The following is a 115,343-nucleotide window of genomic DNA, read 5'->3' as shown; positions in this document are numbered from 1 at the left end:
ATACACGACTCAACCCCCAGAAACATTGCAGAAAATCCAACAACAATATGGTGCAGCCATTGCCAGTGAAGCAATAGAAAACACATTCTCCGACGTTGCAAAAAACCTGCATCAACAAGGGTTCAATACATTTATTGTCGCAGGCGGCGAAACTGCCGGTAAAATAGTACAAAGTCTGAACATCCGACAATTCAGTATCGGCGCACCTATTGCCCCCGGCGTACCTTGGGTACACGATCTACAACACAATTACTGGTTGGCATTAAAATCAGGTAATTTCGGCGATACTGATTTCTTCCTGCGCGCACAGGAGATGTTTCATGTGTGAACAAGCACTACGGACAGAACTCGTAGAGTGGGCTCGTTCAATGTTTTACCGGGGTTATAGTAGTGGCGGTGCAGGAATATCAGCGCTAAATTGACAGATGGCACGATCATCATTACGCCGACCAACTCCAGTTTTGGCGACTTGCAAATTGATCGCCTGAGCAAGCTGGATGCAGAAGGTCACTGGCTATCCGGTGACAAACCCACAAAAGAAGTTTCCATGCATCTGGCAATGTACCGCAATCGCCCCAAATGTCAGGCGGTGGTACACCTACACTCCCCTTGGTTATCTACCACCAGGAGATAAACAAATCGGTGAAGAAATTGCGAAACTGGCCGCAAAACATAACGCAATTCTGCTATCGAACCATGGACCAGTTGTCGGCGGAGAAACTTTACGGCAAGCTTTTTTCAACGCGGAAGAATTGGAAGATACCGCACGGCTCTATTTGACATTATTACCACACGGTTTCACTACGTTAAATGAAGAACAAGTACAGGCACTTAAAACACGTTACCCAAAAGACTGAGTAAACCAACAAGGAATTCATCATGGCTAAATTTGCGGCAAACTTGAGCATGATGTTCAACGACGTGCCTTTTACAGAACGTTTTGCCCGCGCCGCCAAAGCCGGATTTAAAGGCGTTGAATATCTATTTCCTTACGAAACAGCGGCAGAAAACCTTACGACCCGGTTAAAACAGCATCAACTAACACAGGTTTTGTTCAACATGCCCGCCGGAAACTGGGCAGCAGGTGAAAGAGGGACAGCCTCTATTCCCGGACGCGAAAAAGAATTTGCTGAAAGTGTGCAAACTGCCTTGAAATACGCGTTAGCGCTGGACTGTAAGCAAATTCATGCTATGGCAGGAAAACTGAATGAACAATTCACACTGAAACAACAGCATAAATGTTACATCAGAAATATTCAATATTCCGCTGATGTGATGGCAGAACATAACATTAACATATTGATTGAACCCATTAATATTCGTGATATGCCGGGCTATTTTCTGACAACTCAGCATCAGGCTGAAATATTGTTAAAAGAAATTGATCGCCAAAATGTCTTTATTCAGTTGGATCTTTATCATTGCCAGATCATGGAAGGAGATTTACTGCGCACCATTGAGCGCCTATGGGGAAAATTCAGCCACATCCAAATTGCCTCTGTACCGGAGCGTCATGAACCCGATAGTGGCGAGGTAAACTACCCGTGGCTGTTTAATAAACTGGATGAAATGGGTTATCAAGGGTGGCTGGGTTGCGAATATCACCCTGCCGGCCACACTGAAGACGGTTTGGGTTGGTTGATCAAAGCACAGAAATAACCAGGAGAAAATATGCTCCCATCAGAGTGCAGAGACTTTATTTATCGCTATGTACATGAATATCGGGCAATCTCTATCAATGCACTGGTTGAGCTGATGAGTGTCTCGCATATGACGGTACGGCGGGATATTCGCACTCTGGAAGAAGAAGAAAAAGTTATCAGTATCGGCGGCGGTGTACAACTCAGTGATGTTTTGCGTCAGGAGCTGCCCTGGAATGAAAAAGCCGGGCTTCATCACCGGCATAAACGGGAAATTGGTCAATATGCGGTATCTATGGTTGAAGACGGACAAGTGGTTTACCTTGATGCCGGTACCACTACGTTTGAGATTGCCAGAGTATTGGCTGAACATTTTAACCTTACCATCATCACTAATGATTTTTCCATCACCCAATACTTGATGAACAAACCTCAGTTGAACCTGTTCCATACCGGAGGACAAGTCGATAAGAGAAATCATTCCTGTGTTGGCCGCACCGCAGCCTGAATGTGGATATCGCCTTTATTAGCACCAGTTCACGGGATCTGGAACATGGCGTCTCCACGCCACATGAAGAAAAAGTGTTAATTAAACAGGCAGTGCTGGAAACCACCCACCGCCGGGTTTTGGTTTCCGCCAAAAGTGCAGCAACAATTACGGGAGCACAACCTGATATTGCATACCGTCAACGTATAAAATAAAAATTCCTACCCTACAAGCAAATAGCCCAAGGCTATTGAACAGGAGAGGCACAATGAAAGTGATAATCACTGGTGGAGCAGGTTTTCTGGGTCAGCAACTAGCTAATATTTTGCTAAAAAACAGCCAAGAGTTAAATTTCGAACAACTCATATTGACCGATATTCAACGCCCTGTTTTACCGGTTGATGATCCCCGAGTCCAGTGTCTGGCACTGGATTTAACTCAGGCAAATGCTGCGGAAAAACTGATTGATGAAAACAGTACGGTATTATTTCATTTAGCCGCCATTGTCAGTAGCCATGCTGAAAATGATTTCGATCTGGGATTACAAGTTAACTTTGATGTTACCCGGAACTTATTGAATGTGGCACGGGCCAGAAATCCAAAATTGAAGTTGATTTTCACCAGTTCCATTGCAGTATTTGGTGGAGAACTACCGGCGACTATCACCGATCAGTGTGCAGTTAATCCTCAATCATCCTATGGCACACAGAAAGCCATGTGTGAATTGCTGATTAACGATTATTCCCGCAAAGGGTATGTGGATGGCCGGGTACTCCGCCTGCCGACAATCAGTGTTCGCCCCGGAAAACCAAACAAAGCCGCATCCTCTTTTGCCAGTGGTATCATCCGTGAACCTCTGCACGGAGAAAACAGCGTCTGCCCGGTTTCCCGCGATCTTACTTTGTGGCTTTCTAGCCCTGAAACGGTGATCCGCAACTTTATTCATGCCGCTCAAATTCCGGCGGAGAAATTTGGCCTTTCCCGCACAGTTAATTTACCTGGTATCAGTGTCACTGTTCAGGGCATGATTGACGCACTGGCAGACGTTGCCGGGCAAAAAGCCGTGGATCTGATCCGCGTCGAACCAGACGAAAACATTAACCACATTGTCGCCAGTTGGCCGGGTAACGTTGATATCAGCCGTGGGCTGTCGTTGGGTTTCCATGCTGATGGCACTTTCCATGATGCAATCCGGGCTTTTATCGCCAATAACCTGCCCCAGAATGGAGGCTAATTATGGAACTCTACATTCCGGTCATTGGTTTGGGTATAGCCGTATTTACCCTGATCTTTCTGGTACTGCGTACCCGAGTTCATGCTCTACTGGCAATGTTGATTGCAGCGGTGATCGCCGGGATCTCTGGGGGTTTAACCGCAGCGGATACCGTCGATATCATGACTAAAGGCTTCGGCTCTACACTGGGCAGTATTGGTATTGTTATCGGTTTAGGGGTCATGATGGGACGGGTGTTGGAAGTTTCCGGCGCAGCTGAACAGATAGCCTATAGCTTTATCAAATGGTTAGGTAAAAAACGCGAAGAGTGGGCATTAGCGATTACCGGTTATATCGTTAGCATTCCGATTTTTGTCGATTCTGCTTTCGTTATCCTCTATCCACTGGCTAAGGCCCTGGCGAAAAAAGGCAAACGCAATCTGCTGACGCTTGGCGTCGCATTGGCCGGTGGATTGGTTGTTACCCACAGTGCCGTCCCGCCAACACCGGGACCACTGGGTGTTGCAGCTATCTTTGGCGTAGATATCGGCGCTATGATGCTGGCCGGTATGGTTCTGGCAGTTCCTTGTGTTATTGGCATCGTGTTTTATGCCAAATGGTTAGCAGCAAAATATCCTGAATTTCAGCCAGTTGATGAAACTGAAAACCTGAAAGAAATCCATCAGTGCTATATGGAAGAAAAAGCGAATAAACCCCTGCCTGGTTTATTTCTCTCTCTAATGCCGATTATCGTTCCTATCGCATTGATCTTCATTAAAGCCATAAACGGGCTGTTATTGCGCACCAAAACTTTTTTGGGGCAAGAAAACAACTTATATTTTCAGGTATTTGATTTCCTTGGTGCGCCAGTTATTGCCCTGACGATCAGTGTATTACTGGCAGTTTATACCCTGATGCCAAAAGCTAATAAACATGAAGTGATGGATCGTCTGGAAGAAAGTTTGCAGACTGCCGGTATTATTTTGCTGGTGACGGGAGCTGGCGGTGCATTAGGGGCGGTATTGCGCGAAAGTGGAACCGGCACTATTTTGGCACAGCACATAGCGAACTTACCTCTGATACCTGTGTTAATCCCATTTATTATTGCAACACTGGTTCGCTTAATTCAAGGCTCGGGCACCGTAGCAATGATTACTGCCGCTTCTATTTCTGCCCCAATTATTAGTCAGATTCCAGGGATCAATATGCTGGTTGCCGCACAAGCAGCAGCTATGGGCTCACTGCTTTTCGGTTACTTTAATGACAGCCTATTCTGGGTAGTTAATCGAATGATGGGAATTAAAGATGTCAAACAACAGATGATTGTCTGGTCAGTGCCAACCACTATCGCATGGGTAATTGGCTTGTGTGGCGTGATCATTCTGGATTTGGTGTTATAAGCACTAAACTCAATAAAGTGCTGTACGCCAAGTGATAGGAGGGCTGGTTGTTGCCGCGGTTGCGTTTATCAATGTGGCAGCGGCGGTAATTCATACTTTTTCTGAAGTTCTCAGTGACAGGGCATCTTGGACTAAATTTGGCGCGCTATCGTGGTGGTTGGGGTGGTGCTGTTAGTTGCCGTTATCTGGCTGTTGGGCAAGTCCGCCTCCATTATTTTTTAAACGAGAGAGGTAACAGCATGGTTCAGACTCTTCGTTTTTTACCTATGTGACTACGTTGACGAACAACCATCAGGTTTACCACGGTGCCAAAGGGGATAACACGTCAGCAACATCTCCCTCTCCTGCCGGCGAACGTCAGGCCGCCCGGCGTCAAAAACTGTCCTACACGGCTCCACTGCCGGTGGTCCTGACCCGTTACGCTGCGCAGAGTCTGTATGCGCCGTTGCGTACAGTAGAAGCTATTCCCTGCATTCACCCTGTATCATTGGCACTGTCGCCCCGATTGACCACATTGTATCCCCCTGAGCCTGTAATAGTCTCCCCGTTAGGGGGCTGGGGTGTGGATGACCTCGTTGTGGTGGCGTTGAAAGTACGTAACACCTACCGTAAGAACGTGGTGCTTGATCCACGCAGGTTACAGGGGCAATTCATAGCAGCGACCTTTCAGCATCGTTGGCTGGGACCGTCAGGCACGCCAGAAGACACGACTACCGTCTATTTGGTGGTGAAAGGTCGGCCTGAGCGTGCTTTTCTGCCAGAACCGGTGAGGTCAAAAATGCTAATGAAGTAAAAAGGAAATCCTCATGCAAAAAAAGCAACAGCAGGTATTGAAAACGGAGCAGCAAACGCTGTTCAGCCGGCTTGATCAGCTGACCCGTCAGTTAAGTAATAAAGGTATGAGTACGGAACACACTTTGTCTGAGCGTGATATTCCGCTGGGATTAGGATTGAACGATACCGGCCAAGATACGACCTCAGACGCGGACAGGCTGGTTTGGATTACCCCACAGGATGTGTTCGGCTGACTCACCAGCTGCAATGAGCGGTCAGCCAGCGACTCCCCGTTTTCCAGTGTTATTTTTGGAGGACAATGCATTGAGCCGTCAGAAAGTGGAATATGACGGTATGGCTAAAAATCAGCGAGCCATTACTAATGGTCATACAAACGAAACTATCCGTCCCATTTATACCCTGCTCGAGAATACGACGCTGGTCGGCAGCCAGGCGATGACTGCATTATTAGGCCGGGTGCCAGTAAATGACAAAGTCACTGACCCATATCCTTTTAAGGTACTGATGGGTAAAGATAACCTGACTGCCAACGGCATTGAATTGCCTGACGTGGAAGGTGCGATTGTTTCTGGTACGGCTACCGGTGACTGGACCTTGTCTTGCGTACGCGGCAATGTCACCTCTTTAACTTTTGTCTTTGCAGACGGTACTGTCAGAACCGTGCCGAAATCGGATAATCGCACCAACGGCGGCCAGCACATTCAGGACAATAACGCCGGCAATATCGGCTGGTTGTCTGACGATAACGGTATTCCGTGTTTGCCATCACCCGGCTAATATGCCAGGGTGTGAAGAATGGCTTCAGGTGTTTGTTGCCCAGATTCATCTCCATGAAAATACCACCGAGAAAATCGTGAGGTTCGTGTTCCAATACCCTCATGACATGCACAAGCAGTTGAGACAGCCGGGTCACCTCTTCCGGTTCATAATGTTTTATGATTTGCAAATACTGTTGCTCCAGCTCACTGTCCGGGCAAAAAGCATTATGCAGACTAATTGCCGCACACTGCACAAAATCACCAAATACCCGGTAGCGATGACGATAACGAGCCGTTTCATTAAATAAAGCCATAAACGCTTTTTTATGATTAATCAATACAGACACGTGTTCCTGAGAAAAATATCCGCCGGCAGTAGAATTATCAGACGCTCAGGCAAACCTGAACCTGTTTTCATTCCGGTACTTGTCGTAACCACAAAAGTCACAATCATCCTCAAAATAGTGGGTGATATGGCAGTGATATTGTCCGGACAAAGGTGCCATGATTTTTGCATACCACGGCTCCCAGGGTGCTATGTCAAAATTCCCGGTCAGACGCCATCGTCATTGTGCTTCCAGGACATGTCATAACCTCGCGGCCGTGCCATACCGTATCCAGATGTCGAACATGTAGTGCCCTTCGTACTCTTGTACGCCAATCAGGTAGCCGAGCGGTTCTGGGTTACACAGTCGTGTGGAGGCGACAAACCCCTTGCCTCGCCCGAAATATTTGCGAGAGTAGCGTGCTTTCACTGTTGACCGTTCGACACCGAACTTCTGACCATCGACGACACCATACAGAGCATCAAGGTCGAAGGAATAATGAGGGAAGATCGGCAGCGTAGCAATGGCATTGTTAATCCAACGGCTATTTCGGTGTAGTATTTGAATAGCTGGTTTTATAGGAATAAATAATGACGATATTTTATTAGCAATGAGTAGTTTTATTTTTGAATTCGGTGACCATTTGGACGGTCACCGATGGTAATAACATAAATATATTTTAATCTAATTTCACCAAGGATTAATTCATAGTGTTATAATGAAAGGAAGAATCAGTAAGTTATTATTTGTAACCGACAGATCATAAATAACAATGTGGCTGTTACTGGAAATAGCATATGATGATGTTATGTCACCTTTTTTCATTGCCATTACATAACCGCGTGAATCAAAGCGATTCCAAGTACCAGTAGTTTCCCCTGGATTTACAACATAATATTTGTCATCTGCTTTACCCCTTTCAGTACTCCAGTAATTAATTGAAATCTCAATCTTTTTAAGCGTATTATTCGTGACTTTAAGAGTCATATTACAATTCCTCACTATTTTAATCTGATTTTATTAAAAAACAATTTATCAAAACCCCAATCTAGAATGGCGGCATTAAATATAGATATAAAACTCAAATTCACCTAATTTTTTTACAGGTTTTATGTGCTGTTTTTTATTACATCTCTTATCTGAAATAAGTTTCCAAGGCAGTTTTAAAATTAAAAACATCGAATAATCCATTACGGTTTAAAACGAACATTATTGTTCAAAGCCGTAATGTTTATTTAAATTCAAAAATAGTTACAGCATTACTTTTTTAGTGCTTAATAATATAAATATCTTTCGATGATATAAAACAGAGTGGGCTGATATAATATGAAAAAATATAAGATTTTACCAGTCTGGCACTAACATAGTAATAAATAGGCTATGTTTTCCCCCTCCCACCAATATGGTTCAAAGCTGGAGCTAAGATTCTAGTACTACAGCCGTACTTACTTTTTTCAACAGAAAAGACACGCATAGAAAAGCTTAATTCATGCGGTTTCTCAGCGTTGTGAGCATCAAGGAAAATGCAACTTTCTAGTATCTACGGCTGTAGTACTAGATAACCCCCCCCCCTGACCTTCCCTAATATAATCCCTCAATTGAGCTCATGTTAAAAACAAACCTTATCCGTATTGTAAAATACCAAGTTACTTAATAATAAGTGTTTATTTTTCTTAATTTCAAATAAGAAAAATCCATTAATTATAAATGAGGTATAAATATACATATCATTGTTATTCTGCCAGACCATATTTATATAGTATACAATGGAGTTTTATCTCTGTCATCGTATTATACAAGGATTATATTATGAAAGAAAAATTGCTTTTTACTCTGATTTTTATCGGCACGCTCTCATATTCATTAATGGCAAACAGCGCCAGAGAATTAGATACAATAAATGGTCAACCTGCGGAACCGGGTGAATTTCCATTTTATTCAGCACTTAACACAAAAGATGGAAACATTGAAGGTCACCGTTGTGGCTCGATATTAATCAATAAACGTTGGGTTTTAACAGCAGCTCACTGCGTTGAAGATGATAATATAAAATCCACAATCTATGTAGGATTAGAAAGGTATAAACCTACACCAATTTATAAGGATAAAGTTGATATTGAAAAAATTATTATTCATCCAAAATGGTTGGCACGAAAACGTGGGCAATATGACATAGCGCTCATTAAGATCAACCGAGATGCAAACAGTGATACTTTTGCAAAACTCAATGGAATAGATGAAACTATTGATCTGCCAGTTGATACAGAATTAACGGTTATTGGTTTTGGAAAAACAGAAAGTGTATCAACACCGAATATATTAATGAAAACCGATGAATATATCCTTGATGATAAGATATGTATCGAAGTTCCTCCGGGATACCCTGATACAAATTACGATCCGGCAATAAATATTTGTTCTGGTAATCAAAATGGAGGTGTCGGCGGTGGAGATTCAGGCGGGCCATTGATGATTAAACTCAACAACCACCGACTTTAGTCGGTGGTTGTTGAGTTTAGAATATACTCCTTGCATGCTAGTTTATTAAATTATTTTTTAGGTGGAAATGACAGATCTTCAGAATAAACTTTTATTTTAATCACACCAGCATCTTTTGTGATGAGAACATAAGCCAGTCTCAATCTTGGGTTACGAGAGCTGTCTTTTATCTGATTATAATCAAACAAATTAACCTTTTCATTAGCGGAGGTTATCCTGGTATTTCCACTGACAGAAGTCTCTTTTCCAAAATAGGTAACCATGCTGCTATCATAGCTAGAAAATATATCAACCAATTGATTACTTCCTAAAACTTTTCCATTGTCTGTATTAGCCAGCATATTTTCTATCTCCACTAACTTTTTATTTGTTAAAGCTACATGAGATTTATAGATGCTCTCAACTCCCTCACGGTTAGTTAACCAATTATCATCACCCATTTTTTGCCTGGCATGATAAGCATAAAAATAACTCTCATCAACAGCATAGATCATTGTGCATCCACTTAATTCGCCTGCTGATATAATTATGGGTTTTCCCTCTTTTATTTCATTAAACGGAATTTTGATGCCGATTTTACCCGATTCACCATTGGCAACATCCATAACACTAATATTATCATTAAGTTTATATTTCCCTCCCCAATGGACCATAACTGGGCCGGAGGCTGACTGAAAACTAATATCCTTGTCTTTCCATGTGATTAAAACTCCGTGTAACTTACCTTCAATACTCGTAATATCATTCATTGAAAAATGACTAAATAAGATTCCAAAATAGCGCTACATCTTATACCACTCATAATTCTATATATAACAATAGGTTGAAGATGGATGTGTGTAGCAGAATTATGAAATAATGAAATGGACACCCTCCCCAAAACGGCTTCAGTGAGCCATGCTGAATACATCAGCAAAAATATGAAGAGGTGTCCAATGGAACAAGTTATCGGAATTGATCTGGCAAAACGGGTGTTTCAATTACATATTGCATCCCCGCTTGGAAAAATGATTAAAAATACTGTGGTCTCACGTGATAAACTGATGGCTTTCATTGCGCAACAACCCCCTTCAAAAATCGTGATGGAGGCGTGTGGCAGCGCAAATTACTGGAGTCGCCAATTTAAACGATTTGGTCATGAGGTGAAACAAATCAGCCCCCAATATGTCACCCCATTTAGAATGGGCAGCAAGAATGATAAAAATGATGCCGTGGCTATTGTGGCAGCAGACAGTCGTCCGGGGATGCGTTATGTTCCGGAAAAAACGCAGGAACAACAGGATATTCAGTGTTTGCATCGGGTTCGCCAGCGGCTAATGAAAAACAGAACGGCGCTGATTAATCAAATACGGGGATTGGGCTTAGAATATGGCATTGCCATGCCTGAAAGCGCCCACAAGGTTGAACAATGTTTGCCTGAGCATCTGGAAAACGCGGAAAATGACCTGACGCCAATAAGCCGTGAACTGTTTCAGGAACTCTTGTTTGAACTCAAAGAACAGCAGCAGCGTCTGAAGGTGCTGGATAAACGCCTCGACCACCTGAACGCGCAACAAGAAGATATCGGCCGGTTACTGACACTGCCGGGTATCGGCCCACTGGGGGCATCAGCTCTGATGATAGCCTTGGGCGACAATGACCATAACTCAGATATGCCACCTCTCCCCAACCACGTTGGTGGCGATCAGGGAATTTCCTCCCTTCAGCGATGTAATTATTTATTGCGCCCGAATCGTAAATATCGGTGTTCTGAGGATCTAACGCTCCTTTCCTATAAGAAGCGCTCTTTGTTATCCAACTTGCAACACCAAGCTGAGAATTTACCAACCAGACTGGAACACCATCTTTCGATTTTAAATTGCTCCCCATTACCCCCGGCAAGAAAATTACCGGGATCACTTTGCTCGCATATTTCAAACAAACTGCTATCAGGTTTTCTTCCGTTCTGGCATTAGGTACGTTGTAGTACGGACGACCACATTCATCATATTCGGGATGAAGATAAATTTCATTTTCTTTTTCAATTGGTTTATCCATTATCTACTCCTTACCTTCTATTGCGTTAACCGAATGAATTATTCCTGGATAAGGTTTTTCTCTTAACGGGTGTATACAAAAATCAATATAAAGAATACGAAAAACATAACATATCAAAAAAAACCAGACAATATAAAATTTATTTTCAGGAGATATTGCATTGATTCTTTTTTATTTCAGTATCAATTTTTCCGTTTTATATTTTAATAAATGACAAATGCAATGATGAAGACTTGTTATTCCACCGACTATAATTAAATAATTTTTTATTATATTTCAATTTATTGCATTACATCGCGCCATTTCAAAGAGTAAATTTATTTATTCTATCATTACCATCTTTTCGTTCATTTAGCGAGTAATTGGAATATCACCCTCCTTAATACAAAAGATAATCAATCTCAATTACGCTATATTTAACTAAACGATACTTAAACAACATCGTCCATAAACTTCATAATCAATGGCATTTTCAGGAATATTCTTAGTAATTTCTTAATGAGGGTTTAATTATAAAAAGATAAATCAATGAGTACTAAAACGCAGAAAAGAATTACCCATATTCAAAGAAAATCCAGAATTGGTAAAGGGATAAGTTGTCAGTCTGATATTACCAATTAATGAATAAAATAACTTTACGATGTTAAACAAATCAATAAGTAAACGGAACTATTCACCTTGTTAAACAGCCATAACCTCATCTATAAGACCCCCGCATTAAGAATAGGAAAAAAATGCTAAGACAACTTATCTCCACTAGCCTGATTTTTAGCTTACTGTCAACTGCTGCATTAGCAGCAAAACCACAAAATTATCTTTACACTTCATCTGATAACCTCAACCAGCTACATGAATTGCTGAAACGTCAGGACATCAATGGCGTACAAATAGTTTATAACTGGAAACAATTGGAGAGTGCACCGGGAAAATATGATTTTTCCGCGATCGAAAAAGATCTGATGTTGCTTAGCAAGATCCAAAAGAAGTTGTTTATCCAGATTCAGGATCGCTTTTTTGAGAAAGATGCCCGCTATATCCCATTTTATCTTCAACAAAGCTCGAAATATCAAGGTGGTTTAGTTGCACAGGTTGATAATCCCGGTGAAGGTAAAGCGCAAGGTTATGGCTGGGTTGCTATTCAGTGGAATACCAATCTGCGCAAACGCTATCAGAATCTCCTTTCTGTATTAGCAAAAGAGTTTGATGGCCGTATTACCGGCATTAATCTGCCAGAAACCGCCATTGATATTGACATGAAGCACGACACAACCGGTTTTAGTTGCGACCACTATTTTGCCGCTGAACTTGATAACATTAAATTTGCCCACCAGGTATTCAAAAAATCCTACGTGGTGCAATACGTTAACTTCTGGCCATGCGAATGGAATAATGATCACCAATACATGTCCCGCCTATTTAATTTCGCGTCAAAAAATAAGATCGGCCTGGGTGGCCCCGATATCGTGCCATATCAATCTGCACAGATGAAAAACGCCTATCCCTTTTTCAACCGTTACAAAGGCAAGCTGGATTTGGTCGCGATGGCGGTCCAGGAACCCACTCTGACCTACATTAACCCAAAAACCAGGAAACCCTTCACTCAGGAGGAGTTTGCTGATTTCGCTGAAAACTACCTGGGAGCGAACATTATTTTTTGGAGCTCTGCAACACCGTGGCTGAAACAATAAGACAAGGTTGTGATAAACGCGCCAGAGGATGAGTATCACCGTAGCCCTCCCTGAATAGCCTGAAGCCGGGAGAACCCCGGCTTAGAAATCATGTATCACCCATCTCAATGAATACATGGCACTCACATGCAGGATACTTTGCACTTCGAGCAAGGTTCGAATTAAGCAAAGCGAGATAACAATGTAGTGCTTGCAGTGTGTTAGTCCAAAAGGCGAGGAAACCGTCTATCTTTCCTTACCACCATAAAAAATTATTCTAGGTATAACAAAAAATAATAAATATAAATTTATCATCTGGGTACAGTGAAAACTTTCTATCATTATCTCCGCAAGACAACAACGCGGAGCTTACAATAAGCTACTCCGCGTAAAATAAATTTAACTCATATCATTTACTGAATCGATAAAACGATTAAGTACACTTGAATGTGATTTAGACTTATAAATATAACATTGATTTGCTGTACCCGGTTTTTCAATAGGAACAAAACTTAAAGCATCACCTCCTTCCAATTCATCAGGATGAGAATCTGTAATGAAAATATAGTCTCTTGAATAAATGAAATTCATGCAGCACCCCATATTATCCATCTGGCGCATATTCACTTTGCCACCACTTTGAATAACTTCTTCTTCCAGATTTTTAATGAAACTGCTTTTATAAAGTACAGGATCACACAACCAAGTATTATTTTTTAGCAATTGCATTACATCACCACCAGCAATATCCAATAATTCTTTTCGGCAGCAAATTCCCAATTCTGGTCCTTTTATTTTGCGAATAAGACTAAAACGGTCACTTAGTATCTTTTCTGAGCTCATAATGAGCGTGTTGCCGTCATAATCCACTATTTCTTCAATGTTATCATAACTAAACCGGAATATATTTACTTGGGAGCTATTTCTGTCAGCTGCCTTATATAAATAAATTAGGTGCTTGTTTTTCCCCCAATCGTAATAAATATTAACTATGTTACATATGCTACCACTGATATGTTTTTTAGTTATTTCTTTTTCTTGTAAATAAAGATCTTTAAGATCATTATATAATTCTAAACCATCTTTAGTCAGACTCATCCCAAATTTCTCCCTTTTAAAAAGGCGCTTCCCTAATGTCGCTTCGAAGTCTTTGATTGATTTAGCTACTGGAGGAGTTGTTCGGTTCATCACTCTTGCCGCTTTACTTAAAGAACCATTTTCCACCACTGCCATGAATGCTTCTAATTTACGAGAAAAAAACATAATTCACCGTTCCTATATAACTTGTGGCTAAAATAATTTCTTTGAAATAGCCTTCACCAAATGACAGCTAAATCAGTTCGATACTGTGAAGGCGTAAATTTTGTACAAAAAAACAAATACTTCTCAAACATATACCACATAAAAAAAGCTTATGTTCAATACATAGGTGGCTCAATAAACTCTATTATTCATGTTTATCATGGTTCAAAAATTAATCTCAACCAATCAACCATTAGAAAATATAAACATTACTAACGAGCTCAATTTTCTATCAAAGATTAGGATAGGGTTCTACATTTTTCAGTAATCAATTTTTGTAACACTAGAGATAAAAACGGTCTAACCACAGTATTTTCTCACCATAAATTATTATATTTTTCACAATTAATTATAATATAGGGGTTCCGTTACTATTTCGTCCTGACCATTGTCAATAGTTACTTTTTAAAATCCATCTGTTACTATTGTTCCTGTGTCTTTTTACTGGATGGCTGTAAAAGATGAAATTTATCTCTTTTAATATTAATGGATTACGTGCCCGCCCCCATCAGTTAGCTGCGATCGTCGAGCAACATCAACCCGATGTTATCGGCCTACAGGAAACAAAAGTCCATGATGAGGCGTTTCCTTTAGAAGAAGTTAGGAAGCTTGGCTATCATGTGTTTTATTACGGTCAGAAAGCTCATTACGGCGTTGCACTGTTAACACGTCAGGCTCCTCTTACTGTGCGCCATGGTTTTCCTGGGGACAATGAAGATGCCCAACGCCGTATTATCATGGCAGATATGGAAACCCCACACGGGCTATTAACAATCATTAATGGTTATTTTCCACAGGGAGAAAACCGTGACCATCCAGTGAAATTTCCTGCAAAAGAGAAATTTTATCGGGACCTGCAAAGCTATCTGGAGCAAAATTTATCGCCTCAATCGCAAGTAATTATCATGGGGGATATGAATATCAGTCCGACGGATCTGGATATCGGCATTGGTGAGAACAACCAAAAACGCTGGTTAAAAACAGGTAAATGTTCTTTCCTGCCAGAAGAGAGGGATTGGATGGAGCGCCTGAAAAGTTGGGGTCTGGTTGATACATTCAGAAATCTGAATCCTGAATGTAACGACCAATTTTCTTGGTTTGATTATCGTTCAAAAGGGTTTGATGATAATCGCGGTCTACGTATAGATTTACTTCTTGCCAGTAAGCCCTTGGCGGAACGCTGTATTGCGACAGGTATTGATTATAAAATCCGTGAAATGGAAAAACCGTCAGATCATGCGCCTGTCTGGGTAGAATTTGAAATGTGATATTCTGTTAACACCGAATATCAACCAGTTCTGTTAAAATAACGTAGCAATTGCGCCCTACGGCGCAATTGCTTTAGCTTTTTTTACTGATTTTGCTTTTTTCCCTTTTTTATCTTTAATCGGAACTGGCGGCAAATCACGAAAAGCTTTTAAATTACGGTTCTGTTTAGCCTGCCAAATTAATTGCTGCAATGTCTCCTCAAGTGGCCCCATGAAATCTTGATAACGGAACTGTTTCTCGCTGATTTGCGTTAACCGGGATTCCCAGTGGGCGGTCATATCCGGTAAAGCAGCCATATCAGGTACTACATGAATGAGTGCCCTACCCGCAGGCGTTGCATGAATATGACGCCCTTTTTTATAAAGAAACTCCCGTTTAAACAACAGTTCAATAATGCCGGCACGTGTTGCCTCAGTACCCAGCCCATCCGTTGCACGAAGGACTTTTTTTAGTTCCTTATCCTGCACAAAACGGGCAATCCCCGTCATAGCAGAAAGGATAGTTGCATCAGTAAATGGCTTTGGTGGTTGAGTTTGGCGTTCTACCACTTCTCCTCTTTCACACAATAATTCATCACCTTTAGCAACAACCGGTAATGGTGTTCCATCGTTTTCTTCATCACGCTCTTTATTGCCAAGCAATGTTCTCCAACCTGCTTCAGCAAGAAAACGCGCTTTAGCAATAAATTTTCCACCGGCAATTTCCAATTCAATAATACATTTACGGAATATGGCATCTGGGAAAAATTGCATTAAATATTGTCTGGCAATCACACCATAAATATTAGCCTCGTTGTCTGTCAGATTTATATGGTTACTTCGTGCCGTAGGAATAATTGCATGGTGGGCATCAACCTTTTTATCATCCCAACAACGATTCTTCCTGTCTGTTTCCAATAAGGCTTGTGGCAACAGATTTGTTGTATGAACAGATATTGCATTAAGCACCGCATGGCGCCCGGCAAAGTGCTCTTCAGGCAAATAACGGCAATCAGAACGGGGATAAGTAATCAGTTTATGCGTTTCATACAATCGCTGACAAATATCCAACACTTGCTGTGCATTCAGGCCAAAACGTTTAGCAGCTTCAATCTGTAACGAAGATAATGAAAACGGCAAAGGAGCAACCTCAGATTCCCGTTTATCCTGATAAGAGGTCACATAGGCCGGTTGGCCGGTGATTCTGGCAACAACATGTTCAGCCAGAGGCCGGTGTATCAATCGCCCTTCTTCATCCAGAAAATCAATACAAGATTCACTTGGCTGCCAAAGAGCGGTAAAACGCTCATCTTTTGGCGTAACAATATGGGCTTTCACCTCAAAGAAATCTTTTGGTACGAAATGCTCAATCTCTTCATCCCGGCGAACAACTAACCCCAAAACAGGCGTCTGAACCCGCCCGACAGATAATACACCCTGGTACCCCGCATTGCGTCCAAGCAAGGTATAAGCCCGGGTCATGTTAATACCATACAACCAATCAGCCCGGGCTCTGGCGAGAGCAGAAACGCATAGCGGGATAAAATCCCGGTTATCTCTTAACCTGTCAATAGCTCTGGTAACCGCTTGTGGGTTTAGATCACTTATCAGGCAACGGCGAACATTTTTTCGCTTTTTACCATCCAATTTCAAAAAATCCAGAACCTCATCCACCAGCAATTGCCCTTCACGATCCGGGTCACCCGCATGTACCACTTCATCTGCTTTTCCCAGCAATTCCCGGATGATGTTGAGCTGTTTCGCCACAGAAGGCCGAGGTTTTAACTGCCATTTCTCCGGAATGATAGGAAGATCAGCCAATGACCAACGGGCAAAGCGACTGTCATAAGCATCAGGTTCCGCCTGCTCCAGTAAGTGTCCGATACACCAGGTCACAAACTGGTTATTTCCACAAGCAATAAAGCCATCACCACGGCGATGCGGTTTCGGTAAAACATCAGCAATCGCCCTGGCCAGGCTTGGTTTTTCTGCAATAAAAAGCCGCATGGATATTATTCATCAACCTCAATCAGAACTCTGCCTGACTGTTGCTCAGACAACTCACCAATTGCTGTCAGTTCAATGCCATGACATCGTGCAATCGCTTTCACTTCATCTACCGCTTCCGGCAGAACAGCCAGCAGCAGGCCGCCTGATGTCTGCGGATCACATAACAGGTTACGCTGAAGCGCTGTCATTTCACCAATAAGATGACCATAACTGTCAAAATTACGCCCAGTGCCCCCCGGAACACACTCTTTTTCAATATAAGATCCCACTTCTGGCAGTTTAGGAATTTTTGAAAAATGGATAGTTGCCCGGACACCCGATCCTTGACAAATTTCACTCAAATGCCCTAACAGACCAAACCCGGTCACATCGGTCATTGCTGTAACACCCGCAACTTCGGCAAGATCAACCCCCGGTTTATTTAAGCGGCACATGGTTGCTGTCGCGACGCCCTGATGCTCAGGCAACAACAGGCTTTTTTTCTCCGCCGTGGTCAATACCCCGATGCCAAGCGGCTTTGTCAGAAATAGCTGGCTACCTGCTTTCGCTGCACTGTTCCGTTTCACCCGATCAATGTTAATGATACCGGTTACAGCCAGACCAAAAATAGGCTCAGGTGCATCAATAGAATGTCCTCCCGCCAGTGAAATTCCCGCATCTTTACAAACCGTCCGGCCACCTTCAATCACCTTGCGGGCAATTTCCGGTGCCAGTTTATCCATCGGCCATCCCAGAATCGCTATCGCCATAATAGGCTTACCGCCCATTGCATAAATATCACTGATAGCATTTGTCGCGGCAATACGCCCAAAATCAAACGGATCATCAACGATCGGCATAAAGAAATCGGTCGTACTGATGATGCCCGTACCATTGCCAATATCATAAACCGCCGCATCATCGCGCGTTTCATTACCTACCAGTAAGTGAGGATCAAGAAATTTTTCCTGCTCACTACGCAGAATGGTTTCCAAAACTTTCGGTGAGATTTTACAACCACACCCAGCACCGTGACTGTACCGGGTAAGGCGAACTTCTGTTGACATAACAGACTCCGGTCAGAAGTAGCTGACAAAATTAGTCATATCCGGCGTGGCAACTTTGCTTGGCGCTTTCAAAACAGGCGTTCCAAGGTAAAGAAAACCTACTACCTTGTCATGCTCATTACAACCCAGACCAGTACGCACCGTATCATCATCAGTCCATGAACCGGTACGCCAGATACCACCAAACCCTTGAGCCACCGCCGTCATTTGCATCGCGTGTACCGCGCAGCCGGCAGAAACCACTTGTTCCCATTCCGGTATCTTGGAATTCTCCATCACCTTTGCAATAACCGCGATAATTAATGGTGCACGATAAGGCGCACTTTTGGCTTTTTCTTCCGCTTCAACACCCAGATTACTGTCAACGGCAGCCTGGTGGAGTAATTGGCTAAACCGAACAATCCCCTCATCCTGCATGACAATAAAGTGCCACGGCCGCAATGTGCCATGATCAGGCACTCTCATACCAGCGGCCAGAATATTCTGTAATGCGTCACCCTGAGGCGCCGGTGTCGTTAAACGTGATGCTGAACGTCGGTTCAACAAGAGTTCTAATGCATTCATATTTTTCTCCTGAATAAGCTATTTTATTATAAGCTAACATTTTCTGTTTATTTGTTAACGAAGAAAAGCCCAAAAGCGGCCTTTTCGGACAATTTGACACTATTTGAAGCTGACATTTATATGTCTGGTCATTAGGATAGCCCTACTTGATCCTATCTTTGGAGATGATATGCGTATTTTATGGAAGTTGGTCGCAAGATTATTTAAATGGAGTTGGCGACTGCTGAATTTCGTTCGGGAAGTCATTTCAAACCTGATTTTTATCCTGCTTATCCTGGTTATTGTTGGGGGCTTTATGCTTTATCAACAGCCCAATAAAGCGGTAGATAGTTATCAGGGAGCATTGTATGTCAATCTCACCGGTGTTGTTGTGGATCAGGTTTCCAGCCGTAACCCATTGAATCAATTGGGACGTGAACTGTTTGGTTCATCCGGCAATAAATTACAGGAAAATTCTCTGTTTGATATTGTTGATACGATCCGTCAGGCAAAAACCGATGACAAAATCACAGGTCTGGTGCTAAAACTTGACGATTTCATCGGCGCTGACCAGCCATCTATGCAGTATATCGGTAAAGCGATTAATGAGTTTAAAATTTCTGGCAAACCCGTTTACGCTATCAGTGATAACTACAACCAGCCGCAATATTATCTGGCCACTTTTGCCGATAAAATTTATCTGTCGCCACAAGGTGCAGTGGGTCTTTATGGCTATTCAACCAATAACCTCTATTACAAATCCCTGCTGGATTCACTGAAAGTCACCACACATATTTTCCGGGTCGGGACGTATAAATCAGCCGTAGAGCCGGTTATGCGCGATGATATGTCTCCGGCTGCACGGGAAGCTGACAGCCGTTGGGTCAACGGTCTTTGGCACAACTACCTCAATACTATCGCCGCTAACCGCAAACTTTCTGTTCATCAGGTATTCCCAGGCGCAGATGAGATGATTGCCGGCTTGCGTGCTGTTGGCGGAGACAATGCCCAATATGCACTCAGACGCAAACTGGTCGATTATGTCGCTCCACGCAATATCATTGAAAGTGAAATGACAAAAGCCTTTGGCTGGGATGAAAAAAACCGACATTTCAATGCCATCAGTATTTATGATTACGCGCCACAATCGCTGGCAAACAAATCATCATCCAAGGGTAATATTGCCGTTATCATAGCGCAGGGCGCGATCGTTGATGGCCAACAGGTTCCAGGAATGGTTGGCGGTGATACAACCGCCGCTCAGATCCGTCAAGCACGTTTGGATGATAATATCAAAGCCGTTATTCTGCGGGTAAACAGCCCTGGCGGCAGCGTTAGCGCTTCCGATGTTATCCGCACCGAGCTGGCGGCTCTGCGTGCAGCGAATAAACCTGTCGTTGTTTCTATGGGTGGAATGGCTGCATCCGGGGGTTACTGGATCTCTACCCCTGCAAATTACATCATCGCAAACCAAAGTACGTTGACCGGTTCTATTGGTATCTTCGGCGTCATTACCACTTATGAAAACAGCCTGGATCATATTGGTATCCACACTGACGGCGTTTCCACGACACCACTGGCGGGTATTTCAGTCACGAAAGGGCTCAGTAAAGAGTTCTCAGAGCTGATGCAGCTTAATATTGAGAACGGCTATAAGAACTTTATTGGCCTTGTTGCTGACTCACGCAATAAGACATCAGAAGAGGTCGATAAAATTGCTCAAGGGCATGTATGGACTGGTAACGATGCTAAAACCAATGGATTGGTCGACCAATTAGGTGATTTCGACGACGCGGTTGCCAAAGCAGCTAAATTGGCAAAACTGGATAATTCAGAACTTGACTGGATGCAGCCGGAAATGTCATTCAGTGAGTTGCTGATGAGCCAGTTGACAGCAACCACTCAAGCTATCGTACCGGAAGCTCTTCAGGCATGGCTTCCTGCGCCAATGACGCAGGTCGCTCAGGCAGTAAAACAGCAAGCTGAGTTCTATCGTCATTTAAATGATCCACAAAATCGTTATGCGTTCTGTTTAAATTGCGGAGATATTCGCTAAAAAACCATCATAATGCATGACATTAGCAGAAACATGCCACTGGAATTCCCCGGTATGATCCTAGTGGCAACTTAATTAATGGCGTTTTTAGCCTGACAGATACTCTGTCAGGCTTTTTTTATTTTGTAATACTCCTATAATCCAGCTGATCTTTTTACGAGGCACTGTCATGCAGAAGAAATCTATTTATGTCGTCTATACTGGCGGAACCATTGGGATGCAACGCTCATCTCAGGGATACGTTCCCGTTTCCGGGCATTTACAGCGCCAGCTCACCAAAATGCCTGAATTTCACCGGTCTGAAATGCCGACATTCACCATCCGTGAACATCAACCACTGATTGATTCTTCTGATATGACCCCAGAAGACTGGCAGTTTATCGCTGATGATATCCGGCAAAATTATGATGATTATGATGGTTTTGTGATCCTACATGGCACGGACACGATGGCATTTAGCGCATCCGCTCTCTCTTTTATGTTTGAGAATCTGGGTAAACCGGTGATTGTGACAGGATCGCAAATCCCGCTGGAAGCACTGCGCTCTGACGGGCAGACAAACTTGCTAAATGCGCTTTATCTTGCCGCTAACTACCCAGTTAACGAGGTCAGCCTGTTTTTCAATAATAAACTGTTCCGTGGGAATCGGACGGTCAAAGCACATGCAGACGGTTTCGATGCTTTTACCTCACCAAACTGTTCCCCATTGATGGAAGCAGGTATTAACATCAAGAGCTTCAATGCATGTCCGGCCCCTGCCAGCCATGGTGAATTTATCACTCATCAGATTACCCCTCAGCCTATTGGTGTGATAACCATTTATCCCGGCCTTTCCAGTCAAGTTGTGAATAATATTTTAATGCAACCGGTTAAAGCCTTAATCCTGCGCTCATACGGCGTCGGCAACGCGCCACAGCATCCTGAATTATTGAAAGAGCTAAAACAGGCAACAGAGAGGGGGATAGTGGTTGTCAATCTGACTCAGTGCATTTCTGGCAGGGTAAACATGGAAGGCTACGCAACAGGTCATGCTTTGGCTGAAGCTGGGGTTATCAGTGGTTACGATATGACCTTTGAAGCAACTTTAACTAAATTGCACTATTTACTCAGTCAACCCTACAGCAATGAAAAAGTTCGTTATTTAATGCAACAAAATTTACGTGGTGAATTAAATTATGCCGACAAATAATCTGGGAAAGAGATGAAAACAGCCTTATTACTTATTGATCTACAGAACGATTTCTGTACCGGCGGTGCGTTAGCCGTAAAAGAGAGCGAGCACGTCATTGATGTTGCAAATCAGGCAATTGATATCTGTCTGAAACACAATATCAGCATTATTGCCACTCAAGACTGGCACCCCGCTGAACATATGAGCTTCGCAGCAAACTCCGGTCAGAAGATCGGGGATATCGGTATACTAAACGGTATTCCGCAAGTATGGTGGCCGGAACACTGTATTCAGGGGCAACATGGCGCTGATTTCCATCCACAACTGAACAAGCAGGCTATTACTGAGATTTTCTACAAAGGCGAAAATCCACAAATCGACAGCTATAGTGCTTTCTTTGACAACGGCCATCAGAGTAAAACCCGGCTTGACGACTGGTTGCAAACAGAGCAAATTGAACGCCTGTTTATTATTGGTATTGCCACTGATTATTGTGTGAAGTTTACCGCACTGGATGCACTGGCATTAGGTTATGAAACTTGGGTAATTACTGATGGTTGCCGGGGGGTTAATCTCAGTCCAGGTGACAGCCAATCTGCATTCAAAGAGATAAAAGAACGAGGCGCGATACTGATAGAACTTGCTCAACTAGACAGCACCCTTTTCTGATAACAATCAAGGCCAGGCTGAGTTCAACAAACCCAGCCTTTTCATATCCATCTTGTGAAGATTATGGCTTAAATGTTGCCACCATTTCAGACTGAAAGGCCGCCTTCAATTCTTGTTTACTCTTCATCACCAACTGACCATCAGTACCGATAGTCATATGCTCAGGTTCATGGTTGTGCCTTGCTTGCCATAGCATAATCATTTGCAGGCTATTTTCTTTCTGCTCTACAGTTAGAGGCACACCATCCTGCCATTTACCCAGTTCGACTGCCTGAACTAGGCGTTGATATATTTCTGGTGTCATTACGGATAACAGATCATCCAGTTCCATTGATATTTCCTCATTAATTTTCCAGAATTAGCTGAAACGATTTTTCTTACATAAATTAACGGCTATGCCGGCAATGATAAAAATGTCTAACCTGCTGTTTTTTCACCTGTATTTTCATCAGTGAAACTTAACGCAGCCGAGTTGATACAAAAACGCTCTCCTGTTGGTTTCGGGCCATCAGGGAACACATGCCCCAAATGAGCGTCACAATGGCAACAACGAACTTCAATACGCTGCATATTATGACTATTATCATCAAGATACAGTACTGCATCATTGCTGACAGGCTGGTAAAAACTCGGCCAACCGCAGCCAGAATCAAATTTAGTATCAGACATAAATAACGGCTGTCCACAGCACAGACAATGATACACACCACTTTTTTTATTATGGAGCAATTTCCCTGAAAATGGCGGTTCTGTCCCGGCATTCTGGGTAACATGACGCTGAATATCAGTAAGCTCTGTATAAAGGGCAACATCAGGATGCTTAGCCATAACGACCACCTTAATAAGATTCATGTTTTCAATAAAATCAAATGATAATAACAAAAAATTAACATTACATCAGTGGAATTTATTTTAAGCGGTTAACTGAAGATGTTTATCCTACTATTTGTGATGTGACTCGCATATCTAACCGATTAACTTTCAATATCTGTTTATGCCCCGATAATGATGGGCGGATCGATTGCTGGTACCGTATAGCAAGTGTCTGAATGGTGCACTCAAAGTTGATGTTTTTCAACTATTGACACGATTCCGCTTGACGGCTGGCAAGGTTTTGGTAACTTTAGTAATAATTTTTAATTCACTAAAAAATAGCTGGTGGAACACTATGACTATCAAAGTAGGTATCAACGGTTTTGGTCGTATTGGCCGTATTGTTTTCCGTGCTGCACAAGAACGTTCAGACATCGAAATCGTCGCAATCAACGATTTGCTGGACGCAGAATACATGGCTTACATGCTGAAATACGATTCAACTCACGGTCGCTTCAACGGAACGGTTGAAGTAAAAGACGGCCACCTGGTTGTTAACGGTAAAACTATCCGTGTGACAGCAGAACGAGATCCAGCTAACCTGAAATGGAATGAAGTGGGCGTTGATGTTGTTGCAGAAGCAACAGGTATCTTCCTGACTGATGAAACTGCACGTAAGCACATTACCGCGGGTGCGAAAAAAGTGGTTCTGACCGGCCCATCCAAAGATGACACACCTATGTTTGTTATGGGAGTTAACCACAAAGCTTACGCAGGCCAGGACATCGTTTCCAATGCCTCCTGCACCACTAACTGTCTGGCGCCGCTGGCTAAAGTTATCAATGACAAATTCGGCATCGTTGAAGGGCTGATGACCACTGTTCACGCAACCACTGCGACTCAGAAAACCGTGGATGGCCCTTCTGCAAAAGATTGGCGCGGTGGCCGTGGTGCCGCTCAGAATATCATCCCATCTTCTACCGGTGCGGCTAAAGCAGTAGGTAAAGTTATCCCTGAGCTGAACGGTAAATTGACCGGTATGGCTTTCCGTGTTCCTACGCCTAACGTCTCTGTTGTTGACCTGACTGTACGTCTGGAAAAACCAGCCACCTATCAGCAAATTTGTGATGCCATTAAAGACGCGGCTGAAGGTGAACTGAAAGGCGTTCTGGGTTACACCGAAGATGACGTCGTATCTAACGATTTCAATGGCGAAAAACTAACTTCTGTATTTGATGCAAAAGCCGGTATTGCCCTGAATGACAACTTTGTGAAGCTGGTTTCCTGGTATGACAACGAAACAGGTTATTCTAATAAAGTTCTGGATCTCATCACTCACATCTCGCAATAACTGAGTCATCACCTTGCCTGAAAAGAGCTGCCTTTTCTGGCGGCTCTTTTGTTTTAATCTGCTTACAACATGCGTTATTCTTCGGTCATGCAATATGCCTGCTTTGGGTTTATAAGGTCATAACACATGAACGATAAAATTTTTGCATTACCGGTTGCAGAACAGATCTCCCCTTCCATCAGTCAACGAAACATAGATGGCTTCCCATTGATAGTCGTGTCTCATCCTAAAGTTCGTGGCGCAATCAGCCCGCAAGGGGCACACCTCATCGCCTGGCAACCCAGTGATGAAGAGCCGGGATTGTGGTTAAGCAAGAAAACAGCATTTAAAGCAGGCACCGCTATCCGTGGAGGCATTCCTATTTGTTGGCCTTGGTTTGGTCCCGCAGGCGTACCAAATCACGGTTTTGCCAGAACGCTTCCCTGGGAATTCAGTGCACATAATGAACATGAAAATGGCGTAATATTAACTTTCACGCTGAGAGACAACGAGTATACCCGTAAATTATGGCCTTATAATTTTACCTTGATTGCCCGTTTCAAACTGTGTGAAACCTGTGAAGTGGAGCTGGAAGCCTATGGTGATTATCAGGCAACCTGCGCCCTGCACACTTATCTGAATGTAGGTAATATTAATCAGATTTCAGTCAGTGGGCTGGGTAAACATTTTATTGATACTGTTGCTGACAAAGAGCAATACATAACAGGGGAAAATCTTACTTTCACCGGCCACACTGACCGCATTTATACAGAACCCGAAGATTTTAATCTGATAAGAGACAACTCACTGAAACGGACAATTGAAATTCACCATTACCATCACAGTGATGTTGTATGCTGGAATCCCGGTGCTGAATTATCGAATAATATGAAAGACATGTGTGATGAAGGTTACAAGAATATGATTTGTGTAGAAACAGCTCGTATAAATAAACCGTTAATTGCCAAAAATGATAGCCCAGCCCACATTTCAGTTGTCATTCGTTGCCGGAAAGACCATCAGTAAATATCTCAAAAAAAGCCACAAAAAAGACTGAATACAATCCAGTGAATTCAGTCTCTACCCGATATTATCGTTTAGGGTAATTAAAAACTATATGTAATACCTGTCCAAACGATACTTGAATATGATTTATTAACCATTGGACTATCTTTAATTTCACTCGGTAGCCATTCAACACGCCCCATCATAAATACAGACCATGTCTGGTTAAATTCATAATTGGCAGATAACTCCAGATAGGGAGTCCAACTATCACTTGGAGTATATTTTTCCAACCCGCTACGATGTGATTCACGCTCTTTAATACCATATTCGTAACGATTTTGTTTTTTACTATTCCAGACCACACCTAATCCTGGTTGTAATGACAAACTCCCTATTTCAAAGTCATATAAATAAGCCAGGTCAACCGTGATCCCTTTACTTTTACTTAAAGTATCGGCCGCAAAAGAACTACGTAATGTTCCCCAATCTTCAATATGACGATAACTAAAACCGGCCATCATGGTATCGTGACGTTTATCCAGCTTTTTCAACTGCTTATCTTCATTGTCTTTTGGACTGAAACTTTGAGGATAATAATACACGTCTAAAGATAATTGATCTTTCGGTTCGTTCCACAAATAATATCCAGCAGTTAAAGTATGAAAATAGAAACTCTCACTTTCATAATTAACCATTGGAACAGGTAACACTTTATCTTCACTCTTTACTCCCTTATAAGGTGGTGACTGAGCCAGAACAGATACGCCAACTGACCACTGCCCTGCATAAGCTACCGATGAAGAACAACAAAAAGTGATGACTGTCGCTAGAACTTTTACTTTGTTGATCATTATTAACTATTTCCTATAAAACAATTATGCGATTGGCTATTATCAAATGTAAGTGTAAAAGATCATCTCCCTTATTTCCAAGAATAACATAGTATTTTTGTCCAAAAAGCACTATATGTCTAAATTAAACTTAATTTTCCTAACGAAAACATACAGATTATATATGAAAAACAGATATATTAATTTAAAAAAATCGATAACTTATTTTCTGAATAATACCAGAAATAAATTATTATTTATCATTCCCTCAATCAGATAAAAACCGTCCTGCCGGGTATTTAACGACAGATAGATACCGGAACCCGATCCGCCAGTGCACACAACAATTCATAACCAATAGTTCCAGGGATCCCAGCCACATCATCCACCGGCAGGTTTTGCCCCCACAATTCGACAGAACTGCCAATTTGGGCCTGCGGGCAAGGTGTCAAATCCACTGACAACATGTCCATTGATACTGCACCTAACACCTGAGTTCTGACGCCATCGACAATAACTGGTGTTCCCGTCATTGCTCTACGGGGATAGCCATCAGCATAACCACAGGCAACGGTACCAACTCTAATAGGGCCTGATGCTACATATTTACCGCCATAGCCAACTTTTTCCCCAGCCTTAAGATGCTGTATAGCAATAATCTCACTTTGCAGACTCATCACCGCTTTCAACCCAATATCTGCAATATCTTTCCACTTTCCACTGGGAGAAGCGCCATAAAGCGCAATACCAGGACGAACCCAATCTCGATGAGTTTGCGGATACCACAGAGAAGCGGCTGAATTAGCTAAACATTGAGCAATATTCAAGCCCTGACTGACTGAATTGATAACGCTAAGTTGTTCCGTAACGCCAATTTCCTTTTGATCTGCATTCGCAAAATGTGACATCAACGTGATTTGCCCAATTTGCCGGATATGCCTTGCCAACGATAAAACTTCTCTATATTGACCCGCAGGGAAACCCAATCGATTCATGCCGCTGTTTAATTTTAGATAAACATTGATTGGCCTGCTCAAATTGGCCATCTCGATTGCTTTAAGTTGCCAATAGCTGTGTACCACTGTTGTCAACTGATATTGATCAATTATCGGCAAATCTTCCGGTTTGAAAAAACCCTCCAACAGCAAGATCGGCCGCTGCCAACCCTGCTCCCGCAATAAAATGGCCTCATTAAAATCAAGTAAAGCAAATCCATCCGCTTGATCGAGATCCCGCCATAGACAACGCAATCCATGCCCATAAGCATTTGCTTTAACTACAGCCCAGATTTTGCTATTACCGACCCTATTACGAATAATAGCCAGGTTATTTTTCAACGCGCCAAGATGAATCGTTGCCGAAATCGGACGTGGCATATCAGCCCCTCAGTTCAGTGTGTAATTGATGGCTCAATGACCCCAATTTCGTATTAAAACCATTAATATAACGGAATACTGACAAATCATCAGAGGCAATGGAGGGTTTCTTACCTGAAATAAGATCAGCAAGTAACTGACCGGAACCACATGCCATTGTCCACCCTAACGTGCCGTGCCCTGTATTTAGGTAGAGATTGTTATATTCAGTCGGGCCAACAATTGGAGTACCATCTGGTGTCATTGGCCGCAAGCCCGTCCAGAAATTAGCCTGAGCAATATCGCCCCCCCCCGGATAGAGATCCTGCACCACCATTTTCAATGTTTCACAACGTGCTTTAAGCACATTCAAATTGAAACCCACAACTTCTGCCATGCCGCCAACACGAATACGATTGTCAAACCGGGTAATCGCAATTTTGTATGTTTCATCCAACGCAGTCGAGACCGGAGCCCGTTTTGCATCTACGATAGGCATGGTTAACGAATAACCTTTCAGTGGATATACCGGGATTTTGACAAGACCATTTAACAGTTCAGTGGAATAGGCTCCCATTGCAACGACATATCTGTCTGCCATCATGACGCCATCTTCGCACTGGACACCAGTAATACGGTGCCCTTCTACCAACAACTGTTTGACCTGCTTATTAAACAGAAACGTGACTCCAGCCGCTTCTGCCATTTTTGCCAGCTCTTTGGTAAAAAGCTGACAATCTCCCGTTTCATCGTTTGGTAATTGTAAGCCTCCCGTCAATTTGTAGGCAACATGAGCCAATGCCGGTTCAACTGTCACCAGTTTATCTGGCGTTAACAGATTGTAAGGCACGTCTTCTTGTTCAAGAACCGCGATGTCATTCATCGCATTATCAAACTGCTTATTGGTACGGAATAATTGAAGGGTGCCCCCCTGACGACCTTCGTATTGAATGCCGGTATCTGCCCTCAACTGTTTGATACAGTCACGGCTGTACTCTGCCAGCCGTACCATCCGGCTTTTATTGATTGCATAGTGGCTGGCATCACAATTGAGCAGCATCTGCCACATCCAGTGTAGTTGAAACAACGAACCATCAGGGCGGATAGACAGCGGAGCATGACGTTGAAACATCCATTTAATGGCTTTCAGTAGAATACCTGGCGCTCCCCACGGCGTCGCGTATCCCGGCGAGATCTGACCGGCATTCGCCGCGCTGGTTTCCTGCGCAACACTTCCCTGACGATCAATAACGGTTACTTCATGACCTTGCTGTACCAAATACCAGGCACTGGTTACACCAATAACGCCACTACCTAAGACAAGGATTTTCATCATGCTCCCCTGATGATTAAAAATTTAGCCAAGCATAATATGCTGCCTAAAAAAAACCAATATAGGACAATCATCGGTAACGTCAATAATCTATATTTATGATTTAGGTCACAATAATATTACATTTAAGCAACAAAAACATTTGTTGCTTATACACAAGCAATTTACAGAAACCAATACTAAGATAATGAAATTAAAATAAAAATTAAGATTTATATCGCACGCTAATTATTAAATATCCAGTAATTATTCTTATTTTTTCAGCGAAAATGATGAATCAATTAAACAACCACAAGATACCAATAACTGTCAATAAATTGAAATAAAAATTCAACTAAACCCCATAATTTTAGAACAATACTCTGAAATTTATACATTGATGATTGACTTGAGATAAGGAGAAAAAAGAAACAAAATTCCCGGGTCAGAGCATTCTGTCCCGGGTCAGCTCAAAATAGTTTTGATTTGAAACTAATGAATTGGATTAAGACTTGGCATTAAGTAAAAATACTAACGAGATATCAACGACAAACTTCAGCTAAATCACTTGGCATCGTACTTTGCATACTGTGCCAAATGATACCGCTCTCTTTACCATAATTACGAACACATTCCATGACCTTATCATAGGATTTATCACGGCATAATATCGCCAGTTGCTGATAAAAGCTCAATGCCAATTGGCGTGCCTCAGGATTAGAGAAGTAATAACGCCCTACACGGGTATATAGCCCTTTCAATCCATTGATAATAAGGCCGTAAATTGGATTGTCTGAAGCAAAAGCCAAACCACGGAAAATATCATAATCCAGAGCACTGAAAGACTCTGAGTTATCTTCCACATTCTCTTTTTTTGCCAACACTTCCAATGACTGACTTGGATTATGCCTAAAAGCTGTGCGAATAAATATTGCGGCAATATTCGTTCTCACTGCCAGTAGATTATCAATTAACTCAGGAACGCGATCGTGATCAAGACGAGCCAGTGTTTCTAAGATATTAAGACCTGATGTTTCCCAAAAGTTATTCACTTTTGTTGGCTTGCCATGCTGAATAGTTAACCAACCATCACGTGCCAAACGCTGCAATACCTCACGCAGGGTAGTCCTTGTTACACCAATTAACTCAGATAATTCACGTTCTGCCGGAAGAATAGAGCCAGGAGCAAAACGGCCGTTCCATATACTCTCAATAATATATTCTTCCGCAAAACCGGCGGGACTTTGAGCCTTAATGACCATATTTTTGTTATTCCAACGTGATTTTTTCAACTAATAATAGATGAAATTATATCAGAATGCGCCCCTCCAATATAGCTGTCTAGTCTAGAAACCGCAAAAACGGTCACGAAAAAAGCACACGAATTATTTAATTGTGCCCCATCTCCCTTAAAATATTTTGTATTAAAGCGTACTATTGTTTAAAGAACACGACCTTACGAATTTAGAGGAATTTTAACTACCATGGAAACCAATATTCGGAAAGCGGCGATAAAAAACTTTCTCGGCAACTCGCCGAATTGGTATAAGTTGGCTATCATCGCTTTTCTCATCATCAACCCACTTGTATTCTTCTTCATCAACCCATTTGTTGCCGGCTGGCTGCTGGTTATCGAATTTATCTTTACTTTGGCAATGGCGCTTAAATGTTACCCGCTACAACCCGGAGGTCTGTTGGCCATTGAAGCAGTCATCATCGGTATGACCTCACCACAACAAATTAGTCATGAAGTTGCTAATAATCTGGAAGTTATTCTGCTGCTGATATTTATGGTTGCAGGGATTTACTTCATGAAGCAGTTATTATTATTTGCGTTTACTAAGCTCCTTCTATCCATAAAATCCAAACAGATGCTTGCCTTGGCATTTTGTTTAGCCAGTGCATTCCTCTCGGCATTTCTTGATGCCCTGACGGTTATCGCGGTGGTTATTAGTGTTTCCCTTGGCTTCTATTCTATCTATAACAATTTTATCTCTGATCAGCATGATGTACTGAAGCCGAATAAAGATCATCACATTGATGCAGAGAAAAGGAAACAAACGCTCGCACAGTTTCGTGCTTTTTTACGCAGTCTGATGATGCATGCCGGTTTAGGGACTGCGCTCGGTGGGGTGATGACCATGGTGGGAGAACCCCAAAATCTGATCATCGCCAAAAGTGTTGGCTGGGATTTCGTCACCTTCTTTATTCGCATGGCTCCGGTTACCTTGCCTGTTTTTATCTGTGGACTGCTGGTTTGTTTTCTGGTCGAACACTTTAAGTTATTCGGTTATGGTGCAGAATTGCCGGAACGCGTCCGGCAAGTGCTGGAAAATTATGATAAAAAAACCAGCGCAAAACGAACCCGCCAGGAAAAAGCGCAACTTATTGTTCAGGCACTGATAGGTATGTGGTTAATTGTCGCTCTGGCATTTCATTTGGCAGAGGTTGGTCTGATCGGTCTGTCAGTCATTATTCTTGCCACATCGTTCTGCGGTATTACGGAAGAACATGTGCTAGGCAAAGCGTTTGAAGAGGCCTTGCCATTCACGGCATTACTAACAGTATTCTTTTCCATTGTTGCCGTGATCGTTGACCAACAACTATTTACGCCATTTATTCAGTTCGTCTTGCAGGCTTCAGAAACCTCTCAGCTTTCCCTATTCTATCTGTTTAATGGCCTGCTCTCGGCCGTGTCAGATAACGTGTTTGTTGGTACGGTTTATATCAATGAAGCCAAGGCCGCTATGCAAGAAGGGTTGATTTCACATAGACAATATGAATATCTGGCTGTTGCCATTAATACCGGTACTAACCTGCCTTCTGTTGCGACACCTAACGGACAGGCCGCATTCCTGTTCCTGCTGACCTCAGCATTATCACCCTTAATCCGTCTGTCTTATGGCCGCATGGTCATGATGGCACTACCCTATACTATTGTGATGACGCTGGTCGGTTTGCTATGTGTGGAATTTCTGTTAATTCCGGTGACTGAAATGATGGTTCATTGGGGTTTAATCTCTTTGCCATAACCGGCAACAAATTTATTTCACAACGTTATTACCCATGCCGGATTAAGCACTGATTATGCTTAATCCGGCTTTATTTTTTACCCGAAAAAATAGATTTACTTTAATTGACTTTTTTTGTTGCATTTTAGGCGGCAAAATAGGCGTTCAATTATTTATCTTATCTGCATGGAAAAAAGGAAATGATGCGATTTTTAAACCACTGTTCTCAAGGACGAAGTGCATGGCTGTTAATGACTTTTACTGCCTTGATATTGGAAGGTTCAGCCTTATATTTTCAACACGTGATGAAATTACAGCCCTGTGTGATGTGTATTTATGAGCGGGTTGCTCTGTTTGGTGTGTTAGGCGCAGGATTACTGGGCGCGATCGCACCAAAAACGCCGTTACGTTGGTTGGCTATTATTTTATGGATCTACAGTGCCTGGCGTGGCCTGCAATTGGCATGGGAACACACGATGATCCAGTTATATCCTTCCCCATTTAATACTTGTGATTTTTTTGTAAATTTTCCTTCATGGTTAGCATTAGATAAATGGCTCCCTTCGGTATTTGAAGCCTCTGGTGACTGTTCAGTAAGGCAATGGCAATTCCTGTCATTAGAGATGCCACAATGGTTAGTCGGTATTTTTGCCGCCTATTTGGTTGTTGCTGTATTGGTGTTGAACAGTCAATTTTTTAATCGTAAATAATTGCCAATTCAGGCGCAGCTGGTGAATCAAATATACTCGCAGAATCATGCCTAAAGGTGTCCTACCACAGTGATCCCAACGGCATGTTCCTGCTCATAACAGGCAGTTGCCTGATTTCGCCCTTAAATTGGTGCGCAAGAACCTTGCAATAACGCCCTTTCATCACAACGTTTGCCATTCACCAACTGACAAACCGGTGTTTGTGCACCATTTAATTGTACGGCTAATGCAGGTGTACCACCTGCATAAATACAAGTTGCTCTGGCATCAATTCCAAGGCCAATTTCTGGCGGAGAATATTGTATCGCCTGATATTGGACAAATGTTTTCCCTGTTTGGCTACTACAACCAGCCAATAAAGCAAAATTAAAGAATATTCCTTTTAATAAAGCTTTATTGAATCCTTTCTTATCGTCGATATTTAACATATCTCTTCTCCGAAAAACAATTCAGGGAAAACCATGCAGCATCATTAATTAATGTGCACTGCTGTCAGAAAGTAAATTTATTACCATAACGCCGGCAATAATAAGCGCCATACCTAGCATAGCCGCCCAATCTAACTTCTGCTGATATAAAAATATCGCCGCAACAGAAACCAGCACAATACCAAGGCCAGACCATATCGCGTAGGCAACTCCCAATGGCACAACTTTAACTACCTGAGATAATGCCCAGAAAGCAATGCCATATCCAACAATGACCAGTATAGAAGGGAATAATTTACTAAACCCATCGGAAGCTTTTAATGAAGCGGTTGCCACAACCTCAGCAACAATTGCCATTGCTAAATATACAAATCCATTCATAACCTTACTCTCTATAACAGAAAAACATAAATTGAACAACACTAATAGATAAAAACGGGCTGAATCTATCACAAATCCTGGCAAGAGTAACGTAACAAAAATGATATATTCCGTTCCCTAAATCCAATTTTTGCATTATTTACGGCGTGCCCACAGAAGTATCCTGATGACAAGAAAATCGTTGGAAAGATTCTACAAGAAATATGGAAAAGTGCTAATGATAGCTTCCAGTTTTGCGATTCAGACCAAAATCATTCAGCACGAGAACCTTTACCATCACTTAGGAAAATATGGCGTCGAGGGATTAAGCACCGATATATTTATAAATTAAAAATAATCCTATTATCTGATTAAGCAATAATTGGAAACTTATACTGTCTGAATTCGAGTAATCTTATTTCAACATGCTTTGAGGGGCAAAGTAGTATGGAGAGGAACATTCAACCCGGCTTCTGTGTAATACAACAACCTGGAGGATTAAGTTTTCAGGCAAGCTTGCTGTTCAGCCATTCAAATAGCAAAGCGGCCCGGTATCTTATGGAGTTGAATGCCGATAACCGGTACCTGAAACCAGGACAGATTCTACTTGTTGCCGATCCCGATTCTTATAATCCGCCGCATATAATGCAGCTCTTAAAGCAATCCCAATATGCAATAAATCAATCCGTTGCTCCCTTGCCTAATGAATATGCCGCATTTTTGCATCGTCATTTTGGTCTGTTTCATTATTTACTGGATCAGGGTGGGACACTGATCGGTACTGCTTCATCACTGGGTAAAAGCTACTTTTCTGAAATTAATAAAAACCTGTCAAAGTTACAGTCTCTTTATCAGAAAGAATATATACCCTATAGATTTCAAGATGCATCGAGACGGCAAGGGAGCGAATCCCCGGGAGCATAGCGAACTATGTGACCGGGGTGAGCGAGTGCAGCCAACAAAGAGGCAACTTGAAAGATAACGGGTATAGGTTAAATGGGCTAAATCGAAAATATGCCAGCCCCGATTTTTATCTAGAAAGACAGAAGATCATGGGTAACCTAAAGAGACTATTGCATAAGGTTGGGCGACTTTCTTTAAAAATCGAAGAACATCCTAACTTAAAACATGCGCTAAAGTTGTCAACTAAAGCCATTGCCCATCAATGGGATAAAGCAGGGCTTGGTGCAATAAAGGGATATAGTCAAACAATTATCCAAAGTGCAAAAATGGTTAAATGGATGAAGTACGGTGGCCGTATTGCGATCGGATTGGACTTTGTTGATACCTCCGGGCAGGTTATTGATACCTGTAATTACGGACAATCAGGACAATGTGAAAAAGTGGCAGTTAAGGAATATAGTAAATTTGCTGGCAGAACGAGCTTGGACTTTTTGGGAGGATATTACGGTGGAATTGCCGCAGGCACGGCATGTTTTGCTCTTGGGGCTGCAACTGATGGCTTGACAGTTGGACTTTGTATGGCTAGTGGTGGCCTTGTAGGTGGTTATGCCGGTAGTAAAGGTGGCGAATTGCTAAGCGAACTTATTGTTGAATTATCAATGGGGTACTAATATGAATAGAGCCGCCTTTATCATCTTACTTATTTCTTATATTTCCTCCATTCTTTTTCTCGTTATATCTATAGTCATTGACTTACTCAAAAAGTATGCTTCACTACTAACTAAAATCTAAACATATGAATTGTATTTTAGAGTTAGGATTATAATAAACACAACTTCTTTATATTAATATTTTTATTCAAAAAACACGCTTAGTTATTAGCTAAAAACTAAGCGTATAAATTATAGTTATCAATAAACCATCTCATCCCAAATACAATATCCTGATGTTCCTGCCATATAATGCCGACAAGTAATATTAACATACTGAACTGAAACAACTTCCTCCGGTTGTCCTTTATTATCATTGACAACATGCGGATAATTAACATTTAAACTACAAATTTTTGCCCCAGTGAGCAAGATGGAATAGAAAAGTTCTTGTGAACCTATTTGCGAGGTCCGATAAACATCAAATGTCAATTCCAGTTTTTCATGGTTAGCCGCCGCTATCATTAATAACGGTGAAGATTTATCTAATGGTTTAATGAAGTTTACCGGCTGATAATTGACATTCTACGCGACAGTCAGGCCATGATTAAATTGCAGTACCATAATTTGATTTTCATGTCCATTCTGATACCGGTTACCAATAGAATCCAGAGTTGAGCATCCTTGAGAAATAAGCCCTTGCGTTTCACCTTTTATCGTTACATAAATCATATTTGCCATACTATTCATCCTATATTTCTGCTTAATCTTTCATTCTGAACTGCTTTTTTTACATTTCAATGATAAAATTGTAAAAAATAGTTAAATATCTTATATAAATGTAAATACAGAACACCTACAGTCAATCTGAAAGTACGATCCTTATCTTCTATAACAGAAAAAACTGTCAATTCTTCAGCATTAACGGGTAAAAACGAGCGGAATCTATCACAAACTCTTTAAGGTGCCGGATGATAAAAATGGTATACTCTCCCCCCTAAATTCCATTTAAACATTATTTACAGAGCGTCCGTGGTGGATCAGAAAGCACAATATAACCAGAACAAATTACAGAAACGTTTACGCCGTGATGTCGGTCAGGCCATCGCTGATTTCAATATGATTGAGGAAGGCGACCGTATTATGGTCTGCCTTTCCGGTGGTAAAGACAGCTATACCCTGTTGTCTATCCTGCAAAATCTGCAAAAAAGCGCTCCGATTAATTTCTCACTTGTTGCAGTTAATCTGGATCAGAAGCAACCAGGTTTTCCTGAGCATATTCTTCCCGCTTATCTGGACGAACTGGGTGTCGAATATAAAATTGTCGAAGAAAACACTTACGGCATTGTGAAAGAAAAAATACCCGAAGGTAAAACAACGTGTTCTCTTTGTTCCCGTCTGCGGCGGGGCATTTTATATCGCACAGCGACCGAGTTGGGCGCAACTAAAATTGCATTAGGCCATCACCGCGATGATATTTTGCAAACCCTGTTTCTCAATATGTTTTACGGCGGCAAACTAAAAGGGATGCCACCGAAGTTGATGAGTGATGATGGTAAGCATATTGTGATCCGTCCCCTCGCTTATTGCCGTGAGAAAGATATTGAGCGCTATGCAACCGCCAAAACGTTTCCTATCATTCCTTGTAATCTCTGTGGCTCGCAACCCAATTTGCAGCGCCAGGTTATCAAAGATATGTTACGGGAATGGGATAAACGCTATCCGGGAAGAATTGAAACGATGTTCCGTGCGGTTCAAAATGTCGTTCCATCCCATCTCAGTGATTTTAATCTGTTTGATTTTAAAAATATCACTCATGGAAGTGAAATTATTAATGGTGGTGATCTCGCTTTTGACCGCGAAGAATTACCGGTACAACCCGCCAGTGATATAGAAGATCAACCCGATTATCAATCAGAACGGCTGGATATTGTCGAAGTAAAATAGTTATTCTTAGTAATACCGCTCCAGATATATTTCAGGGCGGTAATTTCTTTTTATTTTTCACTGCCATTTTTATTTGCTATTTCCCTATTCTGCTTATGACAACAATGAAAAAAAGCCGATATTAAAAAGTAATATCGGCACAAGAATGGGCAATTATTCTGTATAAAGACTCATGTGAGAAAAACTACAATTATGGAGAACAACGTTCATCGCTTAACGTTGTTTTCACCTGCGGGAGTCATAATGCCTCAATAACACCAGATACGTATTGATATATCTCAAATTTAAGGGCCAATTTTAGCGATATTTCCCGATAGTTGTGTTTTATTTCCCTGAACAATCATTTAATTTTTATAACCATTTACTGCGCCTTAACCACCACGCAACAAATATAATCAATCCCAATAATAACAAGCAAAAAATACTAAAACCCCAATAATATTCATTGCCAGGAATACCACCAAGGTTGACGCCAAATAATCCAGTCAGGAATGTTGTTGGCAAAAAAACCATCGCAAATAATGACATCACATACGTACGACGATTCATCGCATCCGCCATCATTGATGTAATTTCATCTGAAATAACGGCGGTACGAGCAATACAACCATCCAAATCATCTAATTCCCTTCCCAGACGCTCGGAAATCTCCTGCATCCGACGACGATCTTCATCACTCATCCAAGGTAATCTTTCACTGGCAAGACGGGCAAATACATCTCTTTGAGGTGCCATATAACGACGCAAAACAATCAATTGCTTACGCAGCAAGGCCAATCCCCCCCGCCCCGGTATCTGCTGCTCCAGAATCATATTCTCAAGCTCGATAAGATTGTCATGAAGATCTTCAATAAAATTACCGACTTCATCAGTGATTGCATCAACCATATCGACCAACCAGTGCCCGGTAGTTTGCGCGCCGATGCCATTTTGCAAATCACTCAATACCTGTTCAAGTGAATGAACTTTACGGTGGCGGCTGGAAATAACCATTTTAGAGTTAATATAAATGCGGAATACCACCAGTTGATCGGGGCGTTCACTTTCATTGCTATTAATTGTTCGCAACGTAATCATCGAACCATCGGCGGTACGGATTATTTTCGGTCTCAAACTTTCCCCAGCCAACCCCGCTTTAACCGGTTCTGGTAATAAATCCGTGTCTATTATCCAGCGATAACTCTTGGGATTACGGTAATCCAGATGTTGCCAGAAAGGTTGAGCTGGCGTGGCTAATGCATTCATATCTATCGCTGTCATACCGCCTTGACCATCAAACTGACAGGTATAGACTGCATCGGCATCTTTAAATGATGAACCATAAATTGTTTCCACATCCAGCTCCTTACTATTTAGTGCTTGATAATGTACATAGTATGGCTATAGGCCACATCTTCAGGATTGGTGATCGGGTATCCTTTTAGCCAAGGTTTTATCAACCTGCCGTTTGTATACTGATAAATTGGTGCAATGGGTGCCTGTTCAGCAATCATCTGTTCCGCTTTGTTATAGTCATCGTTTCTCCGGACATCATCCGTTTGCAAACTGGCAGATTGCAGCAGTTTGTCATAATTAACCTGATGGAATTTGGCAATATTACCACTATGCGTTGAAGTCAACAGGCTCAGAAACGTGGATGGTTCGTTGTAATCCCCCACCCAAGATGCACGAATAACATCAAAATTGCCGGTGTTACGGTTATCAATATACGTTTTCCATTCCTGATTCACCAGATTCACCTGCACACCCAGTTTTTTCTTCCACATAGAGGCGACAGCAATAGCAATTTTCTGATGGTTTTCAGAACTATTATAGAGCAGAGAAAGTTTCAGTGGGTTGTTCGGACCATAACCCGCCGCCTGTAACAATGTCTTAGCCTGTTGGTCCAGCTCTGCTTGTGTGTGTTGTTCCATGTCACTGATCACAGGATGGAAACCGGCCGTCACATCCGGCGTGAAATGCCAGGCAGGTTTCTCTCCTGTCCCCAATACTCTTTCCGCAATAATTTTACGGTCAATCGCCATAGAAAGCGCTTTACGCACTCTGGCATCATTGGTTGGGACACGTTGGGTATTGAAGGCGTAATAATAGGTGCCCAATTGATCTGGCGTATAAACCTGCCCAGGTAATTCATGGCACAACTTTTTGTACATATTTTTCGGGAAAGATTCGGTAATATCCAGATCATCAGCCAGATAGCGTTTAGTCGCATGTGATTCCTGATTAATAGGTACGAATGTGACTTTGGTCAGAACTGTTTTTTTATGATCCCAGTAATAAGGATTTGGCGTCAGAACGATTTTCTCATTCACAACCCGATCATGTAATTTGAAAGCACCGTTCCCCACCAAATTACCAACCTTTATCCACTCTTTCCCATATTTTTCTACCGTTTTCTTATTGACCGGATAGAGACTGAAATTCGCGGTCAAATTAGGGAAATAAGGCACAGGCCGATTTAGCGTCACCTGTAATATGTGCGTGTCAATGGCCTTAACACCCAGTTTTACAGGAAGCAATTTCCCGTCAATAATTTCCTGCGCATTCTCAATACCCGCCAGTGCGGCAAACCAGGCAAAAGGAGAGGTATTAACTGGGGTGACTAATCGCTGCCAACTATACACAAAATCCGCCGCAGTAACCGGTTCCCCATTTGACCAACGGGCATCAGAACGCAACGTAAAAAACCAGGTTTTGTTGTCTGCCGTTTTCCACGCTGTCGCAACTCCGGGGATTGCATTGCCATACGCATCCTGATTTACCAGCCCTTCAAACAGATCACGCTGAACCTGAGCTTCAGTCAGGCCCACCGCATTAATTGGATCTAAGGATGCCGGTTCGTCTTTTAAGTGACGTATCAATTCTTGTCTGTCATTAAGCTGAGTACCGGAAGGCACTTCCGCAGCGAAGGCCGAACCAATGAGAAAGGAGCCACTGATAAGTAGTGCACATGAAGTTAAGCTGAAATAGCGCATTTAAGGTAATCTGCCCTGTATGTAAGATAATTATTTCAGAACCAAATTATAAGCCATTGCTGAAATGGCACAATCAGACAATTTTACTTCATAGGCGCTATTTTGATGGGCAAGAGCCGATTATTCTTCTACACTGGGAGGCTGTGGTTCATTTATCAGAGGAAGAAAACTATGACACAAACAGTAAAATTTCAAGGCAATGATATTTCCGTAAGCGGCCATTTCCCAAAATCAGGGGAAAAAGCGAAAGATTTTACTCTGACAGCCAAAGATCTCTCCGATGTCTCTCTCAGCCACTATGCTGGAAAACGTAAGGTACTGAATATTTTCCCAAGCATTGATACCGGTGTTTGTGCAGCATCAGTCCGTAAATTTAATCAGGTAGCGAATGACCTGGAAAACACCGTTGTATTGTGTATTTCTGCCGATCTGCCTTTTGCGCAGTCACGTTTCTGCGGCGCGGAAGGGTTATCTAATGTAGTCACTCTTTCTACTCTGCGTGGCGGTAATTTCACAGAAGATTATGGCGTTGCTGTCAGTAACAGTCCTCTGAGTGGTCTCACAGCCCGGGCAGTCGTTGTGCTTGATAAAAGCGATAACGTGATTTACAGCCAATTAGTTGATGAAATCACTAATGAGCCAGATTATGACAGCGCACTGGCGGCACTGAAATAAACCCATTGATTTTATAATGCCCACTTAATGTGGGCATTATTTCACTCATCATTATCCAATTCATGCCCAGTAGAATGCTTCCTGCTACTCAGGCCATATTCTCTCAATTTATTGGCAATCGCAGTATGCGATACCCCAAGGCGTTTAGCCAGTTTACGAGTACTTGGGTAGTGCCGGTAAAGACGCGTTAATACCGAGCGTTCAAAACGTTTACTGATTTCATCCAGAGAACCATTGAACACATCTTCACTAAAAGAGATCTCTGTTTCAAATTCCGGCAGTTGTATATCCCGCGGAGCCAGCTCCATATTTTCAAGCTGAGTCAATGCCCGATAGATGGCATTCTGTAACTGCCTTACGTTACCGGGCCAACTGTAACTAGACAGAAAGTGAGAAAGTTCAGGGGACAGTTTAGGTTTCGGAACCCCTTGTTCTTCAGCAAAGCGCTCAATAAAGTATTCCACCAGCGGCATAATATCCGCTTTACGATCACGCAGGGGCGGAAGCATAATAGTCAGTACATTAAGGCGATAATAGAGATCTTCACGGAATTCCCCCCGTTGTACTAATTCAACCAGGTTTTTCTGTGTAGCACAAATAACTCTGACATTCACTTTGACTTCGTTTTCTTCCCCTACTCTGCGGAAAGTCCCATCATTAAGAAAACGCAGCAGCTTAATCTGCATCTGTGGCGACATTTCGCCAATTTCATCCAGCAAAACAGTGCCACCATTGGCCTGCTCAAAGAAACCTTTTTTCCCTTCAATGGCATTAGGATAAGCACCGGCAGCATAGCCAAACAGTTCGCTTTCTACGACATCATCCGGCATAGATGCACAGTTTAATCCCAGAAAAGGTTGTTTCCCGCGCAAGCTGTGCAAATGACAAGCTTTTGCCAAAATATCTTTACCGGTTCCTGTCTCACCAATCAGAAGCAGTGGCGCATCCAGCATCGCCATTTTACGGGCCTGCTCAATAATCTGAGCCATTTTTGGGCTAACGGAGATAATTTTTCTAAACTCACCACCATCATTGACAGTCAGTTTTTTCAGTTGATGGCCTATCCGGGCAGCAGATTTGAGCATAATCACAGTGCCGACACACTGTATTTGCTGCTTTTCGTCAGTCAGTTGAATTGGCATAATATCCATTAGGTAGTCCAGACCTTTGAGCGTTATCCTTTCCACACGTTGCTGGGTATTTTTATTTTCAAACCAACGCGTGAAGTTATAACCGCTGATAAACTGCCCGATAGGTTTTTGGTAAATTTCTTCCTCACTAACGCCAAACAGCTTGAACACAGCAGAGTTAACAAGCTCAATATTTCCTTTTAGATCAACTGAAAAAACAGGCTCAGGCAAAGATTCCAACAGTGCGCACATCGCTTTGTGTTCTCTTTCCGAAGGTAGAAAAGAGACCGTACGAACATCAATAACACCATTAATACGGCGAATCTCTGCCATTAATCTACGGAATATATTGAAATCAACGGGTGAAAAATTAAGATAAATCCGGCCAGTTTGGGATATTTCCACCCCTTTCAAATCAATGTCCTGTAATACCAGTAGATCAAGCAATTCCCGGGTCAACCCGATTCGATCATGGCAAATAACTTCTAAGCGCATCTGTTTTTGACCTTATTTACACTAATACATATAATTTTTCTAAATACTACTCTCTACGATTATTCATATGAAGCATTCTGTCAGTAAAAATTGACAAGACTCCGGTTTTTTAGTGGAGTAAATAACACAGCATGAGAAACTTTCACTAAAATAAACAGGTTCTAAGATTAACTATAAAACGGTTTAATAAAATAACGTAAAATTCTGCCGTTATCTGGATATTTTGTGCGTTAGTATAGAATTAAAGTATATATCATTTAATCAACTGTGTTCTTAGATTTATTTGGCAGGATATTCTTAAGCTGAATGATTAACTGGCGACGGAAATCTCCTAATTTAGGTTTATCACCTTCTATCCAAGGCAATGGCCTGCATAACTCCATCGCTTTAATGCCAAGCCGGGCTGTCAATAAACCCACACCGATCCCTTGAGCGGCTCTGGCAGAAAGACGCGCGGCGATATCCTGAGATAACCAATCCATCCCAACTTCCCGCACCACCTCTGAAACACCCGAAAAAACAATATTAAGCAAAACAAGACGGAAAAGCCGAATACGACTGAAATATCCTAGTTCAATGCCATACAGTGCCGCAATACGATTAATCAGCCGGATATTGCGCCAGGCAATAAATGCCATATCGATAATCGCCAACGGGCTGACAGCTATCATTAATGCCGATTCCGCCGCATAGCGACTGATCTCAGCTCTTGCTTGAGCATCCAAAACAGGCTGAACCAATTTACCGTATAAGGCCACCACTTCACGATCGTTATGTGTATCATGTAAAGCAGCCTGCCAGCGCTGTAACGCCGGATGATGCGGTTCAATACCCGCCTGACTTGCCAACTTTTCGCAAAATGCCCGGCCTTTACCCACACCATGATGTTGCAATAGCGCTCTCGCTGTATCACGTTCTTCAGCACGCATTCTTAGCCGGTAGAGACGACGCCATTCACTGACCACGGAACCAATACCCGCAAATACGATCATTCCCCCCGCCGCTGCCACACCTAACGCAATCCAATCCTGTTGCTGCCATGATCGATAAATCCACTGCACAGACTGAGCAACAACGCTTATTCCCAGTAAAATCAGAGCGCCATAGACCATTTTACGCCAATAACTGCACCTGGGTTTCAATTCCGCCTTCACTATTCCTTCTACCTGACCTTCACCCTCTTCAGCCTCAAACTCTGGTGAAACAGGACAGAAATGCGCCGTGTCTTTTCCATCAAAGATCTGAGCGGGTTTTAAAACCGGCTCTTTCGGCTCCAATAAGGGTTCTTCAAAGTCAATTCTTGGCTTCAGGGAATCTGTCATTTCATTTTATCTCCCAGTAAAAACTCCAGCACGGTATCCAACCGGATATGCGGCAATGGTGTATCAATATTTACCTGACGGGGGCTGAATTCTTCGAAACAGAAACCCTGCTTTTGCCAGAAATTATCCTCAGGCAAACAACGAGGCACCTCACCGGGGAAAAATGTCAGTAACTTACCATCTGTCAGGCGATGTCCTTTCAGCGCCGGAACGTTTTCGCCATGATGTTCAATCATTCCACTTTCTGTCGCCCGTACCGACGCCAAACCAACACAATCCATGCTGATACCTTCAAAAGCCGCATTTTGTCTGGCCTCCTGCACCAACTGTTGCAGTAAAGCAACCAGATTAGCATGCTGCTCTGCGGTAACATGATCAGCCTTACTGGCAGCAAACATTAACTTGTCAATGCAAGGCGAAAACAGGCGGCGGAAGAGTGTTCGTTTACCATAATGGAAACTCTGCATTAATTGTGTCAACGCCAGACGCATATCATTAAACACATGTGGCCCGCTGTTTAATGGCTGCAAGCAATCTACCAACACAATTTGCCGATCAAAACGCAGAAAATGCTCTTTATAAAACCCCTTCACGACCGACTGACAGTAATATTCAAAACGCTTACGCAACATACCGATATTAGTGTGTTGATCTGCCTGAGCAAACTGTATTTCAGTGATATGGCCGATATCCGGCCACGGAAAAAATTGTAAAGCCGGAGCCCCCATCATTTCACCCGGCAGAACAAATCTTCCCGGCTGAATAAAATGTAATCCTTGGTCTTTGCATTTAATCAGGTATTCCGTATATGCCTGAGCAATAGCGGCCAATAAATTCTCATCTGCCAATGCCAGTGGATCGCACTGTTTGCAAAGTTCCAGCCAGGGTTTTGCCCATTCGGCTCTCTGTCCCTGCAATAAACCATTCATCTGGCGTGACCATGCTAAATAACTTTGCGCCAACATCGGCAAATCCAACAGCCATTCGCCGGGATAATCGACAATTTCCAGAGATAATGTGGCAGTTTCTTTAAAATGGCGCAGCAGAGAATTCTCAGAACGGTAACGAAGTGCCAAACGGATTTCACTGACACCCCGTGTCGGGACCGGCCAGGCGGGAGATGTACCATAAAGCGCGGTCAATCCTTCATCATAAGCAAAACGAGGAACACCCAAATCCCGTTGGGGAACCCGTTTTACCCCCAGCAGGCGACCATCACGCACAGCGGAAAATAGCGGCAACCGTGCGCCGCTATTGAGATAAAGTAACTGATTAACCAATGATGTGATAAACGCTGTTTTACCACTACGGCTTAATCCTGTAACAGCTAACCGTAAATGACGATCCATCCCGCGATTAACAAGCGCAGTTAATTCGTTTTGTAGCCGTTTCATGTTTGTCCTAGGGTAAGTATCTTACGACAATTTTATTATGTCAGCCCGGCAATATACCATTCTTACTCTCAAAGCTGTCTGAAACGACTGCGAACACTGAATGTTTCTGAGGTGACATAACGCTCCATTTGACGCAGACGAAGCTCACCCGCTTTCAATTGACAATCTGCTTCATTCAGTAATTTCTGTACCGAAAAACCGGTTTCTTCGGTATAACTGGCCGGTGCCGGATCCAAGACGAAAACCAGTACAATATAAGCAATAACGACTAAACCAAACAGGCCAAAGAACAGTGACAATATAGCCATTGCCCGAATTAAACCTACGGGTACATCAAAATAGTAAGCCAACCCAGCGCAAACACCTTTAATCTTGCCTTTCTCAGGTATTCGGTACAGTTTCCGGCGGTTATAATTCGACATTATGATTGCCTCCAGTCAGGATGCTCCGCATCCAGAATATCTTCCAGTGTTTTGATTCGTGCCTGCATATGCTGTACACGCTCTGCCAGGCGCTGAACTTCATTCTGATCCAACTGACTTTGGTTTGAATTCCGGCTGTTATAATGCAACCACAGCCAGATAGGTAAAACAAAAAGCACAAAGATAATCAGTGGAATGCCAATAAATATAGAGCTCATCACTTTTCCTTAATGGTGAGTTGAGTGCACCAACATTTAATGCTGTTCTTTATTAGCATTTATTTTAGCTTTCATTGCTGCTAACTGCGCACTAATTTCATCGTCCGCTTTTAATTCAGCAAACTGTTGATCCAGGGATTTTTGTTTTCCCATACCCACAGTTTCCGCTTCAGCCTCCATATGATCAATACGGCGTTCAAATTGCTCGAAGCGAGCCATTGCCTCATCAATTTTACCGCTGTCTAACTGGCGACGAACCTGTCGGGAAGAAGCGGCAGCCTGATGACGCAAGGCCAATGCTTGCTGTCTTGCCCGGGTTTCACCGAGTTTGTTTTCAAGCTCAGTGACTTCCCCTTTCATGCGCTCAAGGGTTTCTTCCAGTATGGTTAATTCATGCTTCAATGTATCCACTAAAGCAGCAACTTTCTGTTTTTCAATCAGTGCTGACCGAGCCAAATCTTCTCTGTCTTTATTCAGTGCCAACTCCGCTTTTTCCTGCCAGTCATGTACTTGCTGTTCACCTGACATAATGCGACGAGATAACTGTTTTTTTTCTGCCAGCGTACGCGCAGAAGTTGAGCGGATTTCAACCAAAGTATCTTCCATTTCCTGAATCATCAGGCGAATCATTTTGTGCGGATCTTCCGCTTTATCCAGTAATGAAGAGATGTTGGCGTTCACGATATCAGCAAAACGAGAGAAAATACCCATAGTAAATTATCCTCTTTGATTAAGATTTTCAGATTTGTTGTACGACTAATGACATACCATCAAGAATCGTGCCAACTTTTTATTCATTTTATCCACATGAAATATAAAGAAATCTTTTTCTTTGACTTTTTATCATAACGAAATAGAGTGGTCATAATAACTAACTGTTGGCGAAAATAACCATGAATGAAGTTGCAGAAAACCTATTAGGTGAAGCAAACAGCTTTATTGAAATTCTGGAGCAGGTATCCGCGCTGGCAAAATTAAATAAACCAGCGCTGGTTATTGGTGAACGCGGAACAGGCAAGGAGCTGATTGCCCGCCGTCTGCATTACCTGTCTCCCCGTTGGCAAGGGCCATTTATCTCCCTAAACTGCGCTGCGCTGAACGAAAATTTATTAGATTCAGAACTCTTTGGTCATGAGGCTGGCGCATTTACCGGCGCGCAAAAAAAGCATCAAGGAAGATTTGAACGTGCTGATGGTGGAACACTGTTTCTTGATGAACTGGCAACTGCCCCCATGCAGGTTCAGGAAAAGTTATTGCGCGTCATTGAATATGGACATCTTGAGCGTGTTGGTGGCAGCCAGCCATTGCAAGTCGATGTTCGGCTGATATGCGCGACCAATGATAATCTGCCTGCAATGGCAGACAAGGGTAAATTCCGTGCTGATTTACTCGATAGACTCGCGTTTGATGTGGTTCAAATCCCGCCATTGCGCCAAAGGCAGCAGGACATTATGTTACTGGCACAGCATTTTGCTATTCAGATGTGCCGCGAGTTGGATTTGCCATTATTTCCCGGCTTCACTGAACAGGCAAAGCAACGATTACAGAATTACAACTGGCCCGGTAATATCCGGGAGCTGAAAAATGTGGTGGAACGTTCTGTTTATCGCCACGGCGAAAATTTCGATCAACTTGATAATATTGTTATTAACCCATTCGTTTCTGCGCAGCATTCTCTAGTCAATGTTGATGACAGTAACGATTTATCTTCACCGCCTCTGCCTTCCCTGCCGGTTAATCTGAAACAATGGCAACACGACAGCGAACGACAATTATTAGAATTATCATTAGAGGCAAATAGGTTTAATCAGAGAAAAGCGGCAGAAAATCTCGGACTGACCTATCATCAATTGCGCGGCTTAATAAAGAAACATAAGATCAGTACAAACGATAAGTGATCCGAATGACAGATAAAAAAAAGCCAGCACCCGAGCTGGCTAAAAAAACACTGGAAGCAATGTGAGCAATGTCGTGCCTTTCCTAGGATAACAAAAACTGTTCCCCGGAAGTGCGATAAAGATGATAATGTTTCTCAATACGATTTGTAAAGCACTTTATTGAGAATTTTTCTCATTATCGTCATCGTCCTGTTTTTTTGGGCTCAAGCGCTAATTGAGATACAATGTGTCAATTCTAATTAATAACAGATGGCTTATATGCGTAGTTTGATTTATTGGATTATATTATTCCTCTCAGCTCCGGCTATTGCAGAGACAATGTCTACGCCTGAAAAAAAGCCCCGGGTTCCAGCTGATATCCGGCAGCAAGGATTTGTTTATTGCGTTAGTGGTAACCTGAATACCTTTAATCCGCAGCTGACCACCAGCGGTTTAACCGTTGATACTCTGGCAGCACAGCTCTATGAACGTCTATTGGATGTCGATCCTTATACTTACCGTCTGCTGCCTGAATTAGCCTCCCGCTGGGAGACGCTGGATGATGGTGCGACCTACCGTTTTTATTTGCGCCATGATGTCTCATTTCAATCAACAGGCTGGTTTACTCCAACCCGTAAAATGAATGCCGATGACGTCATTTTTAGCTTTCAGCGCCTGTTTGATAAGCAACACTATTATCATTATGTCAATGGTGGGCATTATCCCTATTTTGACAGTCTCCAGTTTGCCGATTCTATTCAAAGTATCCGCAAAATTGATAAATATACGGTGGAATTTCGCCTGAACGAACCCGATGCTTCTTTCCTTTGGCATTTGGCAACTCACTATGCCCCAATACTTTCACAAGAATATGGGCAGCAATTGCATGAACTGAACCGCCATGAGCAAATTGACTGGAAACCTGTCGGCACAGGCCCATTTATGCTGGAAAATCATCGAACCAGGCAATTTATTCGTCTGGTTCGCCATGATAAATACTGGAAAGGCAAGCCGCAGATGCAACAAATCGTTATTGACGTCGGCGCCGGGGGCACCGGAAGAATGTCTAAACTTTTAACTGGCGAATGTGATGTATTAGCTTATCCCGCGGCCAGTCAGCTTAAAGTCCTGCGGGACGATCCCCGCCTGCGCCTCACTTTACGCCCAGGAATGAATATCGCTTATCTGGCTTTCAATACCAGCAAACCACCGCTTGATAAATTACAGGTTCGACAAGCCATTGCCTACGCGATTAATAACCAGCGGCTGATGCAATCCATTTATTATGGAACGGCGGAAACCGCCGCCTCAATTTTACCGCGGGCATCATGGGCTTATGATAATCAAGCTGAAATTACAGAATACAACCCGGAAAAATCCCGCAAAATGCTCAATGACCTTGGATTGAACGGTATGCAATTGAGCTTATGGGTCCCTTCCGCTTCTCAATCTTATAATCCAAGTCCACTCAAAATGGCAGAATTGATCCAGGCTGATTTAGCACAGGTGGGGATTACCATGCATATCAAACCTGTTGAGGGTCGCTTTCAGGAAACTAAACTGATGGATAAATCCCATGATATGACGCTATCAGGCTGGTCCACCGACAGTAATGATCCAGACAGTTTTTTCCGGCCATTGTTGAGTTGCGCGGCGATCGCTTCACAGACAAATTTCAGCCATTGGTGTAATCCAGTATTTGATAAGATCTTGCAACAGGCCTTGATTAACCAACAATTATTATCCCGAATTAAGTATTATCATACTGCTCAACAAATTCTTGAACATCAACTACCGGTATTACCTTTAGCCTATTCTTTGCGCTTGCAGGCTTACCGTTACGATATTAAAGGGCTGGTACTCAGTCCATTTGGGAATACCTCTTTTGCCGGGGTTTACCGGGAAAAAGAGACTCACCAGATGGCTCAGAAGGACGACAAATGATTATTTACATTCTCCGTCGTCTGCTACTGCTGATTATCACGCTATTTTTCCTGTCGCTGATAAGTTTCAGCCTCAGTTATTTTACTCCTAATGCGCCCCTTGGCGGAGCATCCCTGTTTGACGCTTATACATTCTATTTCCACAGCTTATTGCTATGGGATTTTGGTGTATCCAGTATTAATGGTGAACTCATCAGTGAACAACTAAGGGAAGTATTTCCTGCCACAATGGAGCTCTGTATTCTGGCTTTCTCTGCCGCCTTATTGGCCGGTATTCCACTGGGTATTATTGCGGGGGTGTGGCGTAACAAAACAGCGGATACCGTTATCACTTCCATCGCCTTAGTTGGGTTTTCTATTCCAATTTTTTGGCTAGCGTTATTATTGACCCTGTTTTTTTCCCTTTATCTCGGCTGGCTACCGGTTTCCGGTCGCTTTGATCTGCTATATCAGATTGAGCCTGTGACAGGTTTCTCACTCATTGATGCCTGGTTATCAAAATCACCCTATCGCAATGAGATGATTATCAGTGCCATGCAACATTTGCTCTTGCCCGTGATCACGCTCGCGGTTACACCAACAACCGAAGTTATCCGGCTGATGAGAAACAGTACAGAAGATGTTTTTGGTGAAAACTACATTAAAGCCGCCTCAACCCGGGGTTTATCAAGGCTGACAATTATCCGTCGTCATGTCCTGCATAATGCGCTGCCTCCCATCATTCCGAAACTGGGATTACAATTTTCCACCATGCTGACACTGGCTATGATGACAGAACTGGTATTTAACTGGCCGGGGCTTGGCCACTGGTTAGTCAGTGCAATCCGCCAGCAAGATTACTCCGCTATTTCTGCGGGTGTGATGGTTATTGGCACGCTGGTTATTTTGGTCAATGTTCTGTCTGATATCATTGGCGCAATGACTACCCCTCTGAAGCATAAGGAATGGTATGCCCTTAGATAATTTTTATCGTGAAAAAAAAATGCCGTCACCGATAAAGGTCATCTGGCATTTTTTCTCTTCTGATATGCTGGCAATGACAGGATTTTATGGCGTATTTATTCTGGTTGCCCTAAGTCTGTTTGGGGGGTATCTGGCACCCTATCAGCTCGATCAACAATTTCTTGGGCATCAGTTGCTGCCACCTTCGTGGTCACATCACGGTAATATCGCCTTTTTTTTGGGTACCGATGATCTTGGGCGCGACATTCTCAGCCGATTATTGATAGGTACGGCATCCACATTCGGTTCAGCACTGCTGGTCACGTTGGCAGCGGCTTTATGCGGTCTGATCATCGGCTGTCTGGCAGGCATGACTCGGGGACTGAAATCTGCCGTACTCAATCATATTCTTGATTCATTACTTTCTATCCCTTCATTATTGCTGGCAATTATTATCGTCGCTTTTGTCGGCGCCAGTCTGTCCCATGCCATAATCGCTATTTGGCTGGCGCTATTGCCACGTATCGTTCGCACTGTTTACAGTGCAGTTCATGATGAGTTGGATAAAGAATATGTCATTGCCGCGCGACTGGATGGCGCCTCCAATTATCATATTCTATGGTATGCCGTACTACCGAACATTACCGCCGTATTGGTCAGCGAGCTGACCCGTGCCCTTTCTATTGCCATACTTGATATCGTGTCTCTTGGTTTTCTTGATCTTGGCGCCCAGCTTCCCTCACCTGAATGGGGAGCTATGTTGGGCGATTCACTGGAACTAATCTATGTTGCGCCCTGGACCGTTATGCTACCAGGCGCAGCAATAATGGTAAGTGTCTTGTTAATCAATTTGCTGGGTAATGGATTACACCGTGCAATTAATTCCGGAGTGGAATAATGCCATTACTTGATATTCGCAATCTCACTATTGAATTTATGACTGCCAAAGGACCAGTTAAAGCCGTTGATCGCGTCAGTATCTCACTAACAGAGGGTGAAATACGCGGTCTGGTTGGTGAATCAGGCTCTGGTAAGAGCCTGATTGCCAAGGCGATAAGCGGGGTCACTAAAGATAATCTCAAAGTGACCGCTGACCGTTTTCGCTTCGATGATATTGATCTGCTGCGCCTGACTCCCCGGCAGCGCCGAAAAGTGATTGGCCACAATATTTCAATGATTTTTCAGGAGCCACAATCTTGTCTTGATCCTTCTGAAAATATTGGTCAGCAACTTATTCAGGCAATCCCCGGCTGGACTTATAAAGGTCGTTGGTGGCAACGCTTCAAATGGCGAAAACGTCGGGCTATCGAGTTACTCCACCGGGTAGGAATTAAAGATCATAAAGATATTATGGGTAGTTTCCCTTACGAATTAACTGAAGGGGAATGTCAGAAAGTCATGATTGCTATCGCATTGGCTAACCAACCGCGCTTGCTGATTGCAGATGAACCCACTAATGCGATGGAACCAACCACTCAAGCTCAGATTTTCCGTCTGTTAGCACGATTGAATCAGAACAATAACACCACTATTTTACTGATAAGCCATGACTTGCAAATCATGAGCAAACTAGTGGATCGCATTAATGTTCTGTATTGTGGTCAAACTGTCGAAAGCGCCGCGCCCAATGAATTACTGGTAACACCACACCATCCCTATACACAAGCGTTAAGCCGCGCTATTCCCGATTTCGGTAGCTCTCTACCCCATAAAAGCAGGTTAAATACATTGCCAGGCGCCATTCCATCCCTTGAACATCTGCCCATCGGCTGCCGTTTAGGTCCACGCTGCCCTTACGCACAAAAAACCTGTATTGAAACACCACGGTTGCGGGTAATTAGAAACCATGCTTTTGCCTGCCATTTTCCATTGAATCTGGAGGAACAGTAATTGGTTAATACTTTGCTGGAAGTCAAGAACTTAGCTAAAACTTTCCGTTATCGTACTGGTTTTTTTCATCGTCAACATCTTGACGCGGTAAGGCCTGTCAGCTTCACTTTAAAAGCAAAACAGACCCTGGCAATTATTGGTGAAAACGGTTCTGGAAAATCAACCCTGGCAAAAATGCTTTCAGGTGTCATGGAACCCACTTCCGGCGAAATCATGATTGAAGGGCATAAACTCACTTATGGTGATTATAGCTATCGCAGTCAACGCATTCGCATGATATTTCAGGATCCAAGCACCTCACTGAATCCTCGCCAGCGGATTGGGCAAATCCTTGATGTTCCTCTTCTGCTCAATACAGAACTCAATACAACCGAACGGGAAAAACGGATCAATCAAACATTGCGGCAAGTTGGCCTGTTACCTGACCATGCCAATTATTACCCCCATATGTTAGCCTCAGGCCAAAAACAGCGGGTCGCATTGGCGCGCGCATTGATATTACAACCTCAGATTATTATTGCGGATGAGGCTCTGGCATCACTTGATATGTCTATGCGCTCTCAAATAATTAATCTGATGTTGGAATTACAGGAAAAACACGGTATTTCTTATCTCTATGTTACCCAGCATCTTGGCATGATGAAACATATCAGCGATCAGGTCCTGGTCATGCATCAAGGAGAGGTTGTCGAACGGGGAAATACAGCTGAAGTGTTGGCTTCCCCTCTGCATGATATGACCCGCCGCCTGATCGCCAGCCATTTCGGTGAACCACTCACCTCTGATGCTTGGCGACAGGATATTCCCTAATGCATACAAAACGATAATCACTGCTCGGAGCAGAACGCAAAATACAGCACATTTCTCTCCAGCGTGATAGAATCACTGGGTTTATTAACAATAAAATGCCATATTGATATTGTCTCTGTTAGCAATTTTAATCCATTAATATCATTATTGGCGTTATCACACAAGGATACTGTTATGGGCTTTATGACCGGCAAGCGCATTCTGATCACTGGCGTCGCCAGTAAACTCTCCATCGCTTATGGTGTTGCAAAAGCAATGCATGATCAGGGAGCCGAACTGGCTTTCACTTATCAGAATGACAAGTTGAAACCGCGTGTTGAAGAATTTGCTGCTTCCCTGGGCTCTACTATCGTTCTACCTTGCGATGTTGCTGAAGATAAAAGTATTGAAGCCCTGTTCACTGAATTGGCAAAAGTCTGGCCAAAATTCGATGGCTTTGTTCACTCCATTGGTTTTGCACCTGCTGATCAATTAGATGGTGACTATGTGAATGCCGTTACCCGTGAAGGTTTCAAAATCGCACACGACATCAGTTCTTATAGCTTTGTTGCTATGGCAAAAACTTGCCGTGAAATGCTGAATCCACATTCTGCTTTACTGACCCTCACCTATTTAGGGGCAGAGCGTGCAATCCCTAACTATAACGTGATGGGCCTGGCAAAAGCGTCTCTGGAAGCTAACGTGCGTTATATGGCTAATACTATGGGTGCGGAAGGTATTCGTGTTAACGGTATCTCTGCCGGCCCTATCCGCACTTTAGCCGCTTCTGGCATCAAAGATTTCCGTAAAATGCTGGCTCACTGTGAATCCATTAACCCAATTCGCCGTACTGTGACAACTGAAGATGTCGGTAACGCTGCGGCATTTTTGTGTTCGGATCTGTCCGGCGGTATTACTGGTGAAATCCTGCATGTTGACGGTGGTTTTAGTATTGCAGCAATGAATGAGTTGGAATTGAGATAATCCGATTAATCATCCTTAATGATTAGCGTAAAAGGCCGGGAAAATGAGTTTTTCAGGCCTTTTATTATTGATAAAAATAATACATTAATTTCCTAATTAAATTATCACTTATAGATAAAGATTAATTTTAAATTAAAATATAAAAAACATTTTTGAAAATCGATTAAAGCCTTTATAATTAAGGGGTTAAATGATATCACCTTATGATTATTTTAATGAAATAAAAAATATTATCTCATTTCCTTGCACTAATCAGTAATCTGTCCTTTAATATAATCAATAAGTTAACTTTCATAAAGTCGATTATCAGTACAATATTTTATTTTTATTATCATTTTAACCTTTTAGTTCAGATATTATATTTCATACTTTTATAGGGTTTAATAATGTTTATTATTTTAGCAAGGTGAATAAAATGAAAAATGACTTTTTAATTATATCCAATATGTTTAAATCAATTACGAATATAACACTACCAGAATGTCTGAAAAATTATGACTCCTCACAAGAAATTGAATATTTTTGGGATGAGTTTAGTCGATCATTATATGGCTGGCCATCAGCATTGGAAAATTATGAGTATGCATATAAATTCGATGAACAAGATATTGACACAATTATTAATAATATAAAAAAAGTAACAAATTATTTAGGATCACTTGGCTGTGGATATCTGGGTCATGGTTATATTGCCAGAATCAGTCATACATTGAAAGAAATTGAATCAGATTTTAGTAAGGTAAATGATTTTATTTCAAAAATAACACAACCATTTGAAACAGCTAAAGTTAATTTTGAGTGTAAGAAAAATTTCGCAGAAAAAACACATATAAAAATCCAAAAATTATTAAAAAACATTCCCAACGAAGAAGATAAAAAACAAATATATAAAATATCTTTATTGATGAAAGAAATTATTTTAAACATATCAGATGTTTCATTTAGCCTGAAAACTATAAACAATTCAGTGAGTAGGCTTAATGGACAAATCAGAGTAATTAATAACACTTATAATGATTTAATTGAACATTTTAATAAAGAAAATAAAAAAGATATTTTCACAAGAAATTATAGGCAATGCATGGTTTATTTTAGTGACTTGACAAATAAATTCAATTTATTTTCTTATGATTATAAATCATTTAATAAGAATAATATATTAATTATCTTATAAGTAATACAATATTAATTTTGAAATTATCAATAATCTCTATTATTCATTTTTCATAATATAATTAGATGTAAATATGCTATATAACAAAAAATGCTGATCAGTTCTGGATAAGTAATTGTATCCAGAATTGACGATAGATTTCTATATTAGCTACCAATCTATTAAAAAAATTACAAAAAGAACAGAATATCAATTACATAGAAAAATCTCATCACGATACAATCACACCACCTCATATCTGTTTAATTATCAATTTGACATAACATATTCCCATATGTCGTGGTAATATATATCAAGGCTATGACAAACGCCGGACTGAGTTCCTTTGTCCCATTATTCATTACCGGAAATTTTTAAGGAGCGATACATGAAACTTTATTACCAACCTGGAGCTTGCTCCCTATCTCCTCACATCATACTTCGTGAAGCAGGGATTGATTTCAGTGTTATTAAAGTTGATCTAAAAACGAAAAAAACGGAGAACGGTGACAACTTTCTCGCAGTTAACCCAAAAGGCCAGGTGCCTACTCTCCTGTTAGATAACAATGAGATCCTTACCGAAGGATCTGTAATTGTTCAGTATATTGCAGACCAGAAACCGGAAAGAAAATTAATTGCACCCGCTGGGACGATGGAGCGATATCACCAGCTTGAATGGCTCAGTTATATTTCCAGTGAAATTCATAAAGGATATTCGCCACTGTTTTTACCAGGAACACCGGAAGATTATCGTCCTGTTGCCATTAGTAATCTGTTTAAAAAGTTCAATTATATAAATGAAGTATTGGCAAAACAGCCCTACATTACCGGAGATAATTTTACTGTTGCTGACGCCTATTTATTTACGGTCAGTAGCTGGGCACCTTTGGTTCAGCTAGATTTATCCGGCCTGATACATCTTAAAGCTTATCAGGAAAAAATTGCAGAACGCCCAAATGTTCGTGATGCATTGAAAGCTGAAGGATTAATTTGATTTACAGATAAATAAACCGTTCCACACAACCTCAGTGGAACGGTTAAATACATTATTAATCTAATTACGTATTAATCTAATTGTGTCGCACGGAATTCATGGTCAGGTGTCACCATTCTGTCTTGAGCAGCTACAATCTGTAACTCATATTCGTTCATATCTTTGGTTGTTATCATCACTTCATAAACCGCAGCAGCGACATGTTCAAGAGCGGTTTGTAAAGACTCTCCTTTTAATAGATTAACTAATAGCAAACCGCTGGTTAAATCACCAACGCCAACCGGCTGACGTTCGCCAAAATCCACCAAAAGCCGACTAACATGCCAACTATGCTTTTGAGTCACTAATAACATTTCAAAACGATCAGCCCGATAACCAGCACGACTAAGGTGTTTAACCAGTACAACATCCGGCCCTCTTTCGCACAGAGATCGAGCAGCCGTAACCACCTGTTCTACATTGGTCACTTTCTGCATACTGAGCGTTTCAAGCTCCAGCAAATTTGGTGCAATGATATCACTCACAGGGAGCGCTTTTTCACACAAAAAATCAGCAACCCCCGGCACAACAATACAACCCTTTTCTGGATGTCCCATAACAGGATCACAGAAATACCAGGCATCAGGATTCGCCGCTTTTACCCGTTTCACTATATCGATAATATGACTACCCTGCTCTGGTGAACCGATATATCCACTCAGAACCGCACTACAAGATTTGAGCTGTTCAATTTCTTCAATGCCCTGAACGATTTCGGTGAGATGGTCAGCCGGCATAACACACCCTTTCCATTGAGCATATTGGGTGTGATTTGAAAACTGGACAGTGTTCAACGGCCAAACATTTACCCCCATCCGGCGCATAGGGAATTCCGCAGCACTGTTACCAGCGTGCCCAAAGACAACATGAGATTGAATCGAAAGGATATTTTTCACAATTGTGGCCTATATTTTTATTCTGGCTTCTGTTTGTAAGGTAAAATCATGGTAAGAAAAAGGGCAACATTACCATTACCCATTTATACCCTTCATCTTTCAAGTTGCTGCTTTGTTAGCTGCTTTCACTGACCCCAGTCACAGAGTTATCTATGCTCCTGGGGAGGCGTTCACTTGCCGCCGCGCTGCAACTTGAAATCTATTGGGTATATACGCAATATTGGTTATTTCCAGCAGATCAAGCAATCGTGTTTCTTGCCGCGACGCAACAATGTGTAACGACCAAACAGACGATTACTGTCAGTAAACACGTACTCAGGTTCAGACTGCTTTTCACCATTAACTGCAACAGCGTTGGAACTGATCATGGTACGTGCTTGACCACGAGAAGGGACTAACCCAGCATTAACCAAAGCCTGTTGCAAATCTGCACCTTTTTCCAACTCGATTACCGGCATACCATCCTGTGCCAGTTGAGCAAAATCCTCTTCGGTCAAATCAGCAACCGCACCGGAGAACAAACTTTCTGTAATACGTTTAGCAGCCGCCAACCCTTCTGCACCATGCACCATGCCAGTAACTTGCTCTGCCAACACATACTGGGCACGAGGCGCTTTACCACTGTTCCTGTCTTCTTCTTCCAAAGCATCAATATCTTCAAGACTCATAAAGGTAAAGAATTTCAGGAAACGATAGACATCGGCATCCGCAGTGTTAATCCAGAATTGATAGAATTTATATGGACTGGTTTTCTTCGGATCCAACCAAACGGCCCCACCTTCTGTCTTACCAAATTTAGTGCCATCAGATTTAGTGATCAGCGGAACAGTCATACCAAATACTTGTTTCTGGTTGATACGACGGGTTAAATCAATACCAGAAGTAATATTCCCCCACTGGTCAGAACCACCAATCTGCAACTCAACACCATGTACTTCATTCAGGCGGGCAAAGTCATACGATTGCAGCAAGTTATAAGAAAACTCAGTGAAAGAAATACCTACATCATCACGGTTCAGACGCTGCTTAACCGCCTCTTTGTTAATCATCTGATTAACTGAGAAATGCTTGCCAATATCACGCAGGAAAGTCAAAACATCCATGTTGCCAAACCAATCATAATTATTGGCTGTTTTAGCGCTGTTCTCACCACAATCAAAATCCAGGAAAGGTGAAGCCTGCCTGCGGATTTTTTCTACCCACTCTTTAACGGTATCTTCGGTATTCAATTTACGTTCAGTGGCTTTGAAACTTGGATCACCAATCAAACCTGTCGCCCCACCGACCAACGCCACAGGCTTATGCCCGGCCAGTTGGAATCGTTTTAAACACAGCAAGGGAACCAGATGCCCCAAATGCAAGCTGTCAGCGGTCGGATCGAAACCACAATAGAGGGAAACAGGGCCTTGCGCCAGTCTCTCTGCTAACGCATTTTCATCCGTAACCTGGGCAATGAGGCCCCGCTCTTGCAGTTGTTTTATCAGGTTATTGCTAGACATTAATGACTCCATCAGTTTGTTTATTTTGTCTGTTGTATACCCGTTATCTTTCAAGTTGCCTCTTTGTTGGCTGCACTCGCTCACCCCGGTCACATAGTTCGCTATGCTCCCGGGGATTCGCTCCCTTGCCGTCTCGATGCATCTTGAAATCTATAGGGTATATAAATCGCGATTCAAAAAGAGCGCGGCATAGCATAAAACGCCAATACTATAAGTGCCAGTACTAAAAATGGTAATCCACGATTTATGGTGCAAGCCTGTCAATATGCCAGCTATCGCCTTCCCGTTGGTAAATAAACCGGTCATGGAGCCGATTTGCACCACCTTGCCAAAACTCAACAGAGTCAAAGGTCACTTTAAATCCCCCCCAGAAACTGGGTAAAGGAACCTCACCATTTAAGAATTTCTGTTTCAGCTCAAGGAATTTCCCTTCCAAAACACCGCGCGTGGAAATACGGGAAGATTGTTGCGACGCCCATGCAGCAATCTGACTATCTTTGGGGCGACTATGGAAATATTTCACTGCTTCAACAGGAGAAAGACGTTCAGCTTTACCCAGAAAAGAAACCTGCCTTTCCAGTGGATGCCAAGGGAAATGAAGGCTGATTTTGTTATTCTGCGCCAAATGTTTCGCTTTCCGGCTGCCTAAATTTGTATAGAAAACCAAACTATTGGCATCAAAATGCTTCAATAACACAATACGTTGATACGGCTGACCAGTCTCATCGACCGTTGCAATGCACATTGCCGTTGGATCATACAATTTGGCTTCACATGCCTGCTTGAGCCAACGCTCAAAAAGTTCAATGGGTTCTTTGGTCAAATCTTTACGTCTTAACCCGCCACGAACATATTCGCGGCGTAGCTCTGCAACATCAAATTCATTTCGCCCTGACATTATGCAACTCTGCTTATGATTTATCAAATACCAGACAACTTATCATTGTTATTCATTAGTAACAGGATAAATTGCACCTAAAATAGTTTCAGTACTGGCACCAGTGACCGAGGGTAAATTTCCTGTAGCACCTGACATCGTACGGAATGCTAACCAAGCAAATGCCAGCGCTTCCATATCATCACCGCTAAGACCATATTTATCTGTCGGACACACTTCCGTCCCCGGCAATAATGCAGAAAGTCGATTCATTATTTGTGGATTACGCGCGCCACCACCACAAACCAGCAGACGTTCACACCCACCGCTCAACATAATTTGTTGTGACACAGACACCGCCGTCAGTTCGGCCAGTGTGGCCTGAACATCAACAGGAGATACATCAGTGAAATTAATCAATTGTGCCTCCAGCCAGCTCATATTGAAATACTCCCGGCCGGTGCTTTTAGGGGCTGGTCGTGAAAAATAGTGATCAGAAAGCATTTGTCTGAGCAAGCCGTTATTAACGATACCTTCTCGTGCCCATTGACCATCTTTATCATAAGGTTTTTTCTGATGGCACCATACCCAGCTATCCATCAGCATATTACCCGGACCGGTGTCATACCCTTTGACTGACGAGCCAGGTAATAGCGTCGTTATGTTGGCAATACCACCGATATTGAGAATTATCCTGCGTTCTGTTGGATGACCTAACACGGCAAAATGAAAAGCCGGCACTAATGGCGCGCCCTGCCCACCATATGCCATATCCCGCCGGCGAAAATCACCAACAGTCGTCATCCCGGTTAAAGCCGCAATACGGTTATTATCGCCAAGCTGCATGGTGAAAGGCGTGTGACTGTCTGGCTCATGCCAAACGGTCTGCCCATGACACCCCACCGCAATAATCTCATTTGAGGTTAACCCTGTTTTAACCAGTAAACCTTGTACGGCTTCAGCGAATAAAGAACCCAATTCATAATCCAACCTGCCTATTTCGGATAATGTCGTTTGTTGCCCCTGACAAACTGCGAGAATTCTCTGCTTCAGTTCATGTGGGAACGGATGTGAATAACTGGCTTGTTGAGCAACAACTTTATCGTTGATTGCGGCAAGCACTACATCAACCCCATCCAAACTTGTACCCGACATTACACCAATATAGCGACCTGACTTCATAACCATTAATTTGCCTTCCTGCTTAGAATCTACCTTGATAAAATCAGAAACCACGCCAATAACTATAAAGCGCGGTGGTTTTAGCTGTATATGGCTAATAGGAAAACAACGGAATAAAACCTAAGTTTTGGAAACGACTTCACAAAAAATGCGGAATTTTTCATTAATAGCTATTCCTTTTAAAAATCTCTATTGACGTTTAATATATGTTTAGCACTAGATTGCTAATGTACCGACTATTCTATCCGAATAAATTTTTTATTACTTGTTGCCAATGCCGGTTGTAGCCTGGTTGCCCATAAGCTATCAGATTTCCGCAGTCAGGCATCAAAATCAGGAGTTACTATGTTTAAGCATTTTTTAGTTAGCGCGGTTGCAGTCGCATCATTATCAGGCTGTGTCAACACCGATTCCCTTTCTGGTGATACTTATACTGCCGGACAGGCTAAACAAGTCCAGACAATCTCCTACGGTACGGTTGTTTCCGTTCGTCCTGTCAACATTCAAGCTGGCAGCAATGAGAATGTATTAGGTGCTATCGGTGGCGCAGTTCTGGGTGGCCTGGTCGGCAATACTATTGGTGGTGGTAGTGGTAACACATTGGCGACTGCCGCAGGCGCGGTTGCCGGTGGTGTTGCAGGTCAAAACATTCAGGGGGCACTCAACACAACTAAAGGTGTAGAACTGGAAATTCGTCGTGACAGCGGTGAAAGCATCATTGTTGTTCAAAAACAAGGTAAAACAGTCTTCAGTAAAGGCCAACGTGTCAGAATCGCAGGCCAAGGCAGTAACATTACCGTTTCACCTCGACAATAAAATATAGATAAGAAAACCGTGACTTCAGCTTTGTAAGCCGCGGTTTTCTTTCATCTGGTTAGCATTTCATGGATATCGTCATTACTATCTACTCTGTAATTGGATAATATTTTGCTCTAGTTTCTGAACTAAAGTGGAAAGAAAAGCAAGTTCCTCGCGTGAAATACCTTCCAGAATCTCATTTCTTGTCGATTCAATAACACCATCTAGCTCCCTAATAACCGACGCAGAGTCTTCAGTCAGCTTGATTCTTTTTGCACGACGATCATTGGCACAAGTATGCCGGGTGATAAGTCTTTTTTCCTCAAGCTGATCTAATGTCCTGACTAAAGATGGTTGTTCGATACCGATAGCTTTCGCCAACTGTATCTGAGATTGCTCCTGAGGTAACCGGCTAATATTGTATAACGTTACCCAATGAGTCTGAGTTAATTCCAACGGCTTTAAACGATAGTCAATTAAAGCACGCCAAATACGGACTAACCGTGCCAGATCTGATCCCAATGTAGATTCCAATTGTCCCTCCTTAAATAACTAGCCTACTAAACATAACAGCCAAATTTTTCTAAATCAGGCTAATTAGCCTTAAAAAAGTATATATAACTTCTGTGTAATCACAGTAAACTCTTAGTAACTAACTAATTCAGGTAACTATAACCAAGAACAACTAAACTTAAATTCAATTCAGAACAAAACAATTAACATACAATATTTTTAACACAAAAACTATCAGAACTATGAATACAAACAAATAGAAACCAATAAATATCATTCAATACTTTATTCCAAGTACTATAAGGATAGCTGTCATCTAAATGCTAAGCTATCTATTTTTACATTAATGTTGTTTTTATTTTACATTTGTCACACAATCAAACTTAAAATTCCATTTAAAACATAAAGTTATAAAAACATTTAAAATAAAAACTGTTAGTCATCCCATTGAGCAATAAATAAAAAAATAACAAACAAAACACCTTAAATTATAGTAGAACATTTATAACTTTGCCAAAAATATAACCCTATATAAGTAAATCATTGAATTGTTAACTCTAATAACCTCAAAATTTTCTAATTAAAATAGGGATGGCTGCTCAGGCAATTCTTCATCTGTCTGATTTTGTGCTCTCACTGCACGTAAATATCTTTGCCGGCACAATCTCAATACTTCACGCTTTTGTCCATCTGACATTTTCATCCAATTAAATCTTTCTTCCCGACTGCGATAACATCCCAAACAAAAGCCCCGCTCATTAGCCTGACAAATTCCTCGACAAGGACTGGGAATAGCAAAGAACTCTAGTTGCTCGACCATCACATCCCGTTTCCTATACAATTCACATGCTATATTTAATTATAAACCCAGATGAGAATAAATTATAATTATGGATAAATTGAACTGTAACCGTAAGACACGTTATAGTTAGTAGTTTTTGTGCGGCCTGCCGCACAAAAATACTGAGAAAACCATTAAATTAGAGGTAATTATGCGCTTACTCCATACCATGATCCGCGTAGGTGATCTACAACGCTCCATCGACTTTTACACTAAAGTATTAGGAATGCGCCTGCTGCGCGTCAGTGAGAATACAGAATATAAGTACTCACTCGCCTTCGTTGGCTACACAGATGAAAGCGAAGGGGCGGTGATCGAGTTAACTTATAACTGGGGAGTTGACCATTATGCAATGGGAGAGGCCTTTGGTCACATAGCATTGGGTGTTGATGATGTCGCAGCCACTTGCGAATGTATCCGCAAAGCGGGGGGTGACATTACCCGTGAAGCCGGCCCGGTAAAAGGTGGAACAACCATTATTGCTTTCGTTGAAGATCCAGACGGTTACAAAATTGAACTTATTGAAAATAAAAATGCCAGCAACGCCCTGGGTAACTCAATCTGATGTTTGATAAAAAAGAGCCAAACGTCCTTAGTGGACGTTTTCGAGGTTATTACCCTGTCGTTATTGATGTTGAAACTGGCGGCTTTAATGCCAAAACAGACGCGTTACTTGAAATTGCCGCCATCACACTGGAGATGGATGATCAAGGTTGGCTGGTGCCCAGTGAATCACTTCATTTCCATATTGAGCCATTTGAGGGAGCAAATCTTGAACCAGCAGCCCTAGAGTTTACCGGCATCGATCCATCAAATCCGCTACGTGGCGCAGTAAGCGAATATGAAGCTTTACACGCTATTTTTAAAATGGTCCGTAAAGGGATAAAAAACAATCATTGCAGCCGGGCCATTATTGTTGCGCACAATGCTAACTTTGATCATAGCTTTGTTATGGCTGGCGCAGAACGCGCCAGACTGAAGCGGAATCCGTTTCATCCATTTGCGACTTTTGATACAGCTGCTTTAGGCGGTCTGGTATTAGGACAAACGATTTTAGCAAAAGCCTGTGCTACAGCCGGGATCCCATTCGACAATACTCAGGCTCACAGCGCCTTATATGATACTGAGCGCACCGCTGAATTATTCTGTGAAATGGTTAATCGCTGGAAACAACTTGGTGGTTGGCCATTAGCAACAGCAGAAGAAGAAAAAACCGGATAGACTTATAGCTAACTATAAGATTAATATAATCAAATTGAAATTTAAGCAATAACAAAAACCCCCATATATCTACATATGGGGAGATAGCACAATAGCCTGTCGCTAATTTAAAAATTATTCTGTTGCGTTTTCGTCTTGAGAGCGATATTTATCAGCGGTCTCTTTAATTAATGTTTGTAGCTCACCTCGTTGATACATTTCAATAATAATATCGCATCCACCTATCAACTCCCCCTCAACCCAAAGCTGAGGAAAAGTTGGCCAATTAGCATATTTTGGCAATTCTGCACGAATATCGGGATTTTGCAAAATATCTACATAAGCAAAACGTTCACCACATGCAGATAAAGCCTGAACAGCCTGTGCAGAAAATCCACAATTTGGTAATTTAGGAGAGCCTTTCATATACAGCAGAATCGGGTTCTCTTTAATTTGGCGCTCAATCTTATCAATAGTCGTCATTTTTATTTCCTTTAAACCAACATCGTCACAATATTGGCGGAGAATACCATTTTCTTTCACTAATATGCATCCTGATATTTTCTTATCCTTGAACAGATGGTCTCTTTTTGACTGTTATATTCAAAGGGCAGATAAGCCATTGAAGCTGCCTGCCCTCTTTCCTTTCAATATAAAACCCAATTTTTACATCACCTAATCAATTCAAAACATCAGGCAAAGATCACGCAAACAGCGGCAAAAATGGCAATCATCACCAACGTGCTCACCGCAGTAAATAAGCCAAGCTTCAAATCGGTATTCATCGATCCCCCTCAGAATAGAAGTCTATAACCACAAATACCATTCAGTTAACATGGTTAATTATCCTTAACATTAAGGAAAAAACATAAAATAGCGATTACCCTGTATTTTATAACATTGATTATTGCTTTCACTTTTGAGCCAGATCAGACAAAATTCAGGATTTATCGCTAATTTATTGCCAGCAGACACCCTAATGTATAAAGATACTGGCAAACAATTAACAAAGAGTTTTAAATTTAGACCAAAAGGTCAGGAGTCTTTCATCTCATGGCAACGATCAAAGATGTGGCTAAACACGCTGGCGTTTCAACCACTACCGTATCCCATGTTATTAATAAAACCCGTTTCGTCGCCGAAGATACCAAGGCCGCCGTTTGGGCTGCTATCAAAGAATTGAGTTATTCACCCAGTGCCGTTGCTCGCAGTCTGAAAGTTAACCATACAAAATCGATCGGATTACTGGCAACATCCAGCGAAGCCCCCTATTTTGCTGAAGTCATTGAAGCCGTTGAAAACAGTTGTTATAGCAAAGGCTATACGCTGATTTTGTGTAACTCACACAATAACATTGATAAACAGAAAGCCTATCTGGCCATGCTGGCACAAAAACGGGTGGATGGATTGCTGGTGATGTGTTCAGAATACCCGGAACAGTTGTTGGGAATGTTGGAAGATTATCGCCATATTCCCATGGTCGTCATGGATTGGGGACAAGCCAGAGGTGATTTCACTGATACTATTATTGATAACGCATTCCACGGCGGTTATCTGGCTGGTCGCTATCTTATTGAGCGTGGTCATCGTGATATTGGTGCGATCCCTGGTCCCTTAGCACGAAACACCGGTGGTGGCCGTCATCAGGGGTTCTTAAAAGCATTAAAAGAAGCCAGTATTCCAATCAGAGAAGAGTGGATTGTTCAAGGGGATTTTGAACCAGAATCGGGCTACAAAGCCATGCATCAAATTCTGAATCAAAAACAGCGTCCGACCGCAGTTTTCTGTGGTGGCGATGTGATGGCAATGGGGGCTATTTGTGCTGCTGATGAATTAGGATTACGCGTCCCACAGGATATTTCTGTGATCGGTTACGACAATATACGCAACGCCCGCTATTTCTCTCCAGCATTGACAACTATCCATCAGCCAAAAGAACGTCTGGGGCAAATGGCATTTTCTATGTTACTGGACAGAATAGTCAGTAAACGTGAAGATGCACAAACTATTGAAGTACATCCACGTTTGGTTGAACGGCGTTCTGTCACAGATGGCCCATTTATCGACTATCGCCGTTAATCCTCCCTATTCATCCTGAAGCCATTCAGCATTAAGAGTTTCACTATCGCCGAGATAACCAAGAAGCCAACTTAATGCCGGAGAATGGCTATTTTGCACCCATGTCAAACAACATGGGCTATCTGGCAAAGGCTGCTCTAATTCCAATGCTTCCAGTTTCTTCTGCCGGATCAGTGGCATTGCCCTATGCTTCGGGACCATTCCCACACATAAACCCTCATTCAGACAAGCCAGACCAGACTCCCAATCAGGTACCACCAGCCTGCGCTGATTATCCAGAGTCCAGGTATCACGCTTCGGTAAATTGCGGGATGTATCCTCAAGACACAAGCTAGGATAAGGTCGCATTTGATCATCAGACAGTAGACCCGTCAGCTGAGTTAAAGCATGACCCGTACTGACGACACACAGCCAGGGCATAAACCCCATATCCCTGAAACTGTACCTTTCCCCTACCGGCGCTACCCGGGTGGCCCCAATTGCAACATCAACCCGGCCATCCACCAGCGCGTCCCATACACCATTGAATACTTCCTGATGAATAAACAGCTCTATATCAGGAAAATGGTGATAAAAATCAAGAATAAGCTGACGACTGCGTTCTGGTTTAACAACCCGGTCAATCGCAATACTGAACTGCCCTCTCCAGCCATTTGCAACCTGTTGGCACTGATGACGCGTGTCAATCATTTTTTTGATAACAGCGCGAGCCTCTTTGATAAAAATACTGCCTGATTCAGTTAATTCCACATCCCGATGACGACGTTCAAACAACGGGACGGCAAGCCACTCTTCCAGCTGCCTTACGGTATAACTGATCGCAGAAGGGACGCGGTGAAGTTCCGTTGCAGCAGCACTAAAACTTCCCGTTCTGGCAACAGCATCCACAACTTCAAGTGAATATTCTGACCACATAATTTTACCTTTCAATTTTTTTCATAGCATTATCCAAATATTACCGTTTCACAAGTAAAAATCACGGCATATAGAATATGTACAAATATTCTTATCTACCTATTCACAGCAAGTTATTTCAATCATGATATCCAAAGAGAGTAATCAAATGAAAAACTCAAGTCAGTTCATGTTCTACCTTGCAGGCTTGAGTATGCTGGGTTATCTGGCTATTGATATGTATCTACCGGCATTCGGCCCTATGCAACAAGAATTGGGCACATCGGCGGGAGCAATCAGTGCCAGCCTGAGCATCTTTCTTGCAGGTTTTGCCTTTGCTCAACTTTTGTGGGGGCCTCTTTCAGATCGCTTTGGAAGAAAGCCTATTATTATCACCGGGTTATCAATGTTTTCTGTTGGCTGTCTGGGTATGCTTTGGATAACAGACGCCACGCAACTTTTAGTTTTGCGTTTTATCCAAGCCATAGGTGTTTGTTCAGCCGCGGTTTCATGGCAAGCATTAGTTATTGATCGTTATGATGCCAACCATACCAAACGCGTTTTTGCCACGATCATGCCCCTGGTCGCACTTTCCCCCGCCCTGGCGCCTTTGATAGGGGCCTGGCTGTTACAACATGGCGGCTGGCGCATCATTTTCCTGGTATTACTGGCAATTACATTATTACTGCTGTTGCCTACTCTATTTCTGCAAGAAAACCGCAAAAAAAAGAGTGAGACTGAAACGCAGAAAAGCCATGTATCTTTCTTTACGTTACTAAAATCGCCGGTGTTCAGTGGCAACGTCCTGATATTTGCATCATGCAGCGCTGGTTTTTTCGCCTGGCTAACAGGTTCACCTTTTATTCTCGGTAATATGGGCTATAGCCCAAACGACATCGGTTTGAGTTACGTGCCACAAACATTAGCCTTTATGGCCGGTGGTTATGGGTGCCGCAGTATCTTGACCAAAATAAGAAGTGAAGTTGTTTTCCCTTATCTGTTGGTTGGCTATGCTGTCAGCATGATTGTGCTGTATTTAATCGCAAAATTCAGCGAACCAACTATGTTCACGATTCTGGTCCCTTTCTGTTTTATGGCCGCTATGAATGGTGCTTCATATCCAATTGCAGTCGCTAATGCTTTATCCGCTTACCCACAAGACAGTGGAAAAGCCGCCGCATTGCAAAACACGCTCCAATTAGGGCTCTGTTTTATTGCCAGCCTGATTGTTTCAGCATTTATTAACAATCCGCTTATATCGACAACCACTGTCATGGCTTCTACCGTTATTCTGATGGCATTAGGATATTTTATACAGTGGAAAAAAAAAGCTGATAGCTGTATTCAATCTGTTGAAAAACATTCCTGATATTAATCAAATCATTACTTCAATAAAGACTGTTAATTATCAATTAATTACAGTCTTTATTTATTAATTGATGAAACAACTTTCCGCTTTTATACTCATACAAGCTCCTTATTATAAATAACCTGAATTTGAGGTTTTCAGGAGCAATGATGGCCCCGATTAAGTTTATGGATTAGTCATTTTTAGGGTTTCTCGCTTTAATTCTTTGCTACTTTTTGCATTTTGCTCCCTCGCATTCTGCTTTGTTAGCTAAAACGAACCCCCCTCAATATTCCATCACCCTAACCTTGGAGAGTATATGAGTTCATCGCACATTGAAAACCAAAAAATCGTCACTAATTTCTGGCAGCGAATTGCCAATGAAATGCTACAAGAAGCAGGGGTTCAGATTAATGGTCACAATCCCTATGATATCCAGGTAAAAAACCCTGATTTCTATAAAAGAGTTTTACAACAGGGTTCAATGGGATTAGGTGAAAGTTATATGGATGGCTGGTGGGATTGTGAGCGGTTAGATATTTTCTTTTATCGCATTTTACGTGCTGGATTAGAAAATAAAATTCCCAGTAATTTCAAAGATACACTGAAAATCGCAATAACCCGCTTACGTAATTTACAAACTCCAAAACGATCATGGATTGTCGGTCATAAACATTATGATTTAGGCAATGATCTTTTTACCCGCATGCTTGACCCTTATATGCAATATTCCTGCGGATATTGGAAACAAGCAGAAACATTAGAACAGGCTCAACTTGATAAATTGAAGCTCATCTGCGAGAAATTAGAACTCTCTCCAGGTATGACTCTGCTGGATATTGGGTGTGGTTGGGGTGGGCTATCAATTTATGCTGCAAAAAACTATGGTGTTTTCGTAACCGGAGTAACCGTTTCGGCTGAACAACAGAAATACGCACAGAAACAATGTGCAGATCTGGACGTAAACATTATTCTAAAAGACTATCGGGATTTACATCAGCAATTTGACAGAATTGTTTCTGTTGGTATGTTTGAACACGTCGGGCCTAAAAATTATTTGACCTACTTCGACGTTGTTCAAAGAAACCTGAAACCTGATGGTTTATTCCTGCTACACACCATCGGCTCCAACAAAAGCAAAGTCAGCGCTGACCCGTGGATCAGCAAATATATTTTTCCTAATGGCTGCGTGCCTTCTCTTGAACAAATAGCACACACCAGCAAAAGCCGTTTTGTTATGGAAGATTGGCATAATTTTGGTGCCGATTATGATCGCACACTGATGGCCTGGCATGAAAGATTTATTGCCCGTTGGCCGGAGATACAAGATAACTATAGTCCAACATTTAAACGCATGTTTAGCTATTACCTGAATGCCAGTGCAGGTGCATTTCGTGCGCGCGATATTCAATTATGGCAAATCATGTTCAGCCCAAAAGGTATTGAAGGCGGGTTACGGGTAGCCCGGTAATTAACCAAAAGCTACAGTAGGTTCCCACTGTAGCTTATAAATGTATTTTTCACTAACGAAAAGAACCAACATAGCCATTATCAAAAAAGGTCGTTTGATCAAATGCTATTTTTCCACCAGAAAATATCAAATCTAAATGATGACTTCCCTTTACACCACCTCCCAAGCCAAGATGTAAACCAGGATGACGTTCTTCAAAACCCGCATTTCTGCCGTAAAGTGCTTTCACTCCCGTATTGGTGCCAATACCAAATTCTTCAACGATTCGATTTCCGTGATTATGGTTTAGATATAAATTAAAATCTCTATTAAATTCCACATTATCACAATCAAACCCAATGATTTCACCCTCTTTTATATTTATCGTCATCATATCATTGACAACTCCATATTTTATGGCGAATGGCGCAGTACTCAAAAAAGTGCCACTAAAACTAACCCTACCGCTAAGGTTCTTTATATGACTCGCAATTTCCCCAGGAATAACATCAAGATTTCCATTACCATCAATGGATGTCCACTGATGGTCTCTATCCAAATAACCTACAATTGAGCTTCCTTGATTATCTGTATATTGAATCTTCTGTGATCGGCTTGATAGTTCAATCAATTTTTTGTTTCTTTCTGTTATTGATGTTTGTGATTCGCTGAATGCCTCAATAAAATGAGGGCCATAATCTTTAAACAGTACTGATTTCTTCCACGATTCAGTAATAAATTTTCTTATTTTGATTAAATATTCTGGCCCTTGTGGAGATGCGTTCTTTAATGTTGATGATGCGTAAAGAAAAATAAATAAATCGCAATCGGATATTTTTTGTTTTACATCGTCTGCTGATGTTTCTTCTAAAAAAGCGAAATCAGATTTTACATTAAAATTCTTTTTGTACCCATGCAACTTTTGTGCAATATCGCTATGCTCAGTATCAGATCCAATAAATATCTTTATACATTCACCATGTCTTACTTTATCCGAAATTGCAGGGTGATATGATAAACAACGATACATATTTTCAAAACTTTTATCCATGAGAGCAATCCTATTTATCTTTAAGTAAGGGGAAACCCCCTTACTTAAATTATAGAGAACCACTAAGGGCTCTATTATAGGGAACCATTAAGGCCAAAGTGCTGTACCGAAAGGTACAACAGCTTGTGCATTCATCATTTCAACAGCATCATCATGTGTAGGTTCTTCAAGCCATTCATCTAACTCAATCGCGTTTTCCATAAGATAGTCTCAAAAATATAATTGTAAGGTTAACCTGCACTTTACGAAAAAGCACATTAACACAATAGTAACAATGATAACCATATTAAGTAACACAATACGCAAGATACTGAGATGTAAATCACAAAAGGATTATTAACAGGCTCAGCGAGCCTTGTTGGTATACAAGTTAATTTTGTTCGGAAGCGACAAGAAAACCCTCCTATCGCTTCTTATTTATTGATTATTCGCCAATAACAGTGACTGGAGGCTGAAAGATAACTTGTTCCCGCTCTTTCTGAGCAAGGACGCGCTCCACTGTATCGACAAGCGCCTGAGTCTGTGAATCAATCTCAATATTCACTTTATGACCAAGACGTTTTTTGCCCAATGTTGTACGCTCCAGTGTTTCAGGAATAAGGTGGACACAAAAACGATTATTCACTACATCACCAATCGTCAGGCTAATCCCATCAATGCCGATAAACCCTTTATGAAGAATATATTTCATCAATTGCTTATTGTGGACCCGGAACCATATTTGATGATTATTTTCTGAAGTGAAAATTTTAGCTATCTCAGCAACAGTAATAATATGGCCGGACATCAAATGCCCACCAATTTCATCACCAAATTTAGCGGCCCGCTCCAGATTTACATAATCCCCTACCTGTAAATCACCAAGATTGGTCAAGCGTAAAGTTTCTTTCATTAAATCGAAACTGATCTCATCGCCTTCTATTTTGGTTACCGTCAGACAACAACCGTTATTAGCAACCGATGCTCCTGTTTCAATGCCTCGCAATAATTCAACCGGAAATTTAACGATATGAGTTCGAAAGTTGTTTTTTTCATCAATAGCAACTAATGGTGCTTTTCCCTGCACGATACCAGTGAACATAGGAGAACCTCTTAATGACCATGTAAAATTATTAGTTAGTTTATATCAAGTTGCCACTTATAAATACCATCTGAACATTTGAATATAAACTCAGCATTATTGTTGGCTAATATAGTATTAAACAGATACAATATCCCAGTTAGTAAACGGTTGATTTTTCAAAAATCGTTTCTTATATGCAGGAGTTTTCCTTAATATTTTTTACTTTCAAAAAGGTGTAATACGTGCAGAAGTATTTAAAAGAAGCGCGTAGTCTGCTTGCTCTGGGGATCCCCGTCATTATTGCCCAATTCTCACAAACTGCAATGGGGGTTGTGGATACAGTTATGGCAGGTAGCGTCAGTGCAACAGAAATGTCCGCGGTTGCTGTTGGTACCTCTATCTGGCTGCCAGTGATTTTATTTGGTTACGGCTTACTATTAGCTTTGACACCAATCATTGCACAAATGAATGGTTCTGGTCGCAGAAACCTGATTGCCAGTCAAACTCAGCAAGGATTTTGGTTAGCGACTTTCCTCTCAATTATAATTATTGTTATTCTATACAACAGCAAATTTCTTATTGACAGGCAACACAATATAGACCCGCTTTTGGCAGAAAAAGCGGTTGGATTTACCCACGCAATAATGTGGGGTGCGCCGGGCTATCTGTTTTATCAGGTACTCCGTAATCAATGTGAAGGTTTATCGAAAACCAAACCGGGAATGATCATTGGTTTTTTAGGGTTATTAATTAACATTCCGATTAACTACGTACTCATTTACGGTAAATTCGGTGCTCCCGCGATGGGTGGTATTGGCTGCGGTGTCGCTACTGCCAGTGTTTACTGGGCCATGTTCCTGTCAATGCGCTGGTATGTGAAACATTCATCATCACAAAAGGATATCCGCCCTAAACATCGTTTTGCGGCACCTGAATGGCATACCTTGAAACGCATTTCGGCCCTTGGTTTGCCTATTGCTATGGCCGTGTTTTTTGAAATTACGCTGTTTGCGATAGTGGCATTATTGGTCACCCCTTTAGGCATTACCGCGGTTGCCGGGCACCAGATTGCACTGAATTTCAGTTCATTGATGTTTATGTTCCCAATATCTTTAGCCGCAGCAACCACTATCCGCATTGGCTACAACCTGGGGAAAAAATCTACCGAAAATGCCCGGATATCAGCTTATGCCGGTCTTGCCGTCGGTTTGATGTTTGCCTGCTTAACCGCAGCCTTTACTGCCATTCTGCGCGAGCCGATTGCCTTGATGTATAACGACAATCCTGACGTTATCATCATGGCGTCAAATCTGATGCTGTTTGCCGCTTTTTACCAACTGTCTGATGCCATACAGGTGGTGGGCTCCGGTGTTTTACGTGGCTATAAAGATACGCGCTCGATCTTCTATATCACTTTCATCGCCTACTGGATACTGGGGCTGCCAAGTGGTTACATTCTGGGATTAACCGATTATGTTGTACCTGCTATGGGGCCACAAGGGTTCTGGATCGGCTTTATTATTGGCCTGACCGCATCAGCAGTGATGATATCCTGCCGCATTTTGTGGACACAAAAACAATCAGACGAGGTAGTTCTGCAACGCTCAAGCCACTGATTTGCTTTCCCTAAAACCGGGGACGAATATTTAACTGACGGAATAAACGACAAATTCGCTGTAACAGATGCAAATACGAACAGTTGAACAACAATTTGTATTATTCCCCTTGCCAGAAGGCTAACTCGCCGTTAATATTCGTCCCCGTTGTCACCAATGCAATTTAGATTGCGTCCGTAGCTCAGTTGGTTAGAGCACCACCTTGACATGGTGGGGGTCGGTGGTTCGAGTCCACTCGGACGCACCAAATTGCTTGATTGATAGTCCTCTCTTTTTAGTGCGTCCGTAGCTCAGTTGGTTAGAGCACCACCTTGACATGGTGGGGGTCGGTGGTTCGAGTCCACTCGGACGCACCAAATCTCTGAAATCATTCTTTTGTTCTGAAATAATCAATTGATTTTTCATCAGAAAATTGAGCAATAAATTATAATCCCTGCTGTTATTTGCGTTATTTCTTCGTCCTAACGTTATAATTAATTCATATAATCATTTTTTGATTCATTTCACAGAAATAAGTCTCTATAATACGGCCCAATTTATAGTTGAATGGTTTCAGCACATTAATTTACTGAATGCTGAAAAATGACAGATTGATAGTATGCATAAGTTCACATAATTACATGTGCCTGAATTCACACACAAAACACTGCATGTCTTCCCCGTCACCTGTTCTTAATGATGTTGCGCAACATTCAGCACCCGATGGTATCTGCGCAAACCATGAAAGTTGGTGGTTCACTATTTTATCCATTAAAACCCGTAGATAGATTGTCATGAAAAAAACCAAAATTGTTTGTACTATCGGACCAAAAACAGAATCCGAAGAAAAACTGACCGAACTGTTGAATGCAGGCATGAATGTTATGCGCCTCAACTTTTCGCACGGAGACTATGAAGAGCACGGCCAGCGTATTCAAAATATCCGTTCAGTTATGACTAAGACAGGCAAACCGGCAGCTATCCTGCTGGATACTAAAGGCCCTGAAATTCGAACCATGAAGCTGGAAGGTGGCAATGATGTTTCCCTGACTGCTGGTCAGACTTTCACTTTTACCACCGACACGACCGTTATTGGTAATAAAGACCGTGTTGCTGTAACTTACAGTGGTTTCCCTGCGGATCTGGCTCCAGGTAACACAATCCTGGTTGATGACGGCTTGATCGGCATGAGAGTTAAAAAAGTCACTCAGTCAGAAGTCATTTGTCAGGTTTTGAACAACGGTGATTTGGGCGAAAATAAAGGGGTTAACCTGCCTGGGATATCTATCAGCCTGCCAGCCCTGGCAGAAAAAGATAAACAAGATTTAGTCTTTGGTTGCCAACAAGGTGTTGATTTCGTCGCTGCTTCTTTCATCCGTAAACGCTCTGACGTTCTGGAAATCCGCGAACATTTGAAAGCGCACGGTGGGGAAAAGATTCAAATCATCTCTAAGATTGAAAATCAGGAAGGTCTGAACAACTTTGATGAGATCCTGGAAGCTTCTGATGGGATCATGGTTGCCCGTGGCGACCTCGGTGTTGAAATCCCGGTAGAAGAAGTTATCTTCGCCCAGAAGATGATGATTCAAAAATGCAACATGGCCCGCAAAGTTGTTATCACTGCAACTCAAATGCTCGATTCCATGATCAAAAACCCACGCCCTACCCGTGCTGAAGCCGGCGACGTAGCTAACGCCATTTTGGATGGTACTGATGCAGTTATGCTTTCCGGTGAAAGTGCAAAAGGCAAATATCCAGTAGAAGCGGTGACTATCATGGCAACGATTTGTGAGCGCACAGATCGTGTCATGCCAAGCCGCATTGAAGCTGTCAATTGCCGCAAATTGCGCGTGACCGAAGCAGTATGCCGTGGCGCCGTTGAAACAGCTGAAAAACTGGAAGCCCCCCTGATTGTAGTCGCAACCTATGGCGGTAAATCTGCTAAATCTATCCGTAAGTACTTCCCAGGCGCATCTATTCTGGCATTAACCACTAATGAAGTGACTGCACGCCAATTGCTATTAGTTAAAGGTGTTTCTACTCAAATCGTTAAAGAAATCGCATCTACCGACGATTTCTACCGCATCGGTAAAGAAGCAGCACTGGTCAGTGGGCTGGCGAAAAAAGGTGAAATTGTGGTTATGGTATCTGGCGCTCTAGTACCAAGTGGTACAACCAATACATCGTCTGTCCACGTTCTTTAATTTGATATGTAGCTTTATTTCTGAAATACCGCAAACATGGCGGTGTTTCAGACCCTGCTAATCCGATACCACCCCAGCCAGATCACCAAAGTTCGGTATCAAGCGGATCTAAAACCAAATAAAGACTCGGTAGTCAGTGGTAGATTCTTTTAACAAGTGCATATAAAAATCAAGTCTTTTTTATCAACTAGCACAATATTCCTAATGACAAATGAATATGAAAGTCGATTTAGGAAGACAAATTACATAATATTTAAACAACATATAAACAAAAGGTAGATTCACATAAATAAGTGGTCATCAACCATAGGTCGCTTTCAGAAACAGCAAACTTTAAACATCAATTCTTTCTATATGCCACCAGTACCCTAATAATAACGCCATTTTCTATCCCTCTTGATCAGAAAATGGCTTAACCACGATGATGTTCCCCAGCATTACGTCATTTGCGGCAAACTCACTTTGCATGTTATCGACATCTCTGTCTTAATCATGGTTCATCAAAAGCTTTACCTACTTCGTTTAAATTCTGGAACTCATTTGTTGTTCCGGCCGCTTTTGCCTGAATCGAGCACAAAATATCCTGACGACTAAAAATCGAAGCTTGTAAAAGTGCTGTTTGTTGTAATGATTCGTCAACACCATGATCACGACTGTAAAGCATGGCTCGTTTAACCCCGTTAATAGCAACCGGAGGCCTATCCGCTATACGTCGGGCAGTCGCTAAAGCCCCCTCAATCAATGTCTCCACAGAAGGGAAGATCTTTACCACAAGTCCTAAATCATAAGCCTGAGCAGCATTCAGTGTATCCCCTGTAAGTGCAAGATAGCGGGCCATGCCGCCAGGGATCAGATGTTGCAGACGCTGAAGGATACCTAAGTCAGCCATCATACCGATATTGGTTTCCTCTATACGAAACTTCGCATTTTCAGAAGCAAAACAAAAATCACATGCAGCAATTAAATCAAATCCTGCACCAAGACATGCTCCTTGTACTGCGGCAATGACCGGGAAGCGGGCACGTTCCAATACACTTATCGCCTCCTGCATCTGTAATAAGCTAAACTGCATAGCTTCCCGCTCATTAGGATTAGTCGTATGAGTTTCTTTGCTGGAGGCGAAAATTTGCAAGTCAAGCCCACCACAGAATGCACTGCCTTGCGCAGAGATTACCATTGCCCGAACCTCTCCTGAGCGACTGAATTGCTCTATTGCCTCCGGAAATAGTTTCCAGAACGCCAGTGCCAGACTGTTTGCCTTTTCAGGGCGACTGAGCTGCAAATGAGCGACCCCGTTGTTAACGGTGATGTTAAAATACTCGTTGGATTGATCAATTAGCATAGAAGACTCCTCTTACCAGTTTGAATTTGAGCCTAGGATTCAACCTGAGTATTGTCAAGAGGCTTATCTACAATAAGATTCAGTTAACAAATTTGTTTTAAGCGAAACCCTAAATTTATGTATGCGAAATGTCTCCATGTAAGACACGTCCCTATGAATCAATAGACGCAAGATGGCTTTGATGTGGTGTTTTTTATTTATAAGAATTTTTAACTAAAATTATTTCGGAGAATATCATCCCCTTATGGAATAGGATTTCTTTGATTAAAATGTTACGCAATGGTTTTGTTTTTTTAGATTCAGATGAAAATTACCCGCCCACTAAAGAGAAAATTTGAAATAATTGGTTTTCATGATAAAAATTTATTCTCTTTCTAAAAAACTTTGTGTAATACTTATATGGCTACTTGGAGATTAACTTAAATCTAGAGGGTATTATAATGAATCGTACTAAAATTGTACTGGGTGCAGTAGTTCTGGCTTCTACTCTGTTGGCTGGTTGTTCAAGCACTGCTAAAGTTGACCAACTGTCTTCTGACGTTCAGACTCTGAATGCAAAAGTTGATCAACTGAGCAATGACGTGAATGCAGTACGTACTGACATTCAAGCCGCTAAAGACGATGCAGCTCGTGCAAATCAGCGTCTGGATAATCAAGTTCGTTCCTACAAAAAATAATTTTTTGTAATAAAGTACAAAAATGGCGCACAGTCTATCTGTGCGCTGTTTTTTTATCATGAAGTTCTGTCAGAAAAATATCCGCTGACCTCTCCCTGTTTGCAATAAAATATTAATTTTCCCGATAGATTGGCCCAGGCTGATATAATGACGGTAATTTAAACGATTCAGATATACCTTCATTTACTTCTTGTTCTGCATCTTTAGCATCGTCTTTCATCGGCACTCTATTTTCTTCCCGCAGATCCTGTTGTGTTTCAGGCTGTGTATTTTCACTTACCAGCACCGGCATACCAGAACGGCGTACAATAGCTTGTTCAACAATATTTTTATCTGTCTTGCTATCGTCAATGAACTTGTTCAAACCGGCTGATCGGACAATTTGTAATGTCTGTGGATCATCTTCCTCTTTTTTAGATAGCGGCTGATGGACTTCAATATAACGTTTACCATCTGGCTCAACAGAATACTTAACGGCTTCATTGATAATCTGTACTCTGGTTCCACGGGAAACTGTGTTAAACACAGCTTCAATATCATCAGGACGCAGACGAATACAACCCGAACTCACCCGCATACCAATGCCAAAATCAGCATTAGTGCCATGAATCAAATATTCTCCACGCCCAGCAGCTAAACGCAACGCAAATGCCCCCATTGGGTTTTCCGGGCCCGCAGGAATAACCGCAGGTAAGATAATCCCCTGTTCAGCATAATGCTTACGGATATTCTTAGTCGGCGTCCAGGTTGGATCTTTAATTAGCTGGCTTACCGATGTTGTCATCACTGGCGTATTACGACCAAGCTGTCCAATACCAATGGGATAAACGATGACTTTGTTTTTTCCTTTAGGGAAATAGTAAAGTCTGAGTTCAGCAAGGTTAATCACAATCCCTTGCCTCGGTGTATCAGGCAATAGCATTTGTGATGGAATAATCAGTTCAGAACCCGGAGCAGGCAAATAAGGATCGGTACCGGGGTTAGCTTCCAGCATTGCCAGTAATCCAATTTTATATTCGGCAGCAATGGCCTCCAGAGAACGTCCGTCATCTGGTACAACAAATGTCGTATTTTCGCCAATTAAACGACTATTGGTAGGTGGCAAGGTATATTCTGTAGCACTGACTGTATTAGTCAACGCACTTAACAATAACATGCCGATAAACGTTAAAACTCGTTTCATGCTTGCTTCCTGGAATGACTTCTGAATGTTATCGGATAAATTAAACGCAAAAGGTTGAAGCCTTATTCACCTTTCACGGCCGTGTATATTATCAGCCGCGAAAGAAACACGTAAGACTGCCATTTAAACCATTTTACTTGCCGCATTGCGAATGGCATATATCATCGCATGTAGCCCCTGTGTCCGTGATGGTGTTAAATGTTGCTCCAGAGAAAGTTTTGCAAAATATTCAGTCACATCCAAATCCAGAATTTCCTGAGGCGTCTTATCCTGAAAAAGAATAAAAACCATCGCAACCAGCCCTTTCACGATAGCGGCATCACTGTCACCAACAAACTCCACTTTGTTTTGGTCATTCTTCTTCAGCAAAATCCACACCTGACTCTGACAACCGGCGATTAAATGCTCAGGTTGACGTTGTTCGTCAGTCAGTGGGGACAACCTCGCCCCCAGTTCAATCATATAGAGATATTTTTCTTCCCAGTTTTGGCAGCGGGAAAAATTACGTAACAATCTATTTTGGTCGGGCAAACTTGCCATGACGTTTTCCTTTATCACTCTTTCGATCTGTAACCATCTCAACCAAGCAGTTTTTCTATCCGCTGCAATGCAGCAACAAGAGCATCAATCTCTTCTTGTGTAGTATAAATCGCCAGTGACGCCCTGCACATACTGGGAACATGATAATGTTCCATCAGCGGAAGTGCGCAATGATGCCCGGTACGAATCGCGATGCCATACTGATCAAGGAAACTTCCCACATCATAAGCATGATGACGGCCAAGGTTGAACGCAATAACCCCCTGACGTTGCTCAGGACCATATAATTTCAGTGACCTGACCTCTTTCAGCCGAGTCATCGCATAATCCATCAGCGCCTGTTCATGTTGCTGAATTTCATCCAGCCCCAGTGAAGTGACATAATCAACCGCAGCGCCAAGGCCAATAATTCCCGCTATATTCGGCGTCCCCGCTTCAAACCGCCATGGTGATCCCGCATAGGTTATCCCTTTTTGCAGGCTGACGTGTTTGATCATTGCTCCGCCACCTTCCCAAGGTGGCATGGCTTCCAGAAGGGATTTACGCCCATAAAGCACGCCAATTCCTGTTGGTCCGTATAATTTATGGCTGGAAAAAACATAGAAATCGCACCCCAGATCCTGCACATCAACTTTCTTGTGCATAATGGCCTGAGCACCATCAACCAGAATATGTAACTGACCACCCCACTCTTCAGCCACTCTTCTTGCCTGTTGTATAATTTCACGTACAGGGTTCACGGTGCCAAGCACATTAGACAGGTGAGTAAAAGAAAGTAATTTAGTACGTGAATCAATCAGGGATGTTAAAACCGATTGATCCAGCTCACCGGTTTCATTCAGTGACCATACTCTGATTTCACACCCAATTTGTTCCGCCAGCATATACCACGGAACAATATTGGCGTGATGTTCCATTTCAGTAATCACAATATTATCGCCACTATTGATAAATTTGCGGCCATAACTGTTAGCTACCAGATTAATCCCTTCCGTCGTACCTTTGACGAAAACAATCTCTTCATCACTTTGAGCATGGATGAATTGCGCCATCTGGTGGCGTACATTTTCAACCATACGAGTAGCCGCAGAACTGAGAGTATGAATTCCCCGGTGAACCGCCGCATACTGGTGTAAACAGAATTCACTTTCCCGTTCTATAACCGAAACCGGCTTCTGAGCACTGGCGGCACTATCAAGATAAACCAGTGGATACCCATTGACCTGCTGAGTGAGTACCGGGAAATCCTGTCGCACCCTTTTTACAGAGAAGGTCATTTTTCCACTCCCGCTAAACGCTGTTTAATGTGCTTCATGACAACAGTTTTCAGGGCTTCATCTTCAATAGATTCAGTAAGTTCGGCAGCAAAAGCAAATATAATCATATGTTGCGCATCACACCGGCTGATACCACGTGATTGCAGATAGAACAGTTGTTCTTCATCTATCCGGCCAACAGTCGCACCATGGCTGCATTTCACATCATCAGCGTAAATTTCCAGTTGAGGTTTGGTATCCACTTCTGCCTGTTTACCTAATAACAAGTTGTTATTGGTCATCTGCCCATCGGTTTTCAGTGCATGAGGCGCCACCTTGATCATGCCGTTAAATACCGCTTTACTCTGATCCATCACAATTGTTTTATGCAACTGGCGGCTTTCACAATGGCCTTTATTATGTTCCAGATAAGTACGGGTATCAGCGACCTCTTTTCCTTGCGGCAACAACAAGCTGTTCAACGACAGATTCGCCCCTTCGCCATTAAGTTGAACGCTGGTATTGTGTCGACCAAGCCCGGCACCTAACAGAAAACTGGTGCTCTTCACCCGGGCATCACGACCAACCACAATATCGTTATGTGCAAAGTGGTAGCTCTCACTATTCTCAACGCCCAGTTTTATATGGATTAAGCTGGCGTTATCCCCCACGTCTGCGGTCAATCGGCTTCCTGTCATATGGGGTTGCTGCTCATCAGTACTGACGAAATGTTCAATCACTCTGGCGCCTGCATTCGCTCCCACAGTAATGTGATAGCGGTAATGGCTGGTATTTAATGCTTCATTACAATAACCACTGGTTATATTCAGCAGATAAAGGGGTTTTTCCGCAACTTGCCCGGCTTTTAATGTTATGACCAAAGGCTGTTGAGCAAGGCTTTCTGTCAAATGCAGAAAAATCTCGCTCTGGATCGACGCCGGAAGCCCACTTTTGTTATCCAGTAAACTCAACTGATACGGCCCAAATTCACAGGAACTCAGTAAAGGAGAAAAACAACCATCCACCATAACGATACGCCAGCAATCCATCGGAATCGCCAGTTGTTCGCATTGTGCTACGGTCAATTCCCAGGTTTTGCCACTGTATTGCTGGCTTAACAGTTGTTCCAGCGGAGTATAGCGCCAATCTTCATGTCTGAATTGAGGAAACCGGGTTTTAGTCACTTGCTGCCAATGCAGACTGGCATGAGATGAATCATCACCATGGCGGCAATGATACAAATCAGCGAAACGCGCTAAGGCTTGCTGATTACGCTCTGCAACCTGACGCGTCTTTTCAGCTTTTTCACTGTTGGTCAATAAGCCAGCCATAGCCTTGCTCCTCCAATTTTTTCGCCAGATTGAAATCACCGGATTTAATGATCCGTCCCTGATAAAGCACATGGACAAAATCAGGTTTCACGTAATCCAAAATACGTTGGTAGTGAGTCACAATAATGAATGAGCGGTTTGGATCACGCAGGGAATTCACACCATTAGCAACAATTTTCAGTGCATCAATATCCAGACCTGAATCTGTTTCATCTAAAATACAGAGTGTCGGCTCCAGCGCGGCCATTTGCAGAATATCGTTACGTTTTTTCTCACCACCGGAAAAACCGACATTGACTGAACGTGTCAGCAAGTCTTGCGGCATATTCAGCAGTTCTATTTTTTCTTCGATAAAATCGGCAAAATCAAAGCGATCCAGCGGCTCCTGATGACGATATTCACGGACAGCGTTCACTGCCGTTTGCAGGAAGAATTGATTACTGACACCCGGAATTTCCACCGGATATTGAAAAGCCAGGAAAATCCCCTCACCAGCCCGCTCTTCCGGTTCAAATTCCAGTAAATCTTTTCCTTTAAAGATGATTTCACCATCATCAATTTCATACTCTTCACGGCCAGCTAACGTTGCCGATAATGTACTTTTACCGGAGCCATTCGGTCCCATAATGGCATGAACTTCACCCGGTTTAACTTCAAGATTTAATCCTTTCAGGATTTCATTACCTTCCACACTGACTCGTAAATTTTTAACACTTAACATATTACATGCCTTCGAACGGCTTAACGTTCTGTCATAAAAAAGGGAAACAGGGAGAATTCACCCAACACTATGTTCAAGGCTAATTGCCAGTAATTTCTGCGCTTCAACGGCAAATTCAAGGGGAAGTTCAGAGAACACATCCTTACAGAAACCATTAACGATCATTGAAATCGCATCATCCTCACTAATGCCGCGTTGCAGACAATAGAACAATTGATCTTCACCAATGCGGGAAGTTGTCGCCTCATGCTCCAGTTGCGCAGTATTGTTCTGTACTTCTACATAGGGAAATGTATGCGCGCCACATTCAGTACCAATCAGCATGGAGTCACATTGAGTATAATTACGGGCGTTTTCCGCTCCCGGCAATATTTTCACCAACCCACGATAACTGTTCTGGCTACGGCCAGCAGAAATACCCTTTGAAATAATGGTCGATTTGGTGTTACGCCCAATATGGATCATCTTGGTGCCGGTATCTGCCTGTTGAGTACCATTAGTAAGGGCGACAGAGAAAAATTCGCCAATCGAGTTATCCCCTTTCAGGATCACACTTGGATATTTCCAGGTAATTGCTGAACCCGTTTCTGATTGCGTCCAGGACATTTTGGCATTTTCACCTTCACACAATGCTCTTTTAGTCACAAAGTTAAGAATTCCCCCCTCACTGTCACCGCCTGAAAACCAGTTCTGTACAGTAGAATATTTTACTTCGGCATCTTTATGGATAATCACTTCCACAACAGCAGCGTGCAGTTGATAGCTGTCACGTACAGGTGCAGAGCATCCCTCTATATAGCTGACATAACTGCCCTCATCAGCAATCAGAATGGTGCGCTCAAATTGGCCGGTTTTCGCCGCGTTGATACGAAAATAGGTGGAGAGTTCCATCGGGCACCGAACCCCTTTTGGCACATAAACAAAAGTACCATCAGAAGCGACCGCGGTATTCAACGCGGCAAAGAAGTTATCGTGACTTGCAACCACACTGCCGAGATATTTACGGACTAACTCAGGGTATTCCTGTATTGCCTCGCTGAATGAGCAAAAAATAATGCCTTCTTTCGCTAACTTATCCCGATAAGTTGTTGAGACAGAAACTGAATCAAAAATAGCATCTACCGCGACAGCTTCACCTTCCCGTACAGGAACACCCAGCTTATCAAATGCTTCTTCAATCTCTGCCGTCAAATAATTATTTGTTTGCTCTGCACCCGTTGCCTGCATAGCACCGGATTGCGAACTGCAACTATCATCACAGGCACCGCATGAAGGTGCTGAATAATAGCTATAGTCCTGGTAATCGAGATTAGGGTAATTCGCCTTCAACCAGTGCGGCTCTTCCATTCCCAGCCAATGGCGATAAGCCTCCAGCCGAAACTCCAGCATCCATTCAGGTTCATTGCGTTTTGCGGAAATTGCCCGCACAACGTCTTCACTCAACCCCTTAGCCAACTCATCAGTCGCGACCTGAGTGAAAAAACCCTCTTTATAACGATGATCGCTGAGCCAGGTCTGCACATCATCGCTGATTTCTACATTGCTCTGAGACATATATTGGTACACTTATATACCAAAGCTTTCACCACACCCACAGGCATGTTGAGCTTTTGGATTATTGAATTTAAATATCTGATTTAAACCTTCACGAACAAAATCAACTTCAGTTCCATCGATAAATGGCATAGCTTTCAGGGGAACATATAGACATGCCCCTTCATTTTCATACAGTAAATCATCAGGCGCAGGATCGTTAACCATCTCAAACACGTAGCCAAAGCCGGCACATCCTGACTGCTTAACCCCCAGATATAACCCTTCACTTTGTGGGTTCTGCTGCATCAATTTTAGGATCTGTGCTGCGGCTCTCTCTGTGATGGTAATTCCTTGCCATGCGGTTTCATTCAGAGAGAAGGTTTCAACACTATTTGTCATCGTTGACCTCATATTTTTCTTTAGCAATTTTTTGCCGCTGTTATCGGAACATTCTCGTTACCACATAATGGTAATGATAACCCTTATCACTTCAACCATTTGTTTTAAGAGGATATACCTTAAATGGATTAAATTTCACCCAAACACAACGAATTATGTTCATCGCATATGAAAATATATTTTTAATTCTTTGTTTTATATATAAATTATTAATTTAATTAATTGTGCTATCCTGTACTTTTTGGTACAAAATAAAAGCACAAAAGGTTCATCATGAATACCATTTGATGTGAGCTTTAAGATATACCGGAGATGCGGCATGGGAGTTGCTATTATGATTATAATATATACAAATAGAGTTTCTATTTAATCAAGGCGGATTCGACTAATAAGCTACCGAGAGCTCCAGAAAATGCTGACCGAGCCTAGCGTCAGCATTGACCACATCACGATTTATCTCTGGGTGCAGTGCTATACCCCGGAAATGGAAAAAGCGCATACGCTGGTACTGGTGCCATCCCACCGACCAGCGCCCCAGGGACACTATTGCAAATAGCGGCTTAGAGCAAATCTTTCCGCTAAAGCTCTACCTTAGATCCCGAAAATGTAGTTCACCAAGCCACGGCACTGCTATCAGGAATACTCAACATCCAGAAGTACTACCGAGTCTTGTTGAATATTTGCCACAGCAACCTTCCACATTATTCCAGTATCGGTTTTTACTTTGGTTTTTTTTATATTTTCACTCATTACCGAACTTGGCCTTATATTGTCCAACTGACCTCCTTCGGTAATAATATAAGCAGTGACATTCCTAGGCTCTCGTGGGTCTTGAATTATGGCATTGTGACCGGTAAAACCATATCTACGGTATTCAGGGTTGACAGCTTCTGGAGAGTGGTCATCAAGTATATCCTCTTTAATATTGTTACTATACATATTTTTAGGATTTTTCCCGCCAAACCATTTGTCAATACTGTATTGATCTTGAATATTGTCAACATCTCGATTTGTATCCAGGTAATATTGCTTGTATTTTTTTGACGGATATCCTTCTTTGAGGAAGTCTTTATCAAGAAAATAAGTTGATACTAATAACTTCCTTCTTCGAGGAAAAGAATTGGGTTCACTGCGCCCTTCCAATTCAATATACCCATATTTAGCATTTTCAAATTGTATATCAATGTTAGATTTATAATATGGCGTTTCAAACATTAAGTTGAATAAATAAAATGCTTGCGCGGGATAGGTATATCTATTTCCATCATTAAAAATACCTAGTGTGCCGCCGTCAGCTCTGTAGTAAAACGCTTTGTCCACATCTCTATATACCATAAATATCAAAGATTGTATAATAAACGCCGCATTCTTTGCTGATTGCATTTTATTCTGTGTTTCGTGAGTTGTATATGGGGTCATTCCCCACTCTGTTATATAACTTTCAACATGCTTAAATCCCAATTCATCAAGCAGGGATCTGTTGAGCCTGGCTGATGCCGCAACTTGAACAGGATCGGCTTTGTCGTGAAGGTAAAGGTGCCAGGAATAAAAATCTAGCGGGAATGAGTTGTCTTTACATGCTTTTAAAAAACCGCATCCATAGGGACTGTGTATCCCCTGCCCGGCGGCTATAGATGGACCTCCGACCAACACATTCGGTGCTACCTTTTTGATTTCGCGTGCGATAGTACCATAAAATTTGTAATAAACTTTCGGGTCAGAATCGGCAAAGAAGATTCCTAAATCAGGCTCATTCCATATTTGATAATACATTACCGGACGCTTCATTCCAATGTTCATGTAGTTAACTGAATACCGCTTTACTAATTCCGCCGCCAGCATGGCATAAATTTGAAAATTTTCTGGTGGGTTTGCACTTCCCAAAAATGACCTGCCTATTCGACACATCACTTCTCTCTTGAGATAAGGATTGGAATTCCTTTCATTGTTAATGATTTTTCTAAAATAAGCATCTGTCGGTTCGTAATTTGCTTGTGAAACAGCCTCTTCAAAACTATTATTCTTCATTCCGTTTCTGGCATTTGGAAAGATAGATCTCTTATTTGTCAAATCGGCGTAAACTTTTCGGCCATGCCATTTTTTATCTTCTGGTACCATTAGTAAAAGTTGATATGAACCCGGATCTTTATTATCAAGAGTGCCATTATCGATATCCCCTGGGCCATACAGATCATGCGCTCGGATGAAAGGGATCCCCATTTCGTTAAATTGGTCTTCAAGATCAGGATATCCGGGGGCTATGGATATAGGAGAGCCATTTACTCCGTGCACAGGTTTAATTAATTTATACATTGTAAATACCTCGACATAGTTATTATTATATCTTCATTGGTCACGGACAGAGCGTATACATAGTATGTGAGAGTTCCAATGCCCTGCCCAGGACCAACATAACAAATGAAATAGCTTTCGGATAGGCTATTAGCCGACATTCCGCACCCAATTCAGGAATAAAAAGACTCATACCATTGACCCAATATCTTCAACAGGTCACTTTGGTACGGTTGCATACCCGTTACCCTCCGATACTCTTGAAATTCGAAGGGATTAATCCCTTCACAGGTTAAAAATACCCAACGGGTGGTGGGCGATTGTGTCTGCCGGTTTTTCATATCCGGGTAAAATGCCGCATTTTGTTTCAATCCGCTGCGAATTTTATGCTCCAGCGCAGCATAGACCATTAAACTGGGAGAATTCCACAGCGAACTTCATTACGATCGACATAGTACATTTTAATCGAGTTCAACGATGAGATGTCGTTGGTATTTATTTTATTGTTTTTGTCAGCTTCGCTAAACGAACTTCCATCTATAAATACCTTGCAAAAAAGAAACGATAACACTGTCCGCTCCGCTTGGAGCACTACATAAAGATATAGTCATTTACGTGCCGCAGTCTTTCAAGTTATAGATTTCATCAATATTTTTAATAATATCATTGTTTATGTGAACTGCTTATATATCTGATTAATTTAAATATCGAGTAAAATATAGATGGTGAATTATATTGAAGGGGTTAATATCGAAATAGATAAAAACTTTCTTTTATTTAAATTTATAAATGCCGGTATATATCAATTTAGGGATGGATTACTGTAAATAAACTCAGAAATATAATGTAATATATAGATATATGTATTTTGCTTTGGTATATTCTGGGCGGGCGCTTGAGACTATCTGTCTCTGGCGTGCTGGAGCGGATAGAAGAAAGCCCCGAGTGATCTTTCAATCAACCCGAGGCCTATCTATGCATCACAACATAAGATTAGCCTCTTACACGCCGAAAGGCAAGGAGACGCTAACCATGAAACAGCAAAAAGCGGTACTTATCGCTTCAAGACATTCCCGTTATATTACTATGGAGATCCACAAGCTGCTTGGAAGCAAACCTGCTTTACCAAACAACTAACATAATAATATTGCAAATAAACTTAATACATAAAAAAATATCTTTTTCACTTAATGAGTAGGTTATTAATCCATAGAAAAATAACCTACTATTATTTTATCCAGGCAACACCGAAGTAGTTAACCGGGAAGTGCAACACAAGTGTTGACGTTCATCAAAAATATCGATTCGCCATACCTGGTGATTTCGGCCAATATGCAGAGGCTTACACACCCCTTTAACTTCGCCACTGCGAACAGATCGGATATGGTTGGCATTGATTTCCAGCCCAACAACTTTTTTCTCACCTTCAGAACAGAGATACCCTGCCAAAGAACCAAGTGATTCTGCCAGTACAACAGATGCCCCGCCATGTAATAAACCAAATGGCTGACGGGTGCGATGATCAACCGGCATTGTGCCCTCAATATAATCATCACCGATATGCGTGATTTTTATGCCCAGATGACCCATCATACATTGACTATTTACTTGATTCAGGCTATCCAGTCCAATATCACGTTTCCAAATCATGGGATTATCTCCAATAAAGCTTGCAACGGATGCTTAAGTACTTGCCCTTCTACCCGCTTAACCTGACTGCGGCAGGAATAACCGGAACTCAGGCAACGCTCCAGAGGTAATTTCTGCAAGGCAGGTTGCCAGGATAATTTATAGATACCAATAGAGTGTTTTATGTTTTTGTTTTCATGACCATATGTTCCAGCCATTCCACAGCAGCCTACACTGATATTATCCAGCTTACTACCCAACCGCTGGAAAATTTTTTCCCACTGTTGACTACTGCCTGGTAGCATAGTCACTTCCGTACAATGTCCGAACAGATACCATTTATCACCGGACACGGCCTGATTGTCCTTTTCCTCCGGCAAAGTGTTGATCAGCCATTCGTGAACAAGCTGAACCTCAAACTTGCCGCGCTGCTCACCGAGAATTTCTTTGTATTCATCCCGATAGCACAGTACCAATGCAGGATCGACACCAACCATAGGAATTCCTAGTTCAAATACCCGATTGAGAAAATCTGACGTTTTTTGGGCGGTTTTAGCAAAGCGGGATAAAAATCCTTTGATATGCTGGGCCTTACCGTTAGGGGAAAATGGCAGCAATACCGGTTTATATCCTAATTTTTCCACCAAACAGGCAAAATCAGCCACAACTTTCGCATCGTAATAACTAGTGAACGGATCCTGAACAATCAGCACATGCCCGTTACGATGAGCCTGATCCATTTTTTCAAGCTGTTCCAGTTTGGTCGAAAGCGCGTAATGACCTGCAAGCTGTTGGTGTAGTGTCGGACTGGATAACAAGGGGAGATCGACCATCCCGATTGTCCGACGGCTCAATTCCTGCACCCACGGCTGTTTCAGGAAGAAATTAAATGCCCGCGGCGCCTTAGCCATTAATGGTGTACTACTTTCCGCACCTGCCACAATATAATCACGCAAAGGACGAAGATAGCGGCCGTGATATAACTCAAGAAAACGTGCACGGAATGACGGCACATCAATTTTAATTGGGCACTGTGTTGAGCAGGCTTTGCATGCCAGACAACCAGACATCGCCTCTTTTACTTCATGGGAGAAGTCATACTCTCCACGCCATGCTTGCCAACTATTACGCGTTTTTTCAATCAGACCACGCAGGCTTGGCCGTTTTTGTTCCAATCCCTGCTTCAATGGTTGCGGATCCATACCTTGTTCGGTCAAAAGCCGAAGCCATTCACGTACTAATGTTGCCCGCCCTTTCGGTGAATGGATACGCTGCCGGCTAATTTTCATTGACGGACACATTGGGCTTTTCACATCGAAGTTAAAACACAACCCATTACCATTACATTCCATCGCACCACGGAATGTATTTCTTACATTGACCGGAATTGTCCGGTCATAAGTCCCCCGCTTGACAGCATCAACTTGCATCATTGGTGCATCAACACCCATCGGCGGACAAATTTTACCCGGATTCAAGCGGTTATCCGGGTCAAAAGCCGCTTTAATCCGGCGCAATTCCTCATACAAGACGCTACCGAAAAATTCCGGACTATACTCAGCACGAAAACCTTTACCATGCTCTCCCCACAATAAACCGCCATAACGGGCGGTGAGGTTGACAATCTCGTCAGAAATTTGTTTCATCAGTACCTCTTGCTGCGGATCGCACATATCCAGTGCTGGCCGAACGTGCAATACACCGGCATCTACATGACCAAACATACCATAATTCAGTTGATGGCTATCCAGTAGCTGGCGGAATTCCGCAATATAATCAGCAAGATACTGTGGAGGCACACACGTATCTTCCACAAACGGGATCGGTTTCGCCGCCCCCTTACTGTTACCCAGTAATCCAACTGATTTCTTGCGCATTGCATAAATACGCTCAATATCAGCCAGCTTCCGGCAAATCTGGTAGCCAATAACTCCCTGACGACCTTCGATCAGTTCGTCAAGGCGCTGACAAAGTATGTCTACCTGCTGGTCTATCAATTGTTGATCATCACCACTGAATTCAACAATATTCAACCCCTGCATATCCTTGCCGGGAATATCAGTGATCAGTTCTCTCACTGAATGCCAGACAATATCCTCACGCGCTAAATTCAGAACTTTTGAATCCACGGTTTCAACAGATAAAGCCTTTGCATTCACCATAAAAGGCGCGTTACGCAGCGCTGAATCAAAGGAATCATATTTTACGTTCACCAACCGCCTGACTTTCGGCAACGGTGTAATATCCAGAACCGCTTCGGTAATAAAAGCCAGCGTTCCTTCTGAACCGGTCAATATACGACCCAAGTCAAACTTCTGCATATCGTCACTGAAAACATGACGCAAATCATAACCTGTCAGAAAACGATTGAGTTTGGGGAACTTTTCAACGATAAGTTCACGTCGTTCACGGCAGCAGTTAAGCACGGTGTTATAAATGCGGCCTGTAACAGAATCTTCCTGGGCAATTGATTCCGCCTGTGCGATGTCCATTGAGCGGGTATCAAGTAATTCACCACCCAATAAAACAGCCCGTAAGCCAAGAACATGATCGGATGTTTTACCGTATACCAGTGAACCCTGACCAGAAGCATCGGTATTAATCATTCCACCCAATGTTGCCCGGTTACTGGTTGAAAGCTCAGGTGAAAAAAAATAACCATATGGACGCAAATATTGGTTCAGTTGGTCTTTAATTACGCCCGCTTCAACTCTGACCCATCCCTGCTCCGGATTAATCTCGAGGATACGATTCATATAACGGGACATATCCACCACGATACCTTCATTAAGAGCCTGGCCGTTTGTGCCTGTACCGCCTCCACGCGGGGTAAATGTCAAATTCTGATATTTTTTTTCACCTGCAACACGGGCCAGTAAAACCACATCTATGCCGGATCGCGGGAAAACGACAGCCTGCGGTAAGAGTTGATAGATACTGTTATCTGTTGCCATCGTCAGGCGATCTGCATAGCTGCTTGCAATATCTCCGGTAAATCCTTGTTCCTTGAGTGTATCCAAAAATTCCTGTGCCAACTCACTAACGTGAGGTGCTTGCGATATGCGTGGGATCATTATCGTTTTGATCCTTTTAAAATGAGTGTCCACATTGCTTTATTTATACTATCTTTGAATCAATGCTTTAGTCAGCCGTAACCATTAACCACAGTTAACTGACTTGTCTGAGAAGGCAAGCGGTTACCTTATCATAATATTCACCTATTTTGAGTAACCTATAGATAACATCCTATTTATTCATTATCTTTAGCGCCACTAAATTCCTTAGAGAAATTAACTTATGGACAAATATAAACCGTATTATGATCTACCAAAGCTACTGTTTACTTTAATTTTTCTTTCACTCTTAATTGTGACCAGTTTCTGGGTGATGAAACCGTTTATCCTTGGTTTTGTCTGGGCTGGAATGGTGGTTATCGCCACCTGGCCTTTACTGGAAAAACTACAAAATAGTTTATGGGGTAAACGTTGGATTGCGGTTTCCATCATGACATTATTATTAATTCTGTTGTTTGTGATCCCCATCGCATTACTGGTCAGTAGCTTATTAGAAAACAGCGCACCATTAATTCAGTGGGCTAAATCCCCTACTAATTTTCAAATGCCGGCAATGACCTGGCTGAACGGCATTCCTCTGGTTGGTGATAAACTTTACAGCGGCTGGAATGCACTGATCACGGATGGTGGAAATGTGCTGATTGCTAAAGTCCAGCCCTATGTCGGAGAAGCAGCAACCTGGTTCTTTACTCAGGCGGCCAATGCCGGACGCTTTGTTTTCCATCTTGGCTTAATGGTGCTATTCAGCGTGCTCCTATATCTGAAAGGCGAACAGGTGACGATGAGTATTCGCCATTTTGCCGTTCGCCTGGCCGATAAACGCGGAGATGCAGCCATCCTGCTGGCAGCACAATCTATCCGCGCTGTCGCTCTCGGCGTCGTCGTTACCGCTCTGGTTCAAGCTATTATCGGTGGTCTTGGCTTAGCTGTTTCAGGGATCCCTTATGCTACATTGCTGACGGTACTTATGTTTGTCTGTTGCGTTGCCCAGATTGGTCCATTATTGATTTTAGTGCCTGCTGTCGTCTGGCTTTACTGGACAGGTGATACAACCTGGGGCACCGTGCTATTAGTCTGGAGCTGCATAGTGACAACACTGGATGGGTTTCTTCGTCCATTTTTAATCCGTTTAGGCGCAGATTTACCGATGGCGCTGATATTAACTGGCGTTATTGGCGGAATACTCTCATTTGGTATGATTGGCTTATTTATCGGACCGGTCGTATTAGCCGTTGCTTATCGTTTATTAATTGCCTGGATGAACGAAGTCCCAGAACCTGAAAATGATTTAACAGAAACTGAAAAATATCTGGAAAAATAATTTTCAGAATAATTTGTATGATCATTAATCCTGCCTCACATAGCGAAAGAGGATTAACTCTTTCGCTAAAGCATAACTTTAAAAACTAATCATTCATTTGAAATATTCTTTGTTTTTATTCGTTAGATATAATTATTGTAACCACAATGTTAAAAAATAGTTAAATTTGGTTTTTTATAGCCATAAATAATCCGTAAATTAGGACAATTCTTAATGAATAAACTATTTAACTAAATTAGTATAAGCGGGCTGTAAACGAGACGTTTATTTCTCCTTTTGATAGTTCTATTTATTAGAAACGCGTATATTGCTGTGTGTAGTCCTTGCCTATCACGCCCATGGTAGGCTTTTTTTTTACTATTTTTATCCTTATTCTATGGCGTTGTAATTGTAATCAGTTACTTTATCCATTAAAAAAACCCGCCATTTATTCTGACGGGCCTTTAGTTTCAATTGTGTATTATTCTCAATTAACTCTCTTTCGCTAATCCCAACCAAGTTTTCATCACGGTATCTGGGTTCAATGACAAGCTATCAATCCCCTCTTCCATCAACCAATGAGCAAAATCCTGATGGTCTGAAGGCCCCTGCCCACAAATTCCCACATATTTGTTTTGACGCTTAGCCGCCTGAATAGCTAATGAGAGCATAGCCTTAACCGCATCATTGCGTTCATCAAATAACTCAGATACCACGCCGGAATCCCGGTCCAAACCAAGAGTAAGTTGAGTCATGTCATTAGAACCAATAGAAAAACCATCAAAGTGTTCAAGAAACTGTTCCGCCAGAATTGCATTGGACGGGATCTCACACATCATAATGACTTTCAATCCGTTCTCACCACGCTTCAACCCTTGTGACGCCAGTTCAGCAATAACCGCTTCAGCCTGAGCGACAGTACGCACAAATGGGATCATAATTTCGACGTTGGTCAGCCCCATATCATTACGTACACGCTTAACCGCTTCACATTCCAATGCAAAACAACCGCGGAAACTGTCAGAGACATAACGCCCCGCACCACGGAAACCCAACATCGGGTTCTCTTCATCAGGTTCGTAAATGTCACCACCCACCAGATTGGCATACTCATTGGATTTAAAGTCAGACAGACGAACAATAACCCGCTTCGGCCAGAACGCAGCTGCCAACGTTGCAATCCCTTCAGTTAAGCGTCCAACATAGAACTCAACCGGATTGTCATAACCCACCATCAGAGATTTTATCTCTTGCTGCAATTCCGGCGTTTGCTGATCAAACTCCAGTAATGCGCGAGGGTGTACGCCAATCATTCGGTTAATAATAAACTCCAAACGGGCAAGACCAACACCTTCGTTTGGCAAGCAAGCAAAATCAAATGCGCGGTCAGGATTACCAACATTCAGCATAATTTTTACATCAAGCTCTGGTAATTGATCGACCTGAGCACTTTGTACAACGAAATCCAGTTGATTTTGATAAACAAAACCCGTATCGCCTTCCGCACAAGAAACCGTCACTTGTTGATTTTCTTTCAGGCGTTCCGTCGCATCACCACATCCAACAACCGCAGGAATACCCAATTCACGGGCAATAATCGCTGCATGACAAGTCCGGCCACCACGATTAGTCACGATCGCAGCCGCCTTTTTCATAATCGGCTCCCAATCCGGGTCGGTCATATCAGTGACCAGAACATCACCCGGCAGGATACGATCCATTTCATTTAAGTTATGAATAACTTTTACTGTACCCGCTCCAATACGATGGCCTATGGCGCGCCCTTCCACCAATACCTGACCTTGTTCATTCAGTTGGTAGCGTTCCATAACCTGTTGGTTTGAGCGGACAGTCTCAGGACGCGCCTGAACAATATATAACTTGCCATTATGGCCATCTTTGGCCCATTCAATATCCATCGGCCGGCCATAATGTTTTTCAATCAACAACGCCTGACGAGCTAACTCTTCAACTTCTTCATCGACTAAAGAGAAACGATTGCGTTGTGCTTCCGGCACATCTTCGATACGTACCTGCTTACCATGCTCTTTATTATCAGCGTAGATCATATGCAATTTTTTAGAGCCCAGATTGCGGCGAACAATGGCCGGCTTCCCCCTATTCAGCGTTGGCTTATGAACATAGAATTCGTCCGGGTTCACGGCCCCCTGAACAACCATCTCACCCAAGCCGTAAGCAGAAGTAATAAAGACAACCTGATCAAATCCTGATTCAGTATCAATAGTGAACATCACACCGGAAGAGGCGAGATCAGAACGCACCATACGCTGTACACCGGCTGACAGCGCAACCCCCCGATGGTCATATCCCTGATGGACACGATAAGAAATAGCCCGGTCATTAAACAATGAAGCAAACACATGCTTGATGGCAATCATCACCGCATCAATGCCTTGTACATTCAGAAAAGTTTCCTGCTGCCCGGCAAAAGAAGCATCCGGCATATCCTCAGCCGTTGCCGAAGAACGCACAGCAAAAGAGGCTTCGGGCTCCCCTTCAGCCAACTGTTGATAAGCGACCTGAATATCTTTTTCCAATTGCGGCGTCAATGGCGTATCAATCACCCATTGACGAATTTGTGCACCCGCTTTGGCCAATTGATTCACATCGTCAACATCAGTTTCATCCAGCAAGCTATAAATACGCTGATTGACACCACTTTGCTCCAGGAAATCATTAAATGCCTGTGCTGTGGTCGCGAAACCATTCGGGACAGAAACCCCTAGTTCTGACAGGTTAGTGATCATTTCTCCCAGGGAGGCGTTTTTACCACCAACCCGGTCAATATCATGCATACCTAATTGGTTATACCAAAGCACATTACACGGGGGGAGGTTATTGTTAGGCATTAAAACAATCCTTTTAACATTCGTGAGGTACAAGTCGGAAAATTGGCACTGCATTTTTAGCAGTCATAAATAGACTAACACAATGTTTTGGCACACATAGAAAGGTGAATCGATCAACCCAACACATTATTTTTTTCTCAGGTATACTTTGCAGGAAATTGATGCCCGGTCTCATTTAACTAAACGATCGGAAAGATAAAAGGTCACTATAAATACCATGACAAAATCCAGATTAGAAATATCAGCAGAAAGTAATAGTATTGAGAATAGTGTTGAGCGCACCGTTTTCTTTATTTCTGATGGAACAGCAATTACCGCAGAAGTATTGGGCCATGCTGTATTATCACAATTTCCTATCAAAGCAACCTCATATACCCTCCCTTTTGTTGACAGTGAAACCCGAGCAAAAGAAATAAAGCAACAAATAAATCAAATATATCAGGATACGAGTATAAGACCTTTAGTTTTCTATTCCATTATCTCTTCTGGAGTGAAAAATATTATCACCAGCAGTGAAGGTTTCTGTCAGGACATTGTCCAAACACTGGTAGCCCCATTACAGAAAGAGACCGGCCTGGAACCCAAACCTGAACTTAACCGTACTCACGGTCTGACTGAAAAGAATCTCAGCCAGTATGATGCACGCATAGCAGCAATTGACTATGCCCTGGCACACGATGATGGTATCTCTTTACGTAATCTTGACCAGGCGCAGGTTATTTTGCTGGGTGTGTCTCGCTGCGGAAAAACGCCTACCAGTCTCTATTTAGCCATGCAATTTGGTATTCAAGCTGCAAATTATCCGTTTACCGCAGATGATATAGATAATTTACAGTTACCTGCAACATTAAAACAATTTCAGCATAAGTTATTCGGTTTAACTATAAGCCCTGACCGGCTAGCCGCTATTAGGGAAGAACGCCGAGAAAATAGCCGTTATGCATCATTGAGGCAATGCAGAATAGAAATTTCCGAAGTTGAAGCTTTATTCCGTAAGAATAAGATTAATTATCTTAATACCACCAATTATTCTGTTGAAGAAATCTCAACCAAAATAATCGATACGATGAAGCTGAACCGCCGTATGTTTTAGAAATATATCAATATGAATAATTGAAAAAAATTTATGATGTAGCTAACTATATTGTTTGTTTAATTTAGTCATTTTCGTTTATTGTAATTTCAATTACCCACAGGTATATCCGCTAGTGTAAAACGAACTTTGAGAAAATATATGTACAAAACAGATGGTTTAAGGACTCACCGCGTCGATAGTTTGGTAACACCTCAGGCTCTTGCAATTCAATATCCTGTATCTGAAAAAATCGCCAACAGTGTGACAACGTCACGAAAACGTATTGCAGATATTCTATCGGGGAATGACCCACGGCTTATGGTTATCGTCGGTCCTTGCTCTATTCATGATATTGATGCTGCTTTAGATTATGCTCAGCGACTGAACACATTACGTGAAAAATACCAGCACAGGCTGGAAATTATTATGCGGACCTACTTTGAAAAACCGCGCACAGTCGTGGGCTGGAAAGGTTTAATTTCAGATCCGGATCTTGACGGCTCCTGCCAGATTAATCGTGGTATTACTTTGGCGCGGAAATTACTGGTTGATGTCAATGAGTTGGGTTTACCCACAGCAACCGAATTTCTGGATATGGTGACCGGCCAGTATATTGCTGATCTCATTAGTTGGGGAGCTATCGGAGCCAGAACAACAGAAAGCCAGATTCACCGGGAAATGGCATCATCCCTCTCCTGCCCGATTGGCTTTAAAAACGGCACCGATGGCAATATCCGTATCGCTATAGACGCTATCCGCGCATCCAGTGTCTGTCACACCTTTTTATCGCCGAATGAGCATGGTCAAATGACCATCTATCAAACCGAAGGCAACCCATACGGCCACATTATTATGCGTGGTGGCAAACAACCTAATTACAGTGCCGGAGATATTGCCGCAGCTTGTGATCAACTACGTGAATTTGATTTACCAGAGCACTTAGTGATTGATTTCAGTCACGCTAATTGTCAGAAAATACACAAACGCCAACTGGACATCGCGAAAGAGGTAGGCCAACAAATTAAGGAGGGTTCTGCGGCGATTGTCGGTGTGATGGCTGAAAGTTTTCTACTTGAAGGCGCCCAGACAATCATTCGGGGACAACCACTGAATTACGGTCAATCTATTACAGATCCTTGTCTGAGCTGGCAAGATACAGAACAACTTCTTGCAATTCTTGCCGAAGCAGTCAATTTCCGCTTCTGAACCCTCTTCTGAGTTAGCCTTTTATTCACAAAAGGCTAACTCACAGCAGATTAATAAATCACGCTAATATGTTGATCCTGAACATCAAAAATATTACTTGAAGTCACTTCCCCATATAACGATAATGATTATCACTATAATAATAGTTAGTATTCGCTAAGTGGGTTTATGACCAAAATATGTCACCAACATTCCTGCATTGCACTTGAAGAACGGTGCAATACTCATCCAGCTGAAATCGTGCAAATTGGTTACATTGATAGTAAACAACTGCTAGGTGAGTTAGGAATTACCCGAATTCGTCACCAAGGGGAATTCTACCAATTGCGCCAAACTAAAGCCGGAAAGCTGATACTAACTAAATAAAAAAATAACTCAGCCAGCCACCCAGATCACGTATCGGGGCAGCCAGCTATATCCATAAATCATAAAATATTCTTATGGAGATTCGTCTGATGTCTCAATCTGCAAGATCAACACTTAAGTTATCAGTATTAAGCCTGGCAATTATCAGTAGCCTTTCAACTACTTATGCAGCAACAAAATCACCTGATTCCAACAATGATAGATCATCCCGTGATGTGATAACTGTTTATGCAACAGGTAACGAAAGGGATAGTTTCGAAGCACCTATGATGGTGACGGTGATAAATAACAAATCAGCACAAAGTCAGACAGCCGGTAATGCCAGCGATCTCATCAGAAAAATACCCGGCATTAATATAGCCGGTACAAACCGTGCTAATGGACAAGATGTTAGTCTGCGTGGTTATGGGCCAAAAGGTGTTTTGACATTAATTGACGGTATTCGGCAGGGCACCGATACCGGTCATATTAATGGTACATTTCTGGATCCGGCATTAATTAAACAAGTCGAAGTTGTGCGTGGTCCCTCTGCCCTGCTCTACGGCAGTGGTGCTTTAGGTGGTGTTGTTGCTTATCAGACTGTTGATGCCACAGATCTGCTGCAAGCAGGTCAAAATCACGGATTTCGCGTTTTCGCCCGTGGTGCAACCGGTGACCATAGTCTGGGGTTTGGTGGTGCAACTTTCGGGAAAACAGATTCTCTGGACGGTTTGTTTGCTTTCAGTACTCGTGATGCAGGTAATATCCGCCATGGTGGTGGTTTGACGGCTGATAATGATGAATTTATCAGTAACCTGATAGCAAAAGGCAGTTGGAAAGTGGATGAGAATCAATCTTTAAGCAGTCAGTTACGTTATTACCGTAATGAAGCTAATCAACCTAAGAATCCACAAACACTCATCGGGAAAAATGAAAAATCTAACTCGTGGACTGATCGGACGACAACTCAGCGTGATGCCCAACTCAGCTATCAGTTAAATCCAACCAAATATGATTGGTTAAATGCCAGGGCTGACCTTTATTATTCGGATGTGACTATCGATGCCCGCACTCAAGAAAAGGGGTTCGAAGGCCGCAAGCAGAAAACCTATGGTGTAAAACTGGAAAACCGCTCCCGCATGTGGACAGACAGCCCATTGGCACACCAACTTACCTACGGTGGTGAAACCTACCAACAGAAACAAACCCCAGGCGGTAACACTGATAGCTTCCCCGATGCCGATATCCGCTTTTCTTCCGGTTGGGTGCAGGATGAAATAACCCTACGCGATTTGCCAATATCTATTATCGCCGGTACTCGCTATAACAACTATAAAGGAACAAATTCTAAATATAGGGATGTCAGCGCTGATAAATGGTCTTCCAAAGGGGCTATCAGCATCACACCAACTGACTGGTCAATGCTGTTTACCTCTTATTCTCAGGCTTTCCGTGCACCGACGATGGGTGAAATGTATAACGATTCTATGCACTATCCTGGAAACTTCTGGATTTCTAATCCAAATCTCCGCCCAGAAAGCAACGAAACATGGGAATCTGGTTTTGGATTACGTTTCGATAACCTGCTGGCAGACAATGATGAACTAAAATTCAAAGCCAGCTATTTTGATACCAAAGCCAAAGACTATATTAAGTCAGATGTCATTAACCCTTATCAGAAATATGGTCGTACATTATACAAAAATACAACATCTGTTAATGTACCCAGAGTCAAGATCTGGGGTTGGGATGTTTCTATGAACTATGAATCCAATCTGTTTTCCTGGGAGTTGGCTTATAACCGTACTGAGGGCAAGGACGAAAAGAGCGGTGAATCTCTCGACAACCTCAGCCCAGATACTATCACCAGCACACTGGATATCCCTGTTGCACAAACCGGTTTTTCTGTTGGCTGGATAGGTCAATTTACCAAGCATACTGATTTTAAAGGGCAATATAAGCAACAAGCTGGCTATAGCATTAATGACTTCTACATTAGCTATCAGGGTGAAGGGATGTTAAAAGGTGTGACCACTACCGCAGTTTTGGGCAATGCCTTTGATAAAGAATACTACTCACCACAGGGAACACCGCAGGATGGCCGCAATGCCAAACTATTGGTGAGCTACCAGTGGTAATTAAATATACTGTATTTTCAAGGAGTTAAGTTGTGAATTCATCACTTTATGAACGTTACCTGCAAGCCAAAACTGATAATAAAGCCAAATATGCCCGCGATCTGGCTGCTTATCTGAATGTCAGTGAAGGTGAATTACTGCACAGCCGCGTTGGGATAGATGCCAAACGCCTTGACATTGACGCACCAACTTTGCTGGAAGAACTGGCTGTTGTGGGTGAAACTAAAGCGATTACCCGCAATGATTTTGCAGTCCATGAACAAATTGGCCGGTATGAAAATACACGTTTCAGCAGCCATGCAGGGTTGATCCTGAATCCTCGTGAACTCGATTTGCGGATATTCTTTGATCACTGGAGCAGTGTGTTTTATCTGGTCGAGCCAGCCAAAAAGGGTATGCGCCACAGCATTCAATTTTTTGATCGACAGGGTGATGCATTGCATAAAATTTATGCAACAGATAATACCAATATGGTAGCCTGGGAAGCACTGATCGAAAAATATCAGACAGAAGAAAACCCAGCACTGGTTATCACTCCTGTAGAAAAAACCAATCACTCAACCATAACCCATGAACTGAAAGCACAGCTTGATAAAGAATGGCGGGCAATGACTGACGTTCATCAATTCTTTATTATGCTCAAACGTCATAACCTGAGCCGTCAGCAAATTTTCGACGCGGTACCGGATGATCTGGCTTACAGAGTGGAAAATTCTGCCCTGAATGAGCTTATTAATACCGCTTATAGCGATCAGAATGAAATCATGATCTTTGTCAGCAACCATGGTTGCGTACAAATTTTCACCGGCAAGCTGGAACGCCTGATGCCATATCAGGAGGAAAACTCAGATCAGAAATGGATTAATATCTTTAATCGTAATTTCACACTACATTTAATAGAGAGTGCTATCGCTGAAAGCTGGGTAACCCGTAAACCAACGGCTGATGGTTTCGTCACCAGTCTTGAGTTATTTGATGCTAATGGCAATCAGATCGCTCAACTGTTTGGTCAGCGTACAGAAGGCACTCCTGAACAAACCCAATGGCGTGAGCAAGTAGCAGCGCTGCCAAAACTGCAACCAGCACAGGAAGAGCGTATAGCATGAAAAAATGGCTTCTGACATTCGCCCTTGCGGTATCGTTCAGTGCTTTTTCCACTGAACGGATCGTCACCATTGGTGGCGATGTATCTGAAATTGTTTTTGCACTTGGTGAAGGTAACAAAGTTGTTGCCAGAGACAGCACCAGTCAAAAACCAACAGAATTGCTTGCCTTACCCGATGTCGGTTATATGAGATTGCTCAATCCTGAGGGCATTCTCTCTATGCATCCGACACTGGTTCTGACTAGTGAGCTGGCAAAACCTTCACTGGCACTTAAGCAACTCCAGGATTCTGGTGTAGACGTTATTCAGATAACCGGAAAAGCATCGTTAGAAGCCATTCCAGAGAAAATCAAGACCGTCGCCAAGGCGGTCAATCAAGCTGAACGCGGCGAACAACTGATTAAGCAATATCAGAAAAAACTGGCAGGCATTCCAACAACCCCATTACCAACCCGTATTCTGTTTGTGATGAGCCACGGGGGTATCATGCCAATGGCTGCCGGGCAAAAAACCGCAGCCGACAAAATGATTCGTGCTATTGGCGCGACTAATGCAATGCAAGGTTTTAACAATTATCGTCCTCTTTCGCAGGAGGGCGTTATTGCCAGTGCACCAGATTTATTACTGGTGACTGAGGATGGCATTAAATCAATGGGCGGCTTGGATAAAATCTGGCAATTACCGGGCTTGAAACATACCCCGGCAGGTCAGAAACAACAGATTTTAATTGCCGACGATATGGGCCTGCTTGGTTTTGGCCTCGAAACCCCTACAGTGATGAAACAACTACGACAGGCGGCGGAGAAGGCCCAATGAGCCGTATGAAGTCTCCGGGATTGGGTTTAGCATTTCTTTGTCTACTACTGTCTGGGTTGGCTATTGGCTCCGCCAATCTGGGCGCATTAACATTATCTTTTAAGACATTGTGGGAATCTTCGATCAGTGATCCCCAGTGGCAAATCTGGCTGAACATCAGATTACCAAGAGTATTATTGGCGATGCTGGTTGGCTGTGCCTTAGCCGCTTCCGGTGCGGTAATGCAAGGACTGTTTCGTAACCCACTGGCAGATCCTGGCTTACTGGGTATGAGCAGTGGAGCCGCGCTAATGGTTGCAATGGCGATTATTTTGCCCGTTAGCCTGCCATCTGCCATTGCCGTATATGGGCATATTATTGCCGCATTTATTGGCAGTCTGCTAATTTCATTGCTGATTTTTTCACTGAATAAATATAGCCAAGGAAATTTGGCTCGTTTATTACTGGCCGGGATCGCCATCAATGCGCTCTGCGCATCTGCTATTGGAGTCCTAAGTTATATCAGCGATGACCAGCAACTACGCCAATTCTCTTTATGGATAATGGGTTCACTCAGCCAAATAGAGTGGCCGACACTGGCAATTGCCGCTTCCTTAATTATTCCGGCTGCCATCCTGACTTTCAGTCAGGCCCGTAAACTGAATCTGTTGCAATTAGGAGATGAAGAAGCCCACTATCTCGGCATTAACGTCCAGCGCACCAAATTCCAGTTATTACTCCTGAGCGCCCTGCTGATTGGTAGCGCCGTTGCATTAAGTGGTGTTATTGGATTTATCGGGTTGGTTATCCCCCATCTGATCAGGATGCAGTTTGGTAGCGATCATAGCTGGCTGCTTCCCGGTGCCGCATTAGGGGGTGCCTCTCTTCTACTTACCGCAGATACACTGGCAAGAACATTGGTTTCCCCGGCAGAAATGCCCGTTGGTTTAATCACGGGTTTGATCGGTGGGCCATACTTTCTATGGCTGATACTCAAACAGCCAGGGAGCCGAATATAATGGAAGCCATAAAAAATAATATTTTTCTGCAAGCTCAAAATCTGAGTTATTCAATTGGCAACCGGAAAATTATTGATAATGTTTCGCTCTCGGTCAATAAAGGTGAAGTTGTCGCCATCATTGGACCAAACGGCGCAGGAAAATCCACATTACTGCGACTGCTAACGGGGTATATGAAACCTGAACAGGGGCAATGTTATTTACAGGGAACACCCATTGAACAATGGCCTGCTCAACAGCTGGCCCGAACCCGGGCAGTCATGCGTCAGTACAGTTCACTCTCCTTCCCTTTCAGTGTGGAAGAGGTCATTACTATGGGGCGCTCTCCTCATGGTATTCACCATCAACAAACAGCAATTGATACCGTCATTGAACAAACGGATTGCCAGGAGTTACGCCACCGTGACTACCGACAATTATCTGGTGGTGAACAACAAAGAGTACAGTTAGCCCGTGTCCTTGCCCAACTCTGGTCTCCGGCACCAATTGAGTGTTGTTTATTTCTTGATGAACCGACATCAGCCTTAGACCTTTATCACCAACAACATACGCTGCGTCTGCTTTACCGGCTGACACGGGAACAACCGATGGCAATGTGCTGTGTTCTGCATGATCTCAATCTTGCCGCTCTCTACGCAGATAAAATATTTCTGTTACATAAAGGGAAGCTGGTCGCGGCAGGTACGCCAGAAGAGGTACTGAGTGATCAAATTTTAAAAAAATGGTATCAGGCCGATCTTGGTATTACCCGCCATCCTGAGACTCAACAGCCTCAGATTTATCTGAGGCAATAATGACAAAAGCTGACAGGCAAATTATTTTAGCCATTTGCCTGTCTTACTTTTCACTTACGAAATTTTATTGCGGCAGGCAGATACCAGAAAGTGGCAATCAGGCACAAACAATAACCCAGAACTTCACACCCTTCTTCAGCCATATTTTTTACAATTCGATCAAAATTTTCCAGCATTAAACCTTGCCATAACACGCCCATACCAAACAGACGGGAAAAAACTAGCACACACAAGATACCGGACACCATCATGCCGTAACTTTGATGACGGGCAAAATGAGTCAGCCCAACCAATGTAACCCGACCTCGGTAAACAGCGTAAAAAATACAAATTAACGCCAACGGAATAGCAACCCACGCCCAGGCACCATGAAATATTTCATCAAATATGGAATCCAACTCTCTTATCAATAAACAAGCAAAAAAACCTGATATCAAGACCAATGCAGGACGCAATTGACTATTCTTCTTTGCTTCCAAGAAAAATACAGCAGAAATAACAAACAGTATACTCTCCTGAGCAATCTCAGTTAATGAGCTCTCCTTCACTGCATTCTGCAAATAGACAACATCGATAAAAAGTAAGCCAATAACTATGGCCAAAATCAGAGCATAAAAAACAAAGAATGCCAGTTTTTTAGTTAAAAAAGCCACGTCCGATTGCATTACACCCTCCATTAAATTAAATGACGAATGATGATACTGCTTTAAATAAATTGGTGAAGAGCATTTGATGCTACTTGTTGTTAACGCAAAGGAAATTTACACAAATAAGGGTAATGATGAATTATGAATAGCACTTTTTGCCTATAGATATCTCCGATTTATCTTAAAATACCCACAATAATAACAAACGTTATTATCATTACATGAATAGCTAAATAACTCTAATATTTTATCAACTAGCCCACCATTAGTGGGAGGTGAAAATGTCAGAAACTGTAGTAAACGATATTGTCAGATGGCTTGAAACCCAGCTTCAATGTAACGAAGGTATAAAAATAGATACCATTGCTAATAGGAGTGGTTATTCAAAGTGGCATCTGCAAAGGGTATTTAAAGAGGTGAAAGGCTGTACTCTGGGTGAATATGTGCGCAAACGGCGTTTACATGAAGCAGCAAAATCTCTGCGTGAAGAAAATCTGCCGATTCTTGACATTGCTCTACAGTATGGTTTCAGTTCTCAAGCAACATTTACCCGGATCTTTAAAAAACACTTTAACACCACACCGGCCAGATTCAGGGAGAACGGTAATCTACCTGAATTAAAGTATTTCTTACGTTGTGAGTAATAACCAATTTGCTAATTGTCTTATTGGTAGTATCTCCCTCAATGGCCAATAGTTTTATTGGCCATCTCTCTTTTATACCCTTCATCCTTCAAGTTGCTGCTTTGTTGGCTGCTTTCACTCACCCCAGTCACATAGTTATCTATGCTCCTGGGGATTCGTTCACTTGCCGCCGCGCTGCAACTCGAAATCTATTGGGTATATGCTATTTGAGTTTACTAACGATGCCTAACACTGTACTGTAGTAATCTTTCCTCCGAATCCCCAGTTTTCTATGTCGTCATTCTCCCTAAGTAATATAAAAATAGATTTTGGCGCTATATCCAACAGGCACGATATTTTCGCTGTTATCTGCTTATATAACTTTTTCTTCGTTTCCAGAATACGTCCCTTAAAAAGAATAATCTCTATATGTAAGTAGTGTAGATCTCTTCTATTTTCACTATAGACATGATAACTCTCACTAAATTATTATATTACTTAATCACATCCACAACCTTACAACAATTCAATATATCAAGATCGATTTGCTGATTGAATAAATAATACTTATCTCATTCACCAAAAATAAGATGAGCCAGATATCTCTCTCATAGCGATAGAGCAATCTGGCTCACTCTCCACTACTTCATAGTAAACTCAACTGACCATGCATAGGTAAAAAAATTAGTAGAGGTGATGGTTGCATTACAAACAGCCCCCCCACTTGATGTTGCTCCCTTATTCCACTTCGGAATTTTAACACCATTAACGTATGTGTTTATAAAAGTAGTTGAAAACAGACAAGTCTTATTCCCGATTTCATATCGCACTATCGCATAGTTTCCATCAGGTGTAATCGGACTTTGAACCTGATAATTATCGGATTCTCCTTGCTTAACTCTAACTCTGGGCTTGGGTGTTGCATTTACGTTTGTACTAACTTCATTATTCGTTATGATGGTATAAACGGCATCAGCACTGCCCGATGCACCAAGATGCTTAAATGTAACTGTTACGGGCGGTCCTGCATAAACGACACCTGCGGCAGTGAGGGAAGCAGTTGCAAACAGGGCCAACAACGACTTGCGTACTAACATGTTAGATACTCCTTATGTTGTTTAGAATGGCTTACTGCGTTTTAATACAACTTTCTCTTCTATAACGTTATTTTTCGTACAATACACACTCAATCTCATAAAGAAAATTTCTGCTTTATGTCCCTACAATATAAATCATTTTCACCAGAATTTAGTCAAAAGAGTAAAAAATTCTTCACCATAGTGAGATCTCGCCCTAAGTTCTGCTGCATACCCGTAAAAAATTAACGGCGACTTTTATTCATTCCATACGAGGGATAGTGATTAATTAGCCATTTTATATGATGCTAATCACATTTTTTTATGTTCATATAATAAATATCGTGATCTTGTGTTCATAAGATTCAGAGGACGAAATTCTCTGTTATTTATGTCCACTCTACTCAGCTGAAAACTGTTTTATTGTTCTCTTAAATGCTACGTATTAAGTAACGAGTGTTTTTCGCTTTCATTTTTTACTGCGGTATACCCAGCCTCATTATTTTAGCTTCCAATAAGCGCTTTAGCTTTTGCTTTAACTTCTGAAAGTTCAGCGCCAGAAACTCGACCTTTTTTAATAGCGTTTCTTTTTCGCCAATCAAGATCTTTCACCTGATCAGAAAGTACAGCACTTTCACGGTTCCCAGCGATCAGCACCTCAAAAGGGTAACCCTTGATTTTCGTTGTCATAGGGCAACACAACATCAGTCCAATATGGTCATTATACACCGCAGGACTTAACACAAGCGCTGGACGATACCCCGCTTGTTCATGACCTACCTGTGGATCAAACTCCAGCCAATAGAATATCTAAAGAAAATTCTTTAACACTAACAGGGGTGATCACAATGCGGCCATCTTCAACTGCAATATCAACAGTGTCATCGACATTAAGTGATGCAGCCTTCATAATGGCTACAGGTAGACGTACTGACGGGCTATTACCCCATGTTTTACAATGACTTGTGGCATTACATGCACCTCATTTTGTATCAACATTAATGATACAATAGCAATGAAACTAATTAGTATTAACAATGTTGATACTATCATTGGGCAGATGACGAAATTGATATGGCCGGTAGATTCTATTAAATCGAATTGATTATTGCTGAGCAGGAATTTCAACATAACCAGCGATTAACCCACTCACCTCTACGCCCTGAGGAACAGCGTGCCCCGGCGTCACCATAATCTGTTGTTCCGGATCGTGTAATTCACGGCGATAGGTGACGAAAATTCGTCCATCAGGGCCGGTACGTAACGCCTCAGCAGGCACCGCCAATCCATGTTCATTGCGATACGTGACAATAGCCAGTTTAGCACTCATATTCAGACGGATACGCTGCCGCTGCTCGGGTGTAAGAGGATCAATCGCTACCAACACATCATAATTTACACCAGCTCCCTGCGATTCGCTTGAACGACCCTGTACGCCAATCGTCTTAATCTGCCCCTGCAAGGATAACCCCGCAAAACCATCACCCGTGATCTGAACTGGCATTCCTTCATACAATTGGTGAAGATCTGCCTCTTCAATGCGTGCTACCGCCTGGATTTGTTCTAAATTGATTATCCCGAAGAGGGGGGTCCCTTGGGTGACCCGTGTCCCTTTTTGAATAGATAACGCTTTGTCCGATCCCGGTACCTGAGGACGAACCACAATACCGTCAAAGGGAGAAATCAACTCACGTTGAGCTTGCTGAGCCTGAAACGCCTGATAACGCGATTGAGCATTGGCCAATTCCATATCAGCAATCTGGCGATTTTCACCCCTTCCCTTGTCGAGTATAGTGCGCAGTTCTTCCTTCGCTGCAGCAAGATCGAGCCGTTGGACTCTGACCTGCTGCTCCAATGTGTCAACCTCCATACGAGGAACAATGCCACGTTCGAACAAGGCTCGAGTATCAATCAGCTTACGTTCGGTATCACTCAGGCTTAACTGAGCATTGGTCAAGGTCCTGCGAACCCTCGCGACGTCCTGACTGTTCTCCCATTCCACCAAATCTTGTACGGTTCGCTGGGCTTTCAAGAGTTCCGTGAGCGCCTGACGCAACTGGATATCCAATTGTGCAGTATCAAGGCTTAACAGGGGTTGCCCTCGCTTAACTCTCTGGCCTTCCGTCACCACGATTTCAGCGATAACACCATCGAATGGCGCCGCAATCGTCAAACTGGTAGCAGCCTGAATGCGACCAACTAACCCAAGACGATTTTCTAGCAATTGAGGTTCAACACGCACCCACTGTTTCTGTGATGATGTATCAGTTGAAAACGGCAAATAGACATAGGCAGTGACAGCCCCGGCGCCTAATGCAACAACAAGCGCCACCAGCCAAGTCTTATGCTTGAAACAAACAAATGCCCTAATCTTAGTCATTAAGTGCAATATCCCAGCTCCCCAGAGTGGTGCCCAATGTTTCATCCAGCTCCGCTTGTGCATTCAGGTAGGCGATTAACGCATTGAGACGAACATTCTCGGCATTACGCAGATCGGTTTCAAAGCTCAATACCTGAAAGTTGCTGGAACGGCCGACTGTCAATTTTTCACGTTCAATCTCCAGCTTGCGTCGGGACAGATCTCTGGCACGTTGTGCTATCTCATATTGCCGCCAGCGCGTACCAATATCACGCACCGCATTACCGACATCACGCTCCAGTAACTGTTTTGCCTCAGTAAGACGGATATCCTGATTCTGAACATCAACTCGCGCCCGTACTTCCGCCTGACGTTGACTCAAATCACCAATAGGTATCTCCACCTGAACACCCGCGTAATTTTCCCAACTTCGGGAACTGTTTGGACCTGTTCGATCGCGTACCTGGCTGGCCCCACCGACCAAAGAGACATCCCATAAGCGGTCATTACGGGCGACTGTCAGGTTAATATCCGCCTGCTCTGCGGTAATCAATTGGGTGAGATAGGATGGTTGCCGCTCTTGTGCCAAATGCTGCGCCTGGAGCAGATTAATGTCTATGCGTTTAACTTCCAATTTGTCAGTCGCTTTTACCGGGGTTTGCAAGTCTAAGGCAAGCAAACGCAACAACTCTAAACGACTGGTATCCAGTTGATTAGCGGCTTCCTCATTAGCCAGTTCCTGCATGGCAACATCGGCCTCAGTCTGAACAATCTCGAAAGCTGCCATTCTGCCTGCGGAAATCATGACTTTGTTAACTTCCAGCAGTTGACGTGAACGTTCAAGTGCATCACGCGCGATTTGTAATTGCTCTTGAGCGCGCAGCAATTCACGATAAGCCATAATAATCTGCGTGATAGTCTGGGATACCGTTGCTTTCAGATTCAGGCGGTTTATCTGCTCCATCAGTTGAGCAATACGTACCGGTGCCGTCGCCACATCTTTGCCGGCACCGCGCAGCAGCGGCTGGATCACTGAGAATGAAACACCATCATTACGGCTACGGCCCGCATTATCCGCCCATGTCGCCCGGCTCGTCCATGACAAGCTGAACCGGGTACCATATTCCCCAAGCATTGTAGACGTAGGTGCAATCTCGCTCTGACGGTAACGATCATCTTGATTACGGGCTGCAATATAACGTCCATTGAGCAGCAACTTCGGCGTAAAGCGATCTTCCGCAACCCGCAAATCGAATTTCTGGGCAATGCGATCCAGATAAGCACTGCGAATCGCACGATTGTTGCGTAATCCTAAATAGATCGCATCACTGAGTGTCAGATCGATAATCTGCTGATTAAGCGAAATTGTGCCTGTTGTAGGCATGGTTGCCTGTGACGGAGCCAACGGCTCCGCTAAAGCTTGTTTGACAGGAGCAGCTATCATCAATGCAATAATGATACCAATAACACGCTGAAAAATTTGGCTAATCATCACGAAGTGCCTCTACAGGTTGTAACCTGGCAGCAGCCAATGCTGGGTTGATACCGAAAAACAAGCCGATCACTAATGAACTGGCAATCCCCAGCGGCAAAGAGAATGGGGATAACGTGAATACCCAGCCAGAAAATTTTACAAACAGGTACCCAGCGGTCACCCCCAACAATGATCCCGCTACTGCGCCGACAATTGACAGGGTGGCAGCTTCCAGCATAAAAAGCACACCGATATCAATAGGCCGGGCTCCCAGAGCCATACGAACACCAATTTCACGCCTGCGCTCCGAAACATTCATCAGCATGACGTTCATGACACCCACTCCTCCCACTAACAATGAAATCCCCCCCAACCCGGCAAGCAAATAGGAGAATGTCTTTGCTTGTCGCGTCAATCCATCAAGCAATTGCTGCGGAATTTGAACTTCGACATCACGACCTTTTGATAATGAGACAAGATAGTCACGCAATGATACCGCATCACTGTTTAACGTTGTTACGTCACGCGCTCTGGCAATGACACTGCCTATCTCTGGAGCAGGCCGTAGCCGTCGCATTCCCTCAATGGGCAATATCACGGAATCATTAACAGAAACCGGGAGTAAAGGATTTGTTCCCTGAGCAGCGAGAATGCCTATCACTTCAAACAGATATTCCCCAATTTGCAGTTGACTGCCTACCTGGATAGGCTGGTTTGGTACTTTTGACTGTTTCGCAATATTTGCGCCGATCACGGCGTAAGTTGTCTGGCGATCATAGTCCGATAGAAAACGCCCCTGCTTGATTTGTAAATCAAGCACCGCAGCCAGATCAGAGGATGTTCCTGTAATATTCGTATCAATCCCTTGTCCCAGGAAACCTATTCGGGTTGAGTATAGCGTGATGGGTGCAGCATGCATGATCGTGGGCAGCGTTCGGGTAAGCTTCTGAGTATCCAATGTGGATGGAGCGGGTTTGACGTCAGTGCCCGGCATAAAATCAAAATGGGCGACCAGCATATTGCTCCCCATACTCTTGAAAGTGCTGATAGCTTCATTGGCAGCGTTGTAGCCAATATTCAGAAGTGCAATGACCGAAGCACATCCGACGGCAATACCAAGCAACGCAAATAAGGAACGCCGCCCCAGTAAACGCAGGCTATCCAGCGATTCACACAAGGCTTGCGGGAAGGAAAACCCGTGGCGACCAGAATTCACGTTAAGCATCGGATATATCCGACCATAGATCGGTTTCGGAAAGCTGCCCATCATTAACATACAGACAGCGCTGCATATTTCTGGCTATTGTTTCATCGTGTGTCACCATGACGAGTGTCACGCCCTGCTCGCGGTTCAGTGACAGAAGAAGCGCCATGATATCGCGTGCTGTAGCACTGTCGAGATTGCCTGTCGGCTCATCAGCCAGAATGAGAGAGGGCTTGCCGACCAAAGCTCTGGCGATGGCAACACGTTGGCGTTGTCCCCCGGAGAGATCTGCCGGCCGATGGTAAATACGATCAGCCAGACCAACCAATTCAAGCTGGTATTTCGCCTCCTGCCGGGCCAGAGAACGTGAATATCCACGATATAACAATGGCAACGCCACATTATCCAATGCCTGCATTCTGGGAAGTAAGTTGAAACTCTGAAATACGAAACCCATTTCCTGATTTCTTATTCTCGCCCGCTCATCAGGAGTAACATTTGTTATATTAACGCCACTAAACTGAAAACAGCCAGAAGTCGGTTGATCCAATAAACCAAGAATATTAAGCAGGGTGCTTTTACCCGAACCGGAAGCGCCGACAATAGCACAACTTTGCCCACGCATTATGGTCAGTGATATTTCATCCAGCACCGGATGATATTTTTCCCCCATACGATAGGAGCGACAAATATTTTCCATGTAAATCAAAACGTCTCTACACTGGGAAGTTGTGATCGTCATGTCTGATTTATTCATCGTTTTTGACATCCATTAAATGTGTCACAGGCTCCATTCGATCGTTTATCAGGCTTTATATCATGGGAAGATTCTCTTGTAAAAGGCTGTAATTTAAGTGAGATGCAAAAACATCGATCAGCAAAAATAGATTAGATTCACTTAACATAAATTCAAGTTACCCATTGCATTTTGGGATTAATCCCCCCAAATTAATCCTGCCTGCTTTGGCATTTCGTACAGGTTTTTATGAAAATTCAGGAGATAAAGGGCGCGAGATCAAAATGTCTATCTAAGCTCTCGCAATAGAAAATTATCAGGTATTGGGGTATTAGCGATGAAATTAAAAAAAATCTTGGGAATGGGTAGTGCGTTATTGTTAACCCTGTTTTCACAAGCAGCATTATCGGCGAGCTACCAATCTTCGGTTGTTCTGCCAACCGTGTATTCCAGAAATTACACAGAAACAGCTTATCTCCCTGTCGTCGGATCTCCACCAGCCTCAGGCAGTATTAGCAATGTATCCTGGACTTGGAATGTTGTCGGATGGCCTCAAGGACTGTCGGTTTATCTTTGTCAAGGAGATACCAACAGTTGTATTGATATTTCTCGCATTCGGAGAATGTCTACAACCGCATTCAATAATAGAAGCCCGGCACAGCAGTTCTTTTATGCTTTGAGAGTTGCAAATGGCGGAACAGTACCCGTGGCAGGACAAATGGGAGAAATTACGGTCACTTGGTAATAATTTCTCGATTATTCTCCAAAGATTGCCGTCAGCACCACAGGCGGCAAGCTGCTTTTTTTCGGTGATTAGCATCGACGATGTTATCCTCCGCTTATTTTACATTTAACTGTCCTGCCATGACCATTTAAAAGCACAACAACAGAAATATTAAAGCTTTTATACCCAATAGATTTCGAGTTGCAGCGCGGCGGCAAGTGAACGAATCCTCAGGAGCATAGATAACTATGTGACTGGGGTGAGTGAAAGCAGCCAACAAAGCAGCAACTTGAAGGATGAAAGGTATATATAAAAGACGGAGGTAGATTCACATAATAAGTGCAACTTTTTAAAAGAACGTTAATTAAGTTTAATCGAAATCCATTAACCATTAACAGAGAGTTAAAAAATCAGCGAGAAAAAGCATATTATCCAAATAGACTGATATTAAAGGTACTTTTCTACCATTATTTTATGAAAAAACCATAAAATAGATGAAATGGTTAATTTGGCAGGGTTTAAGCTCTGAAAAAGGTATTGATTATTAGAAAAAATATAAAGTGGCATCTTTATACCATCAAGCTATTTATTGGTTGATTTATGAAGATAAAAGAAATGAGGGTGACTTATAATAACTGTTCAAAATTACCAGTGAAACAGCATCAAAAAAGATAAAAAATGAGTATGATTAATGCTGATTAAATGTAAAACACAACATATCATAATGATTAAACCTAATAGAAATCAGGTATTAAAAGTAGTAAAAACAATAGGTAATACTCTATTATACCGATTAAAACCAGAGGTTCAAAAAATGGCTTTTACTAACAATTTAAAACCAGCCCATCATAAAATCATCAGTGAAAAACGAGAAAAATAATTGGTTTTATTCATGTATATAGCCGTAAAAAATGTTAAATAATCGTTTATAAAAAATTCGAATAAAAAAAACTCAAATAAATCATTTAATCGCATACTAACTGGATTGTTTTTAGCATTATTATGTTACATTTGTTATGTAAAAACGTGATACATTAAACACGCCAGTTTAAACTTGTTTTACACTATCTTACCCCATCCAATAATATTGCTTTTCTACGGTTTTATTTAAGTCATGCCTATTTTTATACCTTTAATATGATTTAATGCTAAAATAAATTCATGTCGTTATTTTTTCAAGCTATTTTCGCACTCTGTTAACGCTTAAATGCTCATTTAATCATTATAACCTGTCTGGCAGATTAATTCGCCAGACTTTTCACCATTGTTGATGTAATAAGGCGTTATTAAATTAATTTACCAATTTATTTAAACATGATTTAAATAGATATGGGTAAACGGGGTTAAATGAACATCTAAAATCATATGACGAGCCTATTTTAATAAATAAACGATTTTATTTTGACAATCCCAATCTTTTAAAAATGACATTGACTAAACACACATATCATTTATTACACTAAAATAGCCATTTTAATGAAGACAAGACAAAAACCATTAAACCATTAAACCATTAAACCATTAAACCATTAAACCATTAAACCATTAAACCATTAAACCATTAAACCATTAAACCATTAAACCATTAAACCATTAAACCATTAAACCATTAAACCAT

At 42.4% G+C, this 115,343-nt stretch carries 102 protein-coding genes, 2 tRNA genes and 9 pseudogenes (1 of these 113 running past the window's edge); 56 read left to right on the top strand and 57 right to left on the bottom strand.

Features of this window, described 5'->3' with window-relative positions; all coding sequences use genetic code 11:
* The 10 genes and pseudogenes from otnK to C5470_RS03625 all read left to right on the top strand — a co-directional run.
* Window positions 1-328 carry the 3' end of a 3-oxo-tetronate kinase gene (gene otnK, locus C5470_RS03665; protein WP_166286032.1) on the top strand. It extends 950 nt beyond the left edge of the window, so the window shows 328 of its 1,278 coding nt (coding positions 951-1,278); its start codon lies beyond the left edge, outside the window; its stop codon occupies window positions 326-328.
* Window positions 321-857 (top strand): annotated as a pseudogene (locus tag C5470_RS03660) (class II aldolase/adducin family protein). The gene otnK and the pseudogene C5470_RS03660 overlap by 8 nt, the downstream one beginning before the upstream one ends.
* Window positions 858-879: 22 nt before the next feature.
* A complete protein-coding gene (gene otnI / locus C5470_RS03655) occupies window positions 880-1,659 on the top strand; it encodes a 2-oxo-tetronate isomerase (protein ID WP_166286030.1) in 780 nt (259 codons plus the stop codon).
* A 12-nt stretch (window positions 1,660-1,671) separates the two neighbouring features.
* Window positions 1,672-2,285: pseudogene (locus tag C5470_RS03650) on the top strand (DeoR/GlpR family DNA-binding transcription regulator); the annotation flags it as partial.
* Window positions 2,286-2,395: 110 nt separating this feature from the next.
* Window positions 2,396-3,361 carry a D-erythronate dehydrogenase gene (gene denD, locus C5470_RS03645; protein ID WP_166286028.1) on the top strand — a complete coding sequence of 322 codons (966 nt, stop codon included), beginning with the start codon at window positions 2,396-2,398 and terminating at the stop codon, window positions 3,359-3,361.
* A 2-nt stretch (window positions 3,362-3,363) separates the two neighbouring features.
* A complete protein-coding gene (locus tag C5470_RS03640; RefSeq protein WP_166286026.1) occupies window positions 3,364-4,740 on the top strand; it encodes a GntP family permease in 1,377 nt (458 codons plus the stop codon).
* A gap of 31 nt (window positions 4,741-4,771) precedes the next feature.
* Window positions 4,772-4,962: pseudogene (locus C5470_RS03635) on the top strand (TIGR03745 family integrating conjugative element membrane protein); the annotation flags it as partial.
* A gap of 85 nt (window positions 4,963-5,047) precedes the next feature.
* Window positions 5,048-5,533, top strand: a pseudogene (locus C5470_RS03630) (TIGR03749 family integrating conjugative element protein); the annotation flags it as partial.
* Window positions 5,534-5,546: 13 nt separating this feature from the next.
* Entirely contained in the window at window positions 5,547-5,768 is a 222-nt protein-coding gene (locus C5470_RS22650) for a hypothetical protein (RefSeq protein ID WP_242687802.1), read from the top strand.
* 13 nt (window positions 5,769-5,781) lie between these two features.
* Window positions 5,782-6,312 (top strand): TIGR03752 family integrating conjugative element protein, encoded by a 531-nt coding sequence (locus tag C5470_RS03625; RefSeq protein WP_242687801.1) that lies wholly within the window; start codon window positions 5,782-5,784, stop codon window positions 6,310-6,312.
* Between the two features lie 388 nt (window positions 6,313-6,700).
* Here C5470_RS03625 and C5470_RS23365 read toward each other — a convergent pair.
* The 3 genes and pseudogenes from C5470_RS23365 to C5470_RS03605 all read right to left on the bottom strand — a co-directional run.
* Window positions 6,701-6,909, bottom strand: a pseudogene (locus C5470_RS23365) (DUF1281 family ferredoxin-like fold protein); the annotation flags it as partial.
* A pseudogene (locus C5470_RS03610) lies at window positions 6,905-7,156 on the bottom strand (Tn3 family transposase); the annotation flags it as partial. The pseudogenes C5470_RS03610 and C5470_RS23365, both read right to left, overlap by 5 nt.
* Window positions 7,157-7,324: 168 nt before the next feature.
* On the bottom strand, window positions 7,325-7,606 hold the full coding sequence (locus C5470_RS03605; RefSeq protein WP_166286024.1) for a hypothetical protein: 282 nt from the start codon (window positions 7,604-7,606) through the stop codon (window positions 7,325-7,327).
* Between the two features lie 822 nt (window positions 7,607-8,428).
* Here C5470_RS03605 and C5470_RS03600 point away from each other — a divergent pair.
* Window positions 8,429-9,118: a S1 family peptidase gene (locus tag C5470_RS03600; protein WP_166286021.1), complete on the top strand. Its 690-nt coding sequence runs from the start codon at window positions 8,429-8,431 to the stop codon at window positions 9,116-9,118.
* 50 nt (window positions 9,119-9,168) lie between these two features.
* Here the strand turns inward: C5470_RS03600 and C5470_RS03595 are convergent, their stop codons facing one another.
* Complete coding sequence (locus C5470_RS03595; protein WP_166286019.1) at window positions 9,169-9,867, bottom strand: cytotoxic necrotizing factor Rho-activating domain-containing protein; 699 nt, start codon at window positions 9,865-9,867, stop codon at window positions 9,169-9,171.
* A gap of 186 nt (window positions 9,868-10,053) precedes the next feature.
* Here C5470_RS03595 and C5470_RS03590 point away from each other — a divergent pair, with 186 nt between their 5' ends.
* The gene (locus C5470_RS03590) at window positions 10,054-11,073 is read left to right on the top strand and encodes an IS110 family RNA-guided transposase (protein WP_242687799.1); all 1,020 of its coding nucleotides are present in this window, start codon (window positions 10,054-10,056) and stop codon (window positions 11,071-11,073) included.
* Between the two features lie 816 nt (window positions 11,074-11,889).
* Window positions 11,890-12,843, top strand: coding sequence for a hypothetical protein (locus C5470_RS03585; RefSeq protein WP_166286017.1), 954 nt, complete (start codon window positions 11,890-11,892; stop codon window positions 12,841-12,843).
* A gap of 378 nt (window positions 12,844-13,221) precedes the next feature.
* Here the strand turns inward: C5470_RS03585 and C5470_RS03580 are convergent, their stop codons facing one another.
* On the bottom strand, window positions 13,222-14,085 hold the full coding sequence (locus tag C5470_RS03580) for a helix-turn-helix domain-containing protein (protein WP_036849556.1): 864 nt from the start codon (window positions 14,083-14,085) through the stop codon (window positions 13,222-13,224).
* 500 nt (window positions 14,086-14,585) lie between these two features.
* On the opposite strand from C5470_RS03580, the gene xthA reads away from it, so the two are divergent.
* On the top strand, window positions 14,586-15,392 hold the full coding sequence (gene xthA, locus C5470_RS03575) for an exodeoxyribonuclease III (protein ID WP_166286015.1): 807 nt from the start codon (window positions 14,586-14,588) through the stop codon (window positions 15,390-15,392).
* A gap of 57 nt (window positions 15,393-15,449) precedes the next feature.
* On the opposite strand, the gene C5470_RS03570 is transcribed toward xthA, so the two are convergent.
* From C5470_RS03570 to C5470_RS03560, 3 genes are read right to left on the bottom strand one after another with little or no spacing between them, the layout of a single operon-like run.
* On the bottom strand, window positions 15,450-17,378 hold the full coding sequence (locus C5470_RS03570; protein WP_166286013.1) for a DNA topoisomerase III: 1,929 nt from the start codon (window positions 17,376-17,378) through the stop codon (window positions 15,450-15,452).
* 5 nt (window positions 17,379-17,383) lie between these two features.
* Window positions 17,384-18,427 carry a selenide, water dikinase SelD gene (selD, locus tag C5470_RS03565; RefSeq protein WP_166286011.1) on the bottom strand — a complete coding sequence of 348 codons (1,044 nt, stop codon included), beginning with the start codon at window positions 18,425-18,427 and terminating at the stop codon, window positions 17,384-17,386.
* 12 nt (window positions 18,428-18,439) lie between these two features.
* Entirely contained in the window at window positions 18,440-18,991 is a 552-nt protein-coding gene (locus tag C5470_RS03560) for an NAD(P)H nitroreductase (RefSeq protein ID WP_166286009.1), read from the bottom strand.
* Between the two features lie 169 nt (window positions 18,992-19,160).
* On the opposite strand from C5470_RS03560, the gene sppA reads away from it, so the two are divergent.
* The 3 genes from sppA to pncA all read left to right on the top strand — a co-directional run bounded on the left by sppA (window position 19,161) and on the right by pncA (window position 22,866).
* Complete coding sequence (gene sppA / locus C5470_RS03555) at window positions 19,161-21,026, top strand: signal peptide peptidase SppA (protein WP_166286007.1); 1,866 nt, start codon at window positions 19,161-19,163, stop codon at window positions 21,024-21,026.
* A gap of 169 nt (window positions 21,027-21,195) precedes the next feature.
* Window positions 21,196-22,215 (top strand): asparaginase, encoded by a 1,020-nt coding sequence (ansA, locus tag C5470_RS03550; RefSeq protein WP_166286005.1) that lies wholly within the window; start codon window positions 21,196-21,198, stop codon window positions 22,213-22,215.
* Between the two features lie 12 nt (window positions 22,216-22,227).
* On the top strand, window positions 22,228-22,866 hold the full coding sequence (pncA, locus tag C5470_RS03545) for a bifunctional nicotinamidase/pyrazinamidase (RefSeq protein ID WP_166286003.1): 639 nt from the start codon (window positions 22,228-22,230) through the stop codon (window positions 22,864-22,866).
* A gap of 61 nt (window positions 22,867-22,927) precedes the next feature.
* Here pncA and C5470_RS03540 read toward each other — a convergent pair whose 3' ends face one another.
* On the bottom strand, window positions 22,928-23,197 hold the full coding sequence (locus tag C5470_RS03540) for a YeaC family protein (RefSeq protein ID WP_133812892.1): 270 nt from the start codon (window positions 23,195-23,197) through the stop codon (window positions 22,928-22,930).
* Window positions 23,198-23,283: 86 nt separating this feature from the next.
* A complete protein-coding gene (gene msrB, locus C5470_RS03535) occupies window positions 23,284-23,694 on the bottom strand; it encodes a peptide-methionine (R)-S-oxide reductase MsrB (protein ID WP_166286001.1) in 411 nt (136 codons plus the stop codon).
* 340 nt (window positions 23,695-24,034) lie between these two features.
* On the opposite strand from msrB, the gene gapA reads away from it, so the two are divergent.
* Window positions 24,035-25,030, top strand: a complete 996-nt coding sequence (gene gapA / locus C5470_RS03530) for a glyceraldehyde-3-phosphate dehydrogenase (protein ID WP_166285999.1) — start codon at window positions 24,035-24,037, stop codon at window positions 25,028-25,030.
* 126 nt (window positions 25,031-25,156) lie between these two features.
* Window positions 25,157-26,035, top strand: coding sequence for a D-hexose-6-phosphate mutarotase (locus C5470_RS03525; protein ID WP_166285997.1), 879 nt, complete (start codon window positions 25,157-25,159; stop codon window positions 26,033-26,035).
* A gap of 80 nt (window positions 26,036-26,115) precedes the next feature.
* On the opposite strand, the gene C5470_RS03520 is transcribed toward C5470_RS03525, so the two are convergent.
* From C5470_RS03520 to fadR, 4 genes are all read right to left on the bottom strand, one after another.
* Window positions 26,116-26,868 carry a MipA/OmpV family protein gene (locus C5470_RS03520; protein WP_166285995.1) on the bottom strand — a complete coding sequence of 251 codons (753 nt, stop codon included), beginning with the start codon at window positions 26,866-26,868 and terminating at the stop codon, window positions 26,116-26,118.
* Between the two features lie 278 nt (window positions 26,869-27,146).
* Window positions 27,147-28,223, bottom strand: coding sequence for a catabolic alanine racemase DadX (gene dadX, locus C5470_RS03515; protein WP_166285993.1), 1,077 nt, complete (start codon window positions 28,221-28,223; stop codon window positions 27,147-27,149).
* Window position 28,224: 1 nt separating this feature from the next.
* The gene (locus tag C5470_RS03510) at window positions 28,225-29,535 is read right to left on the bottom strand and encodes a D-amino acid dehydrogenase (protein ID WP_166286342.1); all 1,311 of its coding nucleotides are present in this window, start codon (window positions 29,533-29,535) and stop codon (window positions 28,225-28,227) included.
* A gap of 521 nt (window positions 29,536-30,056) precedes the next feature.
* Complete coding sequence (gene fadR / locus C5470_RS03505; RefSeq protein WP_166285991.1) at window positions 30,057-30,776, bottom strand: fatty acid metabolism transcriptional regulator FadR; 720 nt, start codon at window positions 30,774-30,776, stop codon at window positions 30,057-30,059.
* Window positions 30,777-30,998: 222 nt separating this feature from the next.
* On the opposite strand from fadR, the gene nhaB reads away from it, so the two are divergent.
* Together nhaB and dsbB are read left to right on the top strand one after the other, a co-directional pair.
* Window positions 30,999-32,546 (top strand): sodium/proton antiporter NhaB, encoded by a 1,548-nt coding sequence (gene nhaB / locus C5470_RS03500; protein WP_166285989.1) that lies wholly within the window; start codon window positions 30,999-31,001, stop codon window positions 32,544-32,546.
* Window positions 32,547-32,725: 179 nt separating this feature from the next.
* Window positions 32,726-33,235, top strand: a complete 510-nt coding sequence (gene dsbB / locus C5470_RS03495; RefSeq protein WP_166285987.1) for a disulfide bond formation protein DsbB — start codon at window positions 32,726-32,728, stop codon at window positions 33,233-33,235.
* 122 nt (window positions 33,236-33,357) lie between these two features.
* On the opposite strand, the gene C5470_RS03490 is transcribed toward dsbB, so the two are convergent.
* Both C5470_RS03490 and C5470_RS03485 read right to left on the bottom strand, forming a co-directional pair.
* Window positions 33,358-33,663, bottom strand: a complete 306-nt coding sequence (locus C5470_RS03490; RefSeq protein WP_166285985.1) for a putative hemolysin — start codon at window positions 33,661-33,663, stop codon at window positions 33,358-33,360.
* A 48-nt stretch (window positions 33,664-33,711) separates the two neighbouring features.
* The gene (locus C5470_RS03485) at window positions 33,712-34,044 is read right to left on the bottom strand and encodes a DMT family transporter (RefSeq protein WP_166285983.1); all 333 of its coding nucleotides are present in this window, start codon (window positions 34,042-34,044) and stop codon (window positions 33,712-33,714) included.
* Window positions 34,045-34,470: 426 nt separating this feature from the next.
* Between C5470_RS03485 and C5470_RS03480 the strand changes: the two genes are divergently transcribed.
* Both C5470_RS03480 and C5470_RS03475 read left to right on the top strand, forming a co-directional pair.
* On the top strand, window positions 34,471-34,947 hold the full coding sequence (locus C5470_RS03480) for a hypothetical protein (RefSeq protein ID WP_166285981.1): 477 nt from the start codon (window positions 34,471-34,473) through the stop codon (window positions 34,945-34,947).
* A 47-nt stretch (window positions 34,948-34,994) separates the two neighbouring features.
* Window positions 34,995-35,597, top strand: a complete 603-nt coding sequence (locus tag C5470_RS03475) for a hypothetical protein (RefSeq protein ID WP_166285979.1) — start codon at window positions 34,995-34,997, stop codon at window positions 35,595-35,597.
* A gap of 240 nt (window positions 35,598-35,837) precedes the next feature.
* Here C5470_RS03475 and C5470_RS03470 read toward each other — a convergent pair.
* Window positions 35,838-36,317: pseudogene (locus tag C5470_RS03470) on the bottom strand (Hcp family type VI secretion system effector).
* 276 nt (window positions 36,318-36,593) lie between these two features.
* On the opposite strand from C5470_RS03470, the gene ttcA reads away from it, so the two are divergent.
* Window positions 36,594-37,523, top strand: a complete 930-nt coding sequence (gene ttcA / locus C5470_RS03465) for a tRNA 2-thiocytidine(32) synthetase TtcA (protein WP_070974726.1) — start codon at window positions 36,594-36,596, stop codon at window positions 37,521-37,523.
* Window positions 37,524-37,874: 351 nt separating this feature from the next.
* Here the strand turns inward: ttcA and zntB are convergent, their stop codons facing one another.
* A complete protein-coding gene (gene zntB, locus C5470_RS03460; RefSeq protein WP_166285977.1) occupies window positions 37,875-38,858 on the bottom strand; it encodes a zinc transporter ZntB in 984 nt (327 codons plus the stop codon).
* Between the two features lie 17 nt (window positions 38,859-38,875).
* Window positions 38,876-40,498, bottom strand: a complete 1,623-nt coding sequence (locus C5470_RS03455; RefSeq protein WP_166285975.1) for a peptide ABC transporter substrate-binding protein — start codon at window positions 40,496-40,498, stop codon at window positions 38,876-38,878.
* 171 nt (window positions 40,499-40,669) lie between these two features.
* On the opposite strand from C5470_RS03455, the gene tpx reads away from it, so the two are divergent.
* Window positions 40,670-41,173: a thiol peroxidase gene (gene tpx, locus C5470_RS03450; protein WP_166285973.1), complete on the top strand. Its 504-nt coding sequence runs from the start codon at window positions 40,670-40,672 to the stop codon at window positions 41,171-41,173.
* Between the two features lie 41 nt (window positions 41,174-41,214).
* Here the strand turns inward: tpx and tyrR are convergent, their stop codons facing one another.
* The 6 genes from tyrR to pspA form a co-directional block, all read right to left on the bottom strand.
* Entirely contained in the window at window positions 41,215-42,798 is a 1,584-nt protein-coding gene (gene tyrR, locus C5470_RS03445; RefSeq protein ID WP_166285971.1) for a transcriptional regulator TyrR, read from the bottom strand.
* 257 nt (window positions 42,799-43,055) lie between these two features.
* Entirely contained in the window at window positions 43,056-44,120 is a 1,065-nt protein-coding gene (locus C5470_RS03440; RefSeq protein ID WP_166285969.1) for a YcjF family protein, read from the bottom strand.
* Window positions 44,117-45,514 (bottom strand): YcjX family GTP-binding protein, encoded by a 1,398-nt coding sequence (locus tag C5470_RS03435; RefSeq protein ID WP_166285967.1) that lies wholly within the window; start codon window positions 45,512-45,514, stop codon window positions 44,117-44,119. The genes C5470_RS03440 and C5470_RS03435 overlap by 4 nt, the downstream gene beginning before the upstream one ends.
* A gap of 68 nt (window positions 45,515-45,582) precedes the next feature.
* Complete coding sequence (gene pspC / locus C5470_RS03430; RefSeq protein WP_166285965.1) at window positions 45,583-45,936, bottom strand: envelope stress response membrane protein PspC; 354 nt, start codon at window positions 45,934-45,936, stop codon at window positions 45,583-45,585.
* Window positions 45,936-46,154 (bottom strand): envelope stress response membrane protein PspB, encoded by a 219-nt coding sequence (gene pspB / locus C5470_RS03425; protein WP_021325598.1) that lies wholly within the window; start codon window positions 46,152-46,154, stop codon window positions 45,936-45,938. The genes pspC and pspB overlap by 1 nt, the downstream gene beginning before the upstream one ends.
* A gap of 36 nt (window positions 46,155-46,190) precedes the next feature.
* Window positions 46,191-46,865: a phage shock protein PspA gene (pspA, locus tag C5470_RS03420; protein ID WP_166285963.1), complete on the bottom strand. Its 675-nt coding sequence runs from the start codon at window positions 46,863-46,865 to the stop codon at window positions 46,191-46,193.
* Between the two features lie 182 nt (window positions 46,866-47,047).
* On the opposite strand from pspA, the gene pspF reads away from it, so the two are divergent.
* The 9 genes from pspF to gstA all read left to right on the top strand — a co-directional run bounded on the left by pspF (window position 47,048) and on the right by gstA (window position 56,726).
* A complete protein-coding gene (gene pspF, locus C5470_RS03415; RefSeq protein WP_166285961.1) occupies window positions 47,048-48,052 on the top strand; it encodes a phage shock protein operon transcriptional activator in 1,005 nt (334 codons plus the stop codon).
* A 258-nt stretch (window positions 48,053-48,310) separates the two neighbouring features.
* On the top strand, window positions 48,311-49,975 hold the full coding sequence (sapA, locus tag C5470_RS03410; protein WP_166285959.1) for an ABC transporter substrate-binding protein SapA: 1,665 nt from the start codon (window positions 48,311-48,313) through the stop codon (window positions 49,973-49,975).
* The gene (gene sapB / locus C5470_RS03405; RefSeq protein WP_166285957.1) at window positions 49,972-50,937 is read left to right on the top strand and encodes a putrescine export ABC transporter permease SapB; all 966 of its coding nucleotides are present in this window, start codon (window positions 49,972-49,974) and stop codon (window positions 50,935-50,937) included. The genes sapA and sapB overlap by 4 nt, the downstream gene beginning before the upstream one ends.
* Window positions 50,924-51,814, top strand: coding sequence for a putrescine export ABC transporter permease SapC (sapC, locus tag C5470_RS03400; RefSeq protein WP_166285955.1), 891 nt, complete (start codon window positions 50,924-50,926; stop codon window positions 51,812-51,814). Before sapB ends, sapC begins: the two co-directional genes overlap by 14 nt.
* Window positions 51,814-52,806: a putrescine export ABC transporter ATP-binding protein SapD gene (gene sapD, locus C5470_RS03395; RefSeq protein WP_166285953.1), complete on the top strand. Its 993-nt coding sequence runs from the start codon at window positions 51,814-51,816 to the stop codon at window positions 52,804-52,806. Before sapC ends, sapD begins: the two co-directional genes overlap by 1 nt.
* Window positions 52,807-53,616, top strand: a complete 810-nt coding sequence (gene sapF, locus C5470_RS03390) for a putrescine export ABC transporter ATP-binding protein SapF (protein ID WP_166285951.1) — start codon at window positions 52,807-52,809, stop codon at window positions 53,614-53,616.
* Window positions 53,617-53,790: 174 nt separating this feature from the next.
* The gene (gene fabI / locus C5470_RS03385) at window positions 53,791-54,579 is read left to right on the top strand and encodes an enoyl-ACP reductase FabI (RefSeq protein WP_166285949.1); all 789 of its coding nucleotides are present in this window, start codon (window positions 53,791-53,793) and stop codon (window positions 54,577-54,579) included.
* A 415-nt stretch (window positions 54,580-54,994) separates the two neighbouring features.
* Window positions 54,995-55,753, top strand: a complete 759-nt coding sequence (locus C5470_RS03380; protein ID WP_166285947.1) for a hypothetical protein — start codon at window positions 54,995-54,997, stop codon at window positions 55,751-55,753.
* Window positions 55,754-56,120: 367 nt separating this feature from the next.
* Window positions 56,121-56,726: a glutathione transferase GstA gene (gene gstA, locus C5470_RS03375; RefSeq protein ID WP_166285945.1), complete on the top strand. Its 606-nt coding sequence runs from the start codon at window positions 56,121-56,123 to the stop codon at window positions 56,724-56,726.
* Window positions 56,727-56,797: 71 nt separating this feature from the next.
* Here gstA and pdxY read toward each other — a convergent pair whose 3' ends face one another.
* From pdxY to anmK, 4 genes are all read right to left on the bottom strand, one after another.
* The gene (pdxY, locus tag C5470_RS03370) at window positions 56,798-57,661 is read right to left on the bottom strand and encodes a pyridoxal kinase PdxY (RefSeq protein WP_166285943.1); all 864 of its coding nucleotides are present in this window, start codon (window positions 57,659-57,661) and stop codon (window positions 56,798-56,800) included.
* A 224-nt stretch (window positions 57,662-57,885) separates the two neighbouring features.
* Window positions 57,886-59,160, bottom strand: a complete 1,275-nt coding sequence (gene tyrS / locus C5470_RS03365; protein ID WP_166285941.1) for a tyrosine--tRNA ligase — start codon at window positions 59,158-59,160, stop codon at window positions 57,886-57,888.
* A 244-nt stretch (window positions 59,161-59,404) separates the two neighbouring features.
* Window positions 59,405-60,058, bottom strand: coding sequence for a pyridoxamine 5'-phosphate oxidase (gene pdxH / locus C5470_RS03360; protein ID WP_166285939.1), 654 nt, complete (start codon window positions 60,056-60,058; stop codon window positions 59,405-59,407).
* A gap of 48 nt (window positions 60,059-60,106) precedes the next feature.
* Window positions 60,107-61,219, bottom strand: coding sequence for an anhydro-N-acetylmuramic acid kinase (anmK, locus tag C5470_RS03355; protein WP_166286340.1), 1,113 nt, complete (start codon window positions 61,217-61,219; stop codon window positions 60,107-60,109).
* Between the two features lie 345 nt (window positions 61,220-61,564).
* On the opposite strand from anmK, the gene C5470_RS03350 reads away from it, so the two are divergent.
* The gene (locus C5470_RS03350; protein WP_166285937.1) at window positions 61,565-62,035 is read left to right on the top strand and encodes an outer membrane lipoprotein; all 471 of its coding nucleotides are present in this window, start codon (window positions 61,565-61,567) and stop codon (window positions 62,033-62,035) included.
* Between the two features lie 84 nt (window positions 62,036-62,119).
* On the opposite strand, the gene slyA is transcribed toward C5470_RS03350, so the two are convergent.
* Window positions 62,120-62,551 carry a transcriptional regulator SlyA gene (gene slyA, locus C5470_RS03345; RefSeq protein WP_046976046.1) on the bottom strand — a complete coding sequence of 144 codons (432 nt, stop codon included), beginning with the start codon at window positions 62,549-62,551 and terminating at the stop codon, window positions 62,120-62,122.
* Between the two features lie 559 nt (window positions 62,552-63,110).
* The gene (locus C5470_RS03340) at window positions 63,111-63,350 is read right to left on the bottom strand and encodes a DUF1289 domain-containing protein (RefSeq protein ID WP_166285935.1); all 240 of its coding nucleotides are present in this window, start codon (window positions 63,348-63,350) and stop codon (window positions 63,111-63,113) included.
* Between the two features lie 172 nt (window positions 63,351-63,522).
* Here C5470_RS03340 and gloA point away from each other — a divergent pair, with 172 nt between their 5' ends.
* Entirely contained in the window at window positions 63,523-63,936 is a 414-nt protein-coding gene (gene gloA / locus C5470_RS03335) for a lactoylglutathione lyase (RefSeq protein WP_166285933.1), read from the top strand.
* Window positions 63,936-64,592 carry a ribonuclease T gene (gene rnt, locus C5470_RS03330; protein ID WP_166285931.1) on the top strand — a complete coding sequence of 219 codons (657 nt, stop codon included), beginning with the start codon at window positions 63,936-63,938 and terminating at the stop codon, window positions 64,590-64,592. Before gloA ends, rnt begins: the two co-directional genes overlap by 1 nt.
* 114 nt (window positions 64,593-64,706) lie before the next feature.
* On the opposite strand, the gene C5470_RS03325 is transcribed toward rnt, so the two are convergent.
* Window positions 64,707-65,054, bottom strand: coding sequence for a Grx4 family monothiol glutaredoxin (locus C5470_RS03325; protein ID WP_166286338.1), 348 nt, complete (start codon window positions 65,052-65,054; stop codon window positions 64,707-64,709).
* Between the two features lie 570 nt (window positions 65,055-65,624).
* On the opposite strand from C5470_RS03325, the gene purR reads away from it, so the two are divergent.
* Complete coding sequence (gene purR / locus C5470_RS03320) at window positions 65,625-66,650, top strand: HTH-type transcriptional repressor PurR (RefSeq protein ID WP_166285929.1); 1,026 nt, start codon at window positions 65,625-65,627, stop codon at window positions 66,648-66,650.
* Window positions 66,651-66,656: 6 nt separating this feature from the next.
* Here the strand turns inward: purR and punR are convergent, their stop codons facing one another.
* Window positions 66,657-67,565, bottom strand: a complete 909-nt coding sequence (gene punR / locus C5470_RS03315; protein WP_166285927.1) for a DNA-binding transcriptional activator PunR — start codon at window positions 67,563-67,565, stop codon at window positions 66,657-66,659.
* Window positions 67,566-67,713: 148 nt separating this feature from the next.
* On the opposite strand from punR, the gene punC reads away from it, so the two are divergent.
* Window positions 67,714-68,913 (top strand): purine nucleoside transporter PunC, encoded by a 1,200-nt coding sequence (punC, locus tag C5470_RS03310; RefSeq protein WP_166285925.1) that lies wholly within the window; start codon window positions 67,714-67,716, stop codon window positions 68,911-68,913.
* Window positions 68,914-69,211: 298 nt separating this feature from the next.
* Window positions 69,212-70,363: a cyclopropane fatty acyl phospholipid synthase gene (cfa, locus tag C5470_RS03305; protein ID WP_166285923.1), complete on the top strand. Its 1,152-nt coding sequence runs from the start codon at window positions 69,212-69,214 to the stop codon at window positions 70,361-70,363.
* A 52-nt stretch (window positions 70,364-70,415) separates the two neighbouring features.
* On the opposite strand, the gene C5470_RS03300 is transcribed toward cfa, so the two are convergent.
* Complete coding sequence (locus tag C5470_RS03300; RefSeq protein WP_166285921.1) at window positions 70,416-71,393, bottom strand: CgnE/CgnB domain-containing protein; 978 nt, start codon at window positions 71,391-71,393, stop codon at window positions 70,416-70,418.
* A 424-nt stretch (window positions 71,394-71,817) separates the two neighbouring features.
* Entirely contained in the window at window positions 71,818-72,474 is a 657-nt protein-coding gene (locus C5470_RS03295; protein ID WP_166285919.1) for a riboflavin synthase subunit alpha, read from the bottom strand.
* 224 nt (window positions 72,475-72,698) lie between these two features.
* Between C5470_RS03295 and C5470_RS03290 the strand changes: the two genes are divergently transcribed.
* The 4 genes from C5470_RS03290 to pykF all read left to right on the top strand — a co-directional run bounded on the left by C5470_RS03290 (window position 72,699) and on the right by pykF (window position 76,255).
* Window positions 72,699-74,072, top strand: a complete 1,374-nt coding sequence (locus C5470_RS03290; RefSeq protein ID WP_166285917.1) for an MATE family efflux transporter — start codon at window positions 72,699-72,701, stop codon at window positions 74,070-74,072.
* Window positions 74,073-74,242: 170 nt separating this feature from the next.
* Window positions 74,243-74,319, top strand: a tRNA-Val gene (locus C5470_RS03285).
* A 32-nt stretch (window positions 74,320-74,351) separates the two neighbouring features.
* Window positions 74,352-74,428, top strand: a tRNA-Val gene (locus C5470_RS03280).
* 417 nt (window positions 74,429-74,845) lie between these two features.
* On the top strand, window positions 74,846-76,255 hold the full coding sequence (pykF, locus tag C5470_RS03275) for a pyruvate kinase PykF (RefSeq protein WP_166285915.1): 1,410 nt from the start codon (window positions 74,846-74,848) through the stop codon (window positions 76,253-76,255).
* Window positions 76,256-76,745: 490 nt separating this feature from the next.
* On the opposite strand, the gene C5470_RS03270 is transcribed toward pykF, so the two are convergent.
* Complete coding sequence (locus C5470_RS03270) at window positions 76,746-77,597, bottom strand: enoyl-CoA hydratase-related protein (protein WP_166285913.1); 852 nt, start codon at window positions 77,595-77,597, stop codon at window positions 76,746-76,748.
* A 440-nt stretch (window positions 77,598-78,037) separates the two neighbouring features.
* Here C5470_RS03270 and C5470_RS03265 point away from each other — a divergent pair, with 440 nt between their 5' ends.
* Window positions 78,038-78,274, top strand: a complete 237-nt coding sequence (locus tag C5470_RS03265; RefSeq protein WP_036849495.1) for a major outer membrane lipoprotein — start codon at window positions 78,038-78,040, stop codon at window positions 78,272-78,274.
* A 112-nt stretch (window positions 78,275-78,386) separates the two neighbouring features.
* Here C5470_RS03265 and C5470_RS03260 read toward each other — a convergent pair whose 3' ends face one another.
* From C5470_RS03260 to ydiJ, 11 genes and pseudogenes are all read right to left on the bottom strand, one after another.
* Entirely contained in the window at window positions 78,387-79,457 is a 1,071-nt protein-coding gene (locus C5470_RS03260; protein WP_166285911.1) for a L,D-transpeptidase family protein, read from the bottom strand.
* A 123-nt stretch (window positions 79,458-79,580) separates the two neighbouring features.
* Window positions 79,581-79,997, bottom strand: a complete 417-nt coding sequence (gene sufE, locus C5470_RS03255; RefSeq protein WP_166285909.1) for a cysteine desulfuration protein SufE — start codon at window positions 79,995-79,997, stop codon at window positions 79,581-79,583.
* Window positions 79,998-80,035: 38 nt separating this feature from the next.
* Entirely contained in the window at window positions 80,036-81,274 is a 1,239-nt protein-coding gene (sufS, locus tag C5470_RS03250) for a cysteine desulfurase SufS (protein ID WP_036849492.1), read from the bottom strand.
* Complete coding sequence (gene sufD / locus C5470_RS03245; protein WP_166285907.1) at window positions 81,271-82,584, bottom strand: Fe-S cluster assembly protein SufD; 1,314 nt, start codon at window positions 82,582-82,584, stop codon at window positions 81,271-81,273. Before sufD ends, sufS begins: the two co-directional genes overlap by 4 nt.
* The gene (gene sufC, locus C5470_RS03240; RefSeq protein ID WP_036849490.1) at window positions 82,559-83,305 is read right to left on the bottom strand and encodes a Fe-S cluster assembly ATPase SufC; all 747 of its coding nucleotides are present in this window, start codon (window positions 83,303-83,305) and stop codon (window positions 82,559-82,561) included. The genes sufD and sufC overlap by 26 nt, the downstream gene beginning before the upstream one ends.
* Window positions 83,306-83,362: 57 nt before the next feature.
* The gene (gene sufB, locus C5470_RS03235) at window positions 83,363-84,859 is read right to left on the bottom strand and encodes a Fe-S cluster assembly protein SufB (protein ID WP_166285905.1); all 1,497 of its coding nucleotides are present in this window, start codon (window positions 84,857-84,859) and stop codon (window positions 83,363-83,365) included.
* 12 nt (window positions 84,860-84,871) lie between these two features.
* On the bottom strand, window positions 84,872-85,240 hold the full coding sequence (gene sufA, locus C5470_RS03230) for a Fe-S cluster assembly scaffold SufA (RefSeq protein ID WP_166285903.1): 369 nt from the start codon (window positions 85,238-85,240) through the stop codon (window positions 84,872-84,874).
* Window positions 85,241-85,873: 633 nt separating this feature from the next.
* Window positions 85,874-87,553, bottom strand: coding sequence for a GH39 family glycosyl hydrolase (locus C5470_RS03225; protein WP_166285901.1), 1,680 nt, complete (start codon window positions 87,551-87,553; stop codon window positions 85,874-85,876).
* Between the two features lie 152 nt (window positions 87,554-87,705).
* Window positions 87,706-87,945: pseudogene (locus C5470_RS22635) on the bottom strand (IS1634 family transposase); the annotation flags it as partial.
* 820 nt (window positions 87,946-88,765) lie between these two features.
* The gene (gene menI / locus C5470_RS03220; RefSeq protein ID WP_036805375.1) at window positions 88,766-89,182 is read right to left on the bottom strand and encodes a 1,4-dihydroxy-2-naphthoyl-CoA hydrolase; all 417 of its coding nucleotides are present in this window, start codon (window positions 89,180-89,182) and stop codon (window positions 88,766-88,768) included.
* Window positions 89,179-92,235, bottom strand: coding sequence for a D-2-hydroxyglutarate dehydrogenase YdiJ (gene ydiJ, locus C5470_RS03215; protein WP_166285899.1), 3,057 nt, complete (start codon window positions 92,233-92,235; stop codon window positions 89,179-89,181). The genes menI and ydiJ overlap by 4 nt, the downstream gene beginning before the upstream one ends.
* A 223-nt stretch (window positions 92,236-92,458) precedes the next feature.
* Here ydiJ and ydiK point away from each other — a divergent pair, with 223 nt between their 5' ends.
* Window positions 92,459-93,556: an AI-2E family transporter YdiK gene (gene ydiK / locus C5470_RS03210; protein ID WP_166285897.1), complete on the top strand. Its 1,098-nt coding sequence runs from the start codon at window positions 92,459-92,461 to the stop codon at window positions 93,554-93,556.
* Window positions 93,557-94,026: 470 nt separating this feature from the next.
* Here the strand turns inward: ydiK and ppsA are convergent, their stop codons facing one another.
* Window positions 94,027-96,405 (bottom strand): phosphoenolpyruvate synthase, encoded by a 2,379-nt coding sequence (gene ppsA / locus C5470_RS03205; protein ID WP_166285895.1) that lies wholly within the window; start codon window positions 96,403-96,405, stop codon window positions 94,027-94,029.
* A gap of 217 nt (window positions 96,406-96,622) precedes the next feature.
* On the opposite strand from ppsA, the gene ppsR reads away from it, so the two are divergent.
* The 8 genes from ppsR (at window position 96,623) to C5470_RS03165 (ending at window position 104,882) form a co-directional block, all read left to right on the top strand.
* Window positions 96,623-97,498, top strand: a complete 876-nt coding sequence (gene ppsR / locus C5470_RS03200; RefSeq protein WP_166285893.1) for a posphoenolpyruvate synthetase regulatory kinase/phosphorylase PpsR — start codon at window positions 96,623-96,625, stop codon at window positions 97,496-97,498.
* A gap of 141 nt (window positions 97,499-97,639) precedes the next feature.
* Entirely contained in the window at window positions 97,640-98,686 is a 1,047-nt protein-coding gene (locus C5470_RS03195) for a 3-deoxy-7-phosphoheptulonate synthase (protein ID WP_166285891.1), read from the top strand.
* Between the two features lie 168 nt (window positions 98,687-98,854).
* Window positions 98,855-99,052 carry a hemin uptake protein HemP gene (hemP, locus tag C5470_RS03190; protein WP_166285889.1) on the top strand — a complete coding sequence of 66 codons (198 nt, stop codon included), beginning with the start codon at window positions 98,855-98,857 and terminating at the stop codon, window positions 99,050-99,052.
* Between the two features lie 89 nt (window positions 99,053-99,141).
* The gene (locus tag C5470_RS03185) at window positions 99,142-101,169 is read left to right on the top strand and encodes a TonB-dependent hemoglobin/transferrin/lactoferrin family receptor (RefSeq protein WP_166285887.1); all 2,028 of its coding nucleotides are present in this window, start codon (window positions 99,142-99,144) and stop codon (window positions 101,167-101,169) included.
* A 32-nt stretch (window positions 101,170-101,201) separates the two neighbouring features.
* Window positions 101,202-102,275 carry a hemin-degrading factor gene (locus tag C5470_RS03180; RefSeq protein WP_036849478.1) on the top strand — a complete coding sequence of 358 codons (1,074 nt, stop codon included), beginning with the start codon at window positions 101,202-101,204 and terminating at the stop codon, window positions 102,273-102,275.
* Window positions 102,272-103,090, top strand: coding sequence for a heme/hemin ABC transporter substrate-binding protein (locus C5470_RS03175; protein WP_166285885.1), 819 nt, complete (start codon window positions 102,272-102,274; stop codon window positions 103,088-103,090). The genes C5470_RS03180 and C5470_RS03175 overlap by 4 nt, the downstream gene beginning before the upstream one ends.
* The gene (locus C5470_RS03170; protein WP_166285883.1) at window positions 103,087-104,088 is read left to right on the top strand and encodes a FecCD family ABC transporter permease; all 1,002 of its coding nucleotides are present in this window, start codon (window positions 103,087-103,089) and stop codon (window positions 104,086-104,088) included. Before C5470_RS03175 ends, C5470_RS03170 begins: the two co-directional genes overlap by 4 nt.
* Complete coding sequence (locus tag C5470_RS03165; RefSeq protein ID WP_166285881.1) at window positions 104,088-104,882, top strand: heme ABC transporter ATP-binding protein; 795 nt, start codon at window positions 104,088-104,090, stop codon at window positions 104,880-104,882. The genes C5470_RS03170 and C5470_RS03165 overlap by 1 nt, the downstream gene beginning before the upstream one ends.
* 50 nt (window positions 104,883-104,932) lie before the next feature.
* On the opposite strand, the gene C5470_RS03160 is transcribed toward C5470_RS03165, so the two are convergent.
* Window positions 104,933-105,547 carry a hypothetical protein gene (locus C5470_RS03160; protein ID WP_166285879.1) on the bottom strand — a complete coding sequence of 205 codons (615 nt, stop codon included), beginning with the start codon at window positions 105,545-105,547 and terminating at the stop codon, window positions 104,933-104,935.
* 263 nt (window positions 105,548-105,810) lie between these two features.
* Here C5470_RS03160 and C5470_RS03155 point away from each other — a divergent pair, with 263 nt between their 5' ends.
* Window positions 105,811-106,173: a helix-turn-helix domain-containing protein gene (locus C5470_RS03155; RefSeq protein ID WP_046976014.1), complete on the top strand. Its 363-nt coding sequence runs from the start codon at window positions 105,811-105,813 to the stop codon at window positions 106,171-106,173.
* Between the two features lie 225 nt (window positions 106,174-106,398).
* Here C5470_RS03155 and C5470_RS23545 read toward each other — a convergent pair.
* The 8 genes and pseudogenes from C5470_RS23545 to C5470_RS03115 form a co-directional block, all read right to left on the bottom strand.
* Window positions 106,399-106,605, bottom strand: a pseudogene (locus tag C5470_RS23545) (tautomerase family protein); the annotation flags it as partial.
* Between the two features lie 188 nt (window positions 106,606-106,793).
* On the bottom strand, window positions 106,794-107,249 hold the full coding sequence (locus C5470_RS03145; RefSeq protein ID WP_166285877.1) for a hypothetical protein: 456 nt from the start codon (window positions 107,247-107,249) through the stop codon (window positions 106,794-106,796).
* Between the two features lie 483 nt (window positions 107,250-107,732).
* Window positions 107,733-107,972 (bottom strand): type II toxin-antitoxin system PemK/MazF family toxin, encoded by a 240-nt coding sequence (locus tag C5470_RS03140; protein ID WP_422631045.1) that lies wholly within the window; start codon window positions 107,970-107,972, stop codon window positions 107,733-107,735.
* A gap of 43 nt (window positions 107,973-108,015) precedes the next feature.
* Complete coding sequence (locus C5470_RS03135) at window positions 108,016-108,138, bottom strand: AbrB/MazE/SpoVT family DNA-binding domain-containing protein (RefSeq protein ID WP_166285875.1); 123 nt, start codon at window positions 108,136-108,138, stop codon at window positions 108,016-108,018.
* A gap of 195 nt (window positions 108,139-108,333) precedes the next feature.
* Window positions 108,334-109,608 carry an HlyD family secretion protein gene (locus C5470_RS03130; RefSeq protein ID WP_166285873.1) on the bottom strand — a complete coding sequence of 425 codons (1,275 nt, stop codon included), beginning with the start codon at window positions 109,606-109,608 and terminating at the stop codon, window positions 108,334-108,336.
* The gene (locus tag C5470_RS03125) at window positions 109,601-111,079 is read right to left on the bottom strand and encodes a TolC family protein (protein ID WP_166285871.1); all 1,479 of its coding nucleotides are present in this window, start codon (window positions 111,077-111,079) and stop codon (window positions 109,601-109,603) included. The genes C5470_RS03130 and C5470_RS03125 overlap by 8 nt, the downstream gene beginning before the upstream one ends.
* The gene (locus C5470_RS03120) at window positions 111,072-112,286 is read right to left on the bottom strand and encodes an ABC transporter permease (protein ID WP_166285869.1); all 1,215 of its coding nucleotides are present in this window, start codon (window positions 112,284-112,286) and stop codon (window positions 111,072-111,074) included. Before C5470_RS03120 ends, C5470_RS03125 begins: the two co-directional genes overlap by 8 nt.
* Window positions 112,279-113,022 carry an ABC transporter ATP-binding protein gene (locus tag C5470_RS03115; RefSeq protein ID WP_166285867.1) on the bottom strand — a complete coding sequence of 248 codons (744 nt, stop codon included), beginning with the start codon at window positions 113,020-113,022 and terminating at the stop codon, window positions 112,279-112,281. Before C5470_RS03115 ends, C5470_RS03120 begins: the two co-directional genes overlap by 8 nt.
* Window positions 113,023-113,338: 316 nt before the next feature.
* On the opposite strand from C5470_RS03115, the gene C5470_RS03110 reads away from it, so the two are divergent.
* Window positions 113,339-113,746 (top strand): flagellar protein FlhE, encoded by a 408-nt coding sequence (locus C5470_RS03110; RefSeq protein WP_166285865.1) that lies wholly within the window; start codon window positions 113,339-113,341, stop codon window positions 113,744-113,746.
* Window positions 113,747-115,343 lie beyond the last annotated feature (1,597 nt).

Source organism: Photorhabdus stackebrandtii (assembly GCF_011189495.1).
Classification (GTDB): Bacteria; Pseudomonadota; Gammaproteobacteria; order Enterobacterales; family Enterobacteriaceae; genus Photorhabdus; species Photorhabdus khanii.
This window is presented reverse-complemented; position numbering and strand designations above follow the sequence as displayed.

Coding starts and splice junctions, on each gene's coding strand:
- otnI (WP_166286030.1), top strand. CDS start 880: ATGGCTAAATTTGCGGCAAACTTGAGCATGATGTTCAACGACGTGCCT.
- denD (WP_166286028.1), top strand. CDS start 2,396: ATGAAAGTGATAATCACTGGTGGAGCAGGTTTTCTGGGTCAGCAACTA.
- C5470_RS03640 (WP_166286026.1), top strand. CDS start 3,364: ATGGAACTCTACATTCCGGTCATTGGTTTGGGTATAGCCGTATTTACC.
- C5470_RS22650 (WP_242687802.1), top strand. CDS start 5,547: ATGCAAAAAAAGCAACAGCAGGTATTGAAAACGGAGCAGCAAACGCTG.
- C5470_RS03625 (WP_242687801.1), top strand. CDS start 5,782: ATGAGCGGTCAGCCAGCGACTCCCCGTTTTCCAGTGTTATTTTTGGAG.
- C5470_RS03605 (WP_166286024.1), bottom strand. CDS start 7,606: ATGACTCTTAAAGTCACGAATAATACGCTTAAAAAGATTGAGATTTCA.
- C5470_RS03600 (WP_166286021.1), top strand. CDS start 8,429: ATGAAAGAAAAATTGCTTTTTACTCTGATTTTTATCGGCACGCTCTCA.
- C5470_RS03595 (WP_166286019.1), bottom strand. CDS start 9,867: ATGAATGATATTACGAGTATTGAAGGTAAGTTACACGGAGTTTTAATC.
- C5470_RS03590 (WP_242687799.1), top strand. CDS start 10,054: ATGGAACAAGTTATCGGAATTGATCTGGCAAAACGGGTGTTTCAATTA.
- C5470_RS03585 (WP_166286017.1), top strand. CDS start 11,890: ATGCTAAGACAACTTATCTCCACTAGCCTGATTTTTAGCTTACTGTCA.
- C5470_RS03580 (WP_036849556.1), bottom strand. CDS start 14,085: ATGTTTTTTTCTCGTAAATTAGAAGCATTCATGGCAGTGGTGGAAAAT.
- xthA (WP_166286015.1), top strand. CDS start 14,586: ATGAAATTTATCTCTTTTAATATTAATGGATTACGTGCCCGCCCCCAT.
- C5470_RS03570 (WP_166286013.1), bottom strand. CDS start 17,378: ATGCGGCTTTTTATTGCAGAAAAACCAAGCCTGGCCAGGGCGATTGCT.
- selD (WP_166286011.1), bottom strand. CDS start 18,427: ATGTCAACAGAAGTTCGCCTTACCCGGTACAGTCACGGTGCTGGGTGT.
- C5470_RS03560 (WP_166286009.1), bottom strand. CDS start 18,991: ATGAATGCATTAGAACTCTTGTTGAACCGACGTTCAGCATCACGTTTA.
- sppA (WP_166286007.1), top strand. CDS start 19,161: ATGCGTATTTTATGGAAGTTGGTCGCAAGATTATTTAAATGGAGTTGG.
- ansA (WP_166286005.1), top strand. CDS start 21,196: ATGCAGAAGAAATCTATTTATGTCGTCTATACTGGCGGAACCATTGGG.
- pncA (WP_166286003.1), top strand. CDS start 22,228: ATGAAAACAGCCTTATTACTTATTGATCTACAGAACGATTTCTGTACC.
- C5470_RS03540 (WP_133812892.1), bottom strand. CDS start 23,197: ATGGAACTGGATGATCTGTTATCCGTAATGACACCAGAAATATATCAA.
- msrB (WP_166286001.1), bottom strand. CDS start 23,694: ATGGCTAAGCATCCTGATGTTGCCCTTTATACAGAGCTTACTGATATT.
- gapA (WP_166285999.1), top strand. CDS start 24,035: ATGACTATCAAAGTAGGTATCAACGGTTTTGGTCGTATTGGCCGTATT.
- C5470_RS03525 (WP_166285997.1), top strand. CDS start 25,157: ATGAACGATAAAATTTTTGCATTACCGGTTGCAGAACAGATCTCCCCT.
- C5470_RS03520 (WP_166285995.1), bottom strand. CDS start 26,868: ATGATCAACAAAGTAAAAGTTCTAGCGACAGTCATCACTTTTTGTTGT.
- dadX (WP_166285993.1), bottom strand. CDS start 28,223: ATGCCACGTCCGATTTCGGCAACGATTCATCTTGGCGCGTTGAAAAAT.
- C5470_RS03510 (WP_166286342.1), bottom strand. CDS start 29,535: ATGAAAATCCTTGTCTTAGGTAGTGGCGTTATTGGTGTAACCAGTGCC.
- fadR (WP_166285991.1), bottom strand. CDS start 30,776: ATGGTCATTAAGGCTCAAAGTCCCGCCGGTTTTGCGGAAGAATATATT.
- nhaB (WP_166285989.1), top strand. CDS start 30,999: ATGGAAACCAATATTCGGAAAGCGGCGATAAAAAACTTTCTCGGCAAC.
- dsbB (WP_166285987.1), top strand. CDS start 32,726: ATGATGCGATTTTTAAACCACTGTTCTCAAGGACGAAGTGCATGGCTG.
- C5470_RS03490 (WP_166285985.1), bottom strand. CDS start 33,663: ATGTTAAATATCGACGATAAGAAAGGATTCAATAAAGCTTTATTAAAA.
- C5470_RS03485 (WP_166285983.1), bottom strand. CDS start 34,044: ATGAATGGATTTGTATATTTAGCAATGGCAATTGTTGCTGAGGTTGTG.
- C5470_RS03480 (WP_166285981.1), top strand. CDS start 34,471: ATGGAGAGGAACATTCAACCCGGCTTCTGTGTAATACAACAACCTGGA.
- C5470_RS03455 (WP_166285975.1), bottom strand. CDS start 40,498: ATGCGCTATTTCAGCTTAACTTCATGTGCACTACTTATCAGTGGCTCC.
- tpx (WP_166285973.1), top strand. CDS start 40,670: ATGACACAAACAGTAAAATTTCAAGGCAATGATATTTCCGTAAGCGGC.
- tyrR (WP_166285971.1), bottom strand. CDS start 42,798: ATGCGCTTAGAAGTTATTTGCCATGATCGAATCGGGTTGACCCGGGAA.
- C5470_RS03440 (WP_166285969.1), bottom strand. CDS start 44,120: ATGACAGATTCCCTGAAGCCAAGAATTGACTTTGAAGAACCCTTATTG.
- C5470_RS03435 (WP_166285967.1), bottom strand. CDS start 45,514: ATGAAACGGCTACAAAACGAATTAACTGCGCTTGTTAATCGCGGGATG.
- pspC (WP_166285965.1), bottom strand. CDS start 45,936: ATGTCGAATTATAACCGCCGGAAACTGTACCGAATACCTGAGAAAGGC.
- pspB (WP_021325598.1), bottom strand. CDS start 46,154: ATGAGCTCTATATTTATTGGCATTCCACTGATTATCTTTGTGCTTTTT.
- pspA (WP_166285963.1), bottom strand. CDS start 46,865: ATGGGTATTTTCTCTCGTTTTGCTGATATCGTGAACGCCAACATCTCT.
- pspF (WP_166285961.1), top strand. CDS start 47,048: ATGAATGAAGTTGCAGAAAACCTATTAGGTGAAGCAAACAGCTTTATT.
- sapA (WP_166285959.1), top strand. CDS start 48,311: ATGCGTAGTTTGATTTATTGGATTATATTATTCCTCTCAGCTCCGGCT.
- sapB (WP_166285957.1), top strand. CDS start 49,972: ATGATTATTTACATTCTCCGTCGTCTGCTACTGCTGATTATCACGCTA.
- sapC (WP_166285955.1), top strand. CDS start 50,924: ATGCCCTTAGATAATTTTTATCGTGAAAAAAAAATGCCGTCACCGATA.
- sapD (WP_166285953.1), top strand. CDS start 51,814: ATGCCATTACTTGATATTCGCAATCTCACTATTGAATTTATGACTGCC.
- fabI (WP_166285949.1), top strand. CDS start 53,791: ATGGGCTTTATGACCGGCAAGCGCATTCTGATCACTGGCGTCGCCAGT.
- C5470_RS03380 (WP_166285947.1), top strand. CDS start 54,995: ATGAAAAATGACTTTTTAATTATATCCAATATGTTTAAATCAATTACG.
- gstA (WP_166285945.1), top strand. CDS start 56,121: ATGAAACTTTATTACCAACCTGGAGCTTGCTCCCTATCTCCTCACATC.
- tyrS (WP_166285941.1), bottom strand. CDS start 59,160: ATGTCTAGCAATAACCTGATAAAACAACTGCAAGAGCGGGGCCTCATT.
- pdxH (WP_166285939.1), bottom strand. CDS start 60,058: ATGTCAGGGCGAAATGAATTTGATGTTGCAGAGCTACGCCGCGAATAT.
- anmK (WP_166286340.1), bottom strand. CDS start 61,219: ATGAAGTCAGGTCGCTATATTGGTGTAATGTCGGGTACAAGTTTGGAT.
- C5470_RS03350 (WP_166285937.1), top strand. CDS start 61,565: ATGTTTAAGCATTTTTTAGTTAGCGCGGTTGCAGTCGCATCATTATCA.
- C5470_RS03340 (WP_166285935.1), bottom strand. CDS start 63,350: ATGGTCGAGCAACTAGAGTTCTTTGCTATTCCCAGTCCTTGTCGAGGA.
- gloA (WP_166285933.1), top strand. CDS start 63,523: ATGCGCTTACTCCATACCATGATCCGCGTAGGTGATCTACAACGCTCC.
- rnt (WP_166285931.1), top strand. CDS start 63,936: ATGTTTGATAAAAAAGAGCCAAACGTCCTTAGTGGACGTTTTCGAGGT.
- C5470_RS03325 (WP_166286338.1), bottom strand. CDS start 65,054: ATGACGACTATTGATAAGATTGAGCGCCAAATTAAAGAGAACCCGATT.
- purR (WP_166285929.1), top strand. CDS start 65,625: ATGGCAACGATCAAAGATGTGGCTAAACACGCTGGCGTTTCAACCACT.
- punR (WP_166285927.1), bottom strand. CDS start 67,565: ATGTGGTCAGAATATTCACTTGAAGTTGTGGATGCTGTTGCCAGAACG.
- punC (WP_166285925.1), top strand. CDS start 67,714: ATGAAAAACTCAAGTCAGTTCATGTTCTACCTTGCAGGCTTGAGTATG.
- cfa (WP_166285923.1), top strand. CDS start 69,212: ATGAGTTCATCGCACATTGAAAACCAAAAAATCGTCACTAATTTCTGG.
- C5470_RS03300 (WP_166285921.1), bottom strand. CDS start 71,393: ATGGATAAAAGTTTTGAAAATATGTATCGTTGTTTATCATATCACCCT.
- C5470_RS03295 (WP_166285919.1), bottom strand. CDS start 72,474: ATGTTCACTGGTATCGTGCAGGGAAAAGCACCATTAGTTGCTATTGAT.
- pykF (WP_166285915.1), top strand. CDS start 74,846: ATGAAAAAAACCAAAATTGTTTGTACTATCGGACCAAAAACAGAATCC.
- C5470_RS03270 (WP_166285913.1), bottom strand. CDS start 77,597: ATGCTAATTGATCAATCCAACGAGTATTTTAACATCACCGTTAACAAC.
- C5470_RS03265 (WP_036849495.1), top strand. CDS start 78,038: ATGAATCGTACTAAAATTGTACTGGGTGCAGTAGTTCTGGCTTCTACT.
- C5470_RS03260 (WP_166285911.1), bottom strand. CDS start 79,457: ATGAAACGAGTTTTAACGTTTATCGGCATGTTATTGTTAAGTGCGTTG.
- sufE (WP_166285909.1), bottom strand. CDS start 79,997: ATGGCAAGTTTGCCCGACCAAAATAGATTGTTACGTAATTTTTCCCGC.
- sufS (WP_036849492.1), bottom strand. CDS start 81,274: ATGACCTTCTCTGTAAAAAGGGTGCGACAGGATTTCCCGGTACTCACT.
- sufD (WP_166285907.1), bottom strand. CDS start 82,584: ATGGCTGGCTTATTGACCAACAGTGAAAAAGCTGAAAAGACGCGTCAG.
- sufC (WP_036849490.1), bottom strand. CDS start 83,305: ATGTTAAGTGTTAAAAATTTACGAGTCAGTGTGGAAGGTAATGAAATC.
- sufB (WP_166285905.1), bottom strand. CDS start 84,859: ATGTCTCAGAGCAATGTAGAAATCAGCGATGATGTGCAGACCTGGCTC.
- sufA (WP_166285903.1), bottom strand. CDS start 85,240: ATGACAAATAGTGTTGAAACCTTCTCTCTGAATGAAACCGCATGGCAA.
- C5470_RS03225 (WP_166285901.1), bottom strand. CDS start 87,553: ATGTATAAATTAATTAAACCTGTGCACGGAGTAAATGGCTCTCCTATA.
- menI (WP_036805375.1), bottom strand. CDS start 89,182: ATGATTTGGAAACGTGATATTGGACTGGATAGCCTGAATCAAGTAAAT.
- ydiJ (WP_166285899.1), bottom strand. CDS start 92,235: ATGATCCCACGCATATCGCAAGCACCTCACGTTAGTGAGTTGGCACAG.
- ydiK (WP_166285897.1), top strand. CDS start 92,459: ATGGACAAATATAAACCGTATTATGATCTACCAAAGCTACTGTTTACT.
- ppsA (WP_166285895.1), bottom strand. CDS start 96,405: ATGCCTAACAATAACCTCCCCCCGTGTAATGTGCTTTGGTATAACCAA.
- ppsR (WP_166285893.1), top strand. CDS start 96,623: ATGACAAAATCCAGATTAGAAATATCAGCAGAAAGTAATAGTATTGAG.
- C5470_RS03195 (WP_166285891.1), top strand. CDS start 97,640: ATGTACAAAACAGATGGTTTAAGGACTCACCGCGTCGATAGTTTGGTA.
- hemP (WP_166285889.1), top strand. CDS start 98,855: ATGACCAAAATATGTCACCAACATTCCTGCATTGCACTTGAAGAACGG.
- C5470_RS03185 (WP_166285887.1), top strand. CDS start 99,142: ATGTCTCAATCTGCAAGATCAACACTTAAGTTATCAGTATTAAGCCTG.
- C5470_RS03175 (WP_166285885.1), top strand. CDS start 102,272: ATGAAAAAATGGCTTCTGACATTCGCCCTTGCGGTATCGTTCAGTGCT.
- C5470_RS03170 (WP_166285883.1), top strand. CDS start 103,087: ATGAGCCGTATGAAGTCTCCGGGATTGGGTTTAGCATTTCTTTGTCTA.
- C5470_RS03165 (WP_166285881.1), top strand. CDS start 104,088: ATGGAAGCCATAAAAAATAATATTTTTCTGCAAGCTCAAAATCTGAGT.
- C5470_RS03160 (WP_166285879.1), bottom strand. CDS start 105,547: ATGCAATCGGACGTGGCTTTTTTAACTAAAAAACTGGCATTCTTTGTT.
- C5470_RS03155 (WP_046976014.1), top strand. CDS start 105,811: ATGTCAGAAACTGTAGTAAACGATATTGTCAGATGGCTTGAAACCCAG.
- C5470_RS03145 (WP_166285877.1), bottom strand. CDS start 107,249: ATGTTAGTACGCAAGTCGTTGTTGGCCCTGTTTGCAACTGCTTCCCTC.
- C5470_RS03135 (WP_166285875.1), bottom strand. CDS start 108,138: ATGAAGGCTGCATCACTTAATGTCGATGACACTGTTGATATTGCAGTT.
- C5470_RS03130 (WP_166285873.1), bottom strand. CDS start 109,608: ATGACTAAGATTAGGGCATTTGTTTGTTTCAAGCATAAGACTTGGCTG.
- C5470_RS03125 (WP_166285871.1), bottom strand. CDS start 111,079: ATGATTAGCCAAATTTTTCAGCGTGTTATTGGTATCATTATTGCATTG.
- C5470_RS03120 (WP_166285869.1), bottom strand. CDS start 112,286: ATGCTTAACGTGAATTCTGGTCGCCACGGGTTTTCCTTCCCGCAAGCC.
- C5470_RS03115 (WP_166285867.1), bottom strand. CDS start 113,022: ATGAATAAATCAGACATGACGATCACAACTTCCCAGTGTAGAGACGTT.
- C5470_RS03110 (WP_166285865.1), top strand. CDS start 113,339: ATGAAATTAAAAAAAATCTTGGGAATGGGTAGTGCGTTATTGTTAACC.